General features: G+C 40.4%; 109 protein-coding genes, 1 tRNA gene and 1 pseudogene (2 of these 111 cut by a window edge). 54 read left to right on the top strand and 57 right to left on the bottom strand.

Going from position 1 to position 115343, the window contains the following annotated elements; all coding sequences use genetic code 11:
• The 3 genes in view from lysS to DWZ47_RS00965 are tightly spaced (at most 26 nt apart) and all read left to right on the top strand, a layout consistent with a single transcriptional unit that may run on beyond the window.
• Positions 1-740 carry the final stretch of a lysine--tRNA ligase gene (gene lysS / locus DWZ47_RS00975; protein ID WP_004312362.1) on the top strand. 988 nt of this gene lie to the left of the window's left edge, so the window shows 740 of its 1728 coding nt (coding positions 989-1728); its start codon lies beyond the left edge, outside the window; the stop codon is at positions 738-740.
• Between the two features lie 26 nt (positions 741-766).
• Positions 767-1762, top strand: coding sequence for an NAD(P)H-dependent glycerol-3-phosphate dehydrogenase (locus DWZ47_RS00970; RefSeq protein WP_004299378.1), 996 nt, complete (start codon positions 767-769; stop codon positions 1760-1762).
• 18 nt (positions 1763-1780) lie between these two features.
• Positions 1781-3118 carry a glucose-6-phosphate isomerase gene (locus DWZ47_RS00965; RefSeq protein ID WP_117512107.1) on the top strand — a complete coding sequence of 446 codons (1338 nt, stop codon included), beginning with the start codon at positions 1781-1783 and terminating at the stop codon, positions 3116-3118.
• A gap of 157 nt (positions 3119-3275) precedes the next feature.
• On the opposite strand, the gene DWZ47_RS00960 is transcribed toward DWZ47_RS00965, so the two are convergent.
• Positions 3276-3782, bottom strand: coding sequence for a DUF5035 domain-containing protein (locus DWZ47_RS00960; protein WP_008650173.1), 507 nt, complete (start codon positions 3780-3782; stop codon positions 3276-3278).
• Between the two features lie 190 nt (positions 3783-3972).
• Here DWZ47_RS00960 and DWZ47_RS00955 point away from each other — a divergent pair, with 190 nt between their 5' ends.
• The 4 genes and pseudogenes from DWZ47_RS00955 to DWZ47_RS00940 all read left to right on the top strand — a co-directional run bounded on the left by DWZ47_RS00955 (position 3973) and on the right by DWZ47_RS00940 (position 9442).
• On the top strand, positions 3973-4794 hold the full coding sequence (locus DWZ47_RS00955; RefSeq protein WP_004306654.1) for a hypothetical protein: 822 nt from the start codon (positions 3973-3975) through the stop codon (positions 4792-4794).
• Positions 4795-4817: 23 nt separating this feature from the next.
• Positions 4818-5501 (top strand): HAD family hydrolase, encoded by a 684-nt coding sequence (locus tag DWZ47_RS00950; protein ID WP_115484947.1) that lies wholly within the window; start codon positions 4818-4820, stop codon positions 5499-5501.
• A gap of 119 nt (positions 5502-5620) precedes the next feature.
• A pseudogene (locus DWZ47_RS00945) lies at positions 5621-8476 on the top strand (bifunctional fucokinase/fucose-1-phosphate guanylyltransferase); the annotation flags it as partial.
• A 546-nt stretch (positions 8477-9022) separates the two neighbouring features.
• Positions 9023-9442, top strand: a complete 420-nt coding sequence (locus DWZ47_RS00940; RefSeq protein WP_004306649.1) for a hypothetical protein — start codon at positions 9023-9025, stop codon at positions 9440-9442.
• A 274-nt stretch (positions 9443-9716) separates the two neighbouring features.
• Here DWZ47_RS00940 and DWZ47_RS00935 read toward each other — a convergent pair whose 3' ends face one another.
• From DWZ47_RS00935 to DWZ47_RS00875, 13 genes are all read right to left on the bottom strand, one after another.
• Positions 9717-10322 carry a hypothetical protein gene (locus DWZ47_RS00935; protein WP_022199244.1) on the bottom strand — a complete coding sequence of 202 codons (606 nt, stop codon included), beginning with the start codon at positions 10320-10322 and terminating at the stop codon, positions 9717-9719.
• A 188-nt stretch (positions 10323-10510) separates the two neighbouring features.
• The gene (locus DWZ47_RS00930) at positions 10511-10897 is read right to left on the bottom strand and encodes a hypothetical protein (RefSeq protein WP_022199243.1); all 387 of its coding nucleotides are present in this window, start codon (positions 10895-10897) and stop codon (positions 10511-10513) included.
• Positions 10890-11291 (bottom strand): aspartyl protease family protein, encoded by a 402-nt coding sequence (locus DWZ47_RS00925; protein ID WP_004312356.1) that lies wholly within the window; start codon positions 11289-11291, stop codon positions 10890-10892. Before DWZ47_RS00925 ends, DWZ47_RS00930 begins: the two co-directional genes overlap by 8 nt.
• A 4-nt stretch (positions 11292-11295) precedes the next feature.
• Positions 11296-12540, bottom strand: coding sequence for a WG repeat-containing protein (locus tag DWZ47_RS00920; protein WP_022199242.1), 1245 nt, complete (start codon positions 12538-12540; stop codon positions 11296-11298).
• Positions 12527-12802, bottom strand: coding sequence for a hypothetical protein (locus DWZ47_RS00915; RefSeq protein WP_022199241.1), 276 nt, complete (start codon positions 12800-12802; stop codon positions 12527-12529). The genes DWZ47_RS00920 and DWZ47_RS00915 overlap by 14 nt, the downstream gene beginning before the upstream one ends.
• Positions 12803-13743: 941 nt before the next feature.
• Positions 13744-14199 (bottom strand): JAB domain-containing protein, encoded by a 456-nt coding sequence (locus tag DWZ47_RS00910; RefSeq protein WP_117512105.1) that lies wholly within the window; start codon positions 14197-14199, stop codon positions 13744-13746.
• 8 nt (positions 14200-14207) lie between these two features.
• A complete protein-coding gene (locus DWZ47_RS00905; RefSeq protein ID WP_032856308.1) occupies positions 14208-15293 on the bottom strand; it encodes a DUF3871 family protein in 1086 nt (361 codons plus the stop codon).
• Positions 15259-16146, bottom strand: coding sequence for an AAA family ATPase (locus DWZ47_RS00900; protein ID WP_004312353.1), 888 nt, complete (start codon positions 16144-16146; stop codon positions 15259-15261). The genes DWZ47_RS00905 and DWZ47_RS00900 overlap by 35 nt, the downstream gene beginning before the upstream one ends.
• A 95-nt stretch (positions 16147-16241) precedes the next feature.
• Positions 16242-16511: a hypothetical protein gene (locus DWZ47_RS00895; protein WP_004312352.1), complete on the bottom strand. Its 270-nt coding sequence runs from the start codon at positions 16509-16511 to the stop codon at positions 16242-16244.
• Between the two features lie 235 nt (positions 16512-16746).
• Positions 16747-17415 carry a hypothetical protein gene (locus DWZ47_RS00890; RefSeq protein ID WP_022199238.1) on the bottom strand — a complete coding sequence of 223 codons (669 nt, stop codon included), beginning with the start codon at positions 17413-17415 and terminating at the stop codon, positions 16747-16749.
• Positions 17416-17659: 244 nt separating this feature from the next.
• Complete coding sequence (locus DWZ47_RS00885; protein WP_022199237.1) at positions 17660-19927, bottom strand: DEAD/DEAH box helicase; 2268 nt, start codon at positions 19925-19927, stop codon at positions 17660-17662.
• Positions 19928-20027: 100 nt separating this feature from the next.
• Positions 20028-21323: a phage integrase SAM-like domain-containing protein gene (locus DWZ47_RS00880; protein WP_004312350.1), complete on the bottom strand. Its 1296-nt coding sequence runs from the start codon at positions 21321-21323 to the stop codon at positions 20028-20030.
• A 142-nt stretch (positions 21324-21465) separates the two neighbouring features.
• Positions 21466-21538 (bottom strand) — tRNA-Arg (locus DWZ47_RS00875).
• Between the two features lie 221 nt (positions 21539-21759).
• Between DWZ47_RS00875 and asnA the strand changes: the two genes are divergently transcribed.
• Both asnA and DWZ47_RS00865 read left to right on the top strand, forming a co-directional pair.
• A complete protein-coding gene (gene asnA, locus DWZ47_RS00870) occupies positions 21760-22797 on the top strand; it encodes an aspartate--ammonia ligase (RefSeq protein WP_004306648.1) in 1038 nt (345 codons plus the stop codon).
• 6 nt (positions 22798-22803) lie between these two features.
• On the top strand, positions 22804-23466 hold the full coding sequence (locus DWZ47_RS00865) for a uracil-DNA glycosylase (RefSeq protein WP_004312349.1): 663 nt from the start codon (positions 22804-22806) through the stop codon (positions 23464-23466).
• A gap of 162 nt (positions 23467-23628) precedes the next feature.
• Here DWZ47_RS00865 and DWZ47_RS00860 read toward each other — a convergent pair whose 3' ends face one another.
• Together DWZ47_RS00860 and DWZ47_RS00855 are read right to left on the bottom strand one after the other, a co-directional pair.
• Entirely contained in the window at positions 23629-26343 is a 2715-nt protein-coding gene (locus DWZ47_RS00860; RefSeq protein WP_015531394.1) for a putative LPS assembly protein LptD, read from the bottom strand.
• Positions 26344-26432: 89 nt separating this feature from the next.
• Positions 26433-26969, bottom strand: a complete 537-nt coding sequence (locus DWZ47_RS00855) for an HDIG domain-containing metalloprotein (protein ID WP_004312347.1) — start codon at positions 26967-26969, stop codon at positions 26433-26435.
• A gap of 70 nt (positions 26970-27039) precedes the next feature.
• Here DWZ47_RS00855 and DWZ47_RS00850 point away from each other — a divergent pair, with 70 nt between their 5' ends.
• From DWZ47_RS00850 to DWZ47_RS00840, 3 genes are all read left to right on the top strand, one after another.
• Entirely contained in the window at positions 27040-28206 is a 1167-nt protein-coding gene (locus DWZ47_RS00850) for an exo-beta-N-acetylmuramidase NamZ domain-containing protein (RefSeq protein WP_032856306.1), read from the top strand.
• A 217-nt stretch (positions 28207-28423) separates the two neighbouring features.
• Positions 28424-29758: a TPM domain-containing protein gene (locus DWZ47_RS00845; protein ID WP_117512104.1), complete on the top strand. Its 1335-nt coding sequence runs from the start codon at positions 28424-28426 to the stop codon at positions 29756-29758.
• 143 nt (positions 29759-29901) lie between these two features.
• The gene (locus DWZ47_RS00840; protein ID WP_008650146.1) at positions 29902-30267 is read left to right on the top strand and encodes an MmcQ/YjbR family DNA-binding protein; all 366 of its coding nucleotides are present in this window, start codon (positions 29902-29904) and stop codon (positions 30265-30267) included.
• 221 nt (positions 30268-30488) lie between these two features.
• On the opposite strand, the gene DWZ47_RS00830 is transcribed toward DWZ47_RS00840, so the two are convergent.
• Positions 30489-30959: a GNAT family N-acetyltransferase gene (locus DWZ47_RS00830; RefSeq protein ID WP_004312343.1), complete on the bottom strand. Its 471-nt coding sequence runs from the start codon at positions 30957-30959 to the stop codon at positions 30489-30491.
• 508 nt (positions 30960-31467) lie between these two features.
• Between DWZ47_RS00830 and DWZ47_RS31285 the strand changes: the two genes are divergently transcribed.
• The 6 genes from DWZ47_RS31285 to DWZ47_RS00795 all read left to right on the top strand — a co-directional run bounded on the left by DWZ47_RS31285 (position 31468) and on the right by DWZ47_RS00795 (position 34450).
• Positions 31468-31662, top strand: coding sequence for a DUF6597 domain-containing transcriptional factor (locus DWZ47_RS31285; RefSeq protein ID WP_049702064.1), 195 nt, complete (start codon positions 31468-31470; stop codon positions 31660-31662).
• 125 nt (positions 31663-31787) lie between these two features.
• The gene (locus DWZ47_RS00815) at positions 31788-32414 is read left to right on the top strand and encodes a Type 1 glutamine amidotransferase-like domain-containing protein (protein WP_004315354.1); all 627 of its coding nucleotides are present in this window, start codon (positions 31788-31790) and stop codon (positions 32412-32414) included.
• Positions 32411-33343, top strand: coding sequence for a helix-turn-helix transcriptional regulator (locus DWZ47_RS00810; protein WP_004315355.1), 933 nt, complete (start codon positions 32411-32413; stop codon positions 33341-33343). Before DWZ47_RS00815 ends, DWZ47_RS00810 begins: the two co-directional genes overlap by 4 nt.
• A gap of 31 nt (positions 33344-33374) precedes the next feature.
• Positions 33375-33614, top strand: a complete 240-nt coding sequence (locus DWZ47_RS00805) for a hypothetical protein (RefSeq protein ID WP_004315356.1) — start codon at positions 33375-33377, stop codon at positions 33612-33614.
• Complete coding sequence (locus DWZ47_RS00800) at positions 33568-33987, top strand: RteC domain-containing protein (protein WP_049702063.1); 420 nt, start codon at positions 33568-33570, stop codon at positions 33985-33987. The genes DWZ47_RS00805 and DWZ47_RS00800 overlap by 47 nt, the downstream gene beginning before the upstream one ends.
• 130 nt (positions 33988-34117) lie before the next feature.
• The gene (locus DWZ47_RS00795; RefSeq protein ID WP_008997282.1) at positions 34118-34450 is read left to right on the top strand and encodes a helix-turn-helix domain-containing protein; all 333 of its coding nucleotides are present in this window, start codon (positions 34118-34120) and stop codon (positions 34448-34450) included.
• A gap of 52 nt (positions 34451-34502) precedes the next feature.
• Here DWZ47_RS00795 and DWZ47_RS00790 read toward each other — a convergent pair whose 3' ends face one another.
• From DWZ47_RS00790 to DWZ47_RS00750, 9 genes are all read right to left on the bottom strand, one after another.
• Complete coding sequence (locus DWZ47_RS00790; protein WP_004315359.1) at positions 34503-35222, bottom strand: hypothetical protein; 720 nt, start codon at positions 35220-35222, stop codon at positions 34503-34505.
• A gap of 4 nt (positions 35223-35226) precedes the next feature.
• Entirely contained in the window at positions 35227-36147 is a 921-nt protein-coding gene (locus DWZ47_RS00785) for a relaxase/mobilization nuclease domain-containing protein (RefSeq protein ID WP_049702061.1), read from the bottom strand.
• Complete coding sequence (locus tag DWZ47_RS00780) at positions 36113-36496, bottom strand: MobC family plasmid mobilization relaxosome protein (protein WP_049702060.1); 384 nt, start codon at positions 36494-36496, stop codon at positions 36113-36115. The genes DWZ47_RS00785 and DWZ47_RS00780 overlap by 35 nt, the downstream gene beginning before the upstream one ends.
• Positions 36497-36641: 145 nt before the next feature.
• The gene (locus tag DWZ47_RS00775) at positions 36642-37607 is read right to left on the bottom strand and encodes a toprim domain-containing protein (RefSeq protein WP_049702059.1); all 966 of its coding nucleotides are present in this window, start codon (positions 37605-37607) and stop codon (positions 36642-36644) included.
• A 164-nt stretch (positions 37608-37771) separates the two neighbouring features.
• Positions 37772-38845, bottom strand: a complete 1074-nt coding sequence (locus DWZ47_RS00770; RefSeq protein WP_049702058.1) for an AAA family ATPase — start codon at positions 38843-38845, stop codon at positions 37772-37774.
• 5 nt (positions 38846-38850) lie between these two features.
• Positions 38851-39138, bottom strand: a complete 288-nt coding sequence (locus tag DWZ47_RS00765) for a helix-turn-helix domain-containing protein (protein ID WP_005802192.1) — start codon at positions 39136-39138, stop codon at positions 38851-38853.
• A 131-nt stretch (positions 39139-39269) separates the two neighbouring features.
• On the bottom strand, positions 39270-40193 hold the full coding sequence (locus tag DWZ47_RS00760) for a hypothetical protein (RefSeq protein ID WP_049702057.1): 924 nt from the start codon (positions 40191-40193) through the stop codon (positions 39270-39272).
• 111 nt (positions 40194-40304) lie between these two features.
• On the bottom strand, positions 40305-41498 hold the full coding sequence (locus tag DWZ47_RS00755) for a site-specific integrase (protein ID WP_004315367.1): 1194 nt from the start codon (positions 41496-41498) through the stop codon (positions 40305-40307).
• Between the two features lie 178 nt (positions 41499-41676).
• Entirely contained in the window at positions 41677-42633 is a 957-nt protein-coding gene (locus DWZ47_RS00750) for a bile acid:sodium symporter family protein (RefSeq protein ID WP_115484708.1), read from the bottom strand.
• An 81-nt stretch (positions 42634-42714) separates the two neighbouring features.
• On the opposite strand from DWZ47_RS00750, the gene DWZ47_RS00745 reads away from it, so the two are divergent.
• From DWZ47_RS00745 to dnaA, 3 genes are all read left to right on the top strand, one after another.
• Positions 42715-43974 (top strand): N-acetylmuramoyl-L-alanine amidase, encoded by a 1260-nt coding sequence (locus tag DWZ47_RS00745; protein ID WP_042994454.1) that lies wholly within the window; start codon positions 42715-42717, stop codon positions 43972-43974.
• Positions 43975-43983: 9 nt separating this feature from the next.
• The gene (locus DWZ47_RS00740) at positions 43984-44877 is read left to right on the top strand and encodes an MlaD family protein (RefSeq protein WP_117512103.1); all 894 of its coding nucleotides are present in this window, start codon (positions 43984-43986) and stop codon (positions 44875-44877) included.
• Between the two features lie 351 nt (positions 44878-45228).
• Entirely contained in the window at positions 45229-46641 is a 1413-nt protein-coding gene (dnaA, locus tag DWZ47_RS00735) for a chromosomal replication initiator protein DnaA (protein ID WP_004299347.1), read from the top strand.
• A 96-nt stretch (positions 46642-46737) separates the two neighbouring features.
• On the opposite strand, the gene DWZ47_RS00730 is transcribed toward dnaA, so the two are convergent.
• Positions 46738-47481 (bottom strand): NADPH-dependent oxidoreductase, encoded by a 744-nt coding sequence (locus DWZ47_RS00730; protein WP_008024992.1) that lies wholly within the window; start codon positions 47479-47481, stop codon positions 46738-46740.
• 284 nt (positions 47482-47765) lie between these two features.
• Here DWZ47_RS00730 and DWZ47_RS00725 point away from each other — a divergent pair, with 284 nt between their 5' ends.
• From DWZ47_RS00725 to folB, 4 genes are all read left to right on the top strand, one after another.
• Positions 47766-50309 carry an adenosylcobalamin-dependent ribonucleoside-diphosphate reductase gene (locus DWZ47_RS00725; RefSeq protein WP_004299345.1) on the top strand — a complete coding sequence of 848 codons (2544 nt, stop codon included), beginning with the start codon at positions 47766-47768 and terminating at the stop codon, positions 50307-50309.
• 131 nt (positions 50310-50440) lie between these two features.
• Positions 50441-53122, top strand: a complete 2682-nt coding sequence (locus DWZ47_RS00720; protein WP_117512102.1) for a 4-alpha-glucanotransferase — start codon at positions 50441-50443, stop codon at positions 53120-53122.
• A gap of 302 nt (positions 53123-53424) precedes the next feature.
• Positions 53425-54477, top strand: coding sequence for an acyltransferase family protein (locus tag DWZ47_RS00715; protein WP_032852829.1), 1053 nt, complete (start codon positions 53425-53427; stop codon positions 54475-54477).
• Complete coding sequence (gene folB, locus DWZ47_RS00710) at positions 54461-54832, top strand: dihydroneopterin aldolase (protein WP_004299342.1); 372 nt, start codon at positions 54461-54463, stop codon at positions 54830-54832. Before DWZ47_RS00715 ends, folB begins: the two co-directional genes overlap by 17 nt.
• 131 nt (positions 54833-54963) lie before the next feature.
• On the opposite strand, the gene DWZ47_RS00705 is transcribed toward folB, so the two are convergent.
• From DWZ47_RS00705 to mtaB, 4 genes are read right to left on the bottom strand one after another with little or no spacing between them, the layout of a single operon-like run.
• Positions 54964-55488 carry a methylglyoxal synthase gene (locus DWZ47_RS00705; protein ID WP_004306620.1) on the bottom strand — a complete coding sequence of 175 codons (525 nt, stop codon included), beginning with the start codon at positions 55486-55488 and terminating at the stop codon, positions 54964-54966.
• A complete protein-coding gene (locus DWZ47_RS00700; RefSeq protein ID WP_085929311.1) occupies positions 55472-56521 on the bottom strand; it encodes a glycosyltransferase family 2 protein in 1050 nt (349 codons plus the stop codon). The genes DWZ47_RS00705 and DWZ47_RS00700 overlap by 17 nt, the downstream gene beginning before the upstream one ends.
• Before the next feature lie 2 nt (positions 56522-56523).
• Complete coding sequence (locus DWZ47_RS00695) at positions 56524-57447, bottom strand: lysophospholipid acyltransferase family protein (RefSeq protein WP_115484713.1); 924 nt, start codon at positions 57445-57447, stop codon at positions 56524-56526.
• Positions 57448-57449: 2 nt separating this feature from the next.
• Positions 57450-58769 (bottom strand): tRNA (N(6)-L-threonylcarbamoyladenosine(37)-C(2))-methylthiotransferase MtaB, encoded by a 1320-nt coding sequence (mtaB, locus tag DWZ47_RS00690; RefSeq protein WP_117512101.1) that lies wholly within the window; start codon positions 58767-58769, stop codon positions 57450-57452.
• A 110-nt stretch (positions 58770-58879) separates the two neighbouring features.
• Between mtaB and DWZ47_RS00685 the strand changes: the two genes are divergently transcribed.
• Entirely contained in the window at positions 58880-60553 is a 1674-nt protein-coding gene (locus tag DWZ47_RS00685; protein ID WP_117512100.1) for a long-chain fatty acid--CoA ligase, read from the top strand.
• Positions 60554-60713: 160 nt separating this feature from the next.
• On the top strand, positions 60714-60935 hold the full coding sequence (locus DWZ47_RS00675; protein ID WP_004306615.1) for a hypothetical protein: 222 nt from the start codon (positions 60714-60716) through the stop codon (positions 60933-60935).
• A 96-nt stretch (positions 60936-61031) separates the two neighbouring features.
• Here DWZ47_RS00675 and DWZ47_RS00670 read toward each other — a convergent pair whose 3' ends face one another.
• The 8 genes from DWZ47_RS00670 to rpsF all read right to left on the bottom strand — a co-directional run bounded on the left by DWZ47_RS00670 (position 61032) and on the right by rpsF (position 68664).
• Positions 61032-61940 (bottom strand): sugar phosphate isomerase/epimerase family protein, encoded by a 909-nt coding sequence (locus DWZ47_RS00670; RefSeq protein WP_022199214.1) that lies wholly within the window; start codon positions 61938-61940, stop codon positions 61032-61034.
• A gap of 145 nt (positions 61941-62085) precedes the next feature.
• Positions 62086-62952 (bottom strand): DUF1080 domain-containing protein, encoded by an 867-nt coding sequence (locus DWZ47_RS00665; RefSeq protein ID WP_004299334.1) that lies wholly within the window; start codon positions 62950-62952, stop codon positions 62086-62088.
• A gap of 38 nt (positions 62953-62990) precedes the next feature.
• Positions 62991-64478, bottom strand: a complete 1488-nt coding sequence (locus tag DWZ47_RS00660; RefSeq protein WP_004299333.1) for a Gfo/Idh/MocA family oxidoreductase — start codon at positions 64476-64478, stop codon at positions 62991-62993.
• 12 nt (positions 64479-64490) lie between these two features.
• On the bottom strand, positions 64491-65603 hold the full coding sequence (locus DWZ47_RS00655; RefSeq protein ID WP_032841836.1) for a Gfo/Idh/MocA family protein: 1113 nt from the start codon (positions 65601-65603) through the stop codon (positions 64491-64493).
• Between the two features lie 237 nt (positions 65604-65840).
• Complete coding sequence (locus tag DWZ47_RS00650) at positions 65841-67505, bottom strand: DUF6377 domain-containing protein (RefSeq protein ID WP_044918830.1); 1665 nt, start codon at positions 67503-67505, stop codon at positions 65841-65843.
• An 81-nt stretch (positions 67506-67586) separates the two neighbouring features.
• Complete coding sequence (gene rplI, locus DWZ47_RS00645; RefSeq protein ID WP_004299330.1) at positions 67587-68030, bottom strand: 50S ribosomal protein L9; 444 nt, start codon at positions 68028-68030, stop codon at positions 67587-67589.
• Positions 68031-68044: 14 nt separating this feature from the next.
• A complete protein-coding gene (rpsR, locus tag DWZ47_RS00640) occupies positions 68045-68317 on the bottom strand; it encodes a 30S ribosomal protein S18 (protein ID WP_002562536.1) in 273 nt (90 codons plus the stop codon).
• A gap of 2 nt (positions 68318-68319) precedes the next feature.
• Positions 68320-68664, bottom strand: a complete 345-nt coding sequence (gene rpsF / locus DWZ47_RS00635) for a 30S ribosomal protein S6 (protein WP_004299329.1) — start codon at positions 68662-68664, stop codon at positions 68320-68322.
• Between the two features lie 160 nt (positions 68665-68824).
• Here rpsF and DWZ47_RS00630 point away from each other — a divergent pair, with 160 nt between their 5' ends.
• Both DWZ47_RS00630 and DWZ47_RS30555 read left to right on the top strand, forming a co-directional pair.
• Entirely contained in the window at positions 68825-69271 is a 447-nt protein-coding gene (locus DWZ47_RS00630; RefSeq protein WP_004299328.1) for a MarR family winged helix-turn-helix transcriptional regulator, read from the top strand.
• A 140-nt stretch (positions 69272-69411) separates the two neighbouring features.
• Positions 69412-69588 carry a hypothetical protein gene (locus tag DWZ47_RS30555; RefSeq protein WP_004326214.1) on the top strand — a complete coding sequence of 59 codons (177 nt, stop codon included), beginning with the start codon at positions 69412-69414 and terminating at the stop codon, positions 69586-69588.
• Positions 69589-69666: 78 nt separating this feature from the next.
• On the opposite strand, the gene DWZ47_RS00625 is transcribed toward DWZ47_RS30555, so the two are convergent.
• The 3 genes from DWZ47_RS00625 to DWZ47_RS00615 all read right to left on the bottom strand — a co-directional run bounded on the left by DWZ47_RS00625 (position 69667) and on the right by DWZ47_RS00615 (position 74416).
• Positions 69667-70368 (bottom strand): response regulator transcription factor, encoded by a 702-nt coding sequence (locus tag DWZ47_RS00625; RefSeq protein WP_004299326.1) that lies wholly within the window; start codon positions 70366-70368, stop codon positions 69667-69669.
• Between the two features lies 1 nt (position 70369).
• Positions 70370-71926 (bottom strand): sensor histidine kinase, encoded by a 1557-nt coding sequence (locus DWZ47_RS00620; RefSeq protein WP_004306607.1) that lies wholly within the window; start codon positions 71924-71926, stop codon positions 70370-70372.
• A 333-nt stretch (positions 71927-72259) separates the two neighbouring features.
• Positions 72260-74416 (bottom strand): elongation factor G, encoded by a 2157-nt coding sequence (locus DWZ47_RS00615; protein WP_004306606.1) that lies wholly within the window; start codon positions 74414-74416, stop codon positions 72260-72262.
• A 385-nt stretch (positions 74417-74801) separates the two neighbouring features.
• Between DWZ47_RS00615 and hemW the strand changes: the two genes are divergently transcribed.
• The 10 genes from hemW (at position 74802) to DWZ47_RS00560 (ending at position 83954) form a co-directional block, all read left to right on the top strand.
• Positions 74802-75932 (top strand): radical SAM family heme chaperone HemW, encoded by a 1131-nt coding sequence (hemW, locus tag DWZ47_RS00610; protein ID WP_008650132.1) that lies wholly within the window; start codon positions 74802-74804, stop codon positions 75930-75932.
• A gap of 19 nt (positions 75933-75951) precedes the next feature.
• Entirely contained in the window at positions 75952-76506 is a 555-nt protein-coding gene (locus tag DWZ47_RS00605; protein ID WP_004299322.1) for an RNA polymerase sigma-70 factor, read from the top strand.
• Between the two features lie 87 nt (positions 76507-76593).
• On the top strand, positions 76594-77028 hold the full coding sequence (locus tag DWZ47_RS00600) for a hypothetical protein (protein WP_004299320.1): 435 nt from the start codon (positions 76594-76596) through the stop codon (positions 77026-77028).
• A 26-nt stretch (positions 77029-77054) separates the two neighbouring features.
• The gene (locus tag DWZ47_RS00595; protein WP_004299319.1) at positions 77055-77933 is read left to right on the top strand and encodes a FecR family protein; all 879 of its coding nucleotides are present in this window, start codon (positions 77055-77057) and stop codon (positions 77931-77933) included.
• 1 nt (position 77934) lies between these two features.
• The gene (locus DWZ47_RS00590) at positions 77935-80637 is read left to right on the top strand and encodes a TonB-dependent receptor (protein WP_117512098.1); all 2703 of its coding nucleotides are present in this window, start codon (positions 77935-77937) and stop codon (positions 80635-80637) included.
• A 7-nt stretch (positions 80638-80644) separates the two neighbouring features.
• Complete coding sequence (locus DWZ47_RS00585) at positions 80645-81643, top strand: DUF4249 domain-containing protein (protein WP_004299317.1); 999 nt, start codon at positions 80645-80647, stop codon at positions 81641-81643.
• A complete protein-coding gene (locus DWZ47_RS00580; RefSeq protein ID WP_008025024.1) occupies positions 81640-82410 on the top strand; it encodes a hypothetical protein in 771 nt (256 codons plus the stop codon). The genes DWZ47_RS00585 and DWZ47_RS00580 overlap by 4 nt, the downstream gene beginning before the upstream one ends.
• 2 nt (positions 82411-82412) lie before the next feature.
• On the top strand, positions 82413-82700 hold the full coding sequence (locus DWZ47_RS00575; RefSeq protein WP_004299315.1) for a LysO family transporter: 288 nt from the start codon (positions 82413-82415) through the stop codon (positions 82698-82700).
• The gene (locus tag DWZ47_RS00570) at positions 82697-83305 is read left to right on the top strand and encodes a lysine exporter LysO family protein (protein ID WP_004326224.1); all 609 of its coding nucleotides are present in this window, start codon (positions 82697-82699) and stop codon (positions 83303-83305) included. The genes DWZ47_RS00575 and DWZ47_RS00570 overlap by 4 nt, the downstream gene beginning before the upstream one ends.
• 292 nt (positions 83306-83597) lie before the next feature.
• The gene (locus DWZ47_RS00560; RefSeq protein WP_004326225.1) at positions 83598-83954 is read left to right on the top strand and encodes a hypothetical protein; all 357 of its coding nucleotides are present in this window, start codon (positions 83598-83600) and stop codon (positions 83952-83954) included.
• Between the two features lie 63 nt (positions 83955-84017).
• Here the strand turns inward: DWZ47_RS00560 and DWZ47_RS00555 are convergent, their stop codons facing one another.
• Positions 84018-85085: a DUF2027 domain-containing protein gene (locus DWZ47_RS00555; RefSeq protein WP_004326226.1), complete on the bottom strand. Its 1068-nt coding sequence runs from the start codon at positions 85083-85085 to the stop codon at positions 84018-84020.
• Positions 85086-85268: 183 nt separating this feature from the next.
• Between DWZ47_RS00555 and DWZ47_RS00545 the strand changes: the two genes are divergently transcribed.
• On the top strand, positions 85269-85961 hold the full coding sequence (locus DWZ47_RS00545; RefSeq protein ID WP_117512097.1) for an HAD family hydrolase: 693 nt from the start codon (positions 85269-85271) through the stop codon (positions 85959-85961).
• A gap of 74 nt (positions 85962-86035) precedes the next feature.
• Here the strand turns inward: DWZ47_RS00545 and DWZ47_RS00540 are convergent, their stop codons facing one another.
• The gene (locus DWZ47_RS00540; protein WP_022199913.1) at positions 86036-86815 is read right to left on the bottom strand and encodes a response regulator transcription factor; all 780 of its coding nucleotides are present in this window, start codon (positions 86813-86815) and stop codon (positions 86036-86038) included.
• Positions 86816-86902: 87 nt separating this feature from the next.
• On the opposite strand from DWZ47_RS00540, the gene DWZ47_RS00535 reads away from it, so the two are divergent.
• Positions 86903-87574, top strand: coding sequence for a DUF1349 domain-containing protein (locus DWZ47_RS00535; protein WP_225472708.1), 672 nt, complete (start codon positions 86903-86905; stop codon positions 87572-87574).
• Positions 87575-88162: 588 nt separating this feature from the next.
• Here DWZ47_RS00535 and DWZ47_RS00530 read toward each other — a convergent pair.
• Together DWZ47_RS00530 and DWZ47_RS00525 are read right to left on the bottom strand one after the other, a co-directional pair.
• Positions 88163-89215: a winged helix DNA-binding domain-containing protein gene (locus tag DWZ47_RS00530; protein WP_052587956.1), complete on the bottom strand. Its 1053-nt coding sequence runs from the start codon at positions 89213-89215 to the stop codon at positions 88163-88165.
• Positions 89216-89253: 38 nt separating this feature from the next.
• Positions 89254-90489, bottom strand: coding sequence for an ATP-binding protein (locus DWZ47_RS00525; RefSeq protein ID WP_004299291.1), 1236 nt, complete (start codon positions 90487-90489; stop codon positions 89254-89256).
• Between the two features lie 208 nt (positions 90490-90697).
• On the opposite strand from DWZ47_RS00525, the gene aroA reads away from it, so the two are divergent.
• The 6 genes from aroA to DWZ47_RS00495 all read left to right on the top strand — a co-directional run bounded on the left by aroA (position 90698) and on the right by DWZ47_RS00495 (position 100284).
• Complete coding sequence (aroA, locus tag DWZ47_RS00520; RefSeq protein WP_052587955.1) at positions 90698-91927, top strand: 3-phosphoshikimate 1-carboxyvinyltransferase; 1230 nt, start codon at positions 90698-90700, stop codon at positions 91925-91927.
• A gap of 12 nt (positions 91928-91939) precedes the next feature.
• The gene (locus DWZ47_RS00515; RefSeq protein WP_004299287.1) at positions 91940-92509 is read left to right on the top strand and encodes a Crp/Fnr family transcriptional regulator; all 570 of its coding nucleotides are present in this window, start codon (positions 91940-91942) and stop codon (positions 92507-92509) included.
• Between the two features lie 74 nt (positions 92510-92583).
• On the top strand, positions 92584-93300 hold the full coding sequence (locus DWZ47_RS00510; RefSeq protein WP_117512096.1) for an SDR family NAD(P)-dependent oxidoreductase: 717 nt from the start codon (positions 92584-92586) through the stop codon (positions 93298-93300).
• A 628-nt stretch (positions 93301-93928) separates the two neighbouring features.
• Positions 93929-97162 carry a SusC/RagA family TonB-linked outer membrane protein gene (locus DWZ47_RS00505; RefSeq protein ID WP_042994438.1) on the top strand — a complete coding sequence of 1078 codons (3234 nt, stop codon included), beginning with the start codon at positions 93929-93931 and terminating at the stop codon, positions 97160-97162.
• Positions 97163-97175: 13 nt separating this feature from the next.
• Positions 97176-99188, top strand: coding sequence for a RagB/SusD family nutrient uptake outer membrane protein (locus DWZ47_RS00500; protein WP_004299281.1), 2013 nt, complete (start codon positions 97176-97178; stop codon positions 99186-99188).
• Between the two features lie 346 nt (positions 99189-99534).
• Positions 99535-100284, top strand: coding sequence for an N-acetyltransferase (locus DWZ47_RS00495; protein ID WP_004299279.1), 750 nt, complete (start codon positions 99535-99537; stop codon positions 100282-100284).
• 56 nt (positions 100285-100340) lie between these two features.
• Here the strand turns inward: DWZ47_RS00495 and DWZ47_RS00490 are convergent, their stop codons facing one another.
• Positions 100341-101342: a M28 family metallopeptidase gene (locus tag DWZ47_RS00490; protein WP_032846537.1), complete on the bottom strand. Its 1002-nt coding sequence runs from the start codon at positions 101340-101342 to the stop codon at positions 100341-100343.
• A 36-nt stretch (positions 101343-101378) separates the two neighbouring features.
• Entirely contained in the window at positions 101379-102506 is a 1128-nt protein-coding gene (locus DWZ47_RS00485) for a leucine-rich repeat domain-containing protein (RefSeq protein ID WP_004323465.1), read from the bottom strand.
• A gap of 114 nt (positions 102507-102620) precedes the next feature.
• Here DWZ47_RS00485 and DWZ47_RS00480 point away from each other — a divergent pair, with 114 nt between their 5' ends.
• From DWZ47_RS00480 to DWZ47_RS00455, 6 genes are all read left to right on the top strand, one after another.
• The gene (locus DWZ47_RS00480) at positions 102621-103064 is read left to right on the top strand and encodes a hypothetical protein (RefSeq protein ID WP_004299271.1); all 444 of its coding nucleotides are present in this window, start codon (positions 102621-102623) and stop codon (positions 103062-103064) included.
• A gap of 4 nt (positions 103065-103068) precedes the next feature.
• The gene (locus DWZ47_RS00475; protein ID WP_004307944.1) at positions 103069-103878 is read left to right on the top strand and encodes a metal ABC transporter permease; all 810 of its coding nucleotides are present in this window, start codon (positions 103069-103071) and stop codon (positions 103876-103878) included.
• A 13-nt stretch (positions 103879-103891) separates the two neighbouring features.
• Positions 103892-104305 (top strand): tRNA (adenosine(37)-N6)-threonylcarbamoyltransferase complex ATPase subunit type 1 TsaE, encoded by a 414-nt coding sequence (tsaE, locus tag DWZ47_RS00470; RefSeq protein WP_004323470.1) that lies wholly within the window; start codon positions 103892-103894, stop codon positions 104303-104305.
• Positions 104302-104529 (top strand): immunity 17 family protein, encoded by a 228-nt coding sequence (locus DWZ47_RS00465; protein WP_115484722.1) that lies wholly within the window; start codon positions 104302-104304, stop codon positions 104527-104529. Before tsaE ends, DWZ47_RS00465 begins: the two co-directional genes overlap by 4 nt.
• Before the next feature lie 71 nt (positions 104530-104600).
• Complete coding sequence (locus DWZ47_RS00460; RefSeq protein WP_115484723.1) at positions 104601-104894, top strand: nucleotidyltransferase family protein; 294 nt, start codon at positions 104601-104603, stop codon at positions 104892-104894.
• Entirely contained in the window at positions 104878-105255 is a 378-nt protein-coding gene (locus DWZ47_RS00455; protein ID WP_115484724.1) for a DUF86 domain-containing protein, read from the top strand. The genes DWZ47_RS00460 and DWZ47_RS00455 overlap by 17 nt, the downstream gene beginning before the upstream one ends.
• Here DWZ47_RS00455 and DWZ47_RS00450 read toward each other — a convergent pair.
• The 6 genes from DWZ47_RS00450 to DWZ47_RS00425 all read right to left on the bottom strand — a co-directional run bounded on the left by DWZ47_RS00450 (position 105250) and on the right by DWZ47_RS00425 (position 111511).
• Complete coding sequence (locus tag DWZ47_RS00450; protein WP_117512095.1) at positions 105250-106560, bottom strand: DUF58 domain-containing protein; 1311 nt, start codon at positions 106558-106560, stop codon at positions 105250-105252. The two genes, DWZ47_RS00455 and DWZ47_RS00450, sit on opposite strands and share 6 nt — an antisense overlap.
• 181 nt (positions 106561-106741) lie before the next feature.
• A complete protein-coding gene (locus DWZ47_RS00445) occupies positions 106742-107716 on the bottom strand; it encodes an AAA family ATPase (protein ID WP_004306583.1) in 975 nt (324 codons plus the stop codon).
• Positions 107717-107727: 11 nt separating this feature from the next.
• On the bottom strand, positions 107728-108999 hold the full coding sequence (locus DWZ47_RS00440) for a DUF4350 domain-containing protein (RefSeq protein WP_004326237.1): 1272 nt from the start codon (positions 108997-108999) through the stop codon (positions 107728-107730).
• Positions 108996-109613 (bottom strand): DUF4129 domain-containing protein, encoded by a 618-nt coding sequence (locus tag DWZ47_RS00435; RefSeq protein ID WP_117512094.1) that lies wholly within the window; start codon positions 109611-109613, stop codon positions 108996-108998. The genes DWZ47_RS00440 and DWZ47_RS00435 overlap by 4 nt, the downstream gene beginning before the upstream one ends.
• 16 nt (positions 109614-109629) lie before the next feature.
• Complete coding sequence (locus DWZ47_RS00430; protein ID WP_117512093.1) at positions 109630-110568, bottom strand: hypothetical protein; 939 nt, start codon at positions 110566-110568, stop codon at positions 109630-109632.
• Positions 110549-111511, bottom strand: coding sequence for a stage II sporulation protein M (locus DWZ47_RS00425; RefSeq protein ID WP_004306579.1), 963 nt, complete (start codon positions 111509-111511; stop codon positions 110549-110551). Before DWZ47_RS00425 ends, DWZ47_RS00430 begins: the two co-directional genes overlap by 20 nt.
• Before the next feature lie 101 nt (positions 111512-111612).
• Here DWZ47_RS00425 and DWZ47_RS00420 point away from each other — a divergent pair, with 101 nt between their 5' ends.
• A complete protein-coding gene (locus DWZ47_RS00420; protein ID WP_117512092.1) occupies positions 111613-112338 on the top strand; it encodes an RDD family protein in 726 nt (241 codons plus the stop codon).
• Between the two features lie 214 nt (positions 112339-112552).
• Here the strand turns inward: DWZ47_RS00420 and DWZ47_RS00415 are convergent, their stop codons facing one another.
• The 3 genes from DWZ47_RS00415 to DWZ47_RS00405 all read right to left on the bottom strand — a co-directional run.
• Positions 112553-112888, bottom strand: coding sequence for a hypothetical protein (locus tag DWZ47_RS00415; RefSeq protein ID WP_004306577.1), 336 nt, complete (start codon positions 112886-112888; stop codon positions 112553-112555).
• Positions 112889-112927: 39 nt separating this feature from the next.
• The gene (trxA, locus tag DWZ47_RS00410; RefSeq protein ID WP_004306576.1) at positions 112928-113242 is read right to left on the bottom strand and encodes a thioredoxin; all 315 of its coding nucleotides are present in this window, start codon (positions 113240-113242) and stop codon (positions 112928-112930) included.
• A gap of 230 nt (positions 113243-113472) precedes the next feature.
• Positions 113473-115343 carry the 3' portion of a hypothetical protein gene (locus tag DWZ47_RS00405; protein ID WP_117512091.1) on the bottom strand. The gene runs 631 nt beyond the window's last position, so the window shows 1871 of its 2502 coding nt (coding positions 632-2502); the start codon falls outside the window, past its right edge; it ends in the stop codon at positions 113473-113475.

Raw genomic sequence — 115343 nt, 5'->3', positions numbered from 1 at the left:
ATGCTATCAAAGAAAAGACAGGATATGACCTGAACGGCAAGAGCGAAGAAGAAATCCGCCAAGTTTGCAAAGAATTGAAAATGGAGGAAATTGACGAGACGATGGGGAAAGGCAAGCTGATTGATGAAATCTTCGGAGAATTCTGCGAAGGTACATATATCCAACCGACTTTCATCACCGATTATCCGGTTGAAATGTCTCCGCTGACCAAGATGCACCGCTCTAAACCGGGACTGACCGAGCGTTTCGAACTGATGGTGAACGGTAAAGAACTGGCTAATGCCTACTCGGAATTGAACGATCCGCTGGATCAGGAAGAACGTTTCAAAGAGCAGATGCGTTTGGCCGACAAGGGAGACGACGAAGCGATGATTATCGATCAGGACTTCCTGCGCGCTTTACAATACGGTATGCCTCCTACATCGGGTATCGGTATCGGTATCGACCGTCTGGTGATGTTAATGACCGGACAGACTACCATTCAGGAAGTATTGTTCTTCCCGCAAATGCGCCCGGAAAAAGTAGTGAAAAAAGACGCTGCTGCCAAATACATGGAATTGGGAATTGCAGAAGACTGGGTTCCGGTGATTCAAAAAGCCGGTTACAACACAGTTGCCGACATGAAAGATGTCAATCCGCAGAAGCTGCACCAGGACATCTGCGGCATTAACAAGAAATATAAATTAGAACTGGCCAATCCGTCGGTAAACGACGTAACTGAGTGGATACAGAAAATTTAATAAGTTCTTCATCCAAATCCATACAAATGAAATTACCCGGCAAGATAGCGATAATGGGCGGAGGAAGTTGGGCTACAGCCATCGCAAAGATGTGTCTGGCCCAAGAGGACTCTATCAATTGGTACATGCGGCGAGACGACCGCATTGCCGATTTTAAACGATTAGGGCACAATCCGGCTTATCTGACAGGAGTGAAATTTGATACGAGACGCATCACTTTCAGTTCCAACATCAACGATGTTGTGAAAGAATCGGATACACTGATCTTCGTCACTCCCTCTCCTTATCTGAAGGCGCATCTGAAAAAGTTGAAAACCAAGATAAAAGATAAGTTTATCATCACCGCTATCAAAGGAATCGTACCCGATGACAACGTTATTGTATCGGAATACTTCACAAAAGAATATGGTGTGCCACCAGAAAACATAGCAGTCCTTGCAGGTCCCTGCCACGCAGAAGAAGTAGCTTTGGAGCGACTCTCCTACCTGACTATCGCCTGCCCTGATAAAGACAAGGCACGTATCTTCGCACGCCGTCTGGGAAGCAGTTTTATCAAAACATCTGTCAGTGATGACGTGGCGGGTATCGAATACAGTTCGGTGCTCAAAAACGTGTATGCCATTGCTGCCGGTATCTGTAGCGGACTGAAATATGGCGACAACTTCCAGGCTGTATTGATTTCTAACGCCATTCAGGAAATGAATCGTTTCCTGAACACGGTGCATCCGTTGAACAGGAACGTGGATGAATCTGTTTATCTGGGGGATTTATTGGTGACCGGCTACTCCAACTTTAGTCGTAACCGGACTTTCGGAACGATGATAGGTAAAGGGTATTCCGTGAAAAGTGCGCAAATTGAAATGGAAATGATTGCAGAGGGTTACTATGGTACGAAATGTATCAAAGAAATCAATAAGCATCATCATGTCAATATGCCGATACTGGACGCTGTGTATAACATCCTATACGAACGTATCTCACCAATGATCGAGATTAAATTGCTGACTGACTCTTTTAGATAATCTTTAAACAAGAACGATATGATTAGTTTAAACATTGAAAAGACATTTGGATTTATCTCCAAAGAAAAGGTTTCTGCTTACGAAGCTGAAGTAAAAGCCGCACAGGAAATGCTTGAAAAAGGTACAGGCAAAGGTAATGACTTTTTAGGATGGTTGCATTTGCCTTCTTCTATCACTAAAGAACACTTAGCCGACCTGAACGCTACAGCAAAAGTATTAAGAGATAACTGTGAAGTAGTAATCGTTGCCGGTATCGGTGGCAGCTATCTGGGTGCCCGTGCCGTAATCGAAGCTTTGTCTAACAGCTTCACTTGGCTGCAGGAAAAGAAAACGGCTCCTGTCATGATCTATGCAGGACACAATATCAGCGAAGATTATCTGTACGAACTGACTGAATATCTGAAAGATAAGAAATTCGGTGTCATCAATATTTCTAAATCAGGAACTACTACCGAAACTGCTCTTGCTTTCCGTTTGCTGAAAAAGCAATGTGAAGATCAGCGCGGTAAAGAAACTGCAAAGAAAGTAATCGTTGCTGTGACGGACGCTAAAAAAGGTGCTGCCCGTGTTACAGCTGACAAAGAAGGATATAAAACATTTATCATCCCTGACAACGTAGGCGGACGTTTCTCTGTACTGACTCCGGTTGGTTTGCTGCCTATCGCAGTAGCCGGATTTGATATCGACAAACTGGTTGCCGGTGCTGCCGATATGGAAAAAGTATGCGGATCGGACGTTGCATTTACTGAAAACCCGGCTGCTATTTATGCTGCTACCCGCAATGAGTTGTACAGGAATGGCAAGAAGATCGAAATCCTCGTTAACTTCTGCCCGAAACTGCACTATGTAAGCGAATGGTGGAAACAGCTTTACGGAGAATCGGAAGGAAAAGACAATAAGGGTATCTTCCCTGCATCGGTAGATTTCTCTACAGACCTTCATTCTATGGGTCAATGGATTCAGGAAGGCGAACGTTCTATCTTCGAAACTGTGATTTCAGTAGAGAAAGTTAACCACAAACTGGAAGTTCCTTCTGACGAAGCAAATCTGGACGGCTTGAACTTCTTAGCCGGCAAGCGTGTGGACGAAGTGAACAAGATGGCCGAACTGGGAACGCAGCTGGCTCACGTAGACGGTGGCGTACCTAATATGCGCATCGTACTTCCGGAATTGAGCGAATACAACATTGGTGGTCTGCTCTATTTCTTCGAAAAGGCTTGTGGTATCAGCGGTTATTTGCTGGGCGTGAACCCATTCAACCAACCGGGTGTGGAAGCATACAAAAAGAATATGTTTGCCTTGCTGGACAAACCGGGTTATGAAGAAGAATCCAAAGCAATCCGTGCAAAACTATAAATCAAGAACGTATTATAAACGGTAAACTATAAACAATGAACGGTGAACAACTATGCTATATACATGGATTTGTTCACCGTTCATTATTATATTCAATTGATTGCAGTTTCCGATTGTACCGCTTATTGCCCGTTGTACCGTTTACTGCTCACCACTTCTACTTCTCATCTTCCACTTTCGTCTTCAAACCGATTTCTTCCTGTGCTCCTTCACATTCGGCTTTGGAAGAAAGATAGAACTCTAATTTCACATCACCGTTCTTATCTACCTGTTTAATGGTCGCAATCACCATAATTTTGGCTTTTGACACCCCATCCTTAAAACGAAGCTGTCCTTTTTCCACATCTGTCAGATTTCCCTCTGTAGATACTTCTGTTTGCTCATAAAAGAGTTTGGTATCCACTTCATCGTCATTCTGAAGTTTAAAGGTTTTCAGTTCTGCCCCATTTCCATCCAAAAGCAGAAAGGCTTTCACTTCATCTCCCACTTTCAAGGCGGGCAGTTCCTCCCTCTGATTCGCATAGTCTTTTTCATCGGAACTGGTATTTTCACCGTCCGATTCGATCTTCGCATAAAGCTTTTCTATCTTGATAACAGGACTTTCCCCACTATCAGAGCAGGCGCCTAAAAACAATGGTAGCAACAATAATACTCTCTTTTTCATGCTATCGTCGAGTTTATAACGTTACAAAAATACACATATTCTTCTAAACAGCAAATAATTATGTAGTTAATCGCTTGGGAGCGTCATTTGCAACTATCTTCCCTTTCTAACTTATCTCTCATTTTTTATCGTTATCTTTGCCTCGTATACAGTTGTAGATGAAGCGAATCAAACTTAAAAAACAAATAGAATGGCAGGAAATTTATTAAAGAAGTCCAGTGGACTCATGCTACTATGTAGCGTATCATTGCTAATGATAGTCATGACCGGTTGTCAGGAAGCCAAACTCAAAACTGTAATCGGGATAGCCAACAAACAGTGTCCGCTGGACATGGGAGAAGTCGGCAATATTACCAGTATCATCTACGACGGGGATAACGTAGTGTACACTCTCAACATGAACGAGGAAATTACCAATATTAAGATTTTGAAAGATAATCCGGAAAGCATGAAATCATCTATCAAAATGATGTTTCAGAATCCGGCTGCTGATGTAAAGGAAATGCTGAAGTTGATGGCTAAGTGTAATTCCGGATTACACATGATATTTGTAGGGAATAAGTCGGGCGAACAAGCGGTTTGCGAACTTACTGCCGAAGAATTGAAAGAGGTTATCAATACAAATGCCGACCCGGCACAAAGCGGACAGACAAAGCTTGAAGCGCAACTGAAAATGGCGAATCTGCAATTTCCAATGCAGGCCAGTGAAGAAGTCGTTGTCGAAAAAATCGAAATCATAGGTGAATCGGTTGTTTATATATGCAGTGTGGACGAAGAGTTGTGTCCTATCAGCCAGATTGAAGAAAACGCAGCTGAAGTGAAAGAGGGTATTGTGTCAACGCTAGCAAGTCAGACCGATCCTGCCACCCAGATATTCATAAAAACCTGCGTGGAGAACAATAAAAATATTACCTACAGATATATCGGCAAGGATTCCGGGAAACAATACGATGTAGTTATTCCCGTGTCTGATCTGAAGAAAATGCTCATAAAAAATAAAATATCATCTTAAAAAGATTCCGCAACGTACAAAGTATGAAAAAGAAACTGAAAGCCGTCCTGTTTGACATGGACGGCGTACTCTTTGACTCTATGCCTTATCATTCGGAAGCCTGGCATAAAGTAATGAAATCTCATGGGCTCACTCTTAGTCGCGAAGAAGCATATATGCATGAAGGACGGACAGGAGCCTCTACAATCAATATTGTTTTTCAACGTGAATTGGGTAGAGAAGCCACACAGGAGGAGATAGAAAGTATCTATCAGGAGAAAAGTGTTTTGTTCAATTCATATCCCGAAGCAAAACCTATGCCCGGTGCATGGGAGTTACTGCAAAAAGTGAAGAAGGACGGGCTGATTCCGATGGTGGTCACCGGCTCCGGTCAGTTATCTCTGCTCGAACGGCTGGAACACAACTATCCGGGAATGTTTCACAAAGAACTGATGGTTACAGCGTTCGATGTGAAATATGGCAAACCCAATCCCGAGCCATATTTGATGGCTTTGAAAAAAGGAGGGATCAAAGCGGATGAAGCGGTTGTAGTAGAAAACGCTCCGTTAGGAGTGGAAGCCGGACACAACGCGGGTATTTTCACCATAGCAGTCAATACGGGTCCTTTGAACGGGCAAGTGTTGCTGGATGCCGGGGCTGATTTATTATTTCCATCCATGCAGGCACTTAATGACACCTGGGACATGATGACTGAAAATGACATCTAAAAGCTGAAAAGAAAATTTATTCTTCAAAACAGAAGAAAAATATTGAAAAGCAGGAATATAAATAGTATTTTTACGGGAGTTTAATTCGCTTAGATTCTATCTAAGCCAACGCAGATTCTACTATGCAAAAGTTATTATCTTTACCACCCAATTTGATCCATTGCTTCCACGAACTGGAAGAAGTTAACCATACCGATTGGTTTTGTACATCAGACCCCATAGGGAGCAAACTAGGCTCCGGCGGCGGAACCACATGGTTATTGCAAGCTTGCCATCAGGCATTCGCTCCACAAGAGTCTTTCAGCAACTGGATAGGACACGAAAAAAGAATATTGCTCCATGCAGGCGGACAAAGCCGTCGGCTACCCAGCTACGGCCCTTCCGGCAAAATATTAACTCCTATCCCGATCTTCAGTTGGGAAAGAGGACAAAAGCTGGGACAGAATCTGTTATCATTGCAGCTCCCGCTCTATGAAAGGATTATGAATCAGGCTCCGGCCGGTCTGAATACGCTGATTGCTAGCGGAGACGTATATATCCGTTCGGAAAAACCGCTTCAGGATATTCCGAACGCAGATGTAGTATGCTACGGGCTGTGGGTGAATCCTTCATTGGCAACTCATCATGGCGTGTTTGTTTCCGACCGGAAAAAACCGGAGGTGCTCGATTTCATGTTGCAGAAACCTTCTTTGGAAGAGTTGGAAGGATTGTCGAAAACTCATCTTTTCCTGATGGATATCGGCATCTGGATTTTGAGTGACCGCGCCATAGAAGTATTGATGAAACGGTCATTGAAAGAAGGTACGAAGGATATTACTTATTATGACTTATACTCGGACTATGGTTTGACTTTGGGAGAGCATCCTAAAACGAAAGATGAAGAAATCAATCAGTTATCCGTAGCTATATTGCCGTTGCCAGGTGGAGAATTCTACCATTACGGCACAAGTCACGAACTGATTTCTTCTACTTTAGCCATACAGGACAAGGTACGGGACCAAAGAAGAATCATGCACCGGAAAGTAAAGCCAAATCCGGCTATCTTTATACAGAATTCCATCACACAAGTTTCTCTTTCTGCCGACAACGCCAATTTATGGATTGAGAATAGCCAAGTGGGAAAAGAATGGAAATTAGGTTCCCGCCAGATTATTACAGGAGTTCCTGAAAACCAGTGGAGCATAAATTTGCCGGATGGGGTTTGCATCGACATTATTCCTATCGGTGAGAATGAGTTTGTTGCGCGTCCGTATGGATTGGATGATGTATTCAAAGGAGCGTTGGACAAAATAACGACTACTTACCTTAATGTTCCTTTTACCCGTTGGATGGAAGATAGAGGAATTACCTGGGAGGATATAAAAGGGCGTACAGATGATTTACAATCGGCATCCATCTTCCCCAAAGTGGCTTCTGTTGAAGATTTAGGCATATTAGTACGCTGGATGACCTCGGAGCCACAACTGGAAGAAGGGAAAAAACTTTGGTTGAAAGCAGAAAAAGTTTCTGCAGACGAAATATCCGCAAGCGCCAACCTCAAGCGTCTTTACGAACAGCGCAATGCTTTCCGTAAGGAGAACTGGAAAGGATTGGCGGCCAATTATGAGAAGAGCGTATTCTATCAACTCGATTTGCTGGATGCCGCAAATGAATTTGTACGTTTCAACCTGGACATGCCTGACGTCTTGAAAGAAGATGCTGCCCCCATGTTACGGATACACAACCGGATGCTTCGTGCACGTATCATGAAACTACGTGAAGACAAGGATTGTGCCAAAGAGGAACAGGCAGCCTTTCAACTGCTTCGCGACGGTTTATTGGGGGTAATGAGCGAACGAAAGAGCCATCCCATACTCAACGTTTATTCCGATCAAATCGTATGGGGACGCAGTCCTGTGCGTATCGATGTGGCCGGAGGATGGACGGACACACCTCCCTACTCTCTTTATTCAGGGGGAAGTGTTGTAAATCTTGCTATCGAACTAAACGGTCAACCACCGCTACAAGTATATGTGAAACCATGCAAGGAATATCACATCACTCTTCGCTCTATCGACATGGGTGCAATGGAAGTGATAAGGAATTACGAGGAACTGCAAGATTATAAAAAGGTAGGTTCTCCATTCTCTATTCCGAAAGCCGCCCTTACATTGGCGGGCTTTGCACCGGCATTCTCTACGGAATCTTATCCTTCTTTAGCTAAACAGCTGGAAGATTTCGGTTCAGGAATCGAAATTACTCTGCTGGCTGCTATTCCTGCGGGCTCTGGCTTGGGAACCAGTTCCATACTGGCATCTACCGTGCTCGGAGCAATCAATGATTTCTGCGGATTGGCTTGGGATAAAAATGATATATGTAGTTACACATTAGTATTAGAACAGCTCCTGACCACTGGAGGAGGTTGGCAAGATCAATATGGCGGTGTCTTTTCTGGTATTAAGTTGCTTCAATCCGAAGCTGGTTTCGAACAGAATCCATTAGTACGCTGGTTACCCGATCAGTTCTTTGTTCATCCTGATTACCGCGACTGTCATCTGTTATATTATACGGGAATTACTCGTACTGCTAAAAGTATTTTGGCAGAGATCGTCAGTTCCATGTTCCTCAATTCCGGTCCGCATCTAAGCTTGCTGGCCGAAATGAAAGCTCATGCAATGGATATGAGTGAAGCCATTTTACGAAGTAATTTCGAGAGTTTCGGTCGTTTGGTCGGCAAAACCTGGATACAGAACCAGGCATTAGACTGCGGAACCAATCCACCGGCAGTAGCAGCCATTATCGAAAAAATCAAGGATTACACCCTGGGATACAAACTCCCCGGTGCAGGTGGCGGAGGCTATTTATATATGGTAGCCAAAGACCCGCAAGCAGCCGGACAAATCCGACGGATACTGACGGAACAAGCCCCCAATCCTCGTGCTCGTTTTGTAGAAATGACTCTTTCTGATAAGGGACTTCAGGTTTCAAGAAGCTAAAGAGAAAGCGTTACCATATTGCCGGTCAATCATCCGGAACCATAAAAAACAAGCTTGGACAGATTCAAACGAAATGTCCAAGCTTTAATTTTTCAATGCCATAATGATCTGTTTTACATGTTGAGACTTGAAATAACTGTAAAGTAAATCATAATAATGATAAAAGCAATAGCTCCGATAATCAGCGCAACACTACCCCATTTCTTTTTTCTAGCTTCTTCCATTCTTATTTATATTTATTGGGATTAATATAATTTATCGTCAAATGTCTACATCTGGAAAGCTATGAACATACTATATCAACATATTATTGTTTACTTCTTCATCGTTACAAAGTTAGCATTTTCTATGGGGAAATCAATCAGCTAAAACAACTTTTCATTCTCTTTAGACTAAATTATGCAACTGTAAATAATAACAGGGAACACAATTATCTATCTATTACGACCTTTATATCATGCAAAAGTTGTACATTTGTGCAAGAAATAATTTTGATTGAACACATTATAGATTAAGAAAAAATCAAGAACCTATAAAAATACAAAGATGAAATTGCTTAATTTACTATTAGTTGTTTTGCTGTTTGCCTGCAATGATGACTCCACAGACACTCCAGCCTCAAAAGAGCCTACAAACATTGTTGTAGAAATGGAGCCAACCGCTTCCAATATGACAGATGTTTCCGGCACATACACTCTTCAAGCCAATAAAGAATACAGCGTTCGGGAAGACGGAAAATATAAAATATTATTGGTCAAGAACACTTATAAAGACAAGGAAGGAAAAGAGAAGGATATTCTTTCTTATGGCATTTTTGATGTAGCAAAGAAAGAATATATCTATTATACAGAAGGAATTGATGTAGCTAAAAGGCTAGAAAGAGACTGGGAATTCTATGATGATATAAATAATCCGGCTAACACCAACAAACAATTAGTCTGCACTTCCCGCCCGAAAGAAGAATAAATAGAAAACAAAAAACGCAACTACTAACAGATGAAGTAATTGCGTTTTTTTTCTGTGACCCCGGTGCGATTCAAACGCACGACCTTCAGAACCGGAATCAGGCATAGTAACACCTTTATCTTTAATAGTTGTTAGTTTGTTTATACTTTCTCTTAACAGCCTATAGAACAACTATAGACCAACAATAGTAGTATTACTGCTATGCTAGTATCATACTACTAATAGCACTTGGAGTGTGCTAAGTTTCTTCCTTTTGTTTCATAACTAAATCAGTTTAAAGTGTTATCTCAATAGGTCTAAATCTGATTTGTGTATCAATGAAGTAGAGTTTATCATCAATACCATACAGCACATTATTAGGTACTGCATCAAAAACCTCATATTCTGCATTGTGATATTCATCCTCATAGACCATTTCAAAGCCTAATGCTTGCATGTGTTCTGCTATTTCTTCCTCTGTAGCTTCTCTTTTAGCTCTGACATAAGGTTGAACTAACACAGCACAAAACTCATATTGACTGTTATAAGCAAAGCCAATCATCTGATAAGTGACATTGCTAAAGAATAGGTTATGAGCTTCTATCCTAATGAAGAAGTTCTCAAGGTCTTCACCTGCATACTCAAAGTTGTTTAATTTGAATACAACATCTTCATGCCCTGTGAATACTTCATTTTCTCCCCCTTTACTAAGGTAAGATAAAGGGAGAGAGTTAATGTTAATCCATAAGTTATGTTGAGTAGCAAATAGTTTTAGCTCTTCAATTTGCCTTCTCTTATAGCCTTCTGCTGGTTCAACATTTCCTGTTGCTTCTTTTTCTCTTCTAATGAGATTGGTTGCTTCTGCCAAGAGGTTATTGACTTGAGAGTGCTCTCTATCCATTGCTTGTGGAATTCATTAATATAGGTTCTTTCCATACTTTAATCTGTTAAAGTGGTTGATGCAAATGTAGTAAATCAGTCTGATTTATCCAACATTACACTTCTATTTATTTAGAACACCTTCTCTATAGATGAGATGTAGCTATAATGGTAAGGATAACCATAACATAAGTCTTATTGCTTTCATAATTATTCTTTTTTCTTCATTTTAAGATACACCTTGTTGTCTCTTGTTATTATAAGCACTGGAGAATACTCATTAAATAGTGATACTTTTGGATGAAAGTCACCCTCATCATAGTTATTCTTTTCCATAAATAGCATTATATAATCTCTGGCATTATCTATAATAACTCTAGCTGTAAGTTCAGGACTTTTATAATCCATATATGAGAGTTTATACCCTTTATTTTCAACAGAACTTAGATCTACTATATACTTTATTTCAAGAGGTACTATTTTAGCTATATAATTTTGAGTATCTGATGACCCCTGATGGTTATATAGTATAATTGCTGTTACTACAAATCCTATTGCTAATATTATAAGGAGTATTGTTTTTCTTATTTTATTCATAATTGCTTACTATTAGTTTGTTGAAATTAATCACCCACTTGTTCTCCAGTAGAAAGTCAGTTCCAAGCAAGCCATGTACCTGTATGCCACTTTCATCTTCAATGCCTTTAAAGGTATCAAGTAAGGGTCTTACACAGAACTTGGGCTTATAAACCTGACCTTCAAAAGTGAAAGGTAGAGCAACCATATCTACCTTATGCTTAGTTCCTTCTATTCCACTGATATAATAGTCACCAACTGGTTCTACTATATCCTTGAAATATTCTACTACAGTACTGTCTATCAGGCTACAGGTGCTTCCAGTATCCAAGATGAAACAAAGGTATTTATTTTCTATTTTCACATGGATAATAGGAAGTTGTACTTTATTTAAACCATTTATTATAGAGTACATAATGTTAGTCCCAGTTGGAATATTCTTTCTGCCAAACGACTTCTCCTCTCTTATTGATATATCCTTCAATCATTAATGCTTCTCTTTTAATTTCGAAGGAAGCCAATCCTTTTTTGAAGGAAGAGCAATTGTCATATTTACATGGAATCTTTACCTGAAAGGTAGTATCTATATACCCCCAAAGATTGTCTTTTTTAATAGCCGCATAGTTCTCGTTAAATGGTTTTACTTCTTCATATTCTTCTGATATAATATTCATTCTTTTATCAACAAATACCCAATTAGTACTATCTATTTTTACTCCTGCATAACCATTGCCAAATCTTGTTATATCTATTAATGTGCCATCTATTAGATAGTTGCCATTCTCGTCAATGAAATTATAACCTAAATTTAGTTTTCCAAGATGATTATAAGTACAAGCAATTCCATCATTATAGGGATAAATTGTTGTAGTCATGTTGAAGGGAGTACCTATAATTTTACCTGATTTATTGATGATAATGGAAGACTTAGTAAAACTAAATTTGCCATCATCTCTCCTTTTCATCTCTCTGAATTCAACAATAGCCTTACTTTCTCTAAAAGTGGATGCAGAAGAGTATTTACTTTCAATAACAAGATTACCATTAATATCAATATATCCCCATTTAGGTGAATCTCTTAGACCTTTATTTAAAACCTGAACAGCGGCTAATCCTTCAGTAAATTGATATCCATCCTTGTATTGGGGAGTGATAATAGTTTCTCCTTTAGAATTCATATAACCAAATAATTTCGTTATGCTGTCTTGGTATAAAATCCTATCATCAGAACAGCTTAACCATTGTAAATTTAGTTGTTTACCTTTTGATATTAGTTCTTTTATACTATTCCAATCATTCTCAATATTTTCAAATTCATAAATTAGAGTTGTGTCAATAGCTAATTTATTATCTAATGAGATATATCCATATTTGTATCTAATCTTCTTTTGTTCAGATAGTAGATTAATAAATGATGAAGCCTTCTTACTCGTGAGAGTATCGGAAAGTATAACACAAGTGGTATCAACAATAATTAATGCTATTCCTTCATTAAAATATGAGGCATATAAGTATTGTGGCTTTATAACTTCATTACCTAAGCTATCAATGTATCCATATTTTCCATTTTTATATATAGGATATAAATTTGTGGGGACTTGACTACATGAACATAGTACTAAAGTACACCATATTAATAATAAATAGGAACTATAATTTTTCATTTATTCTTTGATTTATGTCATCTATAATAAAAGATAGCATTTGATTAATTTGATTGATATTGCAAGTAAAAGGATAACCATAGCCAGTTTTAGTAATAGCTATGTAACTATTATGAGTTGGATTACTTTCATCGTTTGCAAGTGATAGTTCTGACAAATCTCGAATAATTAGTGAATGTGTTATTGGAATATTATCAACATTCACTACTGGCATAGAGTTAAGAAAGGCTGTTAACTCTTCTGTAATCAAAATTCTTTCCATAATAAATTTCCTTTTGTAGCATACTACAAAAAGAAAGTGTGAGCCTAACCTTATTGGGAGTCCAAGGTATTACCACATACCTACAATCACACAATATAAGGGAAGCCCACACCTAATGGTATGAGTATCCACTACTTACTGCTGTGATTGTTAGTCTTCAAGGTGGTAATTTTAGGACTGTCACAAGTAAGAAGCAAACACTTCTTTTCTAATATGTCTTGTTAAACTTCTATTTCATTAGTTGTCATTTAATTAATACTGTTGCAAAGATAGAACTTTCCAGTAATACTTCATCATTTGACTGCCATAATTTAATAGGTTTCAAAGCATATTAGTACCATAGGTGCAGGCTATATCCTTATTGTACAAAGGTAAGCTTAATTATTTACTTTCTATATGCTAAATTGATAAATAGAGCACCAGTAACTATCAATATTAGCCACTGTAATATCATATCCAATGCTGTCATATATACACTAGTTAAAGCCCCAGTCCATTACAGAACTAGGGCTATCAACAACAATAAAATCACATAGTAAGAGGCATATAACCTCTTAATCCTTAAGTATCATACTGGTGAGGACAAACCCTACCAGAATCAAGATAATCTCACACATAATTCAATCAACATTTAATTTAGTCTAACTTACTAACTATTGCTACAATTCATGTTTACATACTTCACCGAACCTCAAGTGGTTAAGTTATTATAGCAGCACTTCCCTCTATCCTGTAATCAAATACCATCAACCTATATTAGAAGAGGCAGTCAACTTCTATTAAACTGTCCTCTGATTTGCCATTCTGCATCACTTACTTTGTATATATAACATGTAAGAAAGTGAGATTTTCAAAATTTCCCATCATAATGGTATAATAACAGCAGAGGGAGATGGATTTAATAGAAGGTAGGGTAATGTAGACCTTAGAAGGTTAAGTATTTATAGTTTTCCTTCATCATGATAGGAATAGTACTCCTTCTCTGGACTTAAGATTATATGGTCTGCTATATGAATCTCCATGAGTTCTGCTGCCTTCTTGACCTTTTCAGTCAAAACATCATCCAAAGTACTGGGTTTCATGCTTCCAGAAGGGTGATTATGTGCCAATATTACCTGTGTTGCATTAGCCAGTAAGGCAGCTTGTAATATCAACCTTACATCTACATAAGTTGCAGATATTCCACCTTCTGAAATAGGTACTATACCCAGTACTTTGTTAGACTGATTAAGCAGTACCACTTTAAAGCTTTCCTTGTATTCTATAGTGTCATCAGGGAAGCACTTTATCAATAGTTCATAGGTATCCTGTGAACTATTTATCTTGTATCTAGTTGATGATTTGACATTACTTTTATAGCTCAATTGAACCTCTGCTACATTCATTATACTGTCCATAAGATACACTAATTAATGAACCAACTATATTCACTTTCACCATATAAAGCCTTATTAAGTCCTTCTGCCAATTGGGTGGCATTAAGTGACCTGTCCAAGAAGTTATCAATGTAGCTACTTTTATTAGCTCCAGTTAGTAAGTTGTACACATTCCACATGCTGATTTCCCTGCTGTCCAAAAGGGTACTAAAGTTATCATCATTATAATATGCTTTGGTAACTAATCCTATCTGGGTATCAGTCATCAGCATCTGTGGTAACTTCTTCTTCTGGTCTACAGGTAGGTACTGATATAATCTGCATCTACCTAAGAACTGGGCAAATTGGGACTCTCTCATATAGCTATCCTTGTAGGCTGACATATAATACAAGTGTTGGGTTATATTGTACTCTTGGAACAGCCTCATCACTGCATTCAATAGTTCAGCAGTACTCATAACCTTTAATTCTGACCTGTAACCATCTGTTGAGACACACATGTTACAACATATAAGATTTTTAAAGCCAATGAACACCTTGAACTTCTCTGCACTCTTCTTGCTGTAGAGGTTCTCATGGTTATAAGCCCTAACTCCACCTATGGTTAAATTCAGTCTGTTACCTGCAATATCCTCATATATGGTAGGTATCTCAAAACAGAACATCATTCTCTCAAAGTAGATGGTTTTATCAGATTCCAGTAGCTGATTCACTGGCTTATGAATAGCTTCCGGTATTCTACCTTTGATAACATGGCTTACCCTGATGGCAGGTTCTTCTATTCTCTCATTGGAGAACACCTTATTAGCTGCTTCCCATACAGTTTCAATGAAACTGGAGTGTGATATAGTAACCTCATTATCTTTAGAGAACACAGGTGTAATACATTCCTCCTTGAGGTATTGCATGGTTACTTCCTTTGTATTAGCCTCAATAAAAGGTAACTTATTGCCTTCTCTGGTGCTTATTGGTTCAGCTTCTACAGGATTTGTTGACATAATACCTGTGTTGATGATTTCTATTGGCTCAACTGTTTGAATATAAGGATTATCTACCTTATTTCTATTAGGGTATATCAGATTAGCTCTGACTGGCTGCAACTGCATTATTTCCATATCTAATGTAATTAGGGGTATAGTTAATAGTTGGTTGATTCTTTTGTACCTGAAGTGCTGCTTTCTTCTGCATGAAGTCTGATGTTAACTGTTGATACCATTCAGGAAATTGATGATAGATGGCAGTTAGTTCTTCAATGGTTTTACTGCTGTTAATCTTACTCCTTATCATCTCTAGATTAACTCCATCATTACACCAGTCAAGTATTATCTGACCTGTAGCAGGTGTAATGGTAAAATCAGGCTTACCTATGAACAGGTTTGTCCTGTCTTTAGATGCAATAGTCTGGTGCTTCATATTAATATCAAATACTATGGTAAATTCATAATCTATACCATCTCTCATGATTGCTTTAAGTCCTACTTTCTCTGGTATCATCTTACCATTCTTTTCACTTAGAACATAGTCCTGTTTGCACCTCATAGTGCATATAATATGGCTTTCAGACTGCAATATTTTCTGCATGAAAGCATTGATTCTGGGTGTCACCTTCTGCCAATTAGTGAAGCTGTTACCTTGTAATCCTGCATGGTATTCAAGCAAGTTATCCCAACACTGTGAGATGCTATCAATTATGATAACTTCCATACCTGCACCTTCACATATTTCAATAGCTTGTATATAAGTTTCAGGTGTAAAGTTATCACTTAAACTTAATACATTATAAGCACCTAAGTGAGCATAAAGGTCAGCACTTCCATTCTCACTGTCAATAATGGCTATCTTAGTCCAGTCATTACATAAACCATAAGCTAAAAGCAATGCAGAATAGGTCTTACCTGAACCTGCACAGCCTTGTAGAGCAAGCTTTATTTTAGCCTGCTTCTTGGATGAAACTCTTAAATTCAACATATCTGAATAATATTAATAGTTGATATATAATCTATAAAGAAAAAAGGAAGCAAGCCCTAATGGACTTACTTCCTTGAGGTCAACATTAACAACCATCATAGAGTTGCTAGTGTCATAGCTCCACCTTCACCTCTTTGATGCAGCATATAGAACATATCACCTGTATCTGGTGAACATACTTGAGAGATAACAGGATTGGTTACTTCTCCATTAAGGAACTTGTCACTTACTGCACCTATTTCACAGCCATAAACAAAGAAGCACTTCCCTGTATGAGGATTCTGTTTTACCTCAATCTTGTTGACCCCCTTTTGAGCCTTGAACTCATTCACTGTCACTGTCTCTAAGAACTTTAACTTTTCCATAATTGTATTTTTATTATTGTTGCAGAGGGGGATATCCCACTCCTAAGGTAAGGGGAGGGAGACTTTGTGACTTAGAGTGCACTTGTAGGTATCAAGTTTACAGAAATTGAAAATAAAAATTATCTGAATTACAGTATGGTAGGAGCAGTAGGGAGTGCTATATATTAGTTATGTACATATACAATAATCCCCTGTCTTCTGGTGTGAAAACAGGGGATATTGGGGTATGTATCATTCATTCATCATTAATAGTATCAAGGTATTGCTTGATTTCATCATCATCTGGTGCATGTGATGTAACTTTGTCTATCCAAGTATTGTAACCCAAGTGAGGGTACAGAAGGACTTGAGTTTCCATGTGTTCAGCCCATACTAGTTTCATTGGAACATCATAGGAAGACCAGATAACCTTTTTCTCAATAAGTAAGTCTCTATACTTTTTATATGTGTTCTTTGCCATATCCAAGTGACTATAAATGAGTTTATCTGATAGGTCTATCCTGAACTCATTGTTAATACAAAGGCAATATAACCCTATCATAACTCCTTTCTCTTCTGGACTTAAAGAACTGTCACTGAATAACTCTGCCCATATAATCCTGAAATTCTTTGGTGGATTAGGTAGATGATAAATATTTCTCTTGACCATATAGCTCTCCTGTATGGTCTCAATTTTAACATAGTTGGTTTCTTTTAATCTGGGAATAAAGGCATCCTTGATATAATCAAGACTGACTCCTGTAGTGCCTGATAGCTGTTCATAAGTGGTATTTGTCACCAGATATTCTTCTCTTTCCTTATAAGGTGCATTAATATACAGACCTGCCAGTAGATAAAGGTCTTTGGGCTTGAAGTATTTGCAAGCTTCAATGGGGATGATGGTGAATTGTTTAACTATTGTCATTAATTCTGATTTTATAGGGTCAAAATCCACCCCATACTAATAACCTACAGTAATAAAGGATAAGAGCTTATCCTAAAGTAATTAGTATAGGGTGATATTTGACCCTAAGGTTGATTCTGTTGATAGCCAATGCCATATTAGAAGTGTATCACTTCTATAACCATTTGATTATCAGTTGTAAATATAGTAAATAAAGTCTATAACACCAATATCCTTATCATTTATTTGGTCGCATATTAACCTTCTATAACATGAATAGCCTTAACAAATTATTCTCCTTGGTAGCTATCCTGCCAGTATGTTCTTTAAAACCTCTAGGATTCTCATTTCTGATGGTATACTTATTCCCAGATGTTCTGCTAGTGGTATATACTGCCTTCAATAAGACTACATACTTTCTTGGTTTCAGTACCTTGTGTAGATGATACTGGACTATGGGAGTCAGCTTATCTTGTATCTCATTTGCTGAATAACTTCTATTAAGGGTAAAGCATCTTCTTATAGCAACTTTGAAAGGATGCTCTTCATCTAGTGCCCAGTACATGACTGTATTATTAAGGTTCTTGAAGACTACACTGTTACTTGTTCTAATTTCCCATAGTTGATGTAACAGACTATCAAGGTCAACATACCTATATAGCTTGATGAATCTCTCTAAGAATATCTTAGTTTTACTTCTGCAATGTCTAGTATATGAGTACAAGGTATTATCATTCAACTGTCCTGTGGTTGATAATGTTTTGATGTATTTTATGGCATCTTGGATATTGCTGTCTGTTAGTTTATTCTGTGCATCCTTATTGGTTTTCTCTATGATGTTTTGCTCTGGAGATACATCATAGTTCAGGGAGTTGTAGCTAATGATTTTAACCTGTTTCCTTAGTACTTCTTTCAGTGTTTCAGGCATAAAGTATGTGGAGTATAACTCTGTCCTTTCAATGATGTAGTCTATATTGAGGTAGGCAGGTACATCCTTTCCATGTACATCCTTTCTAGTCAAGTTAATTAACTCATTCCCTGCAATTCTTTCCTGTGCTTTCTCTCTTATGGCTTCTTTGATTATTGCAAATAGATCAGTCAAGGTATAATCCCCCTGTGAGATGGTATCTGCTGATTCAAGTACTTTGAGTACCTTTTGGGCTTTGTTTAATAGAGTGGCAGTGTACTTTTCCATACTTTCCATTACTGATACATATCCTAAGGTGTTATATATGATAGTTTCACTAAGTATCCCATTGACCTTTCTGCATCTACCATGTATTTGTGTCATTCTATCTAAGGTTAACATTGAGTGGCTTCTTCTTACATCTGATACAGTGATTAGATGGTAACTATCCTCTATATCTATACCAGTGAAGTAGCAACAGGTGGCAAAGTTAATCCTAGCAGGTAAGGTATTATTGTCCCCCAATTTAGGTGCAAAGTATTCTCCTGCTTCCTTTATGGATGCCTCACTACATAGGATAGCACATTCCTTTCTGGTTTCTTCATCTAGTGATGATATAATGTTTCTTATCTGGAGTATGGAGTTATAGGCAATGAACACCTTCTCTGTAGGATGGGAGATAACCTTTTCTATGACAGCCTGTGTGACATTATCTGTATGTAGTAAGTCTATATTTCTATGGGTATTGTATTTCCATGTTATAGGAAATCTACATTCAGTCTTTAAGTGTGGATTGCTGAACTCCTTCATAGTAGCTGTTACCATACATCTGTTCTTTAATGGGAACATAAGGTAGTAGTCAATCACATTCTCCAATTGAGGTCTAAAGTTGTTGTCAGTCTGGAGAACATCAATCTCATCAATCATAAGGAAGTAGTCTTTATAGTTTTTTCCTATGATACTTAATAGCCTACCTAGACTGTCTGCAACTACTAAAAGTTTCTTGTATCCATCTTTTGCTAGGTATTCCTCAATCTGCTGATTAGTTACCTTTTCCTTTTCACCTTTAATCTCACTACCTACATATAACGTATTAGGATGCTTTGAGTGTTTACCATAAGCCAGAGCCTTAGTAGGAAAGACTATGATTGAGTTTCTCTTTGAGTTTATCTCAAGGGTAGTAGCTCCAATACCTGGTATCTTCTTGTCTATAATACCATGAGGCATCTTATCTATGAAGTCAGCCAGATTCCAGAAGGAGTCACCAACTTCTTCTCTTATTACTTCTGGTGCTCTGCCAAATAGCAAGTTATCCAAACTAGTTATTACTGTATCTTGAGGTATGGTTTTAGTTTCTCCTACTTTTCCAGAGGATAATATCTCAATGTACTCTACAGGTGCATCATGTAAGTCACCATAAGTATTAGGTACTGTCTCTTCTAATTGGTTTTCAACTATGGAAGATTTAACCTCTTTAGAGTGCTCTTCTGATACAGGAGTAGTGCCTAATGTTATAACTTCTGACAGGTTGGTCTTCTCATCAGGAATCTGGAGATTGTATAACTCATCTATGAAACTACTATCAAGTCCTGCTATTTCCTTTGCCAGTTCATCTTCTATGCTCATGTCTCACTTAGTTTGTAATTAGTATATAGATTGTAAGTGAACAAATATACTAAAGAGCCTCCATAATTCAATCAATTACAGAGGTTCTTTTGTGTTAAACTTACTTCACTTCTGGACTAGGCAGCTCACTATAACTACCAAATACATACTCAACCACCTTCTTGTTAGCTTCATTCTCTACCTTGAAGTCTCTTTCAATATAGATGTCAGTGACTTTCATAGCCTCATCAATATGATTCAATGCAGCATGAACTGTATACTTATCTATACCTACTTTATTAACAGCTAATGTAGCCCATGAGTGCCTTGCAGCATAGTATTCCAAATCATCCACTTTCAGTATTTTGCCAATTTGCTTTAACCCAAGATTGATGGCTCTGTTGAAGTTCTTGAAAGTAGAATAGAGATGATAGAAGCAGAACACCTTCTTCTGGGTGTAATCTTCATATTTCTTCATTAAAGGTAGTAAGACAGGAAGAACATCTACTTTCATCTTAGCTTTATCAAGTCTTCTGTCTGTAGTCTTAGTCCTGTAATAGGTAATTGAACCATCTTCCAGTTCACTACAGTTATACAAATCAGCAGAGTTCATCCCTATAAGACAGAAAGAAAGGATAAAGCAATCCTTAGCTAGGTTAAAGGGGCATAACCTTTCCCTGCCATTAGCATTAATGATATAGGGTAATTCCCATATCTTCTTAATTAACTCTGCTGATAATGCTCTCTTCCTAGTTGCTTCCTGCTTTGGTATCACCAAGTTCTCAAAAGGTGAGTTAGGTATCCTAATGAGATTCCTGTCATAATCATTATACTTCTTCTTAGCTTCGTTGAATAGATGTCTGATGCTACCCATATACAGGGATACCATTCTGTTGGAAGGTATTCTCTTACCCTTTCTTTGAAGTTCTGCCACCTGTTTAGCCCTTTTCTTGTGAAGGTATTCCATGAACTCCATCATTAACAACTTGGTAACTTGGTTAGTATTTAATTGGTCCTTTCCTAAGAAGGCAATGAAGGCATTGAGGGCAGTTTGATAATTCCTCTTACCTTTGACCTCTGTAGTTGTTAACCAGTCTTTGCAGAACTGGATAAAGTCAATAGGAGTATTTTTTTCCTTCTCTTTCTGGATATAATCAAGTACATCACTTAAGGTTAAATTGGAAGCCTCCAATGGAAGCCCCATGCATAACTCTTCATAGTATCTGACCAATCTGTCAGCTTCCTTGATGTACTTTGGATTCTTTAACTTGAAGTCCTTAGTCAGGTCTTCTACTCTTACAAAGATATGAGTAGCCAACCTCTTAACCTCTCTGTTGTAGGTTAGCCTAATTTTTACGTTATAAGTTTTATCAACTTTTTGCTTAGATTTTAAGACTTCAGCTTTGATAGTCAACATGTTACATTGGTTTATTAGGAACAACAATAGACCAACAACTATACTTTAAAAGGGGATATTTAACCTAAATTTTGTACCTAAAGACTAGCACTAAAACAAAAGAATCCCTCAATAATCTACTGATTATCAAGGGATTCATCTGTGACCCCGGTGCGATTCAAACGCACGACCTTCAGAACCGGAATCTGACGCTCTATTCACTAAGCTACGGGGCCATTCTTTCTAAATGCGAGGACAAAAGTATAAAAAATCTTCTCATCTTCCTAATGATTCTCCTTTTTTTATAGTTCTTAAGGTACTTCCCTATATTAGAAGACTGTTATTTTGAAACGCTTTAGAGCATTTACTTTATCAAATTGACAATCTTTTAGAGAATATCCATTACATATATCAATTTTATTCCTATCTTTGCCGACAATTAACATTTAACAAACCTATGAGTTACTTGATAAAACCTAAGAACTATAAGCCGCTACTCGACCTCAAACAGACCGAGCTGGGAATCAAGCAAATAAAAGAGTTCTTCCAATTAAACTTGTCATCCGAACTACGCCTTAGACGTGTGACTGCCCCTCTTTTCGTATTGAAAGGAATGGGTATCAATGATGATTTGAATGGAATAGAACGACCTGTTTCTTTCCCAATCAAAGATCTGGGCGATGCGCAAGCCGAAGTGGTTCATTCATTGGCTAAATGGAAAAGGTTGACCTTAGCTGACTATCACATCGAACCGGGATATGGTATTTATACGGATATGAATGCTATTCGGTCAGACGAAGAACTGGGCAATCTGCATTCTCTCTACGTAGACCAGTGGGACTGGGAACGTGTTATCACCAATGAAGACCGGACTGTGAACTTCCTAAAGGAAATCGTCAACCGTATTTATGCGGCTATGATCCGTACAGAATATATGGTATATGAAATGTATCCGCAAATCAAACCTTGCCTGCCACAAAAGCTACATTTCATTCATTCAGAGGAATTGCGCCAGCTTTATCCGAACCTGGAACCTAAATGTCGCGAACATGCCATCTGTCAGAAATATGGAGCTGTGTTTATCATAGGAATAGGCTGTCAACTTGGTGATGGCAAGAAGCACGACGGACGTGCACCGGACTATGACGACTACACTACCAAAGGACTGAACGACCTGCCCGGACTAAACGGCGACCTCCTATTGTGGGACAATGTACTGCAACGCTCCATCGAATTATCATCGATGGGAATCCGTGTAGACAAAGAAGCCTTGCAACGTCAGTTAAAAGAAGAAAAAGAAGAAAAAAGACTGGAACTTTATTTCCACAAGCGATTGATGAATGACACCCTTCCCCTGTCTATCGGAGGAGGTATCGGACAATCCCGCTTGTGTATGTTCTACCTTCGCAAAGCTCACATCGGAGAAATACAAGCCAGCATCTGGCCCGAAGATATGCGCAAGGAATGTGAAGAACTTGAAATACACCTTATATAACAAACTATGAATGTACAAATTGAAGAAAGCTGGAAAGCACATTTAGAACCCGAATTCGAAAAAGACTACTTTCGCACACTGACCGATTTCGTCAAAAGCGAATATAGCCAGTATCAGATCTTCCCTCCGGGAAAACTGATCTTCAATGCTTTCAACCTTTGTCCTTTCGACAAAGTGAAAGTTGTAATTATAGGACAAGATCCTTACCATGGACCGGGACAAGCGCATGGTCTCTGTTTCTCTGTAAACGACGGAGTGCCTTTTCCCCCTTCATTAGTGAATATATTCAAAGAAATCAAAGCCGACATCGGCACAGATGCCCCTGCTACGGGAAATCTGACTCGCTGGGCAGAACAGGGAGTATTGTTGCTCAACGCTACGCTGACCGTACGTGCTCACCAAGCTGGTTCACACCAGAACCGTGGCTGGGAAACATTTACTGATGCTGCAATCCGTGCCCTGGCAGAAGAAAAAGAAAACCTGGTATTTATCCTGTGGGGATCATACGCTCAAAAGAAAGGAGCGTTTATCGACCGCAACAAACACTTGGTACTCACTTCCGCCCATCCCTCTCCTCTTTCTGCTTACAACGGCTTCTTCGGAAACAAACATTTCAGCCGTACAAACGACTACCTGAAAACCCATGGAAAAACAGAAATCGCATGGTAGTTGGAGAAGTTGAGAATGGAGAGTTGAGAGTTAAGAATAAAGAGTAAAAAAAATGGCTGCACTATTCGTCGAATGATAGCGCAGCCATTTTTCTTTTCTATATTGTAGCAAAACAATTACACGTCCGAATTTCCACTCTCAACTCTCCACTCTCAACTTATCCTAGTACCACTGAATGTTACTTTGCGTTTGGCTTCTCTGCTCATACTTCAAGTCTTGCAGGATGCTTGCATTCGCACGGATGGTAACATTGTAATATTTCCAGCGTCCGAAAGGAGAAAGACTGGCGGACAGGTTGAAACAGTGCAAGTCACGGGAGATTGTACAAGAAGTCTGCGTAATCTCTTTTGCCTGAAAATCATAGCCCGAGTTGAACGAGAGCGACCAGTTATTAGAAATCTTTATATTTCCGTTTGCATTGATGTTATGCGTATACGTATAAGGATATCGCATGGAATAACGGTTAATAGGCTTAGACCTATCTTCACGGATATTAAACGAATAGCTAAGGCTTAACGACCAAGGCATCTTAAACACCTGATAACCATCCGGGTCTGCCTGTGCTTTCTCTACTTTCTTAGGTGTAGTACCATCTCCTTCCGTTCCGTCAGATTCTTCATCGTCACTATCCTCCGACTTCTTATCTTTTCCTTTTTCATCCTCCTCTTTCGGACCGAACCATTTCTTCCATGTGTCATTATTAAAGGTATAGTTGAAAGAAGAACCATATCCTTGGAAACGCCCAAAACGACCATACGACCATTCTGTACGGTTACTGGTCACTACATTACCGCTTTTATCGAATGTATAAGCATACGTAGCGAATTGGGCATTCATATTGAAAGTATAATTCTTGGTCAGTTTCAGACGGAGGTTCATACTTAAGTCACTCCACGGTCTTTCCTTTGCCGCCATATTATAGGACATATTGGCACTCAAATCATCAATAAGGCTAACTTTCTTGACTGTATCATTCTTTGCGTCATAATACTTCATCTCCAAGTTATTAGCTATCGAGAAACTAACCGTTCCCGACCCCTCACGAGAAGGCACGCCATAAGGCTGATTGGTAAAAGGAGAATAATATTGTGTATTACCATTATAATCGGTATATTCTTCCCAGTACTTGCCAAATCCCGGAGCACCACTCAAACTCACCTGCGGTGTGAATACGTGACGAATCTGTATCTCCTTCTTCTTCGCAAAGATCGGTTTATACATACCATACAATTTCGTACTTAGAGCCAAACTAGCCGAGTAATTGGATACACGATAAAAGCCGTTAAGAGAATCGCCCGGCAATGATTCCAGCCTGTGAGTATCTTCGTTATAATGCTGATTGATTTTACGGGTGTACCATCGTTCTGTATAATTCACAGAAGGATTGACCTGCAAATATTTGAACAGCGTAAAAGTAGCACTGATAGGAATGTTATGGTTCATCGCATTCTCCCATGAGCTTAGTCCGGCTTTGAACAAATGGTCATCTTTAGTACGGATACTGTTTGTCAGACGTCCCGTATAACCAATGGAAATCTTCTCGTACCAACGTTCGGCTCCTGCCGCTTTCTTGCGCTTGAACGGAAACAGACGGCTCAACGTAATATTCAAGTCAGGCAAAGTGACCGCAATAGAAGAGTCACGCATTGTCTGTGCGATATTGGTAGTTCCGGATAAGGTCAGACCGATATCGGGAAAACTACGAGAATAACTAATACTTGATGTTTTGGTATTTTGAGTCAACAACTGCGAATTATAAAGGTTGTTGATATTAGAACGTTCATAACTACTGGTCGAGAAGTTCACACTGGCAGAGAATGTAGTGTTCGGACTGGCTTTAGCATCCTGTCGATGGTTCCATACCACCTTAAAGTCCTTAGCAACTGTATAGTCCGGCATCCCTTTATCTCCAGTCTTGGTGACCTGATAGTCCGCTTGCAGCGTACCGGAATATTTATAGCGTTTATTATAGTTTGTCAATCCAGACAATCTCCATGAACCTTTCGTGAAGATATCTCCCGTTATTTTCAAGTCCATGATATCACTCATGGCAAAGTAATATCCTCCTTCTGCCAAACCGAAACCACGACTGGAGTCATCCATATAAGTCGGCATAATGAAACCGGAAGAGTAACTGCTGGAGAATGGGAAGAAGAAGAACGGCACAGCCAACGGCAGAGGCACATCTTCCACAACCAGATAGGCAGGTCCTGTCACTACATTCTTTTTAGGGCGCACCTTAGCTCTCGTCAGCTGCATATAGAAGTGGGGATGATCGTGATGATCGCAGGTTGTATAACGCCCATGCTCCATGAAAATTTCATCATTGGCCCCTTTCTTCGCCTTGCTTCCGGTCACATATCCTTCTCCCTGCTGGGTGACGATATCAGTAATTCCCGCTTTCTTGGTTTTGAAGTTATATCGGATTGTTTCCGTATCATACGAGGTATCACCTTCTTTAAATACCGGTTTACCTTTTTCCACTCCGGTAGTATCCTTGATACCATAAGCATGCACAGTACTACTATCCAGATTCATCGAAATAACTTCCGCAGCCAGTTCGATGTTCTGATAATTCACTTTTCCGCTACCATAAAGTGTAGCGGCTCCTCCCAAAGTAAAGACAGTGGAGTCGTTGGATTCATAAACAACCGGTGCATCGAGTGGTTGTTTCTTCTTTACCGGTGCGATGGAATCAATGCGTACCGTTACCGTATCTGCTTTCAACGAATCATTTCCCTGAAGGGAATCCGTTTGTGCGGTATTGGAGGCAATCATTCCTCTTCTTCGACGCTGAGACGTAGCCTCATCGGGAAGCATCAGTAAGACAATCAGCAGTATGAATGATATAAGTATTTTTGCTTTCAATGGCGCCATTAACTAATAGTTTACGCTTGAAGTGGCAAAAGTACACAATCTTCACCAAATATGAGTTAGAATCTTCGTTATTTAATTATTTTTTAGTGCTATAAAAAGAGAGAACACCATCTATCAAAGCGGCTTAGGCCTTCTTCACCATATTTTGCAATACTTTGCCGCGCTTTTTCCACAGTTTTCTCTTCATCCAGATGGGTTTTAGAAAAGAATTTATCCGCAAAGCAAATCAATTGCTCTTCCAGGGTAATGGGCAGCATCTCACGATGAGGAACGGGGAGCTGCTGGGCAATGATATCTTCCAACGAGAGTCCGGCTCCCGTATGGCGTTCGCACACCAATGCGTGTTGGGGGAAACCTTCCGCCCGCAAGATTTCAGCTCCCAAATATCCGTGGGCGATATAAGGATGAGTGCCAAAGCACTGAATGGTGGGAGCATCGGTCTGAAAAATTCCAATATCATGCAACAGAGCAGCTTCTTTCACAAAACTCCGGTTTAAACGCAATTCGGGATGAGCATCCAGCATTTTCATTGCCTTTCCGGACACCGCCAGACTATGAATTACTAAGATTTGTCTCTGCTGCGTATTTTCCGGATAATATTTATCAATGATTTCGTATGGATTCATGTGCTTTATTTTTTGCTCTCTTGATGAGAAATTAATATTTTTGTGCAATATTACAAAAAAAATTACCGATATGCAAACTCGAGCTTCCTTCATTCTTATATTTCTATTCATTATGTTGTCACCAATGCGTGTAAGCAGTCAAATTGTCACGGGAGCAGAACAAATGGATCAATATATGCCGTTGCTGAAAGGAAAACGCATCGGAATGGTAGTCAACCACACTTCTGTCGTGGGAGCAAAGCGGGTTCATCTTCTCGATACCTTATTAAGGAGAGACGTCCGGGTAGTCAAAGCATTTGCCCCCGAACATGGTTTCCGCGGTAACGCGGATGCAGGTGAAACGGTGAAAGACGGAAAAGATTCCCGCACCAGTATTCCTATCGTATCGCTTTATGGTGATAACAAAAAGCCGTCTGCCACCCAACTAAAAGATGTTGACGTGATCTTATTCGACATTCAGGATGTAGGGGCACGCTTTTATACCTATATAAGCACGATGTATTATGTGATGGATGCTTGTGCAGAGAACAAGAAAGAAATGATTGTACTGGATCGCCCCAATCCGTGCGACTATGTGGATGGTCCGATACTCAAACCTGCTTACCGGAGCTTTGTCGGCATGCTTCCCATTCCTGTACTTCACGGATGTACTATCGGCGAACTGGCACAGATGATAAACGGGGAAGGATGGATTGCCAACAAGAAAAATCCTTGTTCATTAAAGGTAATTCCAATGACCGGGTGGAAACATGGAGAGCCTTATTCACTCCCCATCAAACCGTCGCCCAACCTCCCGAACGATCAGTCTATCCGATTGTATGCTTCACTCTGTCCTTTTGAAGCTACCCGCGTCAGCGTGGGACGGGGAACAACTTTTCCTTTCCAAGTATTAGGCACACCTAATAAGAAATACGGAAGTTTCACTTTTACTCCCCGCTCCTTACCCGGTTTTGACAAAAACCCGATGCACAAAGGTATCACCTGCTATGGGGAAGACCTCCGGAATGTAACCGATGTGAACGGATTTACACTCCGCTACTTCTTGAACTTTTATCGCTTATCCGGTGAAAGCGCAGCCTTCTTCTCCCGTGCCCGATGGTTTGATTTGCTGATGGGAACTGACAGCGTACGCAAGGCTATCCTCAAAGGAGAATCGGAAGAGGCTATCCGGAATAGTTGGCAAAAGGAGTTACAGGATTACAAAGAGATTAGAAAAAAACATCTTCTCTATGAGTAAAAAACTAGTATCATACTCTCATTCATTTTTATAAACCACTTATAATTAAAAGAATAAGTATGATAGATACCCATATTTCATGAAGAAAGTATGATAGATACAAAATTTCAGAAACATCTATCATTCTTATTCATCAGATAATAACTATATTAGCAAAAAGAATGAGAGTTATGATAGTTATTTTCTACTCTAAGAACAATCAGTTAATAACACAATAATGAAAGATAAAACACAAAAAAGTTTCAGGGGAATAGTCCGGATATTACTTCTTGTTTTCTGTTATACCTTTGGTAGTCATGCTTTTGCATTGGCTTTAGAGCACGAACAAACAGTAGATATTTATAAAGTAACAGATGTCCCCAATCCGCGTAATGAAAGCTCTTCCAATTGGGTCAGCAATCCGAATCAGATATTGGATGAAAGTTATGTGTGGGGAATAAATAATATGTTGTCACAGTTAGAAGATTCATTGAGTATTGAAGTGACAGTTGTTGCACTCCCTTCTATCGGTGAAGATATTCCGGCAGAGTTTGCCCACAAGCTTTTTGAACACTGGGGCATCGGAAAGAAAGCGGACGACAACGGATTACTGATTCTTTTAGTACTCGATCAACGTAAAGTCACTTTCGCAACCGGATACGGTTTGGAAGGAGTACTTCCCGACGCTTTATGCTTTCGCATTCAACAGAATGAAATGGTTCCGTGGTTTAGAAAAAACGACTTTGACAGAGGAATAACAGAGGGAGTCCGGGCTGTAACATTGGTGCTTTATGGAAGCGACTATGAGCCCGTTTCTCAAGGCACTTCTGATAATTACTGGAAAAGTGCCAGCAATACGTTGTGGAATTTTCTGGCAAATCAGCCGCCTATGCTTTGGGTATTCTTGATACTGGTAAATGTTATCACTTACCTCATGAAGGTAAATAAAGCTCGCCCCAAAGACAGTTCAGCATTAGCAGCAATCAAAGTCCTGACACTTTACAACCCACTTGGATGTCTTGTATTGTTTTTTCCAGTCTGGCCTGCACTTATTGCGGCATCCTTATGGTACAAGTTCTACCAAAAACAACGTGTTATTTTGCAGAGTAAAACCTGCGATTCTTGCAAAGCTGTGGCTTTACAACTTTTACCCAATGAGCTTGCAACCCCTTTATTATCTGCTTCCGAACAAATGGAACACAAACTAGGTTCTGCTATCCACCGTATTTATCAATGTACTTCCTGCGGCTGGCTTTTACGGTATAAATCTATCACCATAAGCGAATATAGGATGTGTAATCAATGCCATACCATTGCTTCCAAGCGTATCAGCCCGTGGAAAACAATTAAAGAGCCCACATATTCCGATGCCGGATTGGAGGTTGCCGACTATCTTTGCCTGATGTGCGGAGATAAAAAGCAGACAACACAGAAGATCCCCCGCAAGACACCCCCCAATAGTGACAGTTCTAGTAATAGTCACAGTAGTAGTGGCAGAAGCAGTAGTAGAAGTAGTAGCGGCAGTTTTGGTGGTGGACATAGCGGTGGCGGTGGAGCGTCAAGTAGTTTTTAAGATCAACTATCCATCCGAAGAAGTCGACTAACCAAATAAAGGACATGAAAACACATCTCACCTGAATATTTTCATAGAAAGATGGTTGTCCACTCCCTTATTCTAACTATTTTTGCATAGATAACCGAACATAAAAAAGTGAAATGAATATAGAAGAATTTAGAGAATATTGTCTGTCTTTTAAAGGAGTTCACGAGAAGATGCCTTTTCCCAATGTACCCGACCAATATAGCCGTGACGTTCTATGCTTTTATGTTGCGGACAAATGGTTTTGTTTCGTTAACATTGAGATTTTCGATTTTTGTTGCATCAAATGTAACCCTGACGAATCTGGAGAACTGCAAACTGAATATGCCGGTATAAAACCAGGCTGGCACATGAATAAGAAATATTGGATCAGCGTTTATTTCAATCAAGACGTATCTGATGATAAGATCAAAGAACTCGTAAGCAAATCCTATGATATTGTAGTCAAAAGTCTGACAAAGAAAGAACGGGTTTCTGTTTGAGATTGCAAAAAGTCTTCCAGTGCTTTCAGGTCTTTTATTTCAAATATTCTTTCCATCGTTTTCATTTTCAGCTCCGATGTCTTGTGTTGGGGAATGTTTTACATTTTTCACAGCGTGCACTATTCAATTGCGCTCCCAGACAAGTTTTTTTTGCCGTGTATAGGTAGGACACCCACCACAAAACACGCCACATGCCGGGACACGACCATTATAAATTTTCATCATACAAGGCTTTTGGCCATCCAATAGTTAGTAAGAGACAGCTGATTAGCCCTGCGTTTTTGCTCTACTTCTACTATATACCCTCGCTTTTCAAAAAATGGACGGGCTGTTATACTCACTTCAGAGGTAATCCGCGTAATCCCGGCTGCGACGGCATAACGTTCTATCTCATTCAACAATAGTGTAGCAACACCTTTGCCCTGAAAATCCTTATGAATAAACATTGAATGCAAATAGCCCTGAGGTGTAATGGATGAAAAACCGACGATTTCAGATTGCCGATTAACAGCAACAATAAAATAGTGAGTTTTTATCATACCCTCTATTTTAGAAGGATCATCTCCGCACGATGCCCAATCTTCAACCTCGGCCTGTGAATAGTCACGCCTGTTTATCACTAACACTGTGTTTCGATATAGAGACTGAATTTCCTCTATATCCGTATTTAAAGCTATCCTTATAGTAATCATATAATCCCTAATTATTCACAATTTTATCTCTTTCTCTTTTTCCACAACTGCCACGAATTGATTATATTCTGCCACATATTATACATACAGCATAATATAACTCTGATTATCAAAGCAAAAGCCCACCTATTACTAATAGTGGGTAACAAAATAGTAACAAAAAAACGAAGAAATCGCTTTGCGGTGGGCTTCATGTGCAAAGGTAACAAAAGCTCTCTAACCATAAAAGCAAAACTGGCGAAAAGAAGAATACTGTTTTTCTTTTCGCCAGCATATATAATTTGCTGTCAATAGAAATTAGTTTAGTCCGTTTTGGATATATAGACAAAAACACAAACTAAACTTGTGTTTATAATAACTTTTTCAACTTATCTATGACATATCTTCCAATGCAGAGAACTTTGAATGATTTAGGCAACAGATATTTGGATGTTTTAATTAGAATGTCCCTTTTTTACACCTAATATCTATCTAAGAAATCTTACTTTTGTTTGATAATTAAAACAGAATGGAGAAAATTCAAGTAATACAACCTACCAAATTGCTCGCTCCTTATATAAAGCAATATTGGTTTTTAAGGATAGATGATGTAAAGCAAGGCTTTCAACGTTCTATCCCGGCAGGTTGTGTAGCACTTGTTTTTCATAAAGGGAACAAAATTATTTCTTCTTTTCATAAGGGAACGCAGCCACATTACAAATAGGGTAAATTTCAATAATGGATTGTTTTGATGAAAAAAACTCTTCAATATTTAGACTTACTGACATAGGGCTGTCATAGAAGACGCTATCTTTGTATCAAAAAGTATTCAACTTAATATTATAGAATATGAAAAGATTATTTTTATGCTCATCATTTGCTGATGTTGCTAATCTATTTGTCGATTGTGCCAAAGAAGATTTGCAAGGGAAAATTATAGCTTTTATACCAACTGCAAGCCTTACAGAACCAATACGATTCTATGTAAAAAAGGGGAAAAAGGCTTTAGAAGAAGCAGGAATGATTGTTGAAGAAGTCGAGATTACCCAACTGCCCAAAGAGGAAATATCTTCTATATTACATAAATGCGATTATATCTACATAACAGGTGGAAATACATTTTTCCTTTTGCAAGAGTTAAAAAGAAAAGGTGTTGATAAAATTATATCTAAACAAGTGAAATTGGGTAAACTGTATATTGGGGAATCTGCCGGAGCAATAATAGCCTCTCCCGATGCAGAATATATGAGAAGTGTGAATTTTGATCCAATAGAAAAGGCTCCTGAATTGAAAGACTGTACTTCTTTAGATTTGGTCGATTTTTATACGATTCCCCATTATGGAAATTTTCCATTCAAGAAAAAAGGTGAAAAGATAGTTCAACTATATAATGAGAAGTTGCAGCTTATTCCTATAAGTAATAAACAAGCTGTTATTATTGAAGATTCAAATATTCAAATTAAAGATGCAAAATGAATAGAATAGACCGTATTTCTGCTATATTGATTCAGTTACAATCGCACTCGTTAGTGAAAGCACAGCAAATTTCAGAACGTTTTAATATAAGCATTCGCACTGTATATCGAGATATAAGAACATTGGAAGAGGCAGGCATTCCTATCATAGGAAATCCCGGTATTGGTTATTCACTTGCAGAAGGATTCAAATTATCTCCTCTAATGTTTACTCAAAAAGAGGCTTTGTCCTTTTTGATTGCAGAGAAATTAGTACATGAACTAACTGATTCAAATAGCAACGAACATTATAAGTCTGGAATAGAAAAGATTAGGTCTGTCATGCGTTTTGCAGACAAAAATATGTTAGAAACAATGGAAAAGTGCATGTCTGTATTGGATACTTATAAATCATCTACCTATAAACCTGATATTCTTTTACTTATTTTACAAAGTATATACCAAAAAAGAATTATTGAAATATCTTATTTGGGAAGTAATGCGTTAAGTGTTTCAGAACGAAAGATTGAAGCTGTTGGAATTTTCTTTTCGAGAACTAACTGGTATCTAATAGGCTTTTATCTTCCCAAAGAAATCTATCTTACATTTCGGATAGATAGAATTCAAAAAATGCACATTCTTAATGAATTACAATCACGGGAGCATCCTCCTTTGGAAAAATTCATACGCGAGTTTTATGATAAAGAAAAATTACATGAAATCGTTATAAGAATAGAAAAGAATAAAACCTCCATAATGAATGATGATAAATATTATTACGGATTAACATCTGAGAAAGAGATAGGGGATATGTTTGAACTTCATTTTCTAACATTTTCAATCAGTAAGTTTGCACATTGGTATCTGTCTTTTGCAGATAGTGCAACTATAATAAGACCAGATTCTTTAAAATATGAAGTTAAAAATATTATCAATAACATTTCTATTTGATTGCTGTCAAATAGTATTTTTAATCGACTCAATGAAAAAAATATTCGACCAAAGATTTTTCCGCTTATTGTCGGAATGCTCACAACGTAAAGTGTCTGCATCTGAATTTGCAGAAGCTATCGAAGAATTGGCGACCCATGTAGCCAATTTTAGTATCAATGAGCAGGATTACAACGTTTTACTACGTTATTTTTCCTTTGGTTTGCACCGTCTTAAATCGTATCGTGTACGGTTTGAGCAAGAAAAAAATGCCCCATCTGCATCTAATTGATGAAGCGATAGGACTTTTGAACACTGAAATACGCCTTATCGAGTGGCGCATCAAATACCCGGAACAGCTACAGCAACGTATCAACAAACAGCCCCTTTCCCCTCTCTATCTCGCAGACAAGACAACCCTTATCAACATCATGGAAATGGTAAGCGGTCTGTTCCTCTCCAAAAACATCGTGTATCAGAACGGCAAGCCCGCCTACTTGGTGGACTTGGTGAAAGCCTTTGAATGGCTGTTCAACATCAAGATAGGCGACTGTTACCAAAAACATGAGGACGTGATAAAACGAAAGCCGGGCAAACTGACCGGGTTTCTTAATGGATTGGTAGAACTTATCAAAAAGGAACATGACAAGAAAGGATATAGATAATCAGTGACTTATGATTTATTTATAGGGGATTCCATTAGTTCCCCCGTAATTTCTTTGCGCCTATTTTCTGAACTTTGCTTCATCAATTGATTGACAGACAAGAATGTATAATCAGAAAAATGAAGCAATCATGTATATAGACAATGACGATTTCAGCGTATGGATGCAGAAGCTGTACGCCAAGCTGGAAGAACTCTGCAAGGATGTACGGGTACTACGCAATGCGGACAAGGTACTACCCGAAGATGACAACCTATTGGATAATCAAGACTTGTGTTTATTATTCAAAGTAAGTATCAAAACTCTGCAACGCTACCGGGCTATCGGTGCGCTGCCTTACTTCACTATCAGCGGAAAAGTGTATTACAAGGCTTCCGATGTCCGGGAGTTTATTAAAGAACGGTTCAGCGTCACCACGCTACGCCAGTTCGAGAAAGAACACTGTACGAAGAAAAAGAAGTGAATCTGAAAAGCCGGAACGGTGAATGTACTTCATCTGTTCCGACTTTCCCCGTTTATGGCTTACCCAACTTATCGGCTTCTTTCTTTAGCTGTTCGGCTTGCTCATTCAACAGCCTTGCACGTTCCAGTGCTTCCGCCTGCTTTTGGATGCGATATTCAAAATCCATCACTGAATCGGTCAAACTTCGGATAAAACCGTTATCCCGTTGCCACTTGAACTTGTTTTCCAGCATATCAAAAGTTTCCCCGTCTGCCTGTCCTTGCATCAGCAAATAGCGGTATTTCATATCGTTGTCCTGCAACTGCTGCATACGTTCAGCCAAACGGACATTCAAGAATATGGAAACGGAACAGACGACCAGCACTGCCGAAAAAACAAACAATCCCGGACGAATCCAAGAAGCGACCTTGTTGTAAATCCGTTGATAGAACGGTAAGGGCGTAGCTTCCTCTTTATCCGTCTTGCAAGAGCCCAAAGTATCAATCATTACCTTGAAACAACGGTAGGTTTCCAATGTTATTTTCTTGGTGTCCTCTATGTTCTTCTGCTGACCTTGCATCCTGCTCCTTATGTCGTCAAGTTGGCTTTGAATAACCCGCAACTTTTCTTCGGGAACAGCCGAATTACTGTGCAGTTCCGACAACGCTTGTTCGATTGCTCCCAGCCGTTCGAGAGTTTCCTCCCGACTGGCTGGCGTTGCCTGTGCTTCCTGCTTCTCTTTCAGTTCCGTAACCATAGAGAGAAGCCCCTCTAAAATCAAATTATCTTCCATGTCTTTACTGTTTAAGTTGTTTTTTCTTTTTCTTCTTCTTTCTCAAATTAAAATTAGGTTCTTCATCCACTGGGGGAGAAGAAGCAGAAAACAGACCGAGTGAACCTGTTATCAACGGACTGTCAGCCTTGTCCGGTGCAGGTGCTTGTTCCCGAACGGGTGCGAAAGTTGTTTGCCGTTGGCTTTCGGCAACATTCATTCCTGCATCCCCGAAACATTTATCCAGTTTGGAAAAACTGAAACTGCGGTCTATCTCCGACCCCTTGAACGTGTATTCGCCTTTGGAAAAGGATATGCCCTGTATCTCGTCAGTCTGTCCCTTTCGTTTGAACTGGATAGTGATACCCTTTTCCGCTAACCTGTGCTGCAACTGCTGCCAGTTACGGGATTTGCCGATTTCATTTTTCACAGCTGTGTAAATCTCGTATTTTGATTTGTCCGGCTCTTTCAATCGGTGCTGCTTCACCTGCTCTTTTCCCTCGGCGAAATAAAGCCCGTGTTTGGCTTTCAGCTTCTTGCATACCTGTTCGTTACGATACATGTCGTTCCTGTCCGAAATGGTCTTGCCGTTATTGTCTATGCGGTTGAACACGATATGCACATGTGGGTGTTCCCGGTCTTGATGGCGCACGATGATATACTGCGTATCGGTGATTTTCATTTCACGCATATACTCCTGCGCAAGCTGTACCATCTTCCCATCTGTCAATTTGGGCGCATCCACTGCCGAATAACTCAACGCAATATGTCCGACAGGCTTTTTCAAGTCGGGATTCATCCCGGTCTGCATACAGAAGCTGTGGATTATATCTCCCCGGCTTTCAGTCAGAACCCCGTCCGCATGAAGCAAAACCGCCTGCTCCTTGCCAAGCACATAGTTCACACAGCCCTTAAACCCGCTTCCCTTTTTTATTTTTCCAATCATCTGACAAATGGTTTATGATTTCAATAATCCGGTTTTTGAGCTTCACCAGTTCCACCGCCACCAGTGCGAAACCTCCGGCATTCGCCCGGTGCGCCAACTGGTTGATGTTGTTGGCTTCCCCTGCCAGTTTGCGGATGGTGTCCGCATCCTGCCTGTTCAGCCGGGGTATGACCTCTACCGAAACAACCGCCTGCCTTACATACTCACTGACACGTAACCCAGCTTCCCCGGCTCGCTTTCTGATGGCGTAATACTGCAACTCGGTCAGTTTCGTACTGACAACCCGTTGCTGCTTCTCTATCCGTTTCTTTGCCGGACGTCCCCCCGGCTTATCCTTTATATTCGTCATAGGTTTTTACATTTAAATGGTATCTTAAAAATTGCGACCAACGGGAGAAATTTTCTTTGCGGTGAGCAAAGCAAGGTAGTTTCGGTTTACCGAAACATAACCTTGCTCTCCAAATAAACCGCCAGCCGTTGGTAGTCCTGCCGGATTAAATGCCCCTGCCTCTCTTTTGTCTTGGGGCGGCACGTTGTCCGGTTTCCTGCTTCGTTTCCTGCACTTGGCTGGCTGCGTTTTTCTGTTCCTGCTTCCTGCCGCACAGATAATCGTTCAAGTCCGAATATCCCCTATAATTGTGCGAGAAGTCACGCACACGGTAGGGGTATTCCAATTCGATAGCCCGTGTCGCTTCATATCCAGCCTTGTCATTGTCAAGCATACAGTGGATGCGTTCATACGGGTACAGCACGTCAATGGCTTTCGACACATTGGCGGTAGAGTTAAGAATGGCATAATCCTGCCTGTCAAGGTCGGGTATGGTCGGACAGTTCCTCATGCGGAGCGTAAGGAAAGAGAGGTAGTCCATGAAACCCTCGAACACCAAACACTTCTCCCTCGGCTCTCCCTGCTGCCGTATATGGGTGATGTCTTTCGGGGCGATGCAGCCTTTGAAAAAGGAATTGCGAACCTCGTAACCTCCTGCCATGTTCGGGAAACCGATAGCAAAGAACGGTCTGCCATTATTGGTAAAATGGAGTTCCTTACATTCTCTTTTTGCCAGTTCGACATTGATACCCCGTCCCTGCAAGTAACGGAGCAATGCCGGATGGGTAAGGTCACGGACTTCCAAATGCTGGAAGCTCGGTTCTGTCCTACGCTGGGGAAAAGAAAAACTGACCGGACGGACGTGCGGTGTCTGTTCCGCTATCCGGTTTAAAAGGTATGGCAGGCTGTCGGAACAATAGAGTTCCTTTGCCAGTGCGATGATGTTACCGCCCTTGCCTGCGCCAAAGTCATACCAAAGGTTGCGGTCAGTGTTCACCTTGAAAGACGGTTCGTGTTCCTCCCTTAACGGTGATTTGTACCATAAACCGTTACCCTGCTGCTTGACAGGAGAGTAACCTAAACTGTGCAGATAGTCTGCGATGGGTATTTGTTTCACATCTTCGATGTTCATAACATTTTCTTTTTTGGGGATAAAAAAAATAGTTGAAAAGTGCGCCAGTCCTGTTTAGTCCGTTATATATACACCCGTACCATACTAAACCTGCCTGTTCCGATACAGGGAAATAGTAAGTCCGTTCCTCTTGTATATACACCCGGACTAAACCAAACTGACTTTTAATAATGGAAATCGGGATTATAGCGGTAGCCCTTGCCCTCTTTCACAATCATGCGCTTGTTCACAAGAAACTTGTTAAGCGACACAAGAACATTGCGTCCACGCTCGTAACCGATACTCGCATAACCCTGTTTCAATGCCGCTATGACATTGGAATAGCCTTGTACCACCTGCTTGCCGAAACCGTTCTCCAACGCTTCCCGGTGTTGCCGTTCAGTCAGTTCCGCAAGCGAAAAGTTCCTGTCCTGCTTAGGTTGTTGGAATACATAATCATCCACGATTTCGGGTAAAGCGTTGTCATTGATACGGAATGCGAACGGGTCAAATTCCCGGTCACGTATGTGCATCGCCTTTACCTCGCTTATGTTGCCGTCCTGCTGGCTTTTCGTGATTTGCAGGACGGTTTCAGCCTTGTTGTTCAGTTCCGTACCGATATGCCCCCTTGTGTTGTCATCCCCCTTATTCAAATGCAGTACAGTGTGGATATGCAGGTTATATCCGCTTGACCAGCGCATCAAGAGGTTGATTAGGTCGGTTGATTCGCTGGGGCTGTTGATGTCATACATCAAGTCACGGATTCCGTCAATGATGAGCAACCCCACATCGGGCATATTTTCAAGCATATAGCCGATAATCTGTTTCCGCTTGTCGGGGGTCTGCTCCCTTAGCACGATGAAAACAAAATCGTCCCTGTCCTTGTCGGTAGGCAGTCCGGCAAGTCGCAAAATACGCTCCATGACCTTATGGCAATGGTATTTGCTCTGCTCGGTATCTACATAGAGGATTTTCCGCTTGTTCGGTGGCAGATATGCCGAATACTTCAGTACCTCGTCATTCTTCAACGCTGCCGCAACGATGGCGGAAATGTTGAATGTCTTTTTGCTCTTGGCTTTTCCTGTGGATGCGCTGAAATTACCCAGCGTGCCAATGGTAGAGCCGTTCACCCAGAGTATTTCGGGCGGCACTTCGTAAGTGTCCGTCACCTTTAGATGGATGGTTTTCCAAAGGGCTGCAAAATCCTCTTTCTGCATGGTGACATCCTGCCCGGCTTCTGTCGCTTTTCTATTTTCCATAGCCGCTATTTCTTTAAGGGACGGTTAAGGATATATTTCTGCGCTTCCTGCTCTATCTGCGCCTGCGTCTTCACCGGGTTCTGACGCAACCACGCTTCTAATTCCGCTTTCTCAAAATAAAGCATTTTGCCCTGCGGCTTGTAATGGGGTATCAAGTTACCCGAAGTCAGCTTGTACAGGTAACTTTTTGAAAGGTTCAAGAACTTGCTCGCTTCATCAAAACTAAGCACATTCTTTGAAAGGAACACTAAATTTTCGAGTTCTGCAACTCGCTTCTCAATACTTGTTTCCATATAACAAAAGTATTTGCGTTAGACAATATGGAGTGCATGCCCTCCAGTTTCTTGTAATCGATTACGGGGGCAAAAGTATTGAGGAATAGCTTGATAGTGGATTAAGCTATGTTTGAGGTATTAACCTATTCTTAAAGTTTTTTCAGTTGTTTGATATAATTGCTGATGGTTACATAATCTTTTTCATGTTCCACCCCTTTTACATAATTGGCGGCTGTGGCTAAATCACCTTGATTCAGATATTTATCTTTCTTTATATTCTTCGTAACAAACAACTTATTCTTTGCTATAACAGATTGCCAGTTAGGTGTTATCAAACCACGATTGCTTAATTCCGAAAAAAGAAAAGCTACCTGCCTGTTGTTATTAGACCTAAATATAACTTTTGGCTTACAGGAAAGTATTGCTTTCAAATCTTCAAAAGTCATAGGAGCATTGAAAATTTCCACTTCATTGATACAATCCACCAACAATGCTATTTGTCTGTCGTTTAAAATAGACTTAAACGGATTTTCTGTTTCAGCAATATGGGAGATAATTTTAGGCTCTTGGCATTTATCTTGAATTGGTTGCGGCTCTTTCTGTTGTGGCTGCATTTCCGCTTGCACCTTACTTTCTTTCTTTTTTCGCAAGTACGCAGAATATTTTTCCAATACAACAGTTTTAACTATTACAGAAAAATAAGGCAGTTCTTCATCATAAACCGTATTATCTTGCTCATACCGGGAATAATCAAATGAAAGAGGATTAAACGACATGTATTTTCTTTTCTCATCGGATTTCAAGGATTCATAAAAACCGCTTTCCCAAAAGAAATCAGATACAGAATAAAAATATTGAATATCATTCAACACAGAATAACGAATATATAACTGCACCAACTCATCAGTGGTACGAACATATTCTTGCTGTTCCAGTTTATCAGCCTGTTCTGCGTCGAAATATAAGGACTTAGAGGCAATATTATCTATCATAACTTGGCTGGCATGATTGATACAGCGATTGAATATACCTTGTATATGGTCGAATTTTATTTTCAGTTCTTCTTCTGTCATAATAATCTATGTTTCAGTTAGTAGAAACAAAGATATATTTTTCCGGCTAAACAAAGACAAAAAAAGAAAGAAAGTACGGTAACTGTGATATAACCATACTTTCTTTTTAAATCAGTCCGTCAAATTCGGTATCAAACTTATAGCTTCTTCTTTTTTCTTATCGACAATCTTCGCATAAATTTGAGTTGTGGCAATATTTTTATGTCCTAACAATTTGCTAACTGTGTACAAGTCAGCCCCCAATGTAAGCATCATGGTAGCATGGGTATGCCGGGCAACATGAAACGAGATATGCTTAATAATCCCTGCGTCTTTCGCCCATTTTTGAAGTATTTTATTTATAGTTCCCTCATGCGTCAAAGGAAAAATCAAATCATCGCCTTTTGCTTCATTTTGTTGCGGCAACCACTTTAACGCTTCATCGGATATAGGCAGATAAAGCGGTTCTTTTGTTTTCTGCATCTTTATTTCAATTCTTATTCTTTCACCGCTTTTCTGCAAATCGTTCCACTTCAATTTTCTTATATCGCTTACACGCAGCCCACACAAACAACTGAAAAGAAAGGCTTGTTTCATTATCTCATACTTGCACTCTGTCCCGATAAGCCGCTTCAATTCCTCTATTGTCAAATACTCCCTGCGGCTGACTTCCGCTTTTACCTTACTGGCAAAATCAAACTCTTTCGTTGGATTGACCGTAATAATCCCCTCTTTATAGGCTCTATTTATAGCGGTACGCAGCACCCCATAGTAAGCAATAACGGAATTATTACTTAATACACCCCCAGCCTTTAACAAACCAAACTTGCTTGCTTTCTTCGCTTGTTTCAAGAAATCCACAAAGCTATTTAAGAAGTCCTTATCTATATCACGAAAAGCTATGTAATCCCCTCTGAACAACTTTAGTTCACGGATGGTATTACCAACAGTCTTTTCATAGTTCAAGCTGCCACGTTCTTTAGATTGGCTTCTCATGTTCATTAAATAATCAATCACATTCGCTTTTGACTTGTTGGTGTTCTGAAAACCGTGTGCATCATTTTGTAACTCCACTATCCTCTTACTCTGAATCGCTTTTGCAAGAGCCAATGTAGCTTCGTTCTTCGCCTTATCCTCCCTCGTTTTTTCGGGTATAAGGTACAACTTCAAAAATTCATATTGCCGTTTACCGCCAACATAATTTTCTTTTCTAATAACATCACCTGTATAATAGTCCAAATAAATAGACTGGTTGCCATTGGCAAGCTGCTTGAATCTAATCCTTACAGGTTCTTTCAATTTAACTTCTTGTTTTTTCTTCGCCATAATTATGTTCTTATTTTGTTACCGATACAAATATAGCGATTTGTTTTGTTACTCCAATGAATACGGGTAACAAAATAGTAACAAAATAAAGGCATTTATTAGACTAAACAAGAAAACAAGGAAAATAAAGGAAATTACACTCAATAAACATAAAATACTAAATACCAATATCTTATATTTAATATTTTATCTCATTTTTTCTCTTTTTCCACAACTGACAGCTGTTGATGATGTTCTGCCACAACACATACGAACCGGGAGCCACAGAAGACAATGGATTCAAATAGGTATGCGCCATCCAAATAGCCAGAATTGTATTCTTTTGTCCAAGTGCTTGCCCACCACTGATACGGTCATTATAAATCGAGCCGATTGTCTTCCCCAAAAAGAACTGCAAACAACAGGCAATCAGTGCTCCGACAGCAATCATGATTTCCGTAAAACCATCCGCCGGGTCATTGAGCAAAGAATACAATGTTTGCGCAGTTACGATAGCTAAAGATACAGCCCACAAATAAAAAGCAAGTTCATGATAACCCAATAACTTCTGATGTACTTTCGGCAAACACTTGCTCAACAACCAGGCAACCAAAAAAGGACAAATTAACAACGGAAATACCTTACCCAAAATAACAAGAAACGCCTCCCAAAAAGTGACATCAGGATGGACCTCCACCAAAGGAAAAAGAATGGGCACAGCAATAGCCGCTCCAATATTTGCTATCAATGTATAAGTAGTCAGACTGGCCGCACTCCCTCCCAACTTGGAAGTAATCACCGCAGCAGCCGTAGCCGTTGGACAAATAATGCAAACCATCACTCCTTCTGCTACAATTTTATCAAAGCGATAAAGCAACAGATAAGCAGCCAACGCTCCACCAATCTGAATCAATAACAACCACAAATGGAGAGGTTTTGGCTTCAAATCACGAGGAGATACCTTACAGAAGGTCAATAGCAACATCGTAAAAATAAGATAAGGAGTCAGGAAAGAAAGGCTGATAAACAGCGGATAACCTATAGCACCTACCAGCATAGCAATAGGTAACGTCCAATTCTTCAAAAACTTAAGCATCGTCGTACATTTTAACTTCGAAGCACAAAGTAACGGAGATTTCAGGAAAAAAGCTATCATTAAACCGAAAAAAACACAAAACTTAATGGCAAATAATGAGTTTTCTACAAATTTCTACTACATTTGCACCGTATTATAGATATGAAACTGAATAGACCGTACATATTATACATATTCATTTGCCTCTGGCTGCTTTTTCTACCCTCATGTACTAACCACTTATGGGGGAAGGATTTTGTAGTAGTTATCGACGCAGGACATGGCGGACATGATCCGGGCGCCATCGGCAAAATCTCGAAAGAGAAAAATATCAATCTGAACGTTGCCCTGAAAGTGGGAAATCTGATTAAAAGGAATTGCGACGACGTCAAAGTGATTTACACTCGTAGCAAAGATGTATTCATCCCTTTGGACCGACGCGCAGAAATTGCCAACAACGCGAAGGCTGACCTCTTTATTTCCATTCACACCAATGCATTGGCTAACAACCGTACCGCAAAAGGTGCTTCAACCTGGACACTGGGTTTAGCCAAATCAGACGCTAATCTGGAAGTTGCCAAGCGAGAGAACTCCGTAATCCTCTACGAAAGTGACTACAAAACAAGATATGCCGGTTTCAACCCGAACTCTGCCGAGTCATATATTATATTTGAATTCATGCAAGATAAATACATGGAGCAGAGTGTACACCTAGCTTCACTGATGCAGAAACAATTTCGCCAAACTTGTAGAAGGGCAGACCGTGGAGTGCATCAAGCCGGATTCCTTGTCTTAAAAGCGAGTGCCATGCCGAGCATTCTGATAGAACTAGGATTTATCTCTACGCCCGAAGAGGAGCGCTATCTGAATTCCGAAGAAGGGGCCGGCACCATGGCAAAAGGCATCTACCGTGCTTTCTTAAATTATAAGAGAGAACATGAACTGCGCCTAACGGGAGTCAGCAAAACGATCGTCCCAACCGAACAGGAAGAAGACAATACCCCGGCAACTGCCCAAAAGGATACCGAAAGCGTGAACACAGCTCCCCAACAGGAAAAGCTATTGGCCGAAGCAAAAACAAAACCTGCCGCAACAGCAAAAACAGCACCGAAACGCCCAATTGTAGTAGAGAGTGCAACCAATGACAGTGAAATTACGTTTAAGATACAGATACTTACTTCTTCCAAACCTCTCGCCAAAAACGACAAACGGCTGAAAGGACTGAAAGAGGTAGATTATTATAAGGAAGGGGGAATATACAAATATACGTATGGAGCCTCCGCCGATTATAATAAGGTGTTGCGTACGAAGCGCACCATTACGGCACAATTCAAAGACGCCTTTATCATCGCTTTCCGGAACGGCGAGAAAATGAACGTCAATGAAGCGATTGCCGAATTCAAGAAAAGAAGAAATAAATAAAAAGATAAAATGAAGTACATTACAAAAGAAGTCAGAATAGGTATTGCAGGTATCGTTGCACTATGTGTGCTTATATACGGAATTAACTGGCTGAAAGGTATACACATGTTTCAACCTTCCAGCTATTTCTATGCCAAATTTGAAAACGTAAACGGACTCACCAAATCAAGCCCGGTATTTGCCGACGGTGTTCGTGTAGGTATCGTACGTGACATCTATTATGATTATGCCAAACCCGGAAATGTAATTGTCGAAGTGGAACTGGACACGGAACTGCGGATTCCCAAAGGAAGTAGTGCCGAGCTTGTATCCGAACTTATGGGAGGCGTACGCATGAATATTCTTCTGGCAAACAACCCGCGCGAAAAATATGCCGTAGGAGATACGATCCCCGGCACACTGAACAACGGAATGATGGAAAACGCGGCGAAACTGATCCCAAAGGTAGAAGAAATGCTTCCGAAACTGGATTCTATCCTCATCTCTCTGAACAATATATTAGGAGACAAGAGCATCCCTGCCACCCTGCACTCGATAGAGAAGACAACCGCCAACCTGGCAGTAGTCAGTTCGCAGGTAAAAGGGCTGATGAGTAATGACATACCTCAACTCACCAGCAAGCTGAACACCATCGGAGACAACTTTGTTGTCATCAGCGGAAATTTGAAAGAAGTAGACTATGCAGCCACTTTCAAAAAAATAGACGAAACGCTGGCTAACGTAAAAATACTTACAGAAAAATTAAACAGCAAAGATAACACTATCGGACTGCTCTTCAACGACCCGACTTTATACAATAATCTGAATGCAACAACTGAAAATGCAGCCAGCTTATTAGAAGACCTGAAAGAGCATCCGAAACGGTACGTTCACTTCTCATTATTCGGCAAGAAAGACAAGTAGCAAATTATCGTTATATAGATTTTATCTAAATAACGAAGGGCTTTCAAAAGAAAGTAGATTGCTCTTCAAATGTCTATCTACAAACCGAAATAATATTCCCGTACAAACGTACAAAAGTGAGAAAAAAGGCTAAAAATATATGTATAAGACATTAACATACAGATACTTATAAAACTGCAAGAGAGGGTAAACAGAGTGTGTCCGACAACAAACGCATAAGTCATTGAAAGTAAACACATTATTGTTAGCATGAAAAAAACAAGAAAAAATAGATTTGTTTTTTCCGAATAAGATTCCCAATTTTGCAAACGTAGAAGTTTTGCTTAATTAATAAATGTATTAAAAGTTACTATGATTGAATCAAATCATGTCGTACTTTGGAACCGCTGTCTCGACGTTATTAAAGACAATGTTCCCGAGACGACATATAATACTTGGTTTGCCCCTATTGTTCCGTTGAAATATGAGGACAAAACGTTGATCTTACAGATCCCGAGCCAGTTTTTCTATGAAATACTGGAAGAGAGATTCGTAGATCTTATACGTAAGACATTATATAAGGTCATTGGCGAAGGAACCAAGTTGATGTACAATGTCATGGTGGACAAGACTTCGATTCCGAATCAAACCGTGAATCTCGAAGCAAGCAATCGTTCTACGGCTGTTACTCCCAAAAGCATAATCGGAGGAAACAAAGCTCCCAGCTTCCTACAGGCTCCTGCCGTTCAGGATTTGGACCCGCATTTGAATCCCAATTATAATTTTGAGAACTTCATTGAAGGATACAGCAATAAACTTTCAAGAAGTGTGGCGGAAGCCGTAGCGCAAAAACCGGGAGGGACTGCTTTCAACCCGTTATTCCTTTATGGAGCATCCGGAGTAGGAAAGACGCACCTGGCAAACGCAATAGGCACGAAAATCAAAGAAATTTATCCAGAGAAAAGAGTATTGTACGTTTCGGCACATTTGTTCCAGGTACAATATACGGATTCTGTACGCAATAACACGACCAACGACTTTATTAACTTTTACCAGACGATCGATGTATTAATCATTGATGATATTCAGGAGTTTGCCGGTGTCACCAAGACTCAAAACAACTTCTTCCATATCTTCAATCATTTACACCAGAACGGCAAACAGCTTATATTAACTTCAGACCGTGCTCCTGTATTGTTGCAAGGTATTGAAGAACGCCTCCTGACCCGTTTCAAATGGGGTATGGTAGCCGAGCTTGAAAAGCCGACGGTAGAACTTCGCAAAAACATTCTACGCAACAAGATACACCGCGACGGATTACAATTCCCGCCGGAAGTGATCGATTATATTGCCGAAAATGTGAATGAAAGTGTACGCGATCTGGAAGGTATCGTCATTGCTATCATGGCTCGTTCCACTATTTTCAACAAAGAAATAGATTTGGATTTGGCACAACACATTGTTCATGGAGTGGTTCATAACGAGACTAAAGCGGTTACCATCGATGATATCCTCAAAGTGGTATGCAAGCATTTTGATCTGGAACCGTCTGCCATACATACAAAATCCAGAAAAAGGGAAGTCGTTCAAGCACGACAGATCGCCATGTATCTAGCTAAAAACCACACAGACTTTTCAACTTCTAAGATAGGTAAGTTTATCGGTAACAAAGACCATGCAACGGTACTTCACGCCTGCAAAACCGTAAAAGGACAATTGGAGGTGGACAAAAGCTTTAGTGCAGAAGTACAGGAAATAGAATCGTTACTGAAAAAGAGAAACTGAAATCAAGTATCAAGTATTAAGCATTACCGTTGCTATACAATATCGCATGATAAAGTCCATCCGCATGGATAATACTTAATACTTGATACTTAATACTTATTTCAAGAATCCTTGCTGACGAAGTACTTTCAATAGATTTTCGGACATAAATTCGTTATCTTTCTTTGTGTAACGCACGTCCGTAAAGACTTGAGCCAATGTTTCTTTTTTATTTTCTTCGATAAACTGCTTGTTTTCCGGCAATGATTCTTTGTAGGCATAGAGTTTATCTATTTCTTCCGGTGTATAGTCGTGATATTTTTCATCGTGCACGGCAGCTTCCAAAGGCAAACGGTCTACTTGTGCGGGAATACCATCCGGATAGCCTACCGTTATTGTGGTGAGAGGGAATACCAGTTCGGGGAGTTGGAGGGTATCAATAATCATTTGAGGATTATAAGTGGTAGTTCCCAAATAACAAATGCCGAGTCCTGCTTCTTCCGCCAGCGTACAAAAAGTCTGTGCAACAAGCAAAGTATCCATAGACGCATTCATAAAAGACATTAAATTATCGTAGCCCGGCACTGCTTTCCGCTGTTCACACCATTTGCTGAAACGACGGAAATCAGCACAAAAAGTCAGTACGACTGGAGCATTTTTTACCATCGGCTGATTGAAATGAGCAGGCGAAAGTTTCTCCTTCATTTCCGCATCGCGAGTCACAATCACACTATAAAGTTGCATCCCACCCATCGTAGAAGCACGGAAAGAGGTTTCAAGCAAATCATTTAACAAACTCGGATTTATATCTTTAGGCAGATATTTCCGGATAGTTCTTCTGTTCTTTACGGTTTCAAACATATCTTTTTTTTGCAAAGATATAAAAAGAAAAAAATAATCCACCACACTAGTGGAATAGAATAGTTTTCTTTTTGGAGAACTTTAACCTTTGAACAAAATCCAATTCTAACTCTTTATCAAATACTTAGCATAAACAAATGGAAAACTTGCAACCTGTTAATAAATTAATTCATTTTTATTTTGATAGATGAAAAAACATTCTTAGCTTTGCGCCTACATTTGTTAACGATAAGTAAACTTCTACATATTACTTATTAAAAACGAGATTTAACACAAATTGAATCGTGGAAAAACAGATTTATTCTTACGACGAAGCCTATGAAGAATCTTTACGATATTTTCAAGGCGACGAGCTTGCTGCAAGGGTTTGGGTAAACAAATACGCAGTAAAGGATTCTTTCGGTAATATCTATGAAAAATCCCCGGAAGACATGCATTGGAGAATTGCAAATGAAGTGGCACGCGTAGAATCGAAGTATCCGAATGCGTTAACAGCAAAAGAACTGTATGATTTACTGGATCACTTCAAGTACATCGTCCCCCAAGGTAGCCCGATGACAGGAATCGGTAACGACTACCAGGTTGCTTCACTATCCAACTGCTTCGTTATCGGAGTGGACGGTGCAGCCGACTCTTATGGCGCTATCATCAAAATCGACGAAGAACAGGTGCAACTAATGAAAAGACGCGGTGGTGTAGGTCATGACTTATCACACATCCGTCCGAAAGGTTCTCCCGTTAAAAACTCGGCGTTGACTTCTACCGGTCTTGTTCCGTTCATGGAACGATATTCGAATTCCACTCGTGAAGTAGCTCAAGACGGACGTCGCGGTGCATTGATGTTGAGCGTGTCTATCAAGCATCCGGATTCGGAAGCATTCATTGATGCCAAGATGACCGAAGGTAAAGTGACCGGAGCAAACGTTTCTGTCAAGTTGGACGACGCTTTCATGCAGGCTGCCGTAGACGAAAAGCCGTATGTACAGCAATATCCTATCGACTCTGCCCAACCTACATTCACCAAGGAAATCGACGCTTCTACCTTGTGGAAGAAAATCGTTCACAATGCATGGAAATCGGCAGAACCGGGCGTTTTGTTCTGGGATACGATTATCCGTGAATCTGTGCCTGATTGTTATGCAGACCTGGGGTATAGAACGGTATCTACCAACCCATGCGGAGAAATTCCTCTATGTCCTTACGATTCTTGCCGCTTATTGGCTATCAATCTATATTCTTATGTGGTAAATCCGTTCAAACCGGATGCTTATTTTGATTTCGACCTGTTCCAAAAACACGTGGCTCTCGCTCAACGGATCATGGACGATATTATCGACCTCGAACTAGAGAAGATCGAACGTATCATGACCAAGATTGACGAAGATCCGGAAAACGAAGAAGTGAAACATGCGGAACGTGCACTTTGGGAGAAAATCTACAAGAAGAGCGGACAAGGTCGTCGTACTGGCGTAGGTATCACTGCAGAAGGTGATATGCTTGCTGCATTAGGATTGCGCTACGGAACGGAAGAAGCAACGGAATTCTCTGAAAAAGTACACAAGACAGTAGCTCTCGGCGCCTATCGTTCTTCAGTGGAAATGGCCAAAGAACGCGGTGCCTTCGAAATATATAATAGCGAACGTGAACAGAACAATCCGTTCATCCAACGCCTGGCAGCAGCTGATCCGAAACTGTATGAGGACATGAAGAAATATGGTCGCCGCAACATTGCCTGCCTGACGATTGCTCCAACCGGAACGACCAGTTTGATGACGCAGACCACTTCGGGTATCGAGCCTGTATTCCTGCCTGTTTACAAACGTAGAAGAAAGGTGAACCCGAACGATACGAATGTGCATGTAGACTTTGTAGACGAAACAGGGGACGCATTTGAAGAATACATCGTATTCCATCATAAATTTGTTACTTGGATGGAAGCTAACGGATACGACCCGGCCAGACGTTACACCCAGGAAGAGATTGACGAACTGGTTGCCAAATCTCCTTATTACAAAGCGACTTCTAACGATGTCGACTGGTTGATGAAGGTGAAGATGCAGGGAAGAATCCAGAAATGGGTAGACCACTCTATCAGCGTAACCATCAATCTGCCGAACGATGTGGACGAGGATTTAGTAAACCGCCTGTATGTAGAGGCATGGAAATCCGGCTGTAAAGGTTGTACCGTATATCGTGACGGTTCACGCTCTGGAGTGCTGATCTCTACGAAATCGGATAAAGACAAGAAAGAAGGACTTCCTCCTTGCAAACCGCCTACGGTTGTAGAGGTACGTCCGAGAATATTGGAAGCAGACGTTGTCCGTTTCCAGAACAACAAGGAAAAATGGGTAGCTTTTGTCGGATTATTGGACGGACACCCTTATGAAATATTCACTGGTTTGCAAGATGACGACGAAGGTATCTTGCTGCCTAAGAGCGTAACTTGCGGACGTATCATCAAAAATGTGGATGAAGACGGTACCAAACGTTACGACTTCCAATTCGAGAACAAACGCGGATATAAGACGACCATTGAAGGATTGTCAGAGAAGTTCAACAAGGAATACTGGAACTATGCAAAATTGATTTCCGGCGTGCTTCGCTACCGGATGCCGATTGAACAGGTTATCAAACTGGTTGGCTCTCTGCAATTGAACAGTGAAAGTATCAACACTTGGAAAAACGGTGTAGAACGTGCATTGAAGAAGTATATTCAGGATGGAACGGAAGCCAAAGGTAAGAAGTGCCCGAACTGTGGCAACGAGACATTGGTTTATCAGGAAGGCTGTCTGATTTGTACTACTTGCGGCGCTTCCAGATGTGGATAATAGTCCTACGTATGTTAATTAATATATAAACAAAAGATTAAAAGGAGTCCGGTGCGGCTCCTTTTATTTTTTATTCAAAAAAATGTCTTATACTTGCAGTGTCTTACATATACAATCAAAATCTAATATATATGATTCTATCATTTAATATTGAATACCGCACCAATTGGGGAGAAGAAGTAAGGATTTCCGGCTTATTTCCGGAATCAATTCCTTTACACACCACCGATGGTATCTATTGGACGGCAGAACTTGAGCTTGAAGTCCCTCAAGAAGGGATGACCATCAATTATAGCTATCAGATAGAGCAAAACGGAATAGTTATCCGCAAGGAATGGGACAGTTTTTCGAGATCTATTTTCTTATCAGGTAGTTCCAGGAAGATATACAGAATCAATGATTGCTGGAAAAATATCCCGGAACAACTATATCTTTATAGTTCTGCTTTTACAGAAGCCTTACTGGCACATCCTGAAAAAGAGAATATCCCGCAAAGATATAAGAAGGGACTGGTTATCAAGGCCTACGCCCCACGTATCAACAAAGATTATTGCCTGGCAATTTGTGGCAACCAGAAATCATTAGGTCACTGGGACCCGGAGAAAGCGGTGTTGATGAGTGATACCAATTTCCCGGAATGGCAGATAGAACTGGACGCCAGCAAACTAAAATATCCGCTGGAATATAAATTCATCCTCTACAACAAACAGGAAAAGAAAGCAGACTGCTGGGAGAAAAACCCTAACCGCTATCTGGCAGACCCGGAACTGAAGACCAACGAAACGCTCGTGATTGCCGACCGATATGTTTATTTCGACATTCCCGCATGGAAAGGGGCAGGAATCGCTATACCCGTATTTTCTTTAAAATCAGAGAAAAGTTTCGGAGTAGGTGATTTCGGCGACTTGAAACGTATGGTCGACTGGGCAGTAAATACTCGCCAGAAAGTTATTCAGATTTTACCGGTCAACGACACCACCATGACTCATGCATGGACGGACTCTTATCCTTATAACAGCATTTCTATTTATGCTTTCCATCCGATGTATGCGGATATCAGGCAAATGGGAACTCTGAAAGATAAAGAAGCGGCATCGAAATTCAGCAAGAAGCAAAAGGAACTGAACAACCTCCCTGCTATTGACTACGAAGCGGTCAACCAAACTAAATGGGAGTTTTTCAACTTACTGTTCCGACAGGAAGGAGAAAAGGTATTGGCTTCCAAAGGTTTCAAAGATTTCTTTGAAACGAACAAGGAATGGCTGCAACCTTATGCAGTCTTTAGTTATCTGCGCGATGCCTACAAAACGCCCAATTTCCGCAAATGGCCGCGACACTCTGTTTACCAAGCGGAAGATATAGAAAAAATGTGCCAACCGGGAACGGCAGATTATCCTCACATCTCGTTGTATTATTATATCCAGTATCATCTGCATCTACAGTTGTTGTCTGCAACCGAATATGCCCGCCAACACGGTGTTGTATTAAAGGGGGATATTCCGATTGGTATCAGCCGCAACAGCGTGGAAGCCTGGACAGAACCTCATTACTTCAATCTCAACGGACAAGCGGGTGCTCCGCCCGATGATTTCTCGATCAACGGGCAAAACTGGGGATTCCCCACATACAACTGGGATGTCATGGAAAAAGACGGATACCACTGGTGGATGAAGCGTTTTCAGAAAATGGCAGAATACTTCGATGCTTACCGGATCGATCATATCCTCGGGTTCTTCCGTATTTGGGAAATACCAATGCACGCTGTACATGGATTGTTAGGCCAGTTTGATCCTTCTTTGCCGATGAGCCGGGAAGAAATCGAAAGTTATGGTCTAACGTTCCGGGATGAATATCTGCTACCATTCATCCATGAATCTTTCCTCGGACAGTTGTTCGGACCGCATACCCATTTAGTCAAACAGGACTTTCTTCAATTGGTTGATGACTCCGGACTTTATCGGATGAAACCAGGATTCGAAACACAACGGGAGGTAGAACAATTCTTTGCCGGTAGAAATGATGAAGATAGTATCTGGATTCGGGAAGGGCTTTATTCATTAATCAGTAACGTCTTATTTGTTGCGGATAAGAAAGAGGAAGGTAAATACCACCCGCGTATCGGTGTGCAACGAGATTTCGTATTCCGATCGCTGAACGAAGAAGAGAAAAATGCGTTTAACAGACTATACGACCAGTATTATTATCACCGGCACAACGAGTTCTGGTATCAACAGGCTATGAAGAAGTTACCTCAACTGACACAATCAACCCGCATGTTGGTTTGTGGAGAAGATTTGGGGATGATTCCTGCTTGTGTGTCGTCGGTGATGAATGATCTCCGGATTCTTAGTCTGGAAATTCAGCGGATGCCTAAGAATCCGATGTATGAATTCGGGCATTTAAATGAATATCCGTACCGGTCTGTCTGCACAATCTCCACTCACGATATGTCTACGTTGCGTGGCTGGTGGGAAGAAGATTATCAACAGACCCAACGTTACTATAATGCAACGTTAGGACATTATGGAGTTGCACCGACAACTGCCACCCCGGAGTTGTGCGAGGAAATCGTACGCAACCATCTCAACAGTAATTCCATTCTCTGTATCTTGTCTTTCCAGGATTGGTTATCGATAGACGGGAAATGGAGAAATCCGAATGTGGCGGAAGAGCGAATTAATGTTCCATCCAATCCACGAAATTACTGGAGATACCGGATGCATCTCACTCTGGAGCAGTTGATGAAAGCAAAAACACTTAATGATAAGATTAGCGAATTGATTAAATACACAGGAAGAGATCCGAATAAATAGAATAAAAGATACAAGTAACTTTCTAAAAGGATATTTTCCGGACACTACCGACGCGGATAACACTAGATTAAGAACGCCAAAAATCTATGTGATCCGCGTCATTCGTTTTTCAAGGATATATTGATAACAGAGGTAAAATAAGGAGTTTCAAAACATAGTCAACCGTTTTTTTCGCAATAATATCATTACTATATATCATACTTTTTCGCTTTTCGCATCATTCGTTTATTTTTTCAATGTTCCTCTTTTTATTCCGATTTATAAAGTATCTTTGCGCCGAAAAAGAGAAATTAAAAGAGATAATGGAAGGCAACCAGAGCAGACGTATTGATTTTGTGGACTTAACCAAAGGAGTCTGCATTATCCTTGTGGTAATGGCACATGTTGGAGGAGCCTTCGAACAACTGGATACGAATTCGATGTTATCCTGTTTCCGCATGCCGCTTTACTTCTTTATCTCGGGAGTGTTTTTCAAATCATACGAAGGCCTGTTCGGATTCATCCTGCGAAAAATAAACAAATTGATTATTCCTTTTCTTTTCTTCTATCTAAGTGCATTTCTAATGAAATACATTGTTTGGAAGATTGCTCCGGGGGTATTTCAACTGCCTGTGTCATGGAATGAACTCTTAGTTGTATTTCATGGACACGACCTTATCAAGTTCAATCCACCGATCTGGTTTCTACTCGCATTATTCAATTGTAATATCCTATTTTATCTAATTCACTTTCTGCGTGAAAAGCATCTGCCTGTCATGTTCGCTGTGACAATTCTGATTGGTTGTGCAGGATTTTATCTCGGAAAATTACAGATAGAGTTACCCCTGTATATAGATGTTTCCATGACTGCCCTCCCCTTCTATGTGGCCGGTTTCTGGATCCGACGGTATAATTTCTTTCTATATCCCAGCCATCGTTTCGACAAACTGATACCGGTTTTTGTTGTATTGGCACTGGTGGTAATGTACTTTACCGCTACTACATTGGGGATGCGTACCAACAATTATACGGGAAATATTTTTCAAGTATATATCGCTGCGTTTGCAGGAATATTTATGATTATGTTACTTTGCAAAAAAGTGAAGAAGATAAAGGTTGTTTCTTACTTGGGACGATATTCAATTATCACCTTAAGTATCCATGGACCGATACTTCATTTTTTAGGTCCATTAGTCAGCCGTTATATTCACAATAGTTGGGCACAGGCAAGCGCACTTTTGCTTATAACATTAAGCATCTGCCTTCTGCTCACACCCGTCTTTCTTAAAGTGATTCCACAAATGGTTGCACAGAAAGACCTGTTAAAAGTCAAACAAGATCACACTAAAAAGACAGTATATGAAGATAAACAGTAGCTATATCCTTTTGAAAGAAATTCGTTGTTACGCCTATCATGGAGTTGCACCGCAAGAAAATCTGATTGGGAATGAATATCTCATTGACCTGAAACTGAAAGTAGATATCAGCAAAGCTGCCCGGACAGATGAAGTTACCGACACCGTCAACTATGCTGAAGTACATCAGGTGATAGAAAATGAAATGGCTGTTCCCTCAAAATTGCTGGAACACGTTAGCGGACGGATTATACAAAAACTCTTTGACCAATTCCCCTGTATTGAAGAAATCGAACTCCGGCTTTCCAAACGAAACCCACCGATGGGAGCAGATATAGAGTCTGCAGGAATTGAGCTACACTGCAGCAGGAAATAAGATAATCACAACTGGAAATGAAACATAAATGACGAAATGCAGATAATACGATATTAATAAAGTAATCCGTATCATCTGCATTCCTTTTTAAGCAAGATCTGCTTCTATTTTCACAGCCGTAAACTACCGGCTTATTTTCTCTTCTTTTTTCTTCTATTTACCGATTCTACAGCCTCCGTCACCACAGGTTTATCCTGGAAACGTTTCGTATAACTGGAATAGTCCGGATGAATACGTTCGTAATCAGGATCCATAAATAACGGACTGGAAATAATATGATCTGCCGTAGAACGGTTACAACAGAAAACTATATTTTCTACACCGGCCAAACGGGTTAATGCTTTCACATCCGTATCATGCGGTTGCAGTGTCATGGGATCCGTGAAGAAAAAGAGATAATCAATCTGCCCATCCACAATACGTGACCCCATCTGTTGGTCACCACCTAACGGACCTGATTTTAAAATCGTAAAATCCCACTCTTCATCAGGATGTTTCTCCTTCAATGCTTCCAATATCAAAGTACCTGTAGTACCCGTACAGTAGAATTTATTACCCATCAACAGTTCCGAGTTCCATAGCACCCATTCGATGAGGTCTTTTTTCATTGCATCGTGTGCTACCAGCCCGATGCCTCTTCTAACCTTTGATTCCATTTGCTATCCTTTTAAAATCCGACAATTGAGAGAACCGTTTGCATCCTCTCGCATAAAACTGCCACAAGATACTACTTTTTGTCCGTTCAGGTATCGGATTCAAAGTTTTTTTTCTCATATTCTCTTCACGGGATAAAGAAAATGACGGACATAGTTGTTTATACTCTTTCCGCGCACGTATCACAGCACGAGCATTGTCCCAGTGCCCTTGCAACAAGAAATTAAACGCTGCCACATAATCGAGACAGGCCCGGATACGCATCACTTTATTTAACTCCTTCTGTGGAAGATTCTTATAGAGCATGACAAGATTATTACGGAAATTAAGAAAAGTCTTACGAGGATTCTCTTTTTTAAGAGTAGCTCCTCCTACATGATAGACAATACTTTGAGGTACACAGACAATCTCACGATTCCGCGAACGAAGTCGCCAGCACAAATCTATTTCTTCCATGTGAGCAAAAAAACGTCCATCCAATCCTCCTACATTCACATAATCAGTGTGCCGGATAAACAACGCTGCCCCCGTTGCCCAAAAAACAGGAATCACCGTATCATATTGGCCTTCATCCTTCTCCACAACTCCCATTATACGCCCCCTGCAGAAAGGATAACCATATTTATCAATAAAGCCACCAGCCGCTCCGGCATATTCAAAATATTCTTTTTGTCGTTGACTTCGTATCTTCGGCTGACAAGCAGCCACCTCCGGATGAGCATCCAAATAAGCAATCATTGGTTCCAGCCAATGCTCCGTCACCTCGACATCTGAATTCAAAAGAACTACATATTCTGCGTCGACCTGCTGCAATGCCCAATTATATCCATCGGCAAAGCCATAATTTTGGTCGAGCACAATCGTTCTGACAGAAGGAAATTCCTGTTGAAGCAAACTCACAGAAGTGTCCGTAGAGCCATTATCAGCTACACAGACCTCAACCCCCTCCCCCTCTGAATAGCGGACGACGGACGGAAGAAAAGTACGAAGCATATCGCACCCGTTCCAATTCAAGATTACAACTGAAACCTTCATCATTATTCTTTCTTCTTATTCAATTCCTTCTGTTCCAGCTGATCAGCCTCTTCTTTGGTTAATTTCCAGCGTTTATGAGACCATAACCAGTATGCCGGTTCCCTGCGAATCGTTTGCTCCAACCTATGGGCAAACATTTCCGTGATTTCTCCTTCTCTTGTTTCTTTCGGTGTTTCCGTCATTAACTTGAACTCCGCTTCACAATACCCTCTACGCTTCTTACTAAGCTCACAATAAAAAACAGGAAAGTTCATCATTTTAGCAATACGCTCCGCACCATCCAGGAAAGCCGTCTCCTGCCCCAAAAAAGTAGTCCAGTATTTATCATACCCACTGGGCCATTGATCGGTAATCAGCCCAACTACCATCTTTTTCCCATCACGTTTCAACTTAATAATTTCACGTGCTGTAGAATGTTTCGGGATATTATATCCCCCGAAACGAGAACGAATACGTTTAAATAATTCGTCCAGATATTTATCTCTCAATGGTTTATAAACTTGCACAGGGACATCTTCCGGTTTCATGATTGATCCCATACCTATTAACCACTCATAATTGGCGTAATGAGGAATCATTACTATAATACCTCCATACTTTTCAGTTAGTTCCAGATATTGCTCCGTATTCTTATAAGTCATTCTTGCACAAAGCTCTTCGGCAGACATATGCAACAATTTCAAATCCTCAAGCATATAATCCGACAGATAACGATAAAATTTACGCTCTATCTGCAATCTCTCCGCATCTGTTTTTTCCGGGAACGATCTAAGCAAGTTTCCCCGAACCACTCTCCGGCGATATTTCCCAATACGATACATCAACAGACAATTAAGATCCGAGAGCATATACAAAACCCGGAACGGAAGTGCCGAAAACAACCACATTCCACTATATACCAGCCAATAGATAAGTTTGGATCTCATACTTATATCAAAATTGTACTTTTAAGTGCCGTCCTCTCTTCATTAAAGTCTCCCAGGCGTACGTTAACCACCCGATTATCCAGTGAATCATCATTTTCCACCTCTACACGGATATAATTCTCCGTAAATCCATGCATCGGAACACCTGTCTTCGATTTTTCCATCAGCACCGGCATTACCTGCCCGATATGACGCGCGTAAAAAGCCTGTGTCTTTTGGTCCGATAGTGTCAACAGACGTTGACTACGTTGATGCTTCTCTTCCGGAGAAACCACATATTCTATTTTTAAGGCTTGCGTTCCAGGACGTTCGGAATAGCTAAACACATGCAACTGCGTCACATCCAGTCCATCAATAAACTGATAAGCCTGTTCAAAGTATTCGGGCGTTTCTCCACGGGTTCCCACAATCACGTCCACTCCGATAAAAGCATCCGGCATCACCTCTTTTATCTTCCTTACTTTCGAAGCAAAAAGAGCAGTGTCATAACGACGGCGCATTAGCTGCAAAACCTCATCACAACCGGATTGCAAAGGGATATGAAAATGAGGCATAAAACTGCGGGAGTGAGACACAAACTCAATAATCGCATCAGTCAACAGATTGGGTTCTATGGAAGAGATACGATAACGTTCGATTCCTTTAACCTGATCCAATGCTTTTACTAAATCAAAGAAACTCTCTCCTGTTGTTTTGCCAAAGTCTCCGATATTCACTCCGGTCAGAACAATTTCTTTTCCTCCCTCGGCAGCCGCTTGACGGGCCTGTTCAACCATGGAAGCAATAGTCCCGTTACGACTTCGTCCCCGGGCAAAAGGAATCGTGCAATAAGAACAAAAGTAATCGCATCCATCCTGCACCTTCAAAAAGAAACGGGTACGGTCTCCCCGTGAACACGAGGGAGAGAATGAACGGATATCTTTGGTCGTCGTAGTGATAGCTTCTCCTTTTTCATGCTTTTGGAGGTCGCCCAGATATTGAAGCAATTCTCCTTTCTGTTCCGCTCCCAACACTACGTCCACTCCATCTATCTTTGCCACATCACCGGGCTTCAATTGCGCATAACATCCGGTCACTACCACAAAAGCACCAGGGTGTTGTTTTACCAGACGATGAATCGCTTGCCGGCATTTCTTATCCGCCATCTCCGTCACCGAACAGGTATTTACCACACAGATATCAGCTTTCTCTCCTTTACGCGCAGTCCGAACTCCTGCCTCACGCAGAATTTTACCAATAGTTGAAGTCTCTGAAAAATTTAATTTGCAGCCTAAAGTATAATAAACGGCTGTCTTATTTTGAAATACAGTGGTATCTATCATAAGCTGTTATAAACACATTAACTTTGCAAAGTTACACATTATTATTAGTAAAACGCTTTTGGATACGAAAGTTTATTCCTATTTTTGCACAATTCACTAAAAAACGTGCAATGATTAAAGAGAATTTCATTAAACTATACGAAAATAGTTTCCGTGAAAATTGGGATCTACCTTGTTACACAGATTATGGAGAAGATACCCAATATACTTATGGGGAGGTAGCTGAAAAAATCGCCCGTTTACATCTGTTATTCAAACATTGTAGCCTCCGCAGAGGGGATAAGATTTCAGTTATCGGCAAAAACAACGCTCACTGGTGCATCGCCTATATGGCAACCATCACGTATGGAGCAATCATTGTTCCCATCCTTCAAGACTTTACCCCCAACGATATTCATCATATCGTCAATCATTCCGAATCTGTATTTCTGTTCACCAGCGACAGCATTTGGGACAATCTGGAAGAGGAAAAACTAACGGGACTGCGAGGCGTATTCTCACTGACCGATTTCCGGTGTCTTTATCAGCGTGACGGAGAAACCATACAGAAGTTTCTGAAAAATACCGATAAAGAAATGCATTCTTTGTATCCGAAAGGATTTGCCCGCGAAGATGTTCAATATACCACTTTATCCAATGATAAAGTGATGCTATTAAACTATACTTCCGGAACCACCGGTTTCAGTAAAGGAGTGATGTTGACAGGGAACAATCTGGCAGGAAATGTCACTTTCGGTATCCGCACCGAACTTCTTAAAAAGGGAGACAAAGTACTCTCTTTCCTCCCACTCGCTCATGCATACGGCTGTGCGTTCGACTTTCTGACTGCAACCGCTGTCGGCACCCATGTCACTCTGCTTGGTAAAACTCCTTCTCCGAAGATTATAATGAAGGCTTTTGAGGAAGTGAAACCCAACCTTATTATTACTGTCCCGCTAGTGATCGAAAAGATATATAAGAATATCATCCAGCCACTCATTAATAAAAAAGGAATGAAGTGGGCACTCAATATTCCGCTGCTCGACACACAGATCTACAACCAGATACGCAAAAGACTGATTGATGCACTGGGAGGTCGGTTTAAGGAAATCATTATCGGCGGCGCCGCTATGGACAAGGAAGTAGAAGAATTCTTCTACAAAATTAAATTCCCTTTTACTATAGGTTACGGTATGACGGAATGTGGGCCACTAATCAGCTATGCCCCTTGGGATGAGTTTGTACTAGGCTCTTCCGGAAAGATTCTGGATATAATGGAAGCGCGTATCTATAAGGAAACCCCGGAAGCAGAAACCGGAGAAATCCAGGTTCGGGGAGAGAATGTGATGGTGGGCTACTACAAGAACCAGGAAGCAACGCAGGAAGTATTCACGCAGGACGGCTGGTTACGTACCGGCGACCTCGGTTCCATGGACAGCAACGGAAATATTTTCATCCGGGGACGACTCAAGACTATGATCTTAAGTTCTAGCGGACAGAATATCTTCCCTGAAGAGTTGGAAACCAAACTGAATAACCTGCCTTTCATTCTCGAAAGTCTTGTTATCGAACGCAATAAAAAATTAGTGGCACTTGTTTATGCCGATTACGAAGCGTTGGATTCTCTCGGATTAAATAATCCGGATAACCTGAAAACAATCATGGATGAAAATCTTAAGAATCTGAACAGCAACGTAGCCGCTTATGAGAAAATCAGCAAGATCCAACTCTACCCTACTGAATTTGAAAAAACGCCCAAAAGAAGCATAAAAAGATACTTATATAACAGTATTGCTGTCGATTAGCATGTTCTAAAACATATAAAAAGGGGAGAAAAGTGCCCAGTTACAAAAAAAAAATATAAAAAAAGTTGGCGTTTCGAGAACAACATATTGAAAAAGTACATACCTTTGCATCGTTTTAATAAAGCAATTGATTGTATTACGTTTTTAAAAAGCAAAGAAAATGAAAAAATTAGTTTTGATGGCCGTAGCTATCGTAGCAGTATCATTCGCATCATGTGGTAACAAAGCAGCTGACGCAGCAAAAGCAACTGCAGATTCTATCCGTATCGCTGACTCAATCGCAGCAGTAGAAGCAGCAGCTCTTGAAGCTGAACAAGCAGCAGCCGCAGCAGCAGATTCTTTGAATGCTGATAGCACTGCAACTGAAACTGTAGCTGAATAATTCAGAAACAGCTAGAGAGAATTGAAAGTCTGCCATGCGAAAGCATGCACAGACTTTTTTTTATGCCTTTATCTTATTATTTTAGCAAGCCGCACGTTATTTAGCGTATGAACTTTTCACAAAAGGAGCGTTCAATAAATAATCCAGACTTACTTCTACACTTTCCTCTACCGGAACACTATAACCCTCGATTTCAGCAACGAGATAATTAACGCCTGCAGTTTTTGCATTCTTAAAGATAGCGTCAAAACCTACCATTCCGCTTTGTCCGATCTCTCTGTGATCCTTAACATGGAATATCTTGAAGCGGCCGGGATATTTATTAAAATAATCAACAGGACTGTTTTGTCCGCGAACTACCCAATAAAGGTCCATCTGGAAGAAGACATATTCAGGATTCGTATGTTCCAGCATATAATCATACATTACTTTATCTTCTACTTTCTGAAATTCATGAGCGTGATTATGATATCCAAATGACAAACCTTGTTGTTTGCAACGTTTGCCTATCTCATTAAAATAAGTGCAATATGTATTCAAATCTTTAAGCGTTTTTGGAACATCCATCCAAGGAGCTACGATGTACTTCATTCCTGCAGCTTTATGATCGGCAATACACTGATCCCACCATTGAAGAGACTCTGACAAGTCACCGGAAGCCAATTCTTCTTTGGACAATTGTCTGGTACAATGTGAAGACAAAACTTTTAATCCTGCCGATTCGACATCTTTCTTAAACTGTTGGGGAGTCCGGTCATAAAATTTACCGTTGTTATAATTGGCAGCTTCAACACCGGTATATCCCATGTTTGCCAATTTCTTCAGAAGAGCAGTATAAGTGGGGTCACACTTACCATCTTTATTGTCTACCTTATTCAATATATCTCTGACAGAATAGAGTTGAATAGCTACTTCTTTTTTAGCTTTCTTCTTAGTTTGTGCTGTCATTGCCTGTGGAATCATGAAAAGAGCAGCCAACGCACATAAATAAATTTTTGTTTTCATATAATAGATATCAGGGGATTACAATTATTAGATTTATATAGAAAAAACAGGCACGGATTACACAGACTTCACGGTTACTCTATGGCAATCGCCATTCAAAAAAACGTGAAATACGTGTAACTCGTGCCTTCTTATTACTATTTGATTAGTCCAAAACCTTCACGCGGATGTTGCGGAACCAAACATCATCACCGTGATCTTGCAAACCGATGAAACCTTCGTGATTTTCGCCACCACAGTTATTCAGCAATTCAAATGCCAAAGGCCATTTATCTTCGCTGAACTTACTTGCCTGCAACATATCAGTCCATTGTTTTGTCCACAAATGATATTCAAGTACGTTTTCATCGTTTTGTCCATGAACCACTGTACCTTTATAAACCATAATCTTAGCCTTGTTCCATTCGCCAAACGGTTTAGAGTTTTGAGGAACTGCCGGAATCATGTCATACAAAGAAGCCGACTGACGATTGTTATCTTTACCCAATTTAGCATCCGGATGATTGGCATTATCCAGGATCTGATATTCAGGTGCGGAAATATAAATAGGTTCAAGCACATCATTACCATCTTTGTCTTTAGAAGTAACTTCCTGAGCTAAATACAGAATACCTGAATTGCTACCTTTAGCAACCTTCCATTCCAATTCCAACTCGAAGTTTTTAAATTTGTGAGCAAAGATCAAGTCACCACCATCACCGTCTTGAGCTTCACCGCCGCCAGAACCGTTGAATTTGATACAGCCATCTTCGATTGTCCATTTAGTAGGAACACGGTCTTTTCCATAACCACGCCATCCGTTAAATGTTTCACCATCAAAGATTGTGATATAACCATTTTCGTCAACAGGCAGATTCAAACTATCAGTTTCCGGTGCTTTCAATGATTTAGAGTAAGACAATGCAACTTTGCTCGGTTCTTCCTGAGCATTTGCTTTTTTCTGACCACCGCAAGAAGCAAAAACTCCTGCAGCAAGACAACAACAAGCTAATGGATAAAATACTTTTTTCATGATAATAACGATTTAATTTTTTATCTTTAATTTCTAATTTATCTCGGCATATCAGGCAGTCTCCAGCCGTCACGATAAGTATGTTTCACTAATTCAGCAGCAAACTGTTTCGCATTAATCGGATCAGTCCATGTCTTGTCAAATGTCGGATGACCATCATGAATCTTGAATCCGTCTTTGATAACGGTGCGGATCGTTTCGTTATCACCAATATTCGTAAAGCACATGTTAGCTCCATCCCATTCAAGAGTCTTATTCAGCGCTTGCAAACGAATAGCCAATACACCCATTGCCACCATTTCATTCATTGGTCCGGCTTCTGAGAAATCAGACTTAGTCATGATACGGTTAGATTTATTTTCTTTACATGCACGTACCCAGTCCATCTCGTGACCACCGTTCATAGCATTGGGAACACGACGACAAACCTTTGGTGCATTTGGTTTACGACCAGAAAGCAACCAAGGATTCTGTCCATAACATCCGCAAATCAAAGTATCTTTCGTTCCGTGGAAAATAGTCAAACCACCACCACTCTGCATCAGTTGTTTTCCTTCCGGGAATCCTTTCGGACGTTCAGGCATCATACCGCCATCGTACCAATGTACTTCCACTTCAGGCATAGCTACTTTCGGCATATTTTCACGAGCAGGGAAAATCATTTTCACATGCTGTGCCTGCGGAGCACAAGCATTCAACAATAAAGTAGATGACCCTTCCACTTTAGTAGGATATTGCAATTTCAATGCTCTAAACGGCTGATGCAAAATATGGCAAGCCATATCGCCTAATGCACCTGTTCCATAATCCCACCATCCACGCCAGTTCCAAGGATGATAAATAGCATTGTAAGGATTCATTTTAGCAGGACCTGTAAACAAATCCCAATTCAATGTGCTAGGAATTTTATCAACCTTTTCAGGAACATTCAATCCTTGCGGCCAAATAGGACGGTCTGTCGCACATTCCACCTTAGTTATATCACCGATTTCACCATTCCAAATCCATTCGCATACCAAATCCGTACCTTCATCCGATGAACCCTGATTACCCATCTGAGTAACAACACCTGTTGAGGCAGCTAATTTTGTCAATAAACGAGATTCATAAACAGAGTGGGTCAACGGCTTCTGACAGTACACGTGTTTTCCCATTGTCATTGCATCAGCAGTGATGATAGCATGAGTATGGTCGGCAGTTGCAACAATTACACCGTCAATAGATTTACCCATTTCATCATACATTTTACGATAATCCCAGTATTTTTTAGCCTTGGGGAATTCGTCGAACACACCTTTTGCATACTTCCAATCCACATCACAAAGAGCCACAATATTTTCAGTGCCCTTTACGTGATTAATGTTGGCATGTCCCATACCGCCAATACCCACAGCTGCAAGATTTAATTTGTCAGTAGGCGAAACATGCCCGTGACTCATACCTAAAATTGTACTGGGAGCAATGGTTATACCTGCTAAAGCAGCGGCTCCCGTTTTGAGAAACTTTCTCCTCGAAATGTTTGACATGATTTTATTTGTTTAAGGGTTAATAATCTTTGGAAGGTTGCCATGCAACAATCCATATCCATTTTTCATGTTTTTTCTTCGCTCGCGTATTTGCTCCAAAGTGCGCAAATTACCAATAGCAGGCAAATCGTGTTTGCGGGTATCTTTTAAGAATGTCCACGCATATTCGGATGCAATGGCCGAATCGCGCATGGACGGTAAGCGAGAACTGCGCTTTCCGGTTTCTACCGAATCAGCAAACAGGTCACACAATACGTCTATATTCTTGCCACCGAAAGGCTTCTCTACACGGATGGTCTGATTGACACCGTGCAGGTCGACAACAGCAGTATTGAAGTCATGCGTCATACGCACAACTCCTTTTGTACCTATAATATCTACATACGAATTATGTGTCTGGTCTTTAGATAATTGCCCATAAACAAACCCTTGGGTAATATCAAAAACTACACCATTTTGAAAAGTTCCGTGACATTGTACCCACCAAGGATCTTTGTAGTTCCACATATTCACCCCCTGGGCATTCCATGTTCTGTAATCACAACCTGCATACCAACGGGTAATATCTACATAATGCATTCCACAATCATGGAAAGCAGGTCCCTCATACTCATGACCTTCACCCGGTGCCAAGCCGGGAGTCATATGACAAATACGGATAATAGCCAGCTCTCCAATCTCCCCTTGCTGGATATATTCTTTCATCAAATTATGATACCAGGAATTCCGCAGATACAAGTTTACTGTAGAAATGAGGTTTGTGTTTTCCGTCATTTCTACAACCTTCCACTCATTTTCCATTGTATCTGCAATTGGTTTCTCTGAAATAATGTGTTTGCCGTAACGAATAGCTTTTTCTATTTGTCCCATCCTCGAGTCAGCTAAAGTAAAAAGCCCGACTACCTGCACACTTTCATCCTCGAAAATCTTTTGATTATCTTCTACTATAAGAGATCCAGGAGCTAACTCCTTGGCTAATTGACGTGATTCCGGATCGGTATCACAAATATAAGCAATATTCCACCGATCACTTTTTGTCATCGCTTCCCAATAGAATCTTCCCATCCTACCGAAACCGATAATTCCAACTTTAATTCTCGTGTCTACTGAAGATTGCGTGTTCATAATTAAGCATAGTGAATTTAAGTACAAATAATAGGTAAAGTATCGATTTTCACCCTCAGCAGATGAGTAGAAAACCGATAATGCAAAACTAGCCAAATAAATAACGGCTTATTTGACTTACACAACTTTATGTAGATAGAAATTCATTCTTTTACACTATTAATCAAGCAATTAATACTTTCAAAGCATCCAAAAAATGTAGATGATTTGGAACAGTCTCCAACACTAAAATAGCACTTATGTCTCTTGTGTTGAACTAATTTTCATAATTTCATTCTCAAATTCATCTCTGTCGACAGCTGCCTTATTTCTCATCTTCGTGCGATAATTATAAACCGTACTTGTAGAGCAACGGAGGAAGTTCGCTATCTTCCCACTATCCGTAATACCCAAGCGTAATAAAGCATAAATACGAAGTTCTCTGTTCAATAAAGCATCCGGTTTTAAAATAATTTTCTCTTCATCTTTCAACAGGGCGTTAAAATCAGAAACAAAAGTGGGATACAACCCCAAGAAGACCTTATCAAAACGAGTGTATAAAGCGCTAAGCTCTTCGTCGATAAGCGCGGATGATTTTAGCTTCTTAATCAGTTCATCATAGTATTTATTAATAGCTATTTTATACAGCATATTCTGATATTTCTCCATTTTATGGATATAGCTAAAGCATACATCAAAGAATTCGGCTATATAATACTCCTTTATACTATTAATTTCGCACAACTGATTATTTGTATCATTCAGCTGGCTGTTCATGCTATTCAGCTTATTGTTCAATCGCAAAAGCTCCTCATTACTCTGCGCTAATGCCTGTTTTATTTTCAACGTCTTTTTCATCTGAATATAGATGAAAAGCACCAACAAGAGTAAAAGAAAAAGGATAATACTCGTAGAAATAAGGAAAGTAGTCAAATGCGACCGTGATCTGGCCTGCTCTGCCTGATAAGCAGTATTAATAATAGAATTGAATTTATAAATTTCGATGGCCCGGAAATGAATACCAGAAGAAATAACGTCATCGATAGCGGACTGCGTAAATTTAAAGGCATCGGCTAAATTCTGTTCATCATAGGCTATCAATGCAAGAGATTGCAGGGATGCATTTTCCCGCGTAGCATTCCGTGTATCGGCTATTGCTGACAACATCAGATATTTTTTTTCCTCATCATACTTTTTCTGATGGTGGCATAACCTGGAATACGAATGAGTTATCATGGCATAATTAGGCGTCCCCACTTCTTCTATTTCCAGTAGTTCTTTAAAAATCTCTTTCGATTTCAACGTATCACGCCAAATATAATAAGAAGCCTGGGACATTCGATAATCCCAAGAAGTGTGGTCAATGAGGGCAAAAAGCGAATCCTGATATGCAGCCTGCTGCTTACCATACAGATTGTTGGCGACAGAAATCGAATAGTGTCCCCAAAAACTGGAATAAGTTTGATAATAGTTTATTAATAAATCTCTGGGAAGTTCTGAAGTCTTTATACTTTTCAAAATAATCTCCGCTTCACGGAACCTGCCACACATCGAATATAAAAGACTAAGATGTAAAGACGACTGGTTGGTGAAATAAGGTCTATTCAACTGACGGGAAATCTCAATATTGCGATCAACATAATGAATAGCGGAATCAATATGAAATTTTTTATATTCGTTATATAACCGTAGATTGATTCTATATTCTCCTTCAAGAGTCAAACCAGGACTTTTCAACATACATTTTATCCGGTTTATCCGATCCTCTTTCTCTTTAACAAAGACATGCTTTTCATCTATCACTCTACGTAAAGAATCAGTCAATAGTTTCAACTCATCATTCGCATAAAGAGCACTGCCAATTCCCAAAGCAATCAGCAGAAGCAAAAACCTCTTCTTTAGCAAACAACAGTTGAATTTCATAATAGTAATAGCAAAGATAACAAAAAAAGCGATTCATCCATTCAGAACAAATCGCTTTTTGTATATGAAGTAAATTTGCTCTTATTCAGCAACTACCTCGAAAGGAATCTCTACTGAAACTTCCTTGTGAAGCTTAACGATAGCCTTGTAACTACCAACTTCTTTTACAGCATCTTTTACAACGATGATCTTTCTGTCAACTTCATGACCCAGCTTAGACAAAGCCTCAGCGATCTGGATGTTACCAACAGAACCGAAGATAGTACCGGTTGAGCTAACTTTAGTTGCAATAGTCAAAGAAACGCCTTCCAGCTTAGCCGCCATAGCCTCAGCATCTTTCTTGATTTTCTCAAGTTTGTGAGCGCGCTGTTTCAGTTCTTCAGCCAACATTTTCTTTGCAGAAGGAGAAGCGATGACAGCTTTTCCAGTCGGGATCAGATAATTACGACCGTATCCGGATTTCACGTTTACGATATCGTTCTTATAACCCAAGTTTACTACGTCTTCTTTCAATATAATTTCCATACTTTTCCTCCTTCTTATTTCATCATGTCAGTTACATAAGGCAGCAATGCCAAGTGACGAGCTCTCTTCACAGCCTGCGCGATACGACGTTGGAACTTCAAAGAAGTACCTGTAATACGACGCGGAAGAATTTTTCCTTGTTCATTCAAGAATTTCTTCAAGAATTCAGGATCTTTGTAATCGATATACCTAATACCACTCTTTTTGAAACGGCAGTATTTTTTCTTCTTAACATCTACTGACGGCGGAGTCAAATATCTGATTTCTGATTGAACTTGTTGTGCCATGATTAATCCTCCTTTTTGTTTGATTTAACACTTCTTCTTTTTGCAGCGTATTCAGCAGCATACTTATCCATCTTGAAAGTCAAGAAACGGATTACGCGTTCATCACGACGGAAATTAATTTCCAGCTTGTCAATTACAGTAGGATCTGCATTGAACTCAATCAGTTGATAAAAACCTGTAGACTTCTTCTGAATTGGGTAAGCCAATTTCTTCAGTCCCCAGTTTTCTTCATTAATAATCTCAGCACCTTCAGCTTGAAGAACGCCTTTGAATTTTTCTACCGCTTCCTTCATCTGAACATCAGATAAAACGGGAGTTAAAATGAAAACGGTTTCGTATTGATTCATACTTCGTTTAATTAAATAAATAAATTATTTGATTTTAAATGCGGGTGCAAAGTTAGACATTTTATTTTGAACTACAAATATTTAATCTTTTTTTGTATCCGAAGATAGGATTTATCCGGGAAGTGACTTACCTTTGCAAAGTTGTTTAAACAATAATTTCATGATAGAGCAATTCAATTTCGATATCCGGCTTATATTCGCCATATTAAATGGCAAAGTTTCCGCGGCAATCAACCGTAAGCTGTACCGTAACTTCCGTCAGAACGGGCTGGAAATCAGTCCGGAACAATGGACGGTACTCATTTTTTTGTGGGAAAAAGACGGTGTTACACAACAAGAGTTGTGTAATGCAACTTTTAAAGACAAACCCAGCATGACCCGCTTGATAGACAATATGGAACGGCAGCATCTCGTTGTGCGCATTTCCGATAAAAAAGACCGCCGTACCAATTTGATCCACCTGACTAAAGACGGAAAAGAACTGGAAGAAAAAGCGCGCGTCATTGCCGGCCAGACTCTGAAAGAGGCTCTTCATGGCATCACCCTCGACGAATTGAGCATTGGGCAGGAGGTACTGAAAAAGGTATTCTATAATACGAAAGATTAAGCAGAAGAACAGATCTTAAAATCATAAAATCCACTAAATCGTGCATTTATAATGGAATTTTTATCCAAATAATTTCGCCCGTTAAAGAATTATGCTTTAATTTGTGACTGGAATATTATAATCTATTAAAATACACACGCATGAAAGGCTTATTAAAGAACTTAGGATTGATATTAATCTTGGCCGGAGTAGTCATCCTGTTGGGTTGTTCATTTACAGGTAATGTAAATAACAACGCCATTCTGGGTACTTCTGTAGTACTTGTAGTACTGGGACTCATTTCTTATATTGTTATTAATAAGAAGATCGCTGATTAATTTCGCAAAAATCAATAAAAAATCCCGGAAACGAATGTTTCCGGGATTTTTTATTTGTAGTCATCTCAAATGCGATTATTAAGATTCAACTTCCGGGGTAATCAGCTTATAGCCTTTTCCGTGGATATTGATAATCTCGATAGAATCATCTTCTTTCAGATGCTTACGTAGTTTCGTGATATACACGTCCATACTACGGGCATTGAAATAGTTATCGTCGATCCAGATCGTTTTCAAAGCAAAGTCACGTTGCAAAATCTCATTTGCATGCGCACAAAGCAATCCGAGCAGTTCAGATTCTTTGGTAGTCAGTTTAGTCTGTTTGCCTTCTGACGACAGAATTTGTTTCTGTGTATCGAAAGTAAACTTACCAATCTTATAGATATTGCTTTCTTTGTTCTTCTTTCCACGAACACGTCTCAAGATTGCTTCAATTCTGAACGTCAATTCTTCCATACTAAACGGTTTGGTGATATAATCATCCGCACCGATTTTAAATCCTTCCAGGATATCTTCTTTCAGCGTTTTAGCAGTCAGGAAGATAATAGGAATTTCAGCATTTGCTGCACGGACATCCTGTGCCAGTGTGAAGCCGTCTTTTTTAGGCATCATTACGTCAAACACGCACAAGTCATATTTATTCTTCAAGAAAGCCTTATAACCGGCTTCTCCATCAGGATATAACTCAGCAGAATAACCTTTTGCCTGTAGATATTCTCTTAAAAGCATGCCAAGATTTTCGTCATCCTCGCATAATAAAATACGCAGTTTCTCGTCCATATCAATTATTTTTTAATAAAGGTAATGCAATAATAAATTTAGTTCCCACGTTCAGGTCGCTTTCCGCCCGGATGGTTCCCTTATGATCCAATATAATTTTTCTCACATAAGCCAATCCCAGTCCAAAGCCCTTCACATCGTGCAGATTACCCGTATGTACACGATAGAACTTTTCAAATATCTTTTTCAGGTTCTCCTTTTTGATACCAATACCGTTATCCTGTATCGAAATCATCAGTTTACCCGACTCATTCCACGTTCTCACTTTCAGTTCCAGATCCTCTTCCGGTTTCTTATATTTCACCGCGTTATCCATCAGATTAAAGATTACATTCGTGATATGCATCTCATCTGCAAATATAACAGGATCGGTGGCCTCAAGGTTCGATGTTATCTTACCATTATACCGTTCCACTTTCAGCGCAAAGGTATTGACAACTCCTGAAATTAATTCATTCGCATCAATCTCCTTCATCTTCAAAGTGGCCTTCTGACGTTCGAACATCGACATCTGGAGCACCTTTTCCACCTGGAAGCGCAAGCGCTTGGTTTCATCATTTATCACTCCCGATATATGCTGGAACATCTGCGGTGATTTTCCTACCGCGGGATCTTTCAACATCTGCGCTGCCAATGAAATGGTAGATATCGGTGTTTTAAATTCGTGCGTCATATTATTGATAAAGTCATTCTTCATTTCCGTCAGTTTCTTTTGCCGGAATACGATATAAATCGTAAAGATGAATGTCACTAACAATACCAGCGTAAATATCAACGACGGAATCATGAAACTAATTGAGTCAAAGATATAATCTTTCTTACCAGGAAAGTGCACTTTCAATATGCTCATTTTTGCAGGCGGATCATTCTTGAACAATGCCTGTTGATAAGCGTCCTCACTTCCCTTTGCCTCATAATCCGCACAACGATAGACTTCCCTACCGTCTTTGTCAATCACCGTAAAGTGATAAGGCAAGTCTATACTATTATTATATAAGCTCGATTTCAGATAGTCATCCAGTTCTTTGAACCGTACTCTGTCTCCAATCGATTTGTCACTTCCCCGATAAATCATCTGCCAGGCCACTTCATCGAGTAACGCCCGTTGATACATATACCGATTCTTGATGGCTTCCACTAATGAACGCGAAGTTTCCGGAATAGTCTTTGTTCCCCTGTAAGGAGAAATCATAGCCTTTGGAAGCTCGGAGGGCTTGGTGGTCATCACTTTCAGCTCAAAATCCGAATATACCTTTCCATCCTTAGACTTCACCGTGAACCGTTGCGTTTGCTGAATCAAGTTGTCTTGTTGTATGGAAGCGTTATTCGCAATCAGTGCTTTTCTTTCCGCTTCTGAAATATCTTCGATCAACCAACGTCTGGTCTCTGCATATTCCACATCCTTGGAAACCTGATCCAGGCTATTGCGTACAGCCGAATCAAACTGTTCCTTACGGGTTTTCATCATTTCCTCAATATAACTAACCTGCAAATACAGCAGGCTAAGGAAGGAAAGCCCCATTACAATACCTAATATCCAAATTGTTGACTTCTTCATAGCAACAAAATTAACACTCCCTAATTAACACTCCTAATGCATTAACTTGATTTAACCGGAACTTCCCGGAAATTAACCGTAAGGAGCTATTTAGGTTGTATTCTGATTACTACAACAACAAAACCCCTCCTTTGGTTTGCAAATTTAATAAAAAATTAAATCTTTTCCTTGCGTTTTTCTATCTTTATTAATCATAGTTAAACAAAAACTGTCCCCTTTTACTTAAAAAAGGGAACAGTTTTAACGTTTAAGTTGATAGTTTATAACCAACAGATAGTAAATAGCGAATTTTCAATCAACTATCACATATCATTTATCAACTATCATTTATCTTTATTCTTCTACTTGCTTAGCCTCAAAGTCTTTCATCAACTTATCCTGAACATCTGCCGGAACAAGCTCATAACTAGAGAACTTCATAATAAACGAAGCACGTCCGCCGGTGAGTGAGCTAAGAGCTGTAGAGTAGGACGACATTTCTTTCAAAGGAACTTTAGCAACCAGTTTCTCAAAACCTTTTTCGCTACTCATACCCATAATCATGGCACGACGTCCCTGAAGATCTCCCATCACATCTCCCATCCTATCAGACGGAACAAACACTTCCACATCATAAATCGGTTCCAGAATTTTCGGACCGGCGTTCTTGAAGGCTTCACTAAAGGCGTTACGTCCGGCAAGCATAAAGGAGATTTCATTAGAATCTACCGGGTGCATCTTACCATCGTAAACAATGACACGCACGTCACGAGCATACGAACCCGTCAACGGACCTTGCTCCATACGAGACATAATACCTTTCATAATAGCAGGCAGGAAGCGCGCATCGATAGAACCACCGACGATACTGTTGATAAACACCAGTTTACCACCCCATTCCAATGGTATTTCTTCCGTACCTCTCACGGTAATCTTAAATTCCTGTCCATTGAACTTATACGTATCGGGCACAGGCATACCTTCTTTATAAGGTTCTACAATCAGGTGAACTTCACCAAACTGACCGGCACCACCGGATTGTTTCTTATGACGATAATCGGCGCGAGCGGCTTTTGTAATCGTTTCACGATACGGAATCTTCGGTTCTTCGTACTTCACCGGCAGTTTTTCGTTATTTTCCAAACGCCATTTCAATGTACGAAGATGGAATTCTCCCTGTCCGTGTACCAAAGTCTGTTTCAACTCCTTTGACTGTTCGATCACCCAGGTAGGATCTTCCTCACGCATACGGTTCAGAATACTCATCATCTTTTCCACATCCGCTTCATTCACTGGCTTGATAGCACGGGTATATTTAGAATTCGGATATTTGATAAAGTTGAATTTATAGTCGCAATCCTTACCGTTCAGCGTATTACCGGTTTTCACATCTTTCAGTTTCACAGCAGCACCGATATCACCGGCTTGCAGTTCTTCCACCTTGACGCGGTTACCACCGGCTACCACATAAATCTGCGCAATACGTTCCTTCGAACCACGGTCGGCATTCAGCAAGTCGTCTCCTTCATGAACTTTACCGCTCATCACTTTGAAATAGGAAACTTCACCGATATGCGGCTCCACGCTAGTCTTGAAGAAATAAAGGGATTCCGGTCCGTTAGTATCCGGAGCCACTTCTTTACCTTCGGTATTCTGTACCTTCGGCATTTCAGAAACAAAAGGAACAACGTTACCCAAGAATTCCATCAAGCGGCGAACGCCCATATCCTTACCTCCACAAACGCAGAATACGGGGAACATACCTCTGGCGATCAATCCCTTACGGATACCTTCGCGCATTTCATCTTCTGTAAGAGAATCTTGTTCAAAGAATTTCTCCATCAGATTTTCATCATTCTCGGCAGCAGCTTCTACCAATGCTTTGTGCATCTCCATAGCCTTATCCATTTCTTCTGCCGGAATATCTTCGATAGTCGGAGCCCCTCCTTCGGGTTTCCACGAATATTTCTTCATCAACAGCACGTCAATCAGTGCATTAAAGCCCGGACCGGTAGCTATTGGATATTGGATAGGAACAACCTTAGAGCCATAAGCTTCTTTCAACTGTTCGAGGATATTATCATAATCGCATTTTTCATTATCAAGCTGGTTGACTAGAAAAATAACAGGTTTATTCAGCTTTTCTGTATAACGGAAGTGATTTTGTGTACCGACTTCGACGCCGTATTGGCCATTAAGAAGAATGATTGCTGTGTCGGTCACATTTAGTGCAGTTACTGTACTGCCTACGAAGTCGTCCGATCCCGGACAGTCAATAATATTAAGTTTTTTGTTATTCCATTCTACATGGAGAACGGTGGAGAAAACGGAGTAACCATACTCTTGTTCAACAGGGAAATAATCGCTAACAGTATTCTTTGCGGCAACAGATCCGCGACGTTTTATAACACCACTCTCGAAAAGCATCGCTTCCACGAGAGTGGTTTTCCCAGAGCCAGAACTTCCCAACAAGGCAATGTTCTTGATTTCATTAGTCTGATATACTTTCATAATATATAAGATTTTAGTAATTACTCAGTATGTTTCTCACATACCATTAATTTTGTGATGCGCAAATTAGGGATTAATTGGGGGAAAAGCAACACTTATGACGGTGTTACTAAACAATGTTATGTAACACATCTTTAACATAAACATTTTTTGCTTGCTCATAATTTAATTTCTATACGAACCGCCATTCAATAGTATATATGCATATAATATTTAGACTGCACAAACGGATTGTCCAACACCCGGGTCTCAGGCATACCGACACCCGGGTGTCAGACAACTTATCTATGCAACGCCTCATAAGAATGATTTCAGTCAATAAGATTTTTTGTTATATCTGATAATAATCTTACTTTTACAGCCACTAAACTCAAACGGCACAACTATGGCAGGTATCTATCTTCATATTCCTTTTTGTAAAACACGGTGCATCTACTGCGATTTCTACTCGACCACCCGTAGCGAGCTCAAAACCCGTTATGTACGAGCACTTTGCCGGGAGTTAGCCATGCGGAAAGACTACCTGAAAGGAGAAGATATAGAAACCGTTTATTTCGGTGGCGGAACCCCGTCTCAATTGGAAAAAGAAGATTTCGAACAGATATTTGATACGATCCGGACACATTACGGATTAAGCCATTGCCAGGAAATCACATTGGAAGCCAATCCCGACGACCTGACAAGTGAATATCTGAAAATGCTTTCTTCGCTCCCTTTCAATCGTATCAGCATGGGAATACAGACTTTTGACGATCCCACTCTCAAACTATTGAAACGCCGTCACAATGCCCATACAGCTATCGAAGCTGTTCACAGATGTCGGGAAGCCGGTTTTCAAAATATAAGCATCGATCTTATCTACGGATTACCGGGAGAAAACAAGGAACGATGGGAAAACGATCTTCGTCAGGCTATCAGTCTGAACGTGGAACATATTTCCGCTTATCATCTGATTTACGAGGAAGATACACCTATATATAATATGTTAAAACAACATCAGATATCGGAGGTGGACGAAGATTCCAGTTTAGATTTTTTCACGTTACTGATAGAGCATCTGCAGAAAGCGGGATTTGAACATTATGAAATTTCGAATTTCTGCCGTCCGGGCAAGTACTCTCGTCACAACAGTTCCTACTGGAAAGGAATACCTTATCTGGGGTGCGGACCGTCGGCACATTCCTTTGACGGGATGACACGGGAATGGAATGTTTCTTCCATCGATACATATATAAAAGGTATAGAGGAAAACAGCCGTGCTTTCGAAATAGAGTATCTGGATCAGACGACCCGCTACAATGAATTTATTATCACTACCATACGTACTGTATGGGGAACACCTATAGAAAAGCTGAAACAGATGTTCGGCAATGAGATGTGGGAGTATTGCCAGAGAATGGCTGCGCCTTATCTGAAAAATGGGAAACTGGAAGAACACGATGGAGCCTTACGCTTGACTCGTGAAGGTATTTTCATCTCCGACAGTATAATGAGTGATTTACTTTGGGTAGATTAACAAAACAAACAGCAAGCCGATGACCGAATCAGAAGTTAGAAAGTTATTGCGGCAAATGAAAGAACTGGATTCGCAAACTGCTTTCCGGGACTTTTACAACATGACTTACGATCGCCTCTTCCGCATAGCCTACTACTATGTGAAGCAGGAAGAATGGTCGCAGGAAATCGTTCTCGACGTATTTCTGAAACTATGGAAACAGCGTAGCAATTTACTTGATGTGAGAAACATTGAAGATTATTGTTTCATTCTCGTCAAGAATGCTTCGCTCAATTATCTGGAAAAAGAATCAAAACACACTTACATTCATCCCGATTCTCTGCCGGAGCCACAGGAACAGAGCTATTCACCGGAAGAATCACTCATCAGTGAAGAATTATTTGCTCTTTACGTAAAGGCACTCGACCGGCTTCCGGAACGTTGTAGGGAAGTATTCATTCGCATCCGCGAAGAAAAACAAAGTTATACACAAGTAGCGGAAGAATTAGGTATCAGCATGAATACAGTGGACGCACAACTTCAGAAAGCAATCACACGACTCAAAGAGATGATTTGCCGGGCAGAAATAGATTAACAATTATTTAGAAAAAGAGCGTAGGGAGTTTCTGTCAACCTCCGGTCTTTATCAACAAATAAATCAATCACTAAAAAAGACAGAAAAATGAAAAAGCTAAATGACGCAAACATTGGAATCCTTGTTCTTCTATCAACTTGCCTGTGCCTGTTCTCATGCAACAATGACAACGACAATTTGCCCAAAGACTATGCAGGGTTCGAACATTCGAAGGAAACAGTAGAATGTGAAGGAAACAAATCAGAGTGTGAATTGGAAATTAAAATTGTGGCGATGGAGAAAGCGAAAGAAGACCGGACGGTAGTACTTGCCGCACCTCCTCCGGTAACAGGGCAAGCAGCAGTCATACAACTGACGGAAAAGAAAGTAATCATCAAAGCGGGTAAGAAGTCGGCTACGACTATCATTAAAATCTATCCCAAACAGATGGTATTGAATAAACAGAATGTCACTTTATCCTGCACTCCCCAATGGAAAGAAGGAGGAATCAGCAAACTGACCATTCTGTTGAAACGAAAATAATGGATCAAGAGTAATACAGAAAAAATATGAAACACACCGATACGGAATTAGAAGAAATACTGAATCAGCTCATTGCTTCCACGCGTTCACCGCGAGGGCGTTTTTCAGCAGCAGCCAGTTACCCGGAACTAGAAAAAAGACTGAAGTCGCATACCCGGCATCTGACTTTGATACGCACCTTCTCGGCAGCAGCGGCAGTAGTTCTACTTTGCCTATCGGTATGGACAGCTTATTTATATATGCAACCTGCTGCAATACAAACGATTTCCACTCTGGCAGAGACACGTTCTGTCCGCCTCCCTGATGGTAGTTCCGTCACGCTCAACCATTATTCTTCGCTTTCTTATCCGGAAAAGTTCCAATCGGACAAACGGGAAGTGGAGCTAAATGGAGAAGCCTATTTTGAAGTAAGCAAGGACCCAAAGCATCCGTTTATCGTGCAGACTGAAACGATTGACGTTCAGGTGCTGGGAACCCATTTCAATGTAGATGCATATCATGACAATCCGGATATAAAGACAACGTTATTGTCCGGCTCGGTAGCAGTCAGCAATAAAAGTAAATCTGTTCGTATGGTTTTGAAGCCTAACGAGATTGCTATATATAATAAGGTAGAAGAAAAACTCACCCGCAAGGTTTTAAAGAATGCAGAAGATGAAATTTCCTGGCGACAAGGAGAGTTTATATTCGACGACCTGCCTTTACAAGAGATTGCCCGCGAACTGTCCAACTCATTCGGAGCGACGATCCAGATAGCCGATACAACTTTGCAAAATTACCGGATCACAGCACGATTCCGCGATGGAGAAGATCTGGCAACTATTTTATCTGTATTACATAATGCCGGTTATTTCAACTACTCACAAAACAATAAACAGATTATTATCACTGCTAAACCAGACTAAGATGAATATAATATTCCAAGGTCGCTTCCCTGTCAGAACCATTGTTCTGATAGGGGTGGCACTCCTTATCACCACTCAAATATATGCACAAAATGCGGAGGCCCGGCTTTCGCTGACACTACGAAACGCCACACTAAAAGAATTCGTCAAGCAGATTGAAAACTCAACCGGATATTCTTTTATCTATGGCGAGGAAATTATCATCAAACATAAAATCAATTTGCAGGTAAAGGATAAACCATTGCGTGAAATACTTGACCTCGTATTCAAGAATGAGCAGATCAGTTATCAGTTCACCGGCCGCCATATTCTACTGCAAAAGAAAAAAGAATCAAAAACCGTAGGCCGTAAGTTCACTATCAGCGGATATGTCACGGATGGAACGTCTTCCGAGACGTTGATTGGAACCAATATCATTGAGAGTCATCAGAATCAAGGAACAACCACCAATCCTTACGGTTTTTACAGCATCACTTTGCCCGAAGGAGAAACCGAACTGCGTTTCTCCTATCTGGGTTATGCCACAGAAGCGCATCATTTTACGCTCTCACAAGATACATTGCTGAATATCCGTATGCAGGGAAACACGCAGTTGCAGGAGGTAGTGATCGTTTCCGATAAAACTGAAACGGGCACCGTAGCTACCCAGATGGGCTCTATCGAAATTCCGATGACACAGATTAAAAATACGCCGAGCATATTGGGAGAGGCAGATGTCATGAAAGCCATCCAGCTGATGCCTGGCGTACAGGCAGGAGTAGACGGTTCAGCCGGACTGTATATACGCGGCGGCAGTCCGGACCAGAATCTTATTCTACTGGATGGAACTCCTGTATACAACGTAGACCACATGTTCGGATTCTTTTCGGTTTTTACTCCGGAGGCTGTCAAAAAGGTAACGCTATTCAAAAGCTCCTTTCCGGCACGTTTCGGCGGACGTCTTTCTTCCGTCATTGATGTCCGCACCAATGACGGAGACATGCAGAAATACCACGGTACGCTTAGTATCGGATTACTAACCAGCAAAATCAATCTGGAAGGCCCGATTGTGAAAGGAAAAACCTCTTTCAACATTTCCGCCAGACGTTCGTATGTCGATCTCATCGCCAAGCCATTTATGCCGAATGATGAAGAATATGGTTATTACTTTTATGACATCAATGCCAAAATCAATCATAAATTCTCCGACCGGAGCCGTATCTATCTAAGCGTTTACAACGGGAAAGATCATTTTGCCGCCAATTATGATGGAGATACCGACTCCAAGGATGGAAGCACAATGAATTGGGGAAATACCATTGTTTCCGCCAGATGGAACTATATATTCAACAACCGTCTGTTCAGCAACACAACCGTCTCTTACAACAACTATTTATTCGACGTCAACTCATACAATAACAATAAATATGCTAACAGCATGGGAGCTTCGATAATCAACCGATATTCAGCCGATTATCGTTCGGGAATCAATGACTGGAGCTATCAGATCGATTTCGATTATAACCCGTCTCCCGCACACCACATTAAATTTGGTACAGGATATATCTATCATCGGTTCCGTCCGGAGGTCATGACATCCAAAATCTCCGAAAAAACAGGAGACAAAGTAGATCGCGACACCACTTACCACAGCATCGCCAACAGCCGGATTTACGGACATGAGCTATCGGCTTACCTGGAAGACAACATCAAGGTGAATGACCGTCTACGTCTGAATCTCGGATTACACTTCTCCTTGTTTCAGGTACAGAAGCAGAGTTATTCTTCTTTGCAGCCACGAGTTTCCGCCCGTTATCAACTAGGAAAAGACGTAACTCTGAAAGCCTCTTATACACAAATGAGCCAATACGTACATCTGTTATCATCCATGCCAATCGCAATGCCTACGGACTTATGGGTTCCCGTGACTAAAAAAATCAAACCGATGCGCTCTCACCAATATTCATTAGGCGGATACTATACGGGAATCGAGGGATGGGAATTCTCGGTAGAAGGCTATTATAAAGATATGTATAATGTATTGGAGTATAAGGAAGGAGTCAGCTTCTTCGGTTCTTCTGCCGGTTGGGAAAATAAAGTGGAAATGGGCAAGGGACGTTCGGCAGGTATTGAGTTTATGGCACAGAAGACACATGGAAAAACGACGGGATGGTTGTCCTACACTTTATCCAAAAGTGATCGTCAGTTTGCTAAAGGCGGTATCAACAACGGTGAACGGTTTCCATATAAATATGACCGAAGACACAATATCAACCTGACAATCAACCATAAATTCAGCGAACGTATCGACATCGGTGCTTCCTGGGTGTTCTATACAGGCGGAACAAGTACAATCCCCGAAGAGAAAACCGCTGTCATCCGTCCTAGCGACGGCACAAACAACGGATTTGGAGGAGGATATGGATATGGAGATTATTTTGATTCAGGCATAACTTCACCCACCATCGGAGAAGCTTCGTATGTGGAGCATCGTAATAATTACCGGTTACCAGCCAGTCACCGGTTGAATGTGGGAGTCAATTTCAACAAAAAGACCAAACATGGTATGCGTACCTGGAATATCAGTCTGTATAATGCATATAATGCGATGAATCCTACCTTCGTATATCGCAGCACCAGCAAAAACGATCCCTACAAACCGATTATCAAGAAGTATACTATACTTCCATTAATTCCATCATTCACTTACACTTATAAATTCTAAACCCATTATGAGAACTCGTATATATTATCCATTTATCCTGTTAATAGCATTACTGACAACAGTATCTTGCGAAAACGAACTCCCGTTTAGTGTAAAGGACAATCCCCCCAAACTAGTGATGAACGCACTAATCAATGCAGATAGTCTGACCAATGTTCTTTACCTCAATTTCACGGGAAGAGGATACGCCACTCATGCAGAAAAAGCCACCGTGGAAGTACGTGTTAACGGACAGTTGTCAGAAAGTTTACGTCCGCTCCCACCCCAGGCGGAAGGAGATATGCAATGCCGCTTCAACATTTCCGGCAAGTTCTCTCCCGGAGATGTAGTACGTATCGACGCTCTCACTGACGACGGACAGTATCACGCATGGGCTGAAGTTACCGTTCCACAGCGTCCCCACGAAATAACTGATATCGATACGGTCACTGTTCCACTGACACAGTATTATTATACACAGAATTATCTCCGATATAAAATCAACATCAAAGATCGCCCCAACGAAAATAATTTCTATCGACTTATCATGGATAAGCAAATGACAGTGAAAGACTATAATAATGAAATAGGCGAATATGTCACTCAAACCACACACCGTTATCATTTTATATCTCGCGAAGATGTTGTGTTGACGGACGGACAGCCTACCAACAGCGATGACGAAGATAATGGCATGTTCGACACTGTAAAGAATATATATGGGGTGTTTGACGACTCACGATTCAAAAATACATCTTATACCATGACAGTTTACAACCAGACAAATGTTGAGGGGCTTTCCAAATATGGAACGAATGTAAAGATGGATATTATTGTGCGTCTGTTAAGCATTACAGAAACCGAATATTACTATCTGAAAGCACTCAACCTGGCAGATTCCGACGCTTATGATGAGACAATAAACGAACCAATCAAATATCCCGGCAATGTGCACGGAGGGGTCGGGATTGTCGGGATCAGTACGGAGACAAGCAAAATCATTCATATAGAAAAGCCATGGATATGAAAACTCATCACCTACTATTTATACTCATCGCATTACCGCTGTTCTGTTCCTGCCGAAGCAGCCGGAGTATGTTAAGGGAGATACAAGCCTTAAAATCCAGCTTGTATTACGAGCTCACTTCTCCTATCTATCAGGAGAAAGCAGATCAAACCGTATATCTGGACTTCATCGACTACTCCAACATGGATTATTACACCAGCGTGAAACGAAAAAAGTCTGCATATATTCCGCTACTGCTATATAACTATGAGGGTGAGCTTTTCCATCTTCGGTTAGGAGAGTCTTCTCTCACCCAACTCTATCGGGAATTTCTGACGGAGGCACTGCTTACCGAATGTAACAGTAGCACCTGCTGTCATCTGATAGATAATCAGAAAGGAAAAATGATTCCCGATTCCGCCTATCGGCTGGAAGTAAAAATCAGAAAGAATGAGACGTGTGCCAGAATCAAACTCAACCAGTCAAGTATCCCTTGGTTTGAGGGAGAAATGTTGGAGGTTGTCAATAACAAAATTCGCCCGGCAGCTTCCAGTCTTGCCATTTCTATCCGCCTCACTCAAAAGGAAGATTGCCTGCTTGATAAAACTTACTCTACAGAATATCAGCAAACTACCAAAGCGCAAAGATTCGAAGATTCACCGTCCGCCAATGCCGCTTGCCTGGATGATATGACCGAATGTTTGTCAATGGCTACGAAAGAAATCGTGGAGGAGATTAGTCGGGATATACATTTAATACTATCTTTGCAGCCAAAAAGCAGACACTAACTATGTTTATCATTATTGGAATTATGCTGACAGGCATGCTTCTTGGCTACTTGTTGCGCAGTAAAAGACTATCATGGATACACAGGATAATTACTCTTCTTATATGGATTCTCCTCTTTCTTCTCGGAATAGATGTAGGAGGTAACGAATCTATTATCAAAGGTTTGCATACTCTCGGACTGGAAGCTATTATCATCACGGTAGCTGCCGTTGCAGGAAGTACGTTATGCGCCTGGGGATTATGGTACCTATTATATAAATGGAATGGAGGAAAGGAGACAAAAGCATGAAAGGTAGTTTGATTATCGTCTCTTTCTTCATTATCGGTACTCTTTGTGGAGTTTATCATCTTATTCCATACGACTTCACCGACAGCAAGCTCAGTTACTATGCCCTCTGCGGACTCATGTTCTGCGTAGGCATCAGTATCGGCAACGATCCGAATACTTTGAAGAGTTTTCGCTCCCTGAATCCGCGGCTTGTATTCCTTCCCATCATGACGATCATTGGCACATTAGCAGGTTGCGCCGTAGCAGGAGCCTTTATGAGCCAACGAGGTCCTTTAGACTGTATGGCAGTCGGAGCCGGATTTGGCTATTATTCACTTTCCAGCATTTTCATTACCGAATACAAAGGTCCCGAATTGGGAACTATTGCGTTACTTTCCAATATCATGCGTGAAATCATCGCTTTGCTGTGTGCGCCATTATTAGTGAAGTATTTCGGAAAGCTAGCCCCTATTTCTGTTGGTGGAGCCACTACAATGGATACCACTCTTCCTATTATTACCCGATATTCGGGAAAAGAATTTGTAATCATTTCCATTTTCCATGGTTTTGTTGTTGATTTCAGTGTTCCTTTCCTAGTCACGTTCCTTTGCTCAATATCATTTTAATAGGAATAAATCCTAAAAAGCAGATTATTTCCACTATCGTTTTCGCACACGTATTACAAATATGTTTCATAAAGAACCGTTTTTGTATCAAAAAGCATATCATCTCTTGACTTACATCAAGAAATGAGGCTAAATAGAATCTTTTCCTTTTCTTTATTTTTATGCTATAAAACATATTCTTATATTTGCATAGGTAAAAAGAAAAAACTAAGCGCTTAGACTAATTTTCAATAGGTATTAGATTTGTTTTTAGGAATAGTTTTTAGGTATAACAATTAAAAAAGTAGGTATTATGAAACGTTTAGGATTAACATTAGTGGCAGCGCTCTGCCTTGCTGCTACAACATTTGCAGCCGGAAATCAACCTACAACTGCAAAATGGGAAGGTAACATCAATGTTAGTAAATTAGGTAAATATTTGAACTTGAATTCAGTTCAGAGTGAAGAAGTAGCCAATATTTGCGATTATTTCTCCACACAGATGTCAAGAGCCACAACAGCGAAGAAAGATAAAGAAGCAAAATTGCGCAACGCTGTTTATGGTAACTTGAAACTGATGAGAAAGACTCTTAGTGCTGAACAGTACGCCAAGTATGCCGCATTGATGAACATCACTTTACAGAATAAAGGTATTGAACTGAATAAGTAAAATGATTAATATGTAAAAGAGAGAGAGGGTGGAAGCCGGTTGGCTTCCACTTTTTTTATACTGTTATTTAATAGTCACCATCGTAGCCCCAAACCCATATTCTTGGAAAGAAGCATCCTGATAACGGCAATTATTATATTTCCGTTTCAATTCATCAATGACAGCCTTTCGAAGTACCCCATCTCCCTTGCCGTGAATAAAGACAATCTTCTGTTCACGCTTATTCTTATAAGTTTCCATCACTTCGCGAAACTTATCCAATTGATAATTCAGTATTTCAGCATTGCCCATCCCTTGAGTATCATCCAGCAAAGAATCGATATGAAGATCTATTTCAATAATTCCGCTCTTTCCACCATGAGTAGTATGGCTTGGTTTCACAATAGGTTGTGACTTCGGTTTATCTACAGACTTCTTCTGCAACAAAGCCTTTTGAATCTCCTCCGCCGAAACATATACTTGTTTGGCAGGCATATCATCTTTCACAATGTCATAAATCAAAGCCGGTTCTTCAAAGAAATCAGAATCGCTAAAGGTATGAAGTTTATAGAACTTCACGGTATCGATCCGTATCTCCACACTAACAGCAGGTTTGATAGCCGCAGGCTTACCGTCCTTGAAAGCGATCAACTGAACAGCCACCCGCTCCATATCATTCAATACATCTTTGGTGAACTCTTCCAACAGCAATTTTGTATTAGGCTCCACCAAACCATGCGAACGGTTCTTCCATGCTTTTCCTTCTGCACTCAAATAAGTGTAATACAAATAATAATTGCTATCATTTACCAGATAAGTTTCAAAAGGAGTAGTCATCATCGCTTTTGCGTCTTCGGGCACATAAGCCAGAAATACATTCAAAGTATCTCCTCCACGCACCTCCGGCTGACGTTGAATAACAGGCATCTCCGGTTTTACCGGTTTAACAGGTTCTTCCGGTTTCGACGCAGACGAACCGGGTTTACGCCTCATATTATAGTCATCTGTTTCAATCACGACACACTCGCGTATCGGCATTGGAATATCAAACCCATCTGCATCTTCCACCAACACAAAATCCTTTCCCTGGAATCCAGTTACGATTCCACCGCCTACCTCACTAAGAAAGCGTACTTTATCTCCTATTTTCATTATTGTATATCCAATTAAAATTCAAACTCAAAAAAACGAGTAACAAAGATAGAGATTTCTATGAAATTAAATGGAGATTCGGTTCTAAAAACAAACCGTCTGCCTTTATTCCTCTTTTTATTGTAACTTTGCATACGAAATATCAAACAGATGATCTAAAATTTACCATTAACGACGAAACCGATGAAAGAACTTATTAAAGTCATTGCTTTTGATGCAGACGATACCTTGTGGAGCAATGAACCTTTTTTCCAGGAAATAGAGAAACAATATACAGACCTATTAAAGCCTTATGGCACTTCTGAACATATTTCAGCTGCTTTATTTCAAACAGAAATGAATAATCTGAAATATCTCGGATATGGAGCCAAAGCTTTCACCATTTCTATGGTAGAGACAGCTTTGCATGTGAGTGGACAAAAGATTTCAGGAACAGACATCCAACATATTATTGAATTAGGCAAATCATTACTGAAAATGCCAATTGAACTATCGCCGGGAGTAAAAGAAACGCTTAAAGTATTGAAAGAAAAAGGAAAATACAAATTAGTAGTTGCCACTAAAGGAGATTTGCTCGATCAAGAGAATAAGCTGGAACGTTCCGGATTAGCCTCTTATTTCGATCACATTGAAGTGATGTCCGATAAAACAGAGAAAGAATATCAACGAATGTTGAATATCTTACAGATTGCTCCTTCCGAATTTGTCATGATTGGCAATTCTCTGAAATCGGACATTCAACCTGTTCTATCGCTGGGAGGATATGGCATACATATTCCTTTTGAAGTGATGTGGAAACACGAAGTAGTAGACACATTCACACATGACCATCTGAAACAGGTGAAAAGATTTGATGAGTTGCTGCTTTTGTTTTAAATAAGTTCTGTTCTTTCTTCAGATAAGCTTCGAATCTGAAGAAAGAAATCAGTAAACAATACTATCTTATTGGATTACAAATCCAACAGTTTCATCAATTCAGCAGCCCGACACGCTTCTATCGAATTACTGACAGAGAGTTTCTCCAAAATATTCTGCCGGTGTCGATTGACTGTATTCACACTAATATAAAGGGCAGCTGCTATTTCTTTACTAGATAGTCCTTTACGTATACAGCGAAGTATTTCCTTTTCGCGTTCGGATAGGATATTGCGATGTTCTTCCGAAAAAAAGAGCGTTTCGACCTCTCCACGTTCCATATGGGTAATAGTGGGACATATCCCCTGCTCCGTTCGTTGATCTGCAGACAAGGTATAAAGACAAAAAATCAACCATACACTTCCGGAAGGAGTATTTTCCATTATCTGCACTAGGTTATCAATATACTGATAGACTCCTTTCTCATTCATCATACGTATTCTGCATCTTCCCCGGTACTTCAACCGTTCTTCGGAAGACATCGAAAAGGTCTTCTGAAAAAACTGATACTCCAATAACCGCTTTTCTACCAAGTCTTCAGGATGAATACGCCGATAAATACAATCTTCATCCATAGAATCAATCACACTCAAAGCAGCTTCTTCGGGAGTTAAGCCTAGAAAATGCGCCCAAGGATGAACGGCAATGTAACTTTTCCTATTCGAAAGATCTGAAATAACAGCACATCCACCATTAATCTCCGTCAATGAATGAATAAAGCGTTGATGTTGCTCTACAACTCCATTGTCCAATATTTCATCGGCTATCAGTTGTGTCGCATAAACTTCATCTATTTCCTTTTGTAATACGTCCATCTTATAAAATGGTTATTATTCAGTATTGTTGCACACGGAGGTATGACCTATCTTTGCACCACAAAGATAAAGATAATCAAATAAGAAATGATCATGAAACATTTAAAAATCAAAATGATGTCAATAGCCTTTATGGCAGTAACAACTTCTTCTATGGCACAAAGTTTGAATAAAATGAATTGGCTGAACGAGCCTCAACAATGGGAAATAAAAGATGGCAAAACCTTAGTGATGGATGTTCCTGCAAAAACAGACTTTTGGAGGATTTCTCATTATGGGTTCACAGTGGACGACGGACCTTTCTATTATGCGACTTATGGTGGAGAATTTGAAGCCAAAGTAAAGATAACCGGCAACTATGTCACCACCTTTGACCAAATGGGATTAATGCTGCGCATCGACCATGAAAACTGGATAAAAGCAGGTGTGGAATACGTTGATGGCAAACAGAATGTAAGTGCCGTAGTTACGCATCGGACTAGCGACTGGAGTGTAGTACAATTGCCGGATGCTCCCCGTTCGATATGGATAAAAGCAGTCCGTCGCCTGGATGCAGTAGAAATATTTTTCTCACGTGATGATAAAGAATATATTATGATGCGCACGTGTTGGTTGCAAGATAATTGTCCTGTCATGGTAGGATTAATGGGAGCTTGTCCGGACGGCAAAGGTTTCACCGCTACATTCGAAGAATTTAAAGTGACTCCATTAGCCGATCAACGAAGACTGGAATGGGCAAAAAGGCAAATGAACAAATAAAAATCAGTCCTGATGCTATTTATTTAAATAGAGAGAAAGCTCTATTATAATATAAATGCGGTAGTATATCTTACTTTAAATGTTCTATTTTTAATATGATGAGTATAAATAGCATCACACGGATTTCCTCTTCCAGCAGTTCTGTTGTATAAAATAATGCAAGAATATACAGTTCCCGAGGAGTTTTTTACATAAAAACAGTCAAAAGATACACTATAATAAACTTATTGACAATCGTTTCTTTAAAAGGAGTAACCAGTTCCTTTTAAAGGAACGATTCATTGATCGGTGAGAAACACTTTATTCCTTTAAAAGGAGCATATAAAACTTTATTTTAAGTGCTATCCCAGAGCTAACCTACACCTGAAACAGCCAACACTCCACATATCAATTTGAGACAAAACAAAGGCAAGTTCTATACATCTATTCTATAAAAGACGCAGACTAAAACAAATTATTCCAAAACACAATCGATTTATTTCTTTTCTAAATTCGAAAACAGCAAATCCGTCTCATTTTCAACTCATGCCTAAATATATCCTGCATATATAGAATTATACAACGATAAAATATACGTTTTTTCATATATTATCGCCAAAACCGTATATACTTATCTTTCTCACGATCCAACGCACCTTCATCGACACAATCACCCAACCGGAACCATGAATGTTCTATCAATGAGCCTCTCTTTTTAACAGACTTATCCCAGTTTCCTATCACTTGTCCTTCATGAAGAACAATCGGATAAAACAGACCATTATTGGTAAATGCTTTCGAGTAATGCTCTTTAGGCAAAACGTCTGTCCGGTCTTTATAACCAAGCAAATATTCATCATAAGAAGGAAGAAGATGCAAACTGCCGGTAACTTTTCCACGAGTCCGGCAATCTTCATGAATATACCATGTCTGTCCATTCCATTCTTCTGCCGTTAATTCCGAATCAATCAAATAAATAGCTTGACGTGCATCTGTAATAGGCAGCCCCGACCACCAGACAAAATCTTGCAAAACAGCAGGAGCATGACTACGAAAATAGCTTCTAGCCAAACGAGCCAAAGATTCATCTTTGGTCAATTCCGGCATCGGCGGAACACGCTCTTCCAAAAGCGCATACGTACATTTACTTCCTTTATCTTCCCCACTACATACAATCCCCACCTGCTCCGCACGAGCCATAAAGCGGGTCATACGATGATTATCCGCTACAATCCCCGAACGGTTAAAATGCTCGGCAATCTCCTGCCTCGTCAGGCTTTTCTTCCCACAAAGAATTTTCTCCAACAGATTATGACTTTTCGTATAGAGCTCTTCAGAAATTTCCAAGTCATGCCCCTTCGCATAAGACTCATTAGCAGATATAATACGCCCGGCGGAAAGTTTCAACATCCACCGGATATCTTCTGCTGCTACGAGATGCCATGTCGGACGCATTACATGAGTCCGCAGGATTTCACCATCACGGAGCGCTTTTTCCACAGTTTGAATCGTTGCTGACTTCAAACGCATTCCTACTGCCCATTTCACCATGGAATAATTCTGTGCCTGCATAGCTCCCATCCAGGACACAAGTTCCTTGGGTTGAAAGAAAAGAGGACTTAATAACTGTTGGTTGAGTAAACGTATATTCGGTATTTTCATCATACTTATTTATAAAAGAAAAAACAGTTGTTCTTTGATTAAATGACACGAGTAATGGAATGTAACAAAACAGAAGACAAGAAGTCTCTAATATAAATATGTTCTATCCCTTCATAAGTATTTTCAAACATTTTTTCTCCGGACACTACCACTTTCGGATAATTATCTTTAATCTTCAATAAATTCCCGAATTCTCTTTCAATAGTTTCCTGTTTAGAAAGTTCAAGAGAGACTTGCACATAGAGAATCTCTCCATTCCGTTTACAGACAAAATCTATTTCTTCCGTACCCAATGTCCCGATTTTTACATCATATCCACTATATACCAAATGATTATAAACCAAGTTCTCCAAACGCATCGCTCTGTCCTGTGGCTTGTACCCCGTAATCACATTACGAATCCCCATATTCTCAAAATAATACTTCTCCCCTCTTTCGAATAATTTCTTTCCGGCAATATCATACCTTCCTACCCTATGTACAATAAAAGCATCCGATAATGCCATCGCATACTCACTCACAACATAAGGAGAAATATCCACTTTCTGACTTTTCAGAAAATCACTAATACTCTTGCTGGAAAATAAGTTGCCAATGTTACCTGCCAAGAACGAAACTAGTTGTTCCAAAAAGACCGTATTCCTTATATTCTTTCTCTGAATCACATCTTTTAATATAATGGTAGAGTAAATGCTCCTCAAATACTCCATAACAACAGGTTCTTCCATCGGCAAATGTATCAGATAAGGCAATCCTCCATAATGAATATATTTCTCCAATGACGCATCCGTATTCTCCAGTTCATGGAAATCCAGAAATTCAATATACGACAAACTATAAACCACAAATTCAACATACCGACCTCCCAATTCATTCGCTAAATCACTGGAAAATATCTCTGAATTACTGCCTGTCACATATATATCATTATTATCATCCAATGCCAACGAACGGATAGCCAACCTGAAATCTTGTATTTCCTGTATTTCATCGACAAAAATATAGTTCATTCTATCATCTACCGATTTTGAAAGAATATAATCATTCAGTTCTTTATAAGTCTTTATATCTATGAAATTGACATCTTCCTTATTTATATAGATAATATTCGCATCACTCTCTTCTTTCCGTATCAACTCCATGAGTTGATACAAAATAAAGCTTTTACCGACACGACGATGACCGACCATCACTTTTACCAATGTTTTCCTCATGAAAGGTCTTATGCGGTCAACATAAGTGTTTCTTTGTTTAATTATGCGAGGTATTTTCATTCTACTTCTTTTTAAATACGATTGCAATACATCACAAATATAGCATTTATTTTAAATACAATTGTAATTTCTTGAGATTTTATCCTCTACTTCAAATACGATTGTAATTTTCCCATTCTAAATTTTCTATTGTTTTTCTGACTTTATAACTGCATATATACCAATTTATGTCTATTTTTGTCATCTCAAACCAAAGAAAATAGAAATGATGCTCTATAAACTCATCCCTCCTTCAGTAGTAACAGCAACTATCCAGTTGCCGGCTTCTAAAAGTATCAGTAATCGTGCATTAATCATCAATGCGCTGGGCAAAGGTATTTATCCTCCTGAAAACCTGTCCGATTGTGACGATACACAGGTGATGATAAAAGCTCTCACCGAAGAGAAAGAGACGATTGACATCATGGCTGCGGGCACTGCTATGCGTTTCCTTACCGCCTATTTAAGTGTGACCCCGGGGGAACGGACAATCACAGGAACAGCCCGTATGCAGCAACGCCCGATACAGATATTAGTCAATGCGCTTCGTGAGTTAGGAGCTGAAATAGAGTATACCCGCAATGAAGGATATCCTCCCCTCCGCATCAAAGGTGCAGAATTGAAAGGAAACGAAATAACACTGAAAGGAAATGTCAGTTCCCAATATATATCTGCTCTATTGATGATAGGTCCGGCACTCAAAGACGGTTTGACTTTGCATTTAAGCGGTGAGATAATTTCCCGTCCTTATATCAATCTTACATTGCAACTGATGCAGGACTTTGGAGCCAAAGCTGCATGGACTTCTCCCAGTAGCATTTCCGTTGCTCCACAACTCTATCAGAGCATTCCTTTCAAAGTGGAAAATGACTGGAGCGCAGCTTCCTATTGGTATCAGATTGCCGCCTTATCTCCCAAAGCAGAAATTGAATTATTGGGGTTGTTTCATAACAGTTATCAGGGAGATAGCCGGGGAGCAGAAGTTTTCTCACGCTTAGGTATAACTACCGAATTTACATCGCAAGGTGTGAAACTGAAAAAAACAGGCAAAGCGCCGGAAAGACTGGAAGAAGACTTTATCGACATTCCGGATTTGGCACAGACATTCGTTGTTACCTGTGCCTTGCTGAATATCCCTTTCCGTTTCACCGGATTACAAAGCCTGAAAATAAAAGAGACTGACCGTATTGCCGCTCTGCGAGCCGAGCTTAAAAAGCTGGGATATGTGATCGAGGAAGAAAATGACAGTATATTAATGTGGAATGGCGAACGATGTGAACCGGAAGAAACTCCGGTGATTGAAACCTATGAAGACCATCGGATGGCAATGGCATTTGCACCGGCAATTATCCGCCATCCCAATTTACTTATTGCCGATCCGCAAGTCGTTACCAAATCATATCCCGGATATTGGGAAGATTTGAAACAGGCCGGATTTCAGGTTATAAACGAAGGCTAATTTTCATACGCTGTGGAAGATTTCAACAAATATACTTCCCACATCAACTACTCCCCTATTGTAGATTTTGTATTGCAACAGGGGAAGCAGACCTATTATAAGAAAGGAGACTACTTTTCCCGCCAAGGAGAAGTATGCAAAACAATGGGATTCGTCAGTTCCGGTTCTTTCCGGTACTGTTGCACCAACAGTGTAGGCGAGAGCAGCATTGTAGGCTATACTTTCGATCATTCTTTTGTTGGCAACTATCCGGCTTTTCAGTTACAGGATAAATCAAATGTAGATATACAAGCCTTGTGTGACTGCTCGGTATACGTAATCAATTATCAGCAAATGGCAGACTTCTACGATACCAACGACGCTCACCAAAAGTTAGGACGTCGCATCGCAGAAACGTTATTGTGGGAAGTCTACGACCGGATGATTTCAATGTACAGCCTGACACCGGAAGAACGCTATCTTGAAATTATCAACCGTTGTCCCGACTTACTGAAACTGATAACTTTAAAAGAACTGGCTTCCTATCTTCTGATTCGTCCCGAAACATTAAGTCGTATCCGAAGAAAAGTCGTACAAAAATAAATTCTTGATTTCAATCAAGAGTTTATTTATTCTCTACCCTTACTTTTGCGGGCAAACAAAGTATATTGTATTTCATGAAAAAAATTATAATTATAGGTGCAACTTCCGGCATCGGTCGCGGATTGGCAGAAGTCTATTCTCAAGAAGATTATCTTATCGGCATTACCGGTCGCAGGGAAAATCTATTAGAAGAGGTATGCGCCCGGGACAAAGACAAACTATTCTATCAAGTGTGCGACATCACCGATACACAAGCTACCATTTCATCCCTCGAAACTCTCACTCAAAAAATGGGTGGAATGGATATATTGATTATCTGTGCCGGGACCGGAGAACTAAACCCCGAACTCTCCTACCAATTGGAAGAACCTACCTTACTAACGAACGTGATAGGATTCACCAACATCACAGACTGGGGTTTCCGATATTTCGAACAGCAAAAAAGCGGGCATCTGGTTACTATTTCCTCTGTTGGAGGTACACGCGGCAGTGGCATCGCTCCCGCCTACAATGCGTCGAAAGCCTATCAAATCAACTATATGGAAGGATTACGACAAAAAGCAACTAAATCTCCTTATTCTATTTACACTACCGATATTCGTCCCGGATTTGTAGACACCGCTATGGCAAAAGGAGAAGGATTGTTTTGGGTTACTCCCGTTGATAAAGCTGTGAAACAAATTAAAAAGGCTATTTCTAAAAAGAAAAAAGTAGCTTTCATTTCCCAAAGATGGAGATATGTAACTATCCTGTTTCGTCTGTTGCCATCTGCTATTTATTGCCGGATGTAATGATAGATACTCCATAGCCAACACATATTTGTCTAAGTAAATCTAATAAAAAAACACCTGCCCCAACTGTTTATACAGATATTGGTATCTACCAAATTCTAGTTATGTATATAAGTCTGTACGGGAATCATATTAATGATAATAGCTAACTCACAAATAAACAGCTCTCTTACAATTGGAGGACACTTTTAGGGTTCAGTAATCAATGATGAAAAAATAAGTTCTTTCAGAACTAGGATGGTTTATAAAATTAGAATTAACGGCACAAATATATAATATATTTTAATACATAGCATGTATTTTCAAAAATAATATCAAATTCTCATTCATTTTTTCTTTTTAAGAATACCCAAAGCCGTATTTTATCTTCATATTGAAATGAAACGACTTGTTTATTTCATCATCCTTGTTATTTCATCTAACACAAACAGGTACGAAATAGATATAAAATGGGTATAAAACAAGTAGAAAAGATCGCTTAAAAGATGACTCTTTTTTTGAATTTAAGGCTTTGAATCCAACGTTTTACGCACGGAATAAGTTCTTTCAGAACTTATTAAAAGTAATTCCGGATTCTAGGAAAAACTCTAAATTCAATGCTATGTTAAAACAACTAAAGTCAGTTAGTATGTTGTTGTTCCTACTGACAATGTCAGTAGAAGCAGCTTATCCGGAAATAGGTGAAAGCACTCTAAAAGTTTCCGTTGTACAACAGGGTACTACTTGTAAGGGTGTAGTAAAAGATGCAGCAGGTGAAACCATCATCGGTGCATCCGTCGTAGCCAAAGGTACGACGAACGGTACAATCACCGGAATCAACGGTGACTTCTCTTTAAACAATGTAAAAACCGGAGATATTATTGTAGTCTCTTTTGTTGGTTATCAGACTCAAGAAATCAAATTCACAGGACAATCATTGAATATCATCCTTAAAGACAATACACAAACATTGGATGAAGTTGTTGTGGTTGCTTTTGGTACACAAAAGAAAGTGAATGTAACAGGATCTGTATCTACGGTAGGAGCAAAAGAAATTTCGGCACGTCCCGTTAACTCTACCATAGAAGCTTTGCAAGGTATGGTTCCGGGGATGAATATCTCTACTGGTGATGGTGGTGGCTCCTTAGGTTCAGACAAAAAATTCAATATTCGTGGTGTTGGAACAATTGGAGCTGGTTCAAAGGTAGAACCATTGGTGCTCATTGACGGTATGGAGGGAGACATGAACGCTATCAATCCACAGGACATTGAGAATATTTCTGTACTGAAAGATGCAGCCGCTTCCTCCATTTATGGCTCGCGGGCACCAGGTGGAGTCATCCTGATTACAACAAAGAAAGGTAAGTCGGGAAAAACGGTAGTTAACTATAATAACAACTTCCGTTTTGTATCTCCCTTGAATATGCCTGAAATGGCAGATTCATACAATTTTGCTCTGGCAGTCAATGACCAGTTAACTAATGGTGGACAGACTCCCATGTATAGCGCCACCAAACTTCAACAAATTCTGGATTTTCAAGCAGGAAAAAGCACACAATATATGTGGCCGACCGATGCGGGAAGATGGAATTCATTCGATGATCCCCAACGGCAAGACGTGATGCCTACCGGCAATACCGACTGGTTAAAAACGTTATTTGGTAATAGCTTTACCCACGAGCATTCATTGAGCGTAAATGGTGGAACGGATAAAATACAATATTATCTTTCTGCGAATTATCTGGACCAAGGAGGTCTCTTGAAGTTTGGAGATGATAACAAACAACGCTACTCCTTTACTGCAAAAATCAATGCGGACTTAACCAAATGGTTGAAAATAAGTTATAGTATGCGTTTTAACCGGACGGATTATGAAGCTCCTTCATTTGCCGGAGGCGATATCAAAAGTAATGTATTCTATTTCGATGTATGTCGCTACTGGCCTGTCATTCCGGTAGTAGACCCAAACGGATTCTATACTGTCGAATCCAAGATTTACCAATTAACAGAAGGAGGCCGATATAAATCACAAAAAGACGTGATGGCACACCAGCTTGCTTTCATCGTGGAACCCATCAAAGACTGGAAAATTAACGTAGAATTGAACTACCGTTCCAACTATAATTTCGACCATACCGATTATCAAACCGTTTATGGTTATGATGTGAGTAAAAATCCCTACATTATTGCCAATCAAACTTCCAGCGTTACAGAATATGCTTATAAGAGTAATTTCTTCAATCCGAACATCTTTACCGAATACGGCAAATCATTAGAAAGCGGGCACAACTTTAAAGTGATGCTGGGTTTTCAGAGCGAACTATTCAAACAACGTGATATTACCGCTTCCCAAGACGGTATCATGTCGGAAGTGGCTACCTTGAACACCACGCAGACAAATGCACAAAACAGAGGAGGGTACTCCGAATGGGCTACAGCCGGCTTCTTCGGACGTGTTAATTACGACTACAAAGGACGTTATCTGGCTGAAGTAAATATGAGATATGACGGCACTTCACGTTTCCTTCGAGATAACCGCTGGAATCTATTCCCATCATTCTCCTTAGGATGGAACATGGCCCGTGAAGCATTTTTTGAAGATCTGACCGATTTAATCAGCACATTCAAGATACGTGGTTCATGGGGTGAATTGGGCAACCAAAACACAGATAACTGGTATCCATTCTATCGAACTATTGATATTAACAAAGACCAATGGGGCAATTACGCACTAGGCAGTTGGCTGGTAAATGGCGTAAAACCAAATATTTCCAAAGAATCTGCGCTGGTATCTTCCTTACTGACATGGGAAAAGACGCAAACACTGGATTTAGGTTTCGACTTATCTATGCTCAACAATCGTTTGAATGTAACATTCGACTATTTCCAGCGTAAATCTAAAAACATGGTAGGCCCCGCCCCCGAACTACCCAACCTCTTAGGCATTGCCGTTCCCAAAGTAAACAACCTCGATATGACTTCCAAAGGTTGGGAAATACAGGTGAACTGGCGCGACCAGATACGCGACTTTAAGTATGGAGTTACCTTATCTTTGTCAGACAATCAAGTGGTTATTGATAAATACCCCAATCCGTCAAACACAATTTTAGATAAAGACAATAATAATACGTATTATGCAGGTGCTCACGTAGGTGATATATGGGGATTCCAAACAATCGGCATCGCAAAGACCGATCAAGAGATGAAAGATCATTTGGCCGGTATGCCCAATGGCGCACAGGATGTACTCGGTTCCGGCTGGGGAGCAGGTGACATCATGTATGCGGATTTGAACGGTGACGGCCAGATCAGCAGAGGTAACAAAACACTGGCTGATCATGGTGATTTGAAGAAAATAGGCAACAGTACACCACGCTACAACTTTGGTTTGAATCTGGATGCCGCCTGGAAAGGGTTCGACCTTAAATTATTTTTCCAAGGAACGATGAAACGTGATTATATGCCGGGGAGTGGTTCTACAATGTTCTGGGGAGCAGTAGGCTACTGGCAAACCAACTTTTTCAAACCTCATCTGGACTATTTCCGCGGAGAAGATACGACTAATCCGCTAGGAGCTAACCTGGGTGGTTATTATCCGCGTCCTCTCGAGAATGATAGAAACCGTAATCCACAGACCCGATATTTGCAAAATGCGGCTTACTGCCGTCTGAAAAACGTTACTTTAGGTTATACATTACCTAAATCTTTGACAGAGAAATTCTGCGTAAACAATCTGCGATTCTTTGTTTCAGCAGAGAATTTATTTACTATTACCAGTCTGGCCGATACGTTTGACCCCGAAACTGTTGGCATCGGCAACTGGGACGGATGTACCTATCCGCTATCCAAGACTGTATCATTCGGTTTAAGTGCAACATTTTAAATGATAAACGATTATGAAAAAACATATTAAACTTTTGACAATAGGAACATTGCTATTGGGCGGACTGACCGGTTGCAATGATTTTCTCGACAGGGAACCACTGGATAAAGTAATTCCCGAAAAATATTTTGCATCCGAAAGTGATCTGGCTGCATACACAATCAATGCTTACCCATTTGAAACAGTGACCGATGCGTATGGCATCAATTTCTTCGGCAAAGATAATGATACTGATAACCAAGCCAGTGGTGACTCACCGGCCTTCTGGATACCCGGGCAAAAGAAGGTGCCGTCAGGTGAAGGCGAATGGGACTGGAGTAAAATACGAACCTGCAACTATTTCTTTGATAATACTTTACCGAAATTCGAAGCCGGCACTATTACCGGCAATCAGGATAATGTGAAGCATTATATCGGAGAAATGTACGTGATCCGGGCATACAATTATTATAAATTACTGGTTTCTTTAGGAGATCTGCCTATTATCACTACTGCATTGCCCGACATAGAAGAGACCTTGGTGGAATCCAGCAAGCGCCAGCCGCGTAATAAGGTGGCACGCTTCATTCTGGACGATTTGCAAAAAGCAACAGAATTGTTGCTTGATAAAAGTCCCGGTGGCAAGAATCGCATCAGCAAAAACGTAGCTCACTTGCTACGTGCACGCGTTGCCCTCTTCGAAGCAACTTGGGAAAAGTATCACAAAGGAACAGCTTTTGTACCCGGTGGAAAAGGATGGCCGGGTAATCCCGCAGATGTAAGCGGTTTTAATAGTGATGCAGAAGTGGCTTATTTTCTTGATGAAGCAATGAAGTCATCAAAAGTGGTAGGCGACTATATCGTCGGAAAACTGGCAGACAATACCGATACCCCCGAAGGTATGAACGCCAGTCTGGTTTCCATCAATCCTTACTACACCATGTTCTGCGATGAAAACATGGAAGGATATGATGAAATACTGATGTGGAAACTGTTCAAGGAAGGATTGGTAACCAGCAACTTGCAAATGGAGTTGGCACGCAATGGCGGTGGTTCCGGATGGACTCGTGGCATGGTCAATTCATTCCTGATGCGCAATGGGCTTCCCATCTATGCAGCCGGTTCCGATTATAATCCCGATTGGGAGAAAGAAGGAGTAAATTCCACTTTACAGAATCGTGATTCACGCATTGTTATCTTTACCAAAAAGCCGGGTGATGCCAACACTGAAAATAAAGGTGATGTGAATTATTACGGTGATGACGGAACTCCCAGTTATTGCTCAATCCGTTTCATTTATGGCGATAAAGGAAGTTTGGCAACAACCGGATTCATCATCAAAAAAGGCAAACACTACTCCAGTCACATGGCAAATGACCATAGTGCGGGAACATCAGGTGGTATTGTTTTCCGTGCGGCAGAAGCCATGTTGATTTACATGGAAGCTTCGTATGAAAAAAATGGTAGAATCGACGGAACAGCCGACGGATATTGGAAAGCTTTACGCCGACGCGCCAAAGTGGACGAAGACTATAATAAGACAATCGCTGCAACACAGATGAGCGAAGAGGCTAAAGGCGATTTCGGTGCTTATTCTCATGGCCAATTGATAGACGCGACGTTATATAATATCCGCCGTGAACGCCGTAACGAACTTTGTGCAGAAGCTTTGCGCTGGGAAGACTTGAAACGCTGGCGTGCATGCGACCAGTTGATATCCAAACCTTACCGTGTAGAAGGTATGCTATACTGGGGAAGCAACTATGAAACGCAACTGGCAGATTTATGTAAAGTAGATCCGGCAGAAGGTAATATGTCCTCACCTGATTTAAGTAAATATATTCTTCCATACGAAAAAATCACGAAGAATAATCTGATTGCCGGGCAGAAGGGATTCCTCTTTACACCTGCTCATTATCTGAATCCGATAGGTATGGCTGTATTTCGTCAGACAGCCTCGGATAAGAATGATTTTACAAGTTCAGTCGTTTATCAGAACCCGGGATGGAAGATTGAAGGCGACACCGGCGCACAACCTGTAGAATAATAAAAAGATAAAAGAACAACTCTTTGAGCTTACAAATATATCGACCTTAATATTATATATCTGTTATCTTTTTATTTTTATAAACTTCATTGTCTCGCTTCAGATTAGGTAGAACTGCGGTCAATCTAATCCAAAGTTAGGCAATGAAGTTTTACATTCGCATGAGTTCTCGTTCAACATCCTCTGCAGATGTATAAAAAGTCTTTGTGATTTCCATAGTCACCCAACAGAGATTATCCGCAAAATTCACTACATTTGTATTTGCTTATCTATCAACCGGGCTAATCAAGTATTACAATTACTACACTATCCGATTGATAATATCTAACTTGAAACAAAGGTGTATATGAATACTGACTTTACAAACTTAACAACAGAAAATCTTTCTAATGAGCATTTATGCTGCATTATCCGCAGCAAAAAGTCTCATCCTGGTATTGAAGCAAAACGGCAATGGCTTTCCGACCGGCTGAATGAAGGCCATGTCTTTAGAAAGTTAAACGCCAAAGCTACTGTTTTTATTGAATATGCCCCTCTTGAAACAGCTTGGGTTCCCGTCATCGGCGACAACTATTATTATCTGTATTGTTTATGGGTGCTAGGTAGCCCCCGAGGAAACGGATATGGGAAAGCATTAATAGAGTACTGTATAGCTGATGCCAAAGAAAAAGGTAGATCCGGCATTTGTATGCTTGGGGCAAAAAAACAGAAGAGCTGGCTTTCCGACCAATCATTTGCAAAGAAATTTGGTTTTGAGGTGGTTGACACTACTGATAACGGATATGAATTGCTTGCTCTTTCTTTCGACGGAACAGTACCGCAATTTGCGCCAAATGCCAAAAATCTGAAAATAGAAAGTGAGGAACTGACGATTTATTATGATATGCAATGCCCCTACATCTATAAATACATTGAAATGATCAAACAATATTGTGAAACAAATGATGTCCCTGTTTCTTTTATTCAAGTAGATACGCTACAGAAAGCAAAAGAGTTACCGTGTGTTTTTAATAATTTTGCAGTATTTTATAAAGGAAGTTTTGAGACTGTGAATTTGCCACCTATCGACTATTTAAAAAGAATACTCAAAAAATAAGAAATACAATCCTGACTTTTCCCATTAATTATCAGGATTGTATTTTATCTGCTTCATTAAAAAGACTTCTCATTTGCCATCTTCCACATATTGAGAAAAGAGGCTTTAGTGATTTCTACGACCTTATCCCAATTCAATCGGTCAGCATGATCGGAAGGCTGGTGATAATCAGGATGCCCGTCCGTATGATACCAGATGATCGGAATACCTACTTTGGCAAACGAACCATTATCACTTCCTCCTATCGGATTTTCCCAGGCGCGGTAATCCGGTTCCAATTGCAAACCGTATTTTCTGATATCCTCTTTCAACCAATCCTCAAAGACCGGATGGGCGGCTGTATAAAAATAAACGACCTGTTTAGGCTGTTGAGGTTTGTTATTACGGCCAATCATGTCAAAGTTCAGATAGCCTTTGATTTGAGATAGGAAAGGACAAGTTTGTACAAAATATTTAGAGCCAAGCAGTCCTTTTTCTTCTCCATCCCAAAAAGCAAAGATTACATTTCTTTCGGGTTGCTGTCCACTGGCTAAAAAGGCTCTTGCTATTTGCAGCACTGCCGATACACCGGAAGCATTATCGTCAGCACCATTGTATATTTGGTCGCCATCGAGTGCAGGATCAATACCTAAATGGTCGAAATGCGCCCCCACAATCACATATTCTTTGGTATTTTTACCAGGAATCATTCCCAATACATTCCTCATGGAAAGCTTCTGATGAACTTCCTGTTTCAGTTTAACTATGGAATCAGGATGCACTTCCAGACGTCCTTTTTTCTGACGTTCTTTACGGTAAGCATCAAAAGGCTGGAAATAGCAGTCAGCCAAAGGTGATACTCCCATCCATTGAAGTAAGGAAACAATATACTCCGAGGTCACACGTGAACCATGAAAACCTGCCTCACGCCCTTGCAATTCATCACTAGCCAAAAAGTTGATAGTAGCTTCGGCAGAGGAACGGTTGATACTCTGCAACCCTTTTTCTACGTTAGTTTGGGCAGATAACAACAATGAAAAATTACACAAAAAAGAGAGAAGCAGAATGTTTTTCTTCATGATGTATATAAGATTTAAGAAACAATCGTCCATACTTTACTTATTTTCAACTATCCAGTTTTTATCATTCAAGATATTTCTATTACAATCATCTGCTCCCGGATTATCATTAAAAGAAATCCGATATTGCCGGGGAGGAGTCGGATAATAAATAGCAGGTTCCAGCACTTGCCCCAAGGAATCAAACAGTGTATTCAAGGCATCCTCATCCAATTGATTCGAGTGACAATAAAGATGTTCTAACAGACTTCCTTGCGGTACCATTAAACGAGTTAGCTGATTATGTTCACAACGCAATTCACTAATATTAGAGTTATCGGACAGATCAAGTTCGGTCAATTTGTTGTATGAGCAACTTAATTCCCTTAAAGAAGGGCAACATTTCAATATATCAGTAATTGATTGGAAAGCACATCCTTGTATCAATATCGCAGAAATTGAAGTCTTCTCGTTCAATTCCAGATGTGACAATACTTCATTAGAACTCAAATCAATATCGCGCAATGCCGGCAAGCTTTTAAGGGAAAGGGAAGAAAAACCATTATAAGAACAATATAAACTTTCCGCTTCCGGATGACTACCAAACTCTATTGAAGTCAATTTGGGATTAGAATAAACTTGTATAGATCGCAATCGGAAACAATCCTCAATCTCCAAATGCTCCAAATCAGCGAAACTACCGATATTAATACTTTCCACATTAGGACAGAAGGTATTCAAGTCCAATTCGCGAGTATCAGAAATGCTATTCAAAGCCAGTGATTTCATTCGCGGCATATTTCCCAAATAAAGATGACTCAAAGGAAGAAGCAAACCACTTATATCGATAAGCTGCAGCTCTTCAGCCCAAATCCTCACTTCATATAATCCTTTATTTCCATATCTATATACCACTCCGCCACTCATTGAAGAAGGATCTTCTATTTTCTGTATACGACCGTTTCCCCAATCTATCACCATTCGTCCCCCACTTGCTACAATGTCCAACTGCCGCCAGTCTCCTACAACATTCACTGTAAAGCGAATCGTGTTTTCATCTGTCAATGCCGGAAATTCAAAATCATCTCCAAACACTCTGTTATCCGTATCTTTACAGGCAGCAAGGGTAGTGAATAAGATAACCACCCACATACTCCGAACGAATAATATACTCTGTCTTTTCATCTTATATTTGAGTTAGTAACATACAAAAGTACGAAAGAAATAGATAGCATACACGATAGAATACAAATTTATAAGTAACTTTGCACAAATTTGATTCGTAACTGTTATATTGTCATGTGGATACTTATTATAAGTCTGGTGTTGCTGGGTGTCATTGCGCTGATAGCCGGAATTATCCGCAACAAAAGACTGCAAAAGAAAATAGAAAAGGGCGAACTGGACCGTATGCCGGAAGTGAAGGAAGTAGATGTGGAATGCTGCGGACAACACGAAGTATGCGAACGGGATAGCCTGCTGGCAGCTGTCAGCAAAAAGATAGAATATTACGATGACGAAGAACTGGACCAGTTCATTGGCAAGGCAGGAGATGCGTATACAGAAGAAGAAACAGAAATGTTTCGGGATGTATTGTATACGACACTGGATGTAGAAGTGGCCGGATGGGTACGTAGCCTTCAGCTCCGTGGCATTGAACTACCGGATGATCTCAAAGACGAAGTTTTTCTGATTATCGGAGAAAGAAGAAACATAGAAGTAAAAAAGGCAGATGACAGGTGATGTGATGGATTTACTACAATATACATTCTTTCAACACGCCCTATTGGGAAGTCTGCTGGCAAGCATTGCCTGTGGGATTATCGGTACATATATTGTAACCCGCCGCCTGGTATTTATCAGCGGAGGAATCACTCATGCTTCTTTCGGAGGGATCGGGTTAGGATTGTTTGCCGGAATTTCTCCGATACTCTCGGCAGCCGTATTCTCAGTATTATCTGCTTTTGGCGTCGAATGGCTTAGCAGACGGAAAGATATGCGCGAAGATTCTGCCATTGCAGTATTCTGGACGTTAGGGATGGCACTCGGAATTATGTTCAGCTTCCTGTCACCGGGATTTGCGCCCGACCTGTCGGCTTACCTCTTCGGCAATATACTGACCATCAACCAAATCGACTTATGGATGCTCGGCATATTGGCACTCATACTGACCGGATTCTTTTATCTGTTTATCCGCCCCATCGTATATATTGCCTTTGACCGTGAGTTTGCACGTTCGCAAAAGATTCCGGTAGAGATTTTTGAATATGTACTGATGATGTTCATCGCACTGACCATTGTAGCCTGCCTGCGAATGGTAGGCATCGTATTGGCCATTTCTCTTCTCACCATTCCACAGATGACAGCCAACTTGTTCACCTATAGTTTCAAGAAGATTATCTGGTTATCAATCGGCATCGGTTTCTTGGGCTGCTTGGGTGGATTATTTATTTCTTATCACTGGAAAGTCCCTTCGGGAGCTTCCATCATATTCTTCTCTATCCTGATTTACGCTGTTTGTAAAATCGGAAAGAGTTGTTGCAGGAAAAAGTCATAATAATAGATAGTATATGGAAATCAAAATTCAATCACTGGAAAGTATCCATGAAGCAGCCCGTGAATTTATCGCTGCTATGGGCGACAACACTGTATTTGCTTTATACGGAAAGATGGGTGCCGGCAAAACGACATTTGTCAAAGCACTCTGCGAAGCATTGGGCGTAACGGATGTTATCACTTCTCCTACTTTTGCTATTGTCAACGAATACCGTTCGGACGAAACCGGAGAGTTAATCTATCACTTTGATTTTTACCGCATCAAGAAGCTAAGCGAAGTGTACGACATGGGTTACGAAGACTATTTCTACAGTGGCGCTCTCTGCTTTATCGAATGGCCGGAACTGGTAGAAGAACTACTTCCGGGAAATGCCGTAAAAGTAACGATTGAAGAACTGGAAAACGGAAATAGAGTAATCAGACTATGACCGGACAATATATCGTACAAGGAATCTTTGCGCTGGCAGGAATCGTCTCCCTGCTGGCGTCATTGCTAAACTGGGACTGGTTCTTTACAACGCGCAACGCACAAACCATTGTCCGGAATGTAGGACGCAACCGAGCACGACTCTTCTATGGAATACTGGGAATTATCATCATTGGAATGGCTATATTCTTCTTTGTGGAAACACGGAAAGCTATAGGAGGATAATATGTTTTTAAGAGAATCCTTTTGTTTTCTTCCCATTTTTTACTATTTTTGTATGAAAGGAGGATAGAAAAGTGAAAACAACCAATGAATATCTTACAAAAATTCGCCAATTCAAACAACAGTTTGCCGAGAAATATGGAATTATTTCTATTGGTATTTTTGGTTCTGTTGCCCGTGGAGAGCAACATGAAGAGAGTGATTTGGATGTTTTTGTTGAACTAAAGGATCCGGACCCTTTTATTATGTTTGATATTAAAGAAGAACTGGAACGTATATGTAACTGCAAAATAGATCTCCTCCGTTTGCACAAAAACCTTCGTTCACTTATTTCCCAAAGAATAGCAAGAGATGGAATATACGCTTAAAGAAGAAATCCAAGACAAGTTTCTCCAAATATCAGAATCAATATCTATCATCGAAGAAAGATGTCAGAACATTCAGAATGTAGATGATTTTTTGTTATCACCTTGGGGAATGACCATCTTAGACGCATGCATCATGCGAATCCAAGTAATAGGAGAAACGATTAAGGCTGTTGACGACAAAACACAAAAGAACTTTCTTAAAGATTATCCCCAAATTCCATGGGCAAAGGTTATTGGATTAAGAAATATCATTTCTCATGAATATGCTAACATTGACTACGAGATTATTTGGGTAGTCATACAAAAACATCTTCCTCCTTTAAAAGAGACAGTTGAACAAATTATAAAAGACTTATCATAGTAGTTGTCGTGACTTCATCTCCAGATACTTATTAATCACATCAATCGAAAGATTCTCCGGTGTAGTTAATAAAGAATAGATTCCATGTTGTTTCAAAGTAGATACAATCAGCCGCTTCTCGTAAGCGAACTTTTCTGCAATCACGTGACGATAGTAGCTTTCCGTATCTTTTGCCGGTTGGGCGATATATTCCTTCAAATCGACATCTTCAAAAAAGACTACGAGCAAACGGTGTTGGCGGTTTAGTTGTTTCAGGTAAGATAATTGACGGTTCATTCCTCCTATGCTCGAGAAGTTAGTATATAGTACCAGCAGGCTACGCTTACTGACATGTTTGTTCAAATGAACGCAAAGAGCCGAGAAGTCTGTCTCCCCGAAAGTGGTCTGCTGGCTATAAAGACTTTCCAGCAATGTCTGCATATATCCCGGTTGCTTGGAAGCAGGCACGAAAGTATCGAAGTGTTCATCGAAAGTCACTAATCCGGCTTTATCTTCTTTCCGCATGGCAACATACGAAAGCACCAGCGAAGCATTAATTGCATAATCCAGCAAGGTCATTCCACGGAAAGCTTGCTGCATCACTCTACCTTTATCGATCACATTATAAATCTGCTGTGAACGTTCGTCTTGGTACACATTCACCATAAGTTCATGCCGGCGGGCACTTGCTTTCCAGTTAATCGTACGGTAATCATCCCCCTTTACATACTCTTTAATCTGCTCAAACTCCGTATGATGCCCAACCCGGCGAATACGTTTTATTCCCAATTCTGTCAGATTATCACTTATTGCCAGCAATTCATATTGATGGAGCATCAGATATGACGGGTACACTTTGATATCCAAAGGTTCTGCACAAGTATAGCGCCGGGATATAAAGCCGATTTTTCCGGTCACAAAAACTCTGATATGACCGAAAGAGTAAACGCTACGATGAGTAGGTCGAAGACGATAGGTAACTGTTTTTCCCTCGTTTGCTCCAAGCTTCACCTGAAAGTCGACATCACGTTTCTGAAATATAAAAGGGATCTCATCTATGATTTCTAAAGATACAGGATGCGAATAACTACTTTCTACCCGAATACTCACTTCATTTTCGTCGCCATTAGAGAAACGGTCGGCACACTGGCGGAAAGCACGGATTCCACGAATACGATAAAGAAAATATACGTCTGCCAGTACCACCAAAAGCAAGACAAAGAGTGCCCACTGCCCGATAACAAAGAACGGAGCAAAAACATATCCGCTACCCAACAACAGGATAACTACGACAAGGGCAATATAGAAACGACGAGTTAGAAACAAATGATTTATGAATTATGATTTATAATTTCTTGGGTTTACGATTTCTTCAACTTACAATTTACAATTTACGTACAGTTTATAATTTACGATTTATGATTTCTTCGATTTTTGTTATGAATAGGGTCGGACATTCAACGCGCAGCCCAAATCATAAATCTGAATTCATAAATCATAAATCTTTTCATTTTGGTACTTCCACTTTATCAATTAAGCGTTGTGTCACTTTCACCGGTGAATAGCCTTCCATTTCAGCTTCCGCAGTCAGGATCAGACGGTGCTGAAGTACATAAGGAGCTACAAACTTGATATCTTCCGGTGTCACAAAATCACGTCCCTGCAAAAGAGCATACGCTTTCGACGATTGCAGCATGGCTACAGATGCACGTGGAGAAGCTCCCAAATATACAGCTTTGCTGGTACGGGTCTGCTGTACAATCAATGCGATATATTGAAGTAACGTGCGGTCTACGAATACTTGATTCATGAAAGCACGAAGCGACAACAGTTCTTCTTTGGTAATAGCGGGAGTGATGTCGTCCAACTTCACCAATGCGGCATTGGTATGATGACGTTCCAGAATATTCACTTCCTCTTCCAATGAAGGATAATCCATCGTTATCTTCATCAGAAAACGGTCGAGCTGTGCTTCGGGAAGTTTGTATGTTCCCTCCTGCTCTACCGGATTCTGGGTAGCCAAAATCGTATAAAGATCTCCCATCCGGTGAGTCGTTCCATCAATACTGATCTGGCGCTCTTCCATTACCTCAAACAAGGCAGCCTGTGTCTTGGCAGGAGCACGGTTGATTTCATCGACCAATACAATATCCGCAAAAATCGGTCCCTGATGAAAATCAAAACCATTCGTTTTCATATTAAACACAGTCGTACCTAATACGTCACTTGGCATTAAGTCCGGAGTGAACTGGACACGACTGAAGTCTGCATCAATCAGACGAGCTGTCAGACGGGCCAACAGTGTCTTCGCAACTCCCGGAACACCTTCTATCAATACGTGTCCATTCGCCAAAATTGCTGTCAGTACCAAATCCACTGTCTGCTCCTGCCCTACTATGACGGAAGCAATCCGGTCTTTCAACTCTTGTATCTTCTCGGAAAAGAGAGTTAAATCTACTCGCTGTTCTGTATTCTCTTCCATAAATTTCTTCTTTAGATATGATTGATTATTTCATTCATTTTATCGATATATACCTTCATCTGCTCCGCATCAATAACACGTCCTCCGTAAATCACGGGTCTGACTTCGCGGATAAATTTAGCAATCTCTCCGGCATCCATTCCGGTTTTTCGGGCAATCCGATGGAAAGAGCGTTCATCGTCGGCCACTTCTTCAATATCCACTTGAATCTCTCTCCGAAGTTCTTCGGCTAAATAGGAAAACTTCTTGCGAACTAAATCCGCATGGTCTTTCTTCTGAAAGTAAAGCGTGCCTATCAGTTCGGTAAATTCAAGAGATTTATTGGCCGGCTCGTGAATAACAGGGATCACCCGTTGCCGCCTCTTCGCTGTGAATATCATAAAGAGTATGATGGTAATCATCGTAAGATACAAAGCCCAACGAAGCGGTTCATGTGCCAGAAAATAACGGAAAGGTGATTGCTGCACCTGTGCAGTTTCTTTCATGTACCCCTCCGTGCGAACGATAGGAAGCTTCCCCATCTGCGACAACAAACGGAAGATATAGGTTGCATTTTTGCCGTCCAACATTCCGTAATTGGTAAAAATCAAAGGAGTGGAAACTAAAATAACTTCTCCTTTCCCCCACCGACGGGACATCGCTACAGGCATATAAACAAGACTATCCGTTGTCAACGAGTCCACCTCTGTTTCATACCGGAACTCATTCGACTCAAAAACTCTTTGTGCCAACACCCTTTCCGGAAGTGAATCTCCCCAAAAATAAGAGGAGCATAACTGGGGATAAAAATAGAAAGTCTGACGGGGATAAACCGTCGAATCTCCTATCCAATGCAAGCTATCTTTTTTCAAAAATGAAGTTGCATATTTCTTCAAAGCCATCGGACTGAAGTAAGAATAGTAAGACCTGAACTGCAAGGTATCTTCCAAATATCTGCCGAACAAGGTACTCACCAACATGATCTTATCTCCGCGTTCCGCCATTTTCAACAGAGCGTTTACATCGACGTCCGACAATCGCAAATTATCAGAGATAACCAATATACCTTTGCGTTGCGTCGTATCTTCCTGCTCCAATTGATAGAGACTCTTCCTCGAAAAAGTGTACCCCTGTGGCAAAGAAGAAGACAACACACTATCGAACACTGCACATCCGAAAGGTTGCTCGTCATGATGTCCGAAAGTGGGCTTCCACACAAAATTCTTCGGCAAATGATATTCTATTGCAAACATGATGAATAGAAAAGCGACAATAAAGACAATGAACCAGCGACTTCCTTTCATGAAACGCCTCCTTTCCCTATTTCTTCCTGCAAGGCCTGCATTACCCGGAAGAGTTCTTCCGTTGCCTCAAAGTTGCCATAACGTACCCGCAGGAAATGATTGGTCAGTTGCCTGAAAGCCGGTAGCCGGACTTCATTGATATACTGGGTAGGCGTTTTATAAAGTTGCCAGTCAATACGTTCAGCGTCACTAAGTTGTTTCAAAGTTTGCAGATAGAGCAAACGTACTGCTTCCCGGTAATTCTGACGGGAAAGCGCTTCCGCAATCCCTCCCGGAAAATCTACTCCGTAAATGGTGTCTTCTTCAACTGTATAAGGCAACGCATTTTTATGCGAGACCATAAACAATTCCGGACGTTTCCGATAGACGAACCAAACAATCAGCAACAAAAGAAGGATGGCAATACATACCAGGATAAGCCCTGAATACTCTTCAGCAAAATGGCTGCCGAATATTTTGCGCAACAACTCCCCAAACTGTCGGCTGATCCACTCAAAGACATTCATCTCCGGAGTAATCAGTTCACGGTTATAATTGTATGCCGGATCAGACTGCCAGAGGGCAATCTGCGCCGTATCACAGACTAGTGTATCAGCCGGGGAAGTGAGATTCATCTAGTGGAGATTTGGTTTAGAGTTTATCAAAATTGTCAATATCACTTTCTACCGTTATGCTGTCCACCACTTCCGATGCATGACCATACTGATAAACCAGACCGACGATACCGAATATAGCCGATAAGTAAGAGCCATACAACATCAGGATAGAGAACAAATATTGCGCAAAGTTCAGTCCGACTGATGAAGAGGTTGCACCTCCGTCACTCATCGTAAAGATCATTTTTACAATATAGATCACATACCAGGGTATAGAAACGATTCCTTGTAACACACTGGCAATAATCCCCATCACAATTAAAATTAGAAAGACGCCTCCCCAAGTAGCAAATCCCAACCGGAATGTTTTTGCAAATGCCTCACCCAACGAAATGTCTTCAAATAAGTAGATGGGAGCCATTAATGCCAAAGGAACCATAAACGCGAATAAAAGCGGGATGGTCAGAATGAGTGTGAAAGGTGTCAATACAGCCAACAAGACAACAATGACCACAGCAAAGATGAATAAGAAGCTGCAGGCAATCCCCATCAAAAACAGTCTTTTTATATTACGGAGCAACAACGATTTAATATCGCCGAATACAACCCCGTTCAGGCGTTCTTCCCGTTCATTATACAATCGTACCATCGCATAAATCAAGGAAGTCATCAACAAAGCTCCCAAACATGAAAAAAAGATAACTCCTGCATAATTCAGTGCAAATGAAGGTCCCAGAGCAGCTAAAGGATTATCACTTATTCCTCCGGACGCCTGCATGGCAGTAAGATCTGTCATACTTCCCATTAAACCGCTAAAGTTTGCAGCTTGAATTAAGCATATAGGAAGTATCAGATAAGTTGAATACTTAAACAATTGTTTCCAATTCTCTTTTATAAAATCAAAAGAAGCGTTCAACTTCTCACCGAAAGGACGTTTCACGTACATCGCAATCTTAGGTTTCTGTGATTCCATGTTTTTTTCTATTTGGTAAATAAATATAGTAGAATATAATAAATGCCAGAGAAGTGAATATCACGCCAAGCCTCAACACATCGGGAAGCTCTGTGTGCCGGGTAAGAAAACCTTCTATAAAGCCTGCCATAATGAATACCGGAACAGTGCCAATCACTATTTTCAAGCCTCGCTTCGCTCCTCTTCTGAAAGATTCCAGTCGGGAATAGGTGCCGGGGAACAACCAGCCGTTGCCCAAAGCCAATCCGGCGGCACCGGCCACGATAATCGCCCAGATTTCAAGCGTTCCGTGCAACCAGATGGCAAGACTGGATTCCCACAACAAATCGTGTTGATAAAAGAATGTTTGAAAAGCTCCTACCATGATACCATTGGAGAGAAGCATATACCCTGTTCCAAAACTAGTCAGCAATCCCATTGCAAAGCAGTTGAAAGAAACCATCACGTTATTAAGTGTAATGCCCAAGAACATCGGTACTTCGGAAGAACCATTATATACGGCCATCGGCTCCCCATTGGCAATATTGTCGAGTGTCATATCCACATAACCGTTTCCCAATATCAGCCGGACAAAATCCGGGTCATTCGCTGCTGATAATACGCCGATTAATGCGCTGGCAACAAAAATCAAAAAGGAGGTCAACAATTCGCGACGTGCATCGTGCATGGTTCGTGGCACTTCCTGTGTCCAAAAGGTAATAATCCGTGTCCACTTCTCGCGTTTATTACGGTAGATTTCGTTGTGCAACGCTGAAGCCAGATTATTCAGATAAATAGTAATACGGGAAGTTGGGAAATGTGTTTGGGCAAATGCCAAGTCAGCCGTCAAGTCCGTATATGCATCGGCAAGTTGGTCGGGGGACAGGCTTGCCGCCCGCTCCACAACTTTCTCTGTCTCCTTCCATTTTTCAATGTTCCGACGAATAAACGTTACTTCTTTCATGCTTTTCAATCGATTTCAGATAAGTTTTGTCCGAAACCGGAAGCAAAAATAAGAGAATTATGATATATTTGCAACGGAATCCTAAAAATGTTTAACCTGAAATGGCAGAATCTACGATAATAACCGGACAATTCGTTCGTATCAGTCAAACGCCCGCCAGTATCGGCGAACGATTGATGGCTTTAATCATTGATTATTTTCTGATCGGGCTTTACATTTTGTCCACTATTACGCTCTTGTCTAAATTAAGTTTACCGTCAGGATTCAGTTTGTTCTTTTTTCTATGCGTCGTTTATTTACCGATTCTCGGCTATTCTTTTCTTTGTGAGATGTTCAATCACGGACAGAGCTTTGGGAAGAAACTTATCAATATCCGTGTCGTAAAAGTAGACGGTTCTACTCCAAGCATCGGCTCTTATCTGTTACGATGGCTTCTTTTCCCAATTGATGGTCCCATCACAAGTGGCCTTGGGCTTCTAGTCGTTTTATTGAATAAGAACAATCAACGATTAGGGGATCTAGCTGCCGGCACTATGGTGATTAAAGAGAAAAACTATCGTAAGATACATGTTAGCCTGGATGAATTCGATTATCTGACCCAAAATTATCATCCGGTATATCCGCAGTCGGCTGATTTATCTCTCGAACAAGTGAATGTAATTACCCGGACTTTGGAATCCAGCGAGAAAGACCGGGCAAGACGTATCACGGCGCTTGCCAAAAAAGTACAGGAATTGCTTTCCGTTATTCCTCGTGACGGTAATCAGGAAAAATTTCTTCAGACTGTACTTCGCGATTATCAATATTATGCATTGGAAGAAATATAACCAGAATACGCCGTTTCAGACTATTCAGGCAAGGGATTATTCTCACCGTAGTGAGAATTAATTCTCATTGTAATGAGTATTTTTTCTCAATGCAGTGAGAACATTTTCTCATAGGCATAAGAATGTTTGAGAAAAAAGCAACGCACAAAAAAGGGGCATACTCACAGAGCACACCCCTTATCTTAATTTTATCTACAATGAGACCGGACGTCGTTTAGTCCACCTGTCCCAGAGAGTTTCCGTATTCCATTTCTCCCTGAACCACAAAGAGGACTTCTTCAGGATCGTATTCCCCTATTTCATCCTTTTTGGCTTCTTTTACAATGTAAGCCACAACCTCTTCCAAATCGATGTTAACATAGCCGTCTTCATCGGGTTGAGCGTCAAGAATACCACTTTCAGAGTAATACTCGTCGATTAAATCGAGAAAATAATACAATTCATCGTCCGAGAACTTCTCTTTCAGTTCTTGAGGCAGATAGTTTTTGATAAACTCGATGGTCTTTTCGTCATCGGCATCTGCTAATAAAAAATCGTCTTCCAGTCCCATTTTTTTAAGTATTAAGTGATAAGTATTAAGTATTATCGACTATAAAAGCTTCTTCACCTTTTCTGCGAATACCGGTTTGCCAACTGCACCTACCTGTTTGTCTACTATTTCACCGTTCTTGAAAAACAATACAGTAGGAATATTACGGATACCATATTCAGCAGCCATATCACCATTTTCGTCTACATCGCACTTACCGATGATTACTTGTCCTTCAAACTCCGCAGCCAATTCTTCAATGATAGGAGCCACCATCTTACAAGGGCCACACCAAGGAGCCCAAAAATCTACAACAACCGGTTTTCCTTCTGCAAGAACCTCTTTATAGTTGCTGTCTGTAATTTCTAAAGCCATTTTTTTAAGTATTAATTATTAAATGTTATTTCGTTAGCTTATTCTCGCCACAAATATAATCAATTTATCCTATTGTGATAGACTTTAATTGGAAGTTTTATAATAATCATTGAGAATCATCCATTTACTGGAAAAGTCTAATTTCACCCCTAAAAATGAACCTTAAATAATTAACTATTATGGTAAATATGAAGCAATGACAAGCATATCATTCAGATATCAGTCAACTATCACTGAAATAATAAATCAATCCTTTCTACAACAACTCCCTTATTCTTCTGATTTCCGATATTGTACAATTCCTCTCGAAGTGAAACTTGAACAAAGTCGATAATCTTCCAATCCAACGCAATACCATTATTCTCTTGTGCAGAAGCCGGATACCAATAAGGATTCACTCCCGGCCAATCCTGCGGTAACATAGCCGCCTTAGTCGGTACAAGGTCGGATACCGGAATCAGGATATCCGATGCGTCAGCTTTCAAATTAAACGCAGCACCATATCCTCTTCCCTCTTTATCTACAAAATTGCAAATGGCTTTATCAGTATTGTTCAATCCATAAGCGCGAATACGAATATATGCAGGAGCCGTCTTACTTTTACTCCGACAAGTTATCCGATCACCTATATAATGGGAAAAAGTCACATCACAAGGAGCTATATAATCTTCCTTTTTCTCCAAATCAGGAACAGAAAGCTGAAAGGCAGGCAGCAATTCCGGTCCTGATACTACCGAGCTAAATTGTGATTCGGGGCTCCTAAACGTGCGTGTACGACGGATATGCTTCCAATTGTCCTGTGGTCCTAAAAGAGACAAAGGAGTTGTTTCGTTTATCAGACGCATGGCGTAAGTAGCTTGTTCATAATAGTCCCACCGTTCGGGAGTGCAATACGTCTTTTCCGGAAACAAGATTGTATCATCTCCCGTATCTATGCCGAAATGATACTCATAATCCCCCTTAGCAAGCCAGCTTATATCGGCTTTCGCCGTATAGAAGAAGCCGTCTTCCGCCGTCATCGGTATGCGCTTGCATCCCCAAGGTTTCAGCATCAGATAAACATCTACCTGTTGAGGACGTTTGGGGCCGAACACCTCACACCGGAATGTCACCTCTTTATCAGCAGTAAACTCCGACCATGTATGATTGGCTATTTTCCACTCTTTCATCGGAGTCTGATAGAAATCTTTGGCAGGAAGTTCTTCCCTGCTAACTATCTTTCCATCTGATAGCAGATATTTTCCGGGCAATACAACCATTTCAGTTTCCAGACCGGGAAGTTGTATTTGAATGTTCCGTTCATTGTACGCTGATTTTCTTGACACCCTGTGTTTATTCAGTATTTTATAAGGATCATCTATATCCATTATATCAGGGTAGATTTCCAGTTGCCAAGTATTATCATCCTGTTTGTCAAGAAAATAAATACCTGTTCCCGAATAACGGACTACCGGAGAAGAACCAACCCCAGCAATATGCTTCAATGCTGCCAGATTTTTGGGACGGGTAAACGTAGTATTTGAATAATAGAACATATCTCCGGAGTTCAATTCACTCAACTGTTCATCGTAACTCACCCGGAAATCGTCGAAAGTTCTGTTATCCGGATAATACCCGAAGTGTTTGCCACGCGGGATACGACGCATCACTTCAGCGGCAATCATACTGCTTACTGCCTTTGAAGGAGTAAAGACCATATTGAAAAAATGAGTCTGCCAACCTAAATTCATCGGGGCTGTACGCAGCATATCATAAGAAAAGATGGCAGCAAACTGGATACCGCCTCTACGGAACTCACGCGCCATAGCCGGGAACATAAAACCGGAAGCCATATCCGTTGCGTCAAATTCATAAACGATTTTTGCTTTTCCGCGTAAATCAGGATGAAGCATCTGCTCGTAACGGTCTACGAACAACAAGCCGTTTCCTTCAATGGAATAATTGTTATTCAACGCACTCGGATACCAAGCATGAGTAGAACCTTGTATATCCGATTTCCGAATAGCAGGAGCCACACGGAAGTCTTGGCTGACATTATAGAAAGTCAACTTCTTACAACCGGTACTCCGGATTGCCTTGCACATCCGGTTGATATAACGCA

Source organism: Bacteroides sp. AF32-8BH (assembly GCF_003435205.1).
GTDB lineage: Bacteria > Bacteroidota > Bacteroidia > Bacteroidales > Bacteroidaceae > Bacteroides > Bacteroides ovatus.
Note: the sequence above shows the minus strand (reverse complement) of the source record. Positions and strands in the feature narration are given on the sequence as shown.

Coding starts and splice junctions, on each gene's coding strand:
- DWZ47_RS00970 (WP_004299378.1), top strand. CDS start 767: ATGAAATTACCCGGCAAGATAGCGATAATGGGCGGAGGAAGTTGGGCT.
- DWZ47_RS00965 (WP_117512107.1), top strand. CDS start 1,781: ATGATTAGTTTAAACATTGAAAAGACATTTGGATTTATCTCCAAAGAA.
- DWZ47_RS00960 (WP_008650173.1), bottom strand. CDS start 3,782: ATGAAAAAGAGAGTATTATTGTTGCTACCATTGTTTTTAGGCGCCTGC.
- DWZ47_RS00955 (WP_004306654.1), top strand. CDS start 3,973: ATGGCAGGAAATTTATTAAAGAAGTCCAGTGGACTCATGCTACTATGT.
- DWZ47_RS00950 (WP_115484947.1), top strand. CDS start 4,818: ATGAAAAAGAAACTGAAAGCCGTCCTGTTTGACATGGACGGCGTACTC.
- DWZ47_RS00940 (WP_004306649.1), top strand. CDS start 9,023: ATGAAATTGCTTAATTTACTATTAGTTGTTTTGCTGTTTGCCTGCAAT.
- DWZ47_RS00935 (WP_022199244.1), bottom strand. CDS start 10,322: ATGGATAGAGAGCACTCTCAAGTCAATAACCTCTTGGCAGAAGCAACC.
- DWZ47_RS00930 (WP_022199243.1), bottom strand. CDS start 10,897: ATGAATAAAATAAGAAAAACAATACTCCTTATAATATTAGCAATAGGA.
- DWZ47_RS00925 (WP_004312356.1), bottom strand. CDS start 11,291: ATGTACTCTATAATAAATGGTTTAAATAAAGTACAACTTCCTATTATC.
- DWZ47_RS00920 (WP_022199242.1), bottom strand. CDS start 12,540: ATGAAAAATTATAGTTCCTATTTATTATTAATATGGTGTACTTTAGTA.
- DWZ47_RS00915 (WP_022199241.1), bottom strand. CDS start 12,802: ATGGAAAGAATTTTGATTACAGAAGAGTTAACAGCCTTTCTTAACTCT.
- DWZ47_RS00910 (WP_117512105.1), bottom strand. CDS start 14,199: ATGGACAGTATAATGAATGTAGCAGAGGTTCAATTGAGCTATAAAAGT.
- DWZ47_RS00905 (WP_032856308.1), bottom strand. CDS start 15,293: ATGGAAATAATGCAGTTGCAGCCAGTCAGAGCTAATCTGATATACCCT.
- DWZ47_RS00900 (WP_004312353.1), bottom strand. CDS start 16,146: ATGTTGAATTTAAGAGTTTCATCCAAGAAGCAGGCTAAAATAAAGCTT.
- DWZ47_RS00895 (WP_004312352.1), bottom strand. CDS start 16,511: ATGGAAAAGTTAAAGTTCTTAGAGACAGTGACAGTGAATGAGTTCAAG.
- DWZ47_RS00890 (WP_022199238.1), bottom strand. CDS start 17,415: ATGACAATAGTTAAACAATTCACCATCATCCCCATTGAAGCTTGCAAA.
- DWZ47_RS00885 (WP_022199237.1), bottom strand. CDS start 19,927: ATGAGCATAGAAGATGAACTGGCAAAGGAAATAGCAGGACTTGATAGT.
- DWZ47_RS00880 (WP_004312350.1), bottom strand. CDS start 21,323: ATGTTGACTATCAAAGCTGAAGTCTTAAAATCTAAGCAAAAAGTTGAT.
- asnA (WP_004306648.1), top strand. CDS start 21,760: ATGAGTTACTTGATAAAACCTAAGAACTATAAGCCGCTACTCGACCTC.
- DWZ47_RS00865 (WP_004312349.1), top strand. CDS start 22,804: ATGAATGTACAAATTGAAGAAAGCTGGAAAGCACATTTAGAACCCGAA.
- DWZ47_RS00860 (WP_015531394.1), bottom strand. CDS start 26,343: ATGGCGCCATTGAAAGCAAAAATACTTATATCATTCATACTGCTGATT.
- DWZ47_RS00855 (WP_004312347.1), bottom strand. CDS start 26,969: ATGAATCCATACGAAATCATTGATAAATATTATCCGGAAAATACGCAG.
- DWZ47_RS00850 (WP_032856306.1), top strand. CDS start 27,040: ATGCAAACTCGAGCTTCCTTCATTCTTATATTTCTATTCATTATGTTG.
- DWZ47_RS00845 (WP_117512104.1), top strand. CDS start 28,424: ATGAAAGATAAAACACAAAAAAGTTTCAGGGGAATAGTCCGGATATTA.
- DWZ47_RS00840 (WP_008650146.1), top strand. CDS start 29,902: ATGAATATAGAAGAATTTAGAGAATATTGTCTGTCTTTTAAAGGAGTT.
- DWZ47_RS00830 (WP_004312343.1), bottom strand. CDS start 30,959: ATGATTACTATAAGGATAGCTTTAAATACGGATATAGAGGAAATTCAG.
- DWZ47_RS31285 (WP_049702064.1), top strand. CDS start 31,468: ATGGAGAAAATTCAAGTAATACAACCTACCAAATTGCTCGCTCCTTAT.
- DWZ47_RS00815 (WP_004315354.1), top strand. CDS start 31,788: ATGAAAAGATTATTTTTATGCTCATCATTTGCTGATGTTGCTAATCTA.
- DWZ47_RS00810 (WP_004315355.1), top strand. CDS start 32,411: ATGAATAGAATAGACCGTATTTCTGCTATATTGATTCAGTTACAATCG.
- DWZ47_RS00805 (WP_004315356.1), top strand. CDS start 33,375: ATGAAAAAAATATTCGACCAAAGATTTTTCCGCTTATTGTCGGAATGC.
- DWZ47_RS00795 (WP_008997282.1), top strand. CDS start 34,118: ATGTATATAGACAATGACGATTTCAGCGTATGGATGCAGAAGCTGTAC.
- DWZ47_RS00790 (WP_004315359.1), bottom strand. CDS start 35,222: ATGGAAGATAATTTGATTTTAGAGGGGCTTCTCTCTATGGTTACGGAA.
- DWZ47_RS00785 (WP_049702061.1), bottom strand. CDS start 36,147: ATGATTGGAAAAATAAAAAAGGGAAGCGGGTTTAAGGGCTGTGTGAAC.
- DWZ47_RS00780 (WP_049702060.1), bottom strand. CDS start 36,496: ATGACGAATATAAAGGATAAGCCGGGGGGACGTCCGGCAAAGAAACGG.
- DWZ47_RS00775 (WP_049702059.1), bottom strand. CDS start 37,607: ATGAACATCGAAGATGTGAAACAAATACCCATCGCAGACTATCTGCAC.
- DWZ47_RS00770 (WP_049702058.1), bottom strand. CDS start 38,845: ATGGAAAATAGAAAAGCGACAGAAGCCGGGCAGGATGTCACCATGCAG.
- DWZ47_RS00765 (WP_005802192.1), bottom strand. CDS start 39,138: ATGGAAACAAGTATTGAGAAGCGAGTTGCAGAACTCGAAAATTTAGTG.
- DWZ47_RS00760 (WP_049702057.1), bottom strand. CDS start 40,193: ATGACAGAAGAAGAACTGAAAATAAAATTCGACCATATACAAGGTATA.
- DWZ47_RS00755 (WP_004315367.1), bottom strand. CDS start 41,498: ATGGCGAAGAAAAAACAAGAAGTTAAATTGAAAGAACCTGTAAGGATT.
- DWZ47_RS00750 (WP_115484708.1), bottom strand. CDS start 42,633: ATGATAGCTTTTTTCCTGAAATCTCCGTTACTTTGTGCTTCGAAGTTA.
- DWZ47_RS00745 (WP_042994454.1), top strand. CDS start 42,715: ATGAAACTGAATAGACCGTACATATTATACATATTCATTTGCCTCTGG.
- DWZ47_RS00740 (WP_117512103.1), top strand. CDS start 43,984: ATGAAGTACATTACAAAAGAAGTCAGAATAGGTATTGCAGGTATCGTT.
- dnaA (WP_004299347.1), top strand. CDS start 45,229: ATGATTGAATCAAATCATGTCGTACTTTGGAACCGCTGTCTCGACGTT.
- DWZ47_RS00730 (WP_008024992.1), bottom strand. CDS start 47,481: ATGTTTGAAACCGTAAAGAACAGAAGAACTATCCGGAAATATCTGCCT.
- DWZ47_RS00720 (WP_117512102.1), top strand. CDS start 50,441: ATGATTCTATCATTTAATATTGAATACCGCACCAATTGGGGAGAAGAA.
- DWZ47_RS00715 (WP_032852829.1), top strand. CDS start 53,425: ATGGAAGGCAACCAGAGCAGACGTATTGATTTTGTGGACTTAACCAAA.
- folB (WP_004299342.1), top strand. CDS start 54,461: ATGAAGATAAACAGTAGCTATATCCTTTTGAAAGAAATTCGTTGTTAC.
- DWZ47_RS00705 (WP_004306620.1), bottom strand. CDS start 55,488: ATGGAATCAAAGGTTAGAAGAGGCATCGGGCTGGTAGCACACGATGCA.
- DWZ47_RS00700 (WP_085929311.1), bottom strand. CDS start 56,521: ATGAAGGTTTCAGTTGTAATCTTGAATTGGAACGGGTGCGATATGCTT.
- DWZ47_RS00695 (WP_115484713.1), bottom strand. CDS start 57,447: ATGAGATCCAAACTTATCTATTGGCTGGTATATAGTGGAATGTGGTTG.
- mtaB (WP_117512101.1), bottom strand. CDS start 58,769: ATGATAGATACCACTGTATTTCAAAATAAGACAGCCGTTTATTATACT.
- DWZ47_RS00685 (WP_117512100.1), top strand. CDS start 58,880: ATGATTAAAGAGAATTTCATTAAACTATACGAAAATAGTTTCCGTGAA.
- DWZ47_RS00675 (WP_004306615.1), top strand. CDS start 60,714: ATGAAAAAATTAGTTTTGATGGCCGTAGCTATCGTAGCAGTATCATTC.
- DWZ47_RS00670 (WP_022199214.1), bottom strand. CDS start 61,940: ATGAAAACAAAAATTTATTTATGTGCGTTGGCTGCTCTTTTCATGATT.
- DWZ47_RS00665 (WP_004299334.1), bottom strand. CDS start 62,952: ATGAAAAAAGTATTTTATCCATTAGCTTGTTGTTGTCTTGCTGCAGGA.
- DWZ47_RS00660 (WP_004299333.1), bottom strand. CDS start 64,478: ATGTCAAACATTTCGAGGAGAAAGTTTCTCAAAACGGGAGCCGCTGCT.
- DWZ47_RS00655 (WP_032841836.1), bottom strand. CDS start 65,603: ATGAACACGCAATCTTCAGTAGACACGAGAATTAAAGTTGGAATTATC.
- DWZ47_RS00650 (WP_044918830.1), bottom strand. CDS start 67,505: ATGAAATTCAACTGTTGTTTGCTAAAGAAGAGGTTTTTGCTTCTGCTG.
- rplI (WP_004299330.1), bottom strand. CDS start 68,030: ATGGAAATTATATTGAAAGAAGACGTAGTAAACTTGGGTTATAAGAAC.
- rpsR (WP_002562536.1), bottom strand. CDS start 68,317: ATGGCACAACAAGTTCAATCAGAAATCAGATATTTGACTCCGCCGTCA.
- rpsF (WP_004299329.1), bottom strand. CDS start 68,664: ATGAATCAATACGAAACCGTTTTCATTTTAACTCCCGTTTTATCTGAT.
- DWZ47_RS00630 (WP_004299328.1), top strand. CDS start 68,825: ATGATAGAGCAATTCAATTTCGATATCCGGCTTATATTCGCCATATTA.
- DWZ47_RS30555 (WP_004326214.1), top strand. CDS start 69,412: ATGAAAGGCTTATTAAAGAACTTAGGATTGATATTAATCTTGGCCGGA.
- DWZ47_RS00625 (WP_004299326.1), bottom strand. CDS start 70,368: ATGGACGAGAAACTGCGTATTTTATTATGCGAGGATGACGAAAATCTT.
- DWZ47_RS00620 (WP_004306607.1), bottom strand. CDS start 71,926: ATGAAGAAGTCAACAATTTGGATATTAGGTATTGTAATGGGGCTTTCC.
- DWZ47_RS00615 (WP_004306606.1), bottom strand. CDS start 74,416: ATGAAAGTATATCAGACTAATGAAATCAAGAACATTGCCTTGTTGGGA.
- hemW (WP_008650132.1), top strand. CDS start 74,802: ATGGCAGGTATCTATCTTCATATTCCTTTTTGTAAAACACGGTGCATC.
- DWZ47_RS00605 (WP_004299322.1), top strand. CDS start 75,952: ATGACCGAATCAGAAGTTAGAAAGTTATTGCGGCAAATGAAAGAACTG.
- DWZ47_RS00600 (WP_004299320.1), top strand. CDS start 76,594: ATGAAAAAGCTAAATGACGCAAACATTGGAATCCTTGTTCTTCTATCA.
- DWZ47_RS00595 (WP_004299319.1), top strand. CDS start 77,055: ATGAAACACACCGATACGGAATTAGAAGAAATACTGAATCAGCTCATT.
- DWZ47_RS00590 (WP_117512098.1), top strand. CDS start 77,935: ATGAATATAATATTCCAAGGTCGCTTCCCTGTCAGAACCATTGTTCTG.
- DWZ47_RS00585 (WP_004299317.1), top strand. CDS start 80,645: ATGAGAACTCGTATATATTATCCATTTATCCTGTTAATAGCATTACTG.
- DWZ47_RS00580 (WP_008025024.1), top strand. CDS start 81,640: ATGAAAACTCATCACCTACTATTTATACTCATCGCATTACCGCTGTTC.
- DWZ47_RS00575 (WP_004299315.1), top strand. CDS start 82,413: ATGTTTATCATTATTGGAATTATGCTGACAGGCATGCTTCTTGGCTAC.
- DWZ47_RS00570 (WP_004326224.1), top strand. CDS start 82,697: ATGAAAGGTAGTTTGATTATCGTCTCTTTCTTCATTATCGGTACTCTT.
- DWZ47_RS00560 (WP_004326225.1), top strand. CDS start 83,598: ATGAAACGTTTAGGATTAACATTAGTGGCAGCGCTCTGCCTTGCTGCT.
- DWZ47_RS00555 (WP_004326226.1), bottom strand. CDS start 85,085: ATGAAAATAGGAGATAAAGTACGCTTTCTTAGTGAGGTAGGCGGTGGA.
- DWZ47_RS00545 (WP_117512097.1), top strand. CDS start 85,269: ATGAAAGAACTTATTAAAGTCATTGCTTTTGATGCAGACGATACCTTG.
- DWZ47_RS00540 (WP_022199913.1), bottom strand. CDS start 86,815: ATGGACGTATTACAAAAGGAAATAGATGAAGTTTATGCGACACAACTG.
- DWZ47_RS00535 (WP_225472708.1), top strand. CDS start 86,903: ATGATCATGAAACATTTAAAAATCAAAATGATGTCAATAGCCTTTATG.
- DWZ47_RS00530 (WP_052587956.1), bottom strand. CDS start 89,215: ATGAAAATACCGAATATACGTTTACTCAACCAACAGTTATTAAGTCCT.
- DWZ47_RS00525 (WP_004299291.1), bottom strand. CDS start 90,489: ATGAAAATACCTCGCATAATTAAACAAAGAAACACTTATGTTGACCGC.
- aroA (WP_052587955.1), top strand. CDS start 90,698: ATGCTCTATAAACTCATCCCTCCTTCAGTAGTAACAGCAACTATCCAG.
- DWZ47_RS00510 (WP_117512096.1), top strand. CDS start 92,584: ATGAAAAAAATTATAATTATAGGTGCAACTTCCGGCATCGGTCGCGGA.
- DWZ47_RS00505 (WP_042994438.1), top strand. CDS start 93,929: ATGTTGTTGTTCCTACTGACAATGTCAGTAGAAGCAGCTTATCCGGAA.
- DWZ47_RS00500 (WP_004299281.1), top strand. CDS start 97,176: ATGAAAAAACATATTAAACTTTTGACAATAGGAACATTGCTATTGGGC.
- DWZ47_RS00495 (WP_004299279.1), top strand. CDS start 99,535: ATGAATACTGACTTTACAAACTTAACAACAGAAAATCTTTCTAATGAG.
- DWZ47_RS00490 (WP_032846537.1), bottom strand. CDS start 101,342: ATGAAGAAAAACATTCTGCTTCTCTCTTTTTTGTGTAATTTTTCATTG.
- DWZ47_RS00485 (WP_004323465.1), bottom strand. CDS start 102,506: ATGAAAAGACAGAGTATATTATTCGTTCGGAGTATGTGGGTGGTTATC.
- DWZ47_RS00480 (WP_004299271.1), top strand. CDS start 102,621: ATGTGGATACTTATTATAAGTCTGGTGTTGCTGGGTGTCATTGCGCTG.
- DWZ47_RS00475 (WP_004307944.1), top strand. CDS start 103,069: ATGGATTTACTACAATATACATTCTTTCAACACGCCCTATTGGGAAGT.
- tsaE (WP_004323470.1), top strand. CDS start 103,892: ATGGAAATCAAAATTCAATCACTGGAAAGTATCCATGAAGCAGCCCGT.
- DWZ47_RS00465 (WP_115484722.1), top strand. CDS start 104,302: ATGACCGGACAATATATCGTACAAGGAATCTTTGCGCTGGCAGGAATC.
- DWZ47_RS00455 (WP_115484724.1), top strand. CDS start 104,878: ATGGAATATACGCTTAAAGAAGAAATCCAAGACAAGTTTCTCCAAATA.
- DWZ47_RS00445 (WP_004306583.1), bottom strand. CDS start 107,716: ATGGAAGAGAATACAGAACAGCGAGTAGATTTAACTCTCTTTTCCGAG.
- DWZ47_RS00440 (WP_004326237.1), bottom strand. CDS start 108,999: ATGAAAGGAAGTCGCTGGTTCATTGTCTTTATTGTCGCTTTTCTATTC.
- DWZ47_RS00435 (WP_117512094.1), bottom strand. CDS start 109,613: ATGAATCTCACTTCCCCGGCTGATACACTAGTCTGTGATACGGCGCAG.
- DWZ47_RS00430 (WP_117512093.1), bottom strand. CDS start 110,568: ATGGAATCACAGAAACCTAAGATTGCGATGTACGTGAAACGTCCTTTC.
- DWZ47_RS00425 (WP_004306579.1), bottom strand. CDS start 111,511: ATGAAAGAAGTAACGTTTATTCGTCGGAACATTGAAAAATGGAAGGAG.
- DWZ47_RS00420 (WP_117512092.1), top strand. CDS start 111,613: ATGGCAGAATCTACGATAATAACCGGACAATTCGTTCGTATCAGTCAA.
- DWZ47_RS00415 (WP_004306577.1), bottom strand. CDS start 112,888: ATGGGACTGGAAGACGATTTTTTATTAGCAGATGCCGATGACGAAAAG.
- trxA (WP_004306576.1), bottom strand. CDS start 113,242: ATGGCTTTAGAAATTACAGACAGCAACTATAAAGAGGTTCTTGCAGAA.